The sequence below is a fragment of the Pseudomonas sp. GL_103 genome (assembly GCF_057835175.1).
The window spans coordinates 1876170-1989101 of sequence record NZ_CM174420.1 but is presented as its reverse complement, the minus strand read 5'-3'; the positions used below and the strand labels follow the sequence as shown (position 1 = coordinate 1989101).

Genomic DNA, 112932 nt, shown 5'->3' with positions numbered 1-112932 from the left:
TGTCTTCTTGATAGGCTGTGCTCATGAAACGTCCTCCTCAAAACGATGGATAGACTTTCCGTACTCCCTCACCCGCAACCGAACAGCGCGAGCGACGGCAATCGATGTGCCGGCGGGAAACAAGCATGGAGCTGACAAGACCAGACCTTAGCGATTCATTCGCTGATCTCGCTTGCAGAGTAGCCTCAAGATAGAGCCTCTGCCAAGGCCCGGATGTGAATGCGAGAGGTGTCGTTCAGATTGGAGTAATGCCGAGGATTTGAATGCTGTTCTGGGACTTGAGATCTTTGACGCACGCATCAGCGGTCCGCCCTTCCAGATCGTTCAGATCCAGTTCGGCGGCGACAGGAAGAAGCCGGGCCTTGATGAGCTTGGCGGCACGCTCGTAGTCCGGGCGCTCGGTGCACTCAAAGACTTCGTTGATGGTTTCGCCATGATCATCCACGAAAGTGACTTTCCACTTTTGCATTGGTGCCTCCTCGATAAAACCCATGGATGGGCTTACCTCTATCTCGACCTTGTTAGCTGGCTAATTGTTCCGCCTTGTTCCGCCGCAATTCAATGTGGGGGCGAGCCTGCTCGCGAACGCGGTGTGTCAGTTGACCTTGATTTCAACTGACCCTCCCTCTTCGCGAGCAGGCTCGCTCCCACAGGTTTGGTGCGTGGACTGAAAGATCAGTCGTTACTTGGCTTGTTCACCGCCTGCAACACGTATTGCGGCAAGGCGAAGGCGCCGATGTGGATTTCAGGATTGTAGTAGCGGGTGATGATGCCGCTGCCCGTGAAGCGCTGTTGCAGGGTTTCGCGGGACAACTTGCGATAAGCGGTATTGGTGGCGCCCCAGGCGAAGGTCATCGAGCCACCGATGTAGGTCGGCACGGCGGCCTGGTAGAAGTGCCAGTCCGGGAACAGGCTGCGCAGGCGACCGGCGGTGGTCTTCACTTCTTCGATCTGCATGAACGGCGTGCCGTTCTGGGTCACCAGGATGCCGCCTTCGTTCAGGCAGCGGTGGCAGGCCTGGTAGAAGTTTTCCGAGAACAGCACTTCCCCCGGTCCGATCGGGTCGGTGGAGTCGGAAATGATCACGTCGAACTTTTCAGTGGTGGTGGCGACGAAACGCATGCCGTCGTCGATCACCAGGTTCAGGCGTGGATCATCGAACGCGCCCTTGGAGTGGTTAGGCAGGAACTCCTTGCACATGTCGACCACGGTGCCGTCGATCTCGACCATGGTGATGTGCTCGACGCTGCGGTGCTTGGCCACTTCACGCAACATGCCGCCGTCACCGCCGCCGATGATCAGCACGCGCTTGGCGGCGCCATGGGCGAGGATCGGCACGTGGGTGAGCATTTCGTGGTAGATGAATTCGTCGGCTTCGGTGGTCTGGATCACGCCGTCCAGCGCCATCACCCGGCCCATGCGCGGGTTCTCGAAGATCACCAGGTGCTGGTGTTCGGTGCGCACTTCGTGCAGCAGTTTTTCCATGCGAAAACGCTGGCCGTAGCCTTCGTAGAGGGTTTCCAGGTAGTCGCTGGTCGGGGTGTTGCTCATGGGAAGTGCTCCGATGAATGCGGGTGGCAACGGACGGTTACCCGCCCATGATGGCCAATCGAGCGTCTCGATTGACCGGGAAAGGCGCGCATTCTACGTCGCGGAACATGACAGGTCGAATGTGGGAGCGGGCTTGCTCGCGAAAGCGGTGAATCAGTCAACATTGATAGCGACTGACACTATGCCTTCGCGAGCAAGCCCGCTCCCACAGGGTCGGTGTTGTTTGTGGGAAAACCGTCAGAGTTTGACGTTGCCCCGCGGTCCGGCGATGGCCCAGATGATCAGCCCCAGCACCGGCAACAGCGCGATCAGCAGTACCCAGAGGATTTTCATCCCGGTCTCGGCGCTGCTTTTGAACACGTTGATGATGGCCCAGATGTCCAGGACAAAAATGATCAAGGCAACCAGGCTGTTGAACGTGGAACCCATGGTGACGCTCCCAAAGAGTGGTATGCCTCCTCAGGATAGACGGTCGTCGCGAGGATTCCTTTTTATTGACAGTGTCTGGATCAGACGTGGATCGCCACTTTCAGGGCTTCCAGGGATGGCGCGGCTGCGATGCCCGCTTCTGCGCACAATTCCAGCACCCGTGGCACGTCATCGCCGTAGACCAGGACCACCTGCAACTCGTCATCGAGCAACTGGCTGAAGTTCATCAGTGTGTAGCCACCGTTTTCCTTGTTCATGCTGCTCATCTGCACCTGGATACGGTTGAGCGCGGTCAGGGCTTCGGTCTTGGCCAGTTGCTTGGGCTTGAGATTGAACTCCACACCCGGGCCGAACGAGGCGACGATCTGCGCGAACAGGTCCATGTAGGTGTCAGCCTGGAACAGCACCGTTTCCGGCAGGCTACCGACCACCACCCACTCACCCAGCGGGATCGGGAAGGTTTCGTCGTAGTTGATGTCCGGATTGACAGTCAGGAAAGCCTCGGGATCGGTGTAGGCCTGGGCCGCTTCGTCCGCGACCTTGAGGATTTCGTCTTCGCCCATGCACCCGGAGCTGATTTTGCTGATGAGTTCGACGAGTGCGGCTTTCATGGGGAGGATCCTGTAGCGAGGTGAATTTTGAGGGCGCGAAGGATACCGCAAGGATAGATTCGAATGCCCAAAAAAGATCGCAGCCTTCGGCAGCTCCTACATTGAGTGGCGTACACCTGTAGGAGCTGCCGAAGGCTGCGATCTTTTAAAGCAATCAGCCAACCAGTTTCTGCAACTGCGCAACGGTATCGGAAGCACCCATGGTTTTAGCCGCCTCCAGCGCGGTGATGCCATTGGCGTCCTTGGCTTTCGGGTCGGCGCCCTTGCTGATCAGGTAATCGACTACTTCGACGCGGTTGAACATCGCCGCCATCATCAGCGCCGTGCGGCCATCGAAGGACGAGCCTTCAACCTGGGCGCCACCGTCGACCAAGGCCTTGATTACCGCCAGGTCGCCCTTGAAGGCGGCGCCGGCAATCGGACTCTGGCCGTTGTCGTTGCGGATCTCCGGATCGGCCTTGTGCTCCAGCAGGACTTTTACCGTGTCCACATGACCGTGATAAGCGGCCAGCATCAGCAAGGTATCGCCCTTGTGGTTACGCAGGTTCGGCGGCAAACCCTTGGTCAGCAGCGCGGCCATCATCGCCGCATCGCCCTCCCGTGCCTTGTTGAATACCTGTTCGGTGAATTCAGCGGCTTCTTCGGGGGTCATCTGGCGGCTTTTGTCTGACATTGGGCACTCCCTTTTCTGTCATTCGTAAAAGCCGACAGTTTCCCGAGCGCCCCCGGCACTGTCACTTGTTTTTTCTCATGGGCCGCCATAGCCAGATTCAATAGCGATACTTGCCGCCGTGAATGTCGGACAACAACTGCTCAGTGACCTGCACGTAAGTCTGCGTTCCCGGCAGCCAGGCATAGATCGGGTCATCTCCGGTTTTACCCGGGTCGAAGGCCTCGTCCTTGAGTCGGGTCTTCTGATATTTGAACGTCCCGGTGGTCTCCATTTTCACTTTCACCCGCAGGAACAACGGCACCGCATAGGCCGGCATTTGCTCGCGGGCGAACGCCAGCAGTTCACTGAAGTCCAGGGTCGCCAGGGATTCGGCGGGAGTGATCGCCGCCATCCCGGCCCGGCCATTGGTGTTGCGGATTTCCACGCCATAGGCCACGGCTTCGGAAATGAGCGGGTGTTGCAGGAGGATGTTTTCGACCTCTGTGGTCGAGACGTTTTCGCCCTTCCAGCGGTAGGTGTCGCCCAGGCGGTCGACAAACTGCGCATGCCCAAAGCCGATGTTGCGCAACAGGTCGCCGGTGTTGAAGTAGCGGTCGCCTTTTTCGAACACATCCTGAAGCACGACCTTGGCGGTTTTCTGCGGATCGGTGTAGCCGTCAAGCGGTGCCTTGTCGTCGATTTTTGCCAGCAACAACCCCTGCTCGCCCTTGGCGACCTTGCGCATCAGGCCATTGGCCTGACGAATCGGCGCGCCACTGTCATGGTCGTACGCGACCAGCTCCCAGGACATCAGGGAAAAACCGATGGTGTTGTCGAAATTGAGAATGTTGGTGAAACCGATATTGCCGTCGCTGGCGGCGTACAACTCACAGATGTGATTCACCGCAAAGCGGGTCTTGAACTCGCTCCAGGCGCCGGGACGCAAGCCGTTGCCGATCATTTTCTTCACATCGTGCCGGCTGTCGTCGGCGCTGGGCGGTTGATCGACCAGGTAGCGGCACAGTTCGCCGACATAACCGATGGTGGTCGCCCGGTACTTGCGCGCATCGTTCCAGAACTGACTGGCGCTGAATTTGCGGCGGATGGCGAACCCGCTGGCACCACTGACGGCCGAACCCCAGCACACGCAAAGGCCCGTGGCGTGGTACAGCGGCAAGGTGCAATAGACGACATCGTCCGGGCGCATGTCCAGGGCGATCATGCCGAAGCTCGCGGAGCTGCGCATCCAGCGTCCGTGCTTGAACACGCCCGCCTTGGGCAGCCCCGTGGTGCCGGAGGTGTAGATATAAAAGCAGGGATCGTCGAAGAAAATCTGCCGGCTGCTGGCCGGGTTGTCGCTGGCGTCGTCGAGACTGACGGTCATCAGGTTGACGAACCCTTCAGGCGCGATACCGGGTTGGCGAGAGGTGTCCTGATCGGCGACGAACCAGGTTCGGTCAGCCTTGATCGACACCCGATCACGCACTGCCAGGTACGCCGGGACCAACTCTTCACCGACAATGATCGCCACCGGCGTCACCAGATTCACACTGTGCACCAGGGTGTCGCGGGTCTGGGAGGTATTGAGCAGCGCACTGATCGCGCCGACCTTGGCCACCGCCAGAATCGTCACCAGCAGTTCCGGGCGGTTCTCGATGAAGACCGCCACCACATCACCCTTGCCGATGCCTTGGCTGATCAGGTGATGGGCGATGCGATTGGCCCATTGGTTGACCTCGGAGTAACTGAGCGTTACGTCGCCTTGCAACAGCGCCAGGCCATCCGGATTACGCAACGTGGCTTGCTCGAAACTCCAACCCAAACCACACGTTTGGGTCGGGTCCTTGACGTTGGCGGCCTTCATGCCCTTCACCACCCGAGGGATGGCCTTGGCGATGGAAGGCAGCTTGCGGAGCATCATGCCCCAGGTAATCGTGTCGTTCGACGTGCGACTCATGTTGCTCCCGTTCGATCTTTTTATTGTCGGGCTGCGATGACTGAGCCCGAAAATACGTCAACGGTTCTTGAGCTGTACACGCGGTTTTTGAAATGTTTTGTATCTACGATCTTGATCCGCGATCTGTTCCGCGATTGATACAGGGCCAATCGTGAACCCCCGCACACGCAATGGTTCCATCGAATCGCCGAGCGACCGCGCAAAATGCAGGATGCACGATGGCCGTTCATGCAGAATGCACGAAAGCAAAAATCACCACTGATACTAACTTGTTGTTTTATAACGTTATTTTCAAGCAGCCAAGGCTGGCACAATCACTGCAACCCTCTCCGTATGCTTGCCATTCAAGAGCCAACGGAGCTGAAAGACATGAACCTGATTCAGGAAAAATTTTCGTCCCTGTTCTCCAACTTCGAAGTCACCACCCAGGCCCGCCCTGACGGTGGGATCCTGCTGACCCTGAGCGGCGGCGAAGGCAAAGTGTTCAAGCGCTCGATTTCCTACCAGCAATTGCACAATGGTGACCAACTGACGTGGGTGATCAGTGCGATTCGCCGCGACCTCGCCGAACAAGCCAGTGAACTGCCGCAGATTTCCATGCTGCAGAGCCAGCAACGGTTTGCGCTGCCGACCTATCACTCGCTGTAGAAAATGCGGAAAAAAATGTGGGAGCGAGCCTGCTCGCGAAAGCGGAGTGTCATTCAACGTTGATGTTGACTGACACGGCCTCTTCGCGAGCAGGCTCGCTCCCACAGGTTTTGTGGCGTTTAGAGATTAGCGGGGTTTATCCGCGCAAAGCTGTCCACGGTGATATGACCTGCCAGTTCGCCGCCCTCACGGGCCAACCCGCAGGTGGCCATCCCCGCCGTGCGCGCCGCGTCGAGTTCCTCGACGATGTCCGACAGAAACAGAATCTGCCCCGCCTCGACGTTGATGGCTTGCGTGATGTTGGCGTAGGACTGCGCCTCGCGCTTGGGGCCCGAAGTGGTATCGAAATAGCCGCTGAACAGTGGCGTCAGATCCCCCGCCTCCGAGCAACCGAAGATCAACCGCTGGGCCTGGATCGAACCGGACGAGTAAACAAACAGTTGAAAGCCGTCCTGATGCCAGCGCTTCAGCGCTTCAACGGCGTCCGGGTACACGTGGCCCTTCAACTGCCCGGCCTGATAGCCCTGTTCCCAGACCATGCCCTGCAACGCTTTCAACGGCGTGGCCTTGCGGTCTTCAGCGATCCAGCCCAACAGGATCTCGATGACCCGCTCGACGTCGGCGTCCGGTTCGTTGCTGTCGCGACGCACGGCAGCCAGTTGCTCCGCCACATCGGCGCGGTCGGCGTGCTGACGGACAAACGCCGGCAAGTGTTTGGCGGCATAGGGGAACAGCACATCGAACACAAAACTCACCGCGCTGGTGGTGCCTTCGATGTCGGTGAGAATCGCTTTGATCGGCATCGACTCAGTCCTCCAGGCGCGGGAATTGGCTGGCGATGTCTTCGCCGGTGAAATTGGCGACCCAACCTTCCGGGTTGTTGAACAGACGGATCGCGACGAAATGCGGATGTTCGCCCATGTCGAACCAGTGCTTGGTGCCGGCCGGTACCGAGATCAGGTCGTTTTTCTCGCACAGCACCGCGTAGACGTAATCGTCGATGTGCAGGGTAAACAGGCCACGGCCGGCGACGAAAAATCGTACTTCATCTTCGCCGTGGCGATGTTCGTCGAGGAACTTGGCACGCAGTTCGGCTTTTTGCGGGTGATCGCTGTTGAGGCTGATCACATCGACAGTGACGTAACCGCGCTCGGTCATCAGCTGGTCGATTTGCTCCTGGTAGGCAGCAATCACTTCATCCTGACTGGCGCCCGGCTGGATCTTCGCCGCCGCTTGCCAGCGGTCGAAGCGCACACCCTGCTCGGCCAGGGTCGAGGCGATGTCTTCGAAATGGGTCAGCACCTTGTTGGGGATTTCAGGGCTGGAGACGTGATAGACGGACAGGCTGCTCATCAGGGCAACTCCTTAACGATGCAAGATGGAGCGCGTTTTCAGCTCGCACTCGAACAAAAACTCAAAGGCCTCGATCTGTCGCAGGGCATCGCTCATGCGCGCGCCCCAGGTGTAGAGGCCATGGCCACGGATCAGGTAGCCGACGCAATCGGGATGGGCGTCCAGCCAAGGCTGCACCTTGGCGGCCAGGCGCGCAATGTCCTGGTCGTTGTCGAAAATCGGCACGCGCACCCGGGATTCGTGGGTCGTCACACCGCTGAAGGCCTTTTGCAGTTCGTAGTCTTCGAACTCGATGAAGTCTTGCGGCGTCAGGCGCGACAGCACGGTGGCGTTCACCGAGTGGGTGTGCAGCACGGCACCGATCTCCGGGCGCCAGGTGTAGAGCTGGGTGTGCAGCAGGGTTTCGGCGGACGGTTTCTTACCTGGTTCCAGGCTGTTGCCCGACAGGTCAGTGGCCAGCACGTCGTCCATGCCCAGTTGCCCCTTGTGCTTGCCGGACACGGTCAGCAAGGCTTCGGTAGGCGACAGGCGGGTCGAGTAATTGCTGCTGGTGGCCGGCGACCAGCCGCGGCCATACAGAAAACGCCCGGCGTCGATGATTTCCTGAGCGAGTTGTTCACGGGTAAGGCTCATGGCCTGTCCTCTTGCATGCGTGTGGCAATGATAACGGCAGCCGCGACGGCTGCGAGACTGGCAATACTAAATGTCCATGCCGCGCCGAGGGCATTCCAGCTGTAGCCGGAATACAACGCGCCCAACGCTCCACCGGTGCCGGCCAATGCGGCATACAGCGCCTGGCCCTGGCCTTGCTGGCGCGCACCGAAGCTACGTTGCACGAATGAAATGGCAGCGGCGTGAAAGCTGCCGAACGTCGCCGCGTGCAGCACCTGGGCAAACAGCAATACCCAAAGGAATTCGGCCAACGACCCGAGCAGCAACCAGCGCAACGCCGCCAGCAGAAAACTCGCCATCAGCACCCGGCGCAGGGAAAACCGCGCGAGGATCTTGCTCATGGCCAAGAACATCAAAACTTCGGCGACCACGCCGACCGCCCAGAGCATGCCGATCACACCACGGCTGTAACCCAGGTGCTCAAGATGCAGCGTCAAGAACGTGTAATAAGGCCCATGGCTCATCTGCATCAGCGCCACACAACCGTAAAACGCCAACACGCCGGGGCTGCGCAGTTGCTTGAGGAATCCCTCCCCCGCCACCCGGTTGCCCGGCGCCGGTTGGGCATTGGGCACCCACAGGCTGCTGAGCACGATGCCGGCCAGGATCAACACCAACGCCGCCGGGTAGATGTCCAGGCTCAGCCATTCGAACAAACGGCCCAGCGCGACCACGGTGATGATGAAACCGATCGAGCCCCACAGGCGAATCTGGCTGTAGCGCGAGGTCTGGCCCTGCAAGTGCGCCAGGGTGATGACTTCGAACTGCGGCAACACCGCGTGCCAGAAGAACGCATGCAAGGCCATGACCATCGCCAGCCAGGCGTAGGTCTTGCTGACGAAAATCAGCGAAAAGGTCAGCAGCGTGCACACCGCGCCAAAGCGCACGATGGCCAGCCGCCGACCGGTGTAGTCGCCCAGCCAGCCCCAGATGTTCGGCGCCACGCAGCGCATCAGCATCGGGATCGCCACCAACTCGCCGATGCGCGCGGCGCTGAACCCCAGGTGATCGAAGTACAGCGCCAGAAACGGCGCTGTCGAACCGAGCAAGGCGAAATAGAACAAATAGAAACTGGAAAGCCGCCAGTATGGGAGCGCCGCAGTCGCCATCAGACGGCTGCGACCATGAAGTCAACCATTTACAGCTGACCCAGCACCGGCGTGCTCACACGCACATCGGCGTTCTGCCCGCGGTGGCGCAGCAGGTGATCCATCAGCACGATGGCCATCATCGCCTCGGCAATCGGCGTGGCGCGGATGCCCACGCACGGGTCGTGACGGCCCTTGGTGATCACTTCCACCGGGTTGCCATGGATGTCGATGGAACGGCCCGGCGTGGTGATGCTCGACGTCGGCTTCAGCGCCAGGTGCGCAACGATAGGCTGACCGGAGGAAATACCGCCGAGAATGCCACCCGCGTTGTTGCTGAGGAAACCTTCCGGGGTCATTTCATCGCGGTGTTCGGTGCCACGCTGGGCGACGCTGGCGAAACCGGCGCCGATTTCCACGCCCTTGACCGCGTTGATGCTCATCAGCGCATGGGCCAGTTCGGCGTCGAGGCGGTCGAAGATCGGCTCGCCCAGGCCCGGCATCACGCCTTCGGCGACCACGGTGATTTTCGCGCCAACCGAATCCTGGTCGCGACGCAACTGGTCCATGTAGGCTTCCAGTTCCGGCACCTTGTCCGGATCCGGGCTGAAGAAGGCGTTCTGCTCGACCGAATCCCAGGTCTTGAACGGGATTTCAATCGGCCCCAGCTGGCTCATGTAGCCGCGAATGACGATGCCCTGGCTGGCCAGGTACTTCTTCGCAATCGCACCGGCCGCGACGCGCATCGCGGTTTCGCGGGCCGAGCTGCGACCGCCGCCGCGGTAGTCGCGCTCGCCGTACTTGTGGTGGTAGGTGTAGTCGGCGTGAGCCGGGCGGAACAGATCCTTGATCGCCGAGTAGTCCTTGGACTTCTGGTCGGTGTTGCGGATCAGCAGGCCGATCGGGCAGCCAGTGGTGCGGCCTTCGAACACGCCGGAGAGGATTTCGACTTCGTCGGCTTCCTGGCGCTGGGTGGTGTGGCGGCTGGTGCCGGGCTTGCGGCGGTCCAGGTCACGCTGCAGATCCTCCAGGGATATCTCCAGCCCCGGCGGGCAGCCATCGACAATGGCGACCAACGCCGGGCCATGGCTTTCGCCCGCGGTGGTGACAGTGAACAGCTTGCCGTAGGTATTGCCGGACATGCAGGACGCTCCGTGAAATGAACCTGAATACGTAATGCGCGCCAGTATACGCAGGCTACCCAAGTAGTTCATCCTCGAACCTTATGGGTGCCGGTGAGTCCAACCGGCATATTCTTGATGATGGCGCGATGATGCTGCGAGTTCTAGCCTTGAGCCTTACCCTGATTTCCGGCTTCGCCCAGGCGACTGTCCTGCAACGACCGATCACATTGGATACCGGCACCGGCGAGCTTTTCGGCTCGCTGTTACTGCCAAAATCCGATAATCGAGTGCCGGTTGTCCTGATCATTTCAGGCTCCGGTCCTACGGATCGTGACGGAAACAACGCCGACGGCGGGCGCAATGACAGCCTCAAGCGCCTGGCCTGGGTGCTGGCCAAACACAACATCGCCAGCGTGCGTTACGACAAGCGTGGCGTGGCCGCGAGCCTGGCGGCGACCCCGGATGAACGCAATCTGACGGTGGAAGCCTACGTGGCCGACGCCCAGGCCTGGGGCCGGAAACTCAAGACCGATCCGCGTTTCGGCCAGTTGATCGTGCTGGGTCACAGCGAAGGCGCCTTGATCGCCAGCCTCGCTGCGCCGGATATCGATGCCGACGCGGTGATTTCTGTCTCGGGCAGCGCAAGGCCGGTGGATCAGGTCATTCGCGAGCAACTGGGCAATCGCCTGCCGCCACCGCTGATGCTGCGCAGCAATGAATTGCTCGACAGCCTCAAGGCCGGGAAAACCGACGACAATGTGCCGCCACCCTTGCAGGTGATTTTCCGCCCGAGCGTGCAGCCTTACCTGATTTCCCTGTTCCGCCAGGACCCGGCCGCAGCGTTCGCCAGGCTGAAGATGCCGGCGCTGATCATCCAGGGCAGCAACGACATCCAGGTCGGCGTCAATGACGCAAGGCTGCTCAAGGCGGCCAAACCGGATGCCGAACTGGCGCTGATCGAGGGCATGAACCACGTCATGCGCATCGTGCCCAACGACGTCAAACGCCAACTGGCCTCCTATAAGGACCCGCAGTTGCCCCTGGCGGCGGAACTGGGCACGCGAATCCTCGGTTTTATTGACGGACTTCGCGCCAGTTAACCTCCAGTCTTGAAAAAAACGGCCGATAAGCCTTTGTCGCCAACACATTGGTTGGCGACAAGCTGAGCTTGGACAGGATCTCGCCGTTATGACTGACACCCAGACTTCACCCGACACCAGCGCTGAAAAAGACGCACCGCCAGCGGTCGAGCTGCCCTGGGCGGACGTCCACGTCGAGCACCACAAGATGCTCCGTCTGGCACCGCTGCAGACTGACCGCAACACCGGCGGGCGCCCATTGCGCTTTGTCGAATTAGGCTATGCCGAACGCAACGACAAGGAACGCAGCCTGATGCGCATGAGCATCACCCTGCCCGGCCAGCGCGTACGCAAGGAACAGAATCATCTGGACGTGTGGGTCGATCACGCCGAAAAACGCGTGCATTTCGGACCGGAAAGCGGATTGCAGATTGAACCGCTGAACCGCGGCATTGGTCGCTACATGGCGGCCCAGGGCATCAACTGGGCGAAGAAGCGCTGGCCGACCTACACCGTCGACGGCTTTGACCTGAACAACAAGGACGCGTTGAACGAAGATACCCGCCTGCGCCGCGATCATTTTTTGCGTGTGCACGGTTTCGACGTGGTGTATGCCGATGCCCAGCATTTGAAAGGCAGCGTCAAGCCGGTCAAGGTCGGCGACCTGGCTGGCGACTGGAACAGCGAAAAACTGCAGGTCGTGGAAATTCTCGAGGCGGCGCAGATGCTCCAGCAAGCCGAGCAGAACCTGGCCGAGCAGGAAGTCAAACTCAAGAAACACGAAGAGAAGGTCAGCAAGTACAAACGCGAAGACGCCGGGCTGCGATTCACCATCACCTGCCTGGTGGCGTTTGCGGTGTTTCAGGCGGGGTTGTTGATCTGGATTGCCACGCACCGGTAAATCAAAAGATCGCAGCCTTCGGCAGCTCCTACAGGTGTACTCATACCCTTGTAGGAGCTGCCGAAGGCTGCGATCTTTTGCGTTTAAAGGTCAGACGCGAGAAGCGAACAACGCCTGATGCTCCCGGCACTGCTGCGCGCTGAGCATGAACACACCATGACCACCACGCTCGAACTCCAGCCAGGCGAAGTCGACTTCCGGGTACAACGCCTCGACGTGCACCTGACTGTTGCCCACTTCGACAATCAGCAAGCCCTTCTCGGTCAGATGATCCGCCGCCTCGGCGAGCATGCGCCGCACCAGGTTCAAACCGTCATCACCGCAGGCCAGACCCAGTTCCGGTTCGTGCTGGTATTCGTCCGGCATGTCGGCGAAATCTTCCGCATCGACGTAGGGCGGGTTCGACACGATCAGGTCGAAACGTTGTCCCGGCAAGCCTTCGAAGCCGTCGCCCTGCACCGTGTACACACGCTCATCGACACCATGGCGTTCGATGTTCTGATTGGCCACTTCCAGTGCATCGAACGACAGGTCCGCCAACACCACTTCGGCATGCTGGAACTCGTAGGCGCAGGCGATGCCGATGCAACCGGAACCGGTACACAGGTCGAGAATCCGCGCCGGCTCGGTAGCCAGCCACGGGGTAAACCGGTTTTCAATCAACTCGCCGATGGGTGAGCGCGGGATCAGCACACGCTCGTCGACGATGAACGACATGCCACAGAACCAGGCCTCGCCCAGCAGATACGCGGTAGGCACCCGATCTTCGATGCGGCGCTTGAGCAAAAGCTGCAGGTGAACCAGTTCGTCCTCTTCCAGATTACAGTCGAGGTAGCTGTCGGCGATTTCCCACGGCAGGTGCAGTGCGCCCAACACCAATTGCCGGGCTTCGTCCCAGGCGTTGTCAGTGCCATGGCCGAAAAACAGATCCTCCCCATGGAAGCGGCTGACGGCCCAACGGATATGGTCACGCAGGGTGCGAAGGCGGGAAGTGATCACGACGGCAAACTCCAGAAAAATCGACGGGCGATTCTACCAGTCAAACGACGTCACGACGACGCGGGAAACTACCGATTCAAATGTAGGAGTTATCCATTTTTTCGCCAGGCTCTTGAACAAAACGTGACTATTGACAAGGCTACAGGCCAGCAACGACGGCACCTACGATCGTAGCGATTCACAGAACCGCTCAGCCAGAGGACAATGGCGCAAAAGCCCCACTCCAAGGAGCCCCAGAATGTCCGTTCCAAAAACGATGTTTCAACTCAGCGGCCGCGGTTATGCAGCGGCCAATCTGAGCCATGCCACGCTGGTCATCATCGATGCCCAGAAAGAATACCTCAGCGGTCCCCTGGCCCTGAGTGGCATGGATGAAGCTGTCGCGAACATCAAGCAATTGCTCGCCGCTGCCCGCGCCGCCGGCCGGCCGATCGTGCATGTCCGCCACCTCGGTACGCTCGGCGGGCTGTTCAACCCCCAGGGCGTAGGTGGTGAGTTCATTCCGGGCCTGGAGCCACAGAGCGATGAAACCGTCATCGGCAAATTGTTGCCAAGCGCGTTTCACGGCACCGAACTGGCAAAACGCCTGGAAGACCTCGGTGCCCTTGACCTGATCGTCTGCGGCTTCATGAGCCACTCCAGCGTCAGCACCACGGTGCGTGCCGCCAAGAACCTGGGCTTCCGCTGCACCCTGGTGGAAGACGCGTGCGCCACCCGCGACCTGCCTTACAAGGGCGGCGTGCTCAGTGCCGCGCACGTTCATCAGACGGAAATGGCGATCATGGGCGACAACTTCGCCACCCTCGCGCTGACCCGTGAACTGATCTGATCGACGCTCAATGAGCGGCCAGGAACGCCGCTCATCCGCAAAAGCCTCCCATTTGCCGTAATTGTCTTAGCCTCAGGAACATCCCGGTCAACTCCCGGTCGAAGGGCCGATACCCATTGAGGAAGGTCGGAATGAAGTTATCCGATGGTTTTGACGCTCGCCGCTTGCGGCCCAAAGGCCAAAGCAACTGGCGTTTTCGAATCGGCGCGACGTTCGCGGCGTTGCTGGCGATGTGCGGCGTGCTACTCGCCATGGCCGGTGCCGCCAGCCTGCTCGGCCACGCACCCGCCCTGGGTGAATTGAACACCAGCCGCACCGGTGCCGCCGTGATCCTGGCCATCGGCCTGTTCGTGCTGTACCTCGGTGTCTGGCTATGGCGCCGTTGCCGTCGTCGCTCGCGACAGTCGCGGGAGCTGGCCATGTCCCCGCACTTGATGAAAAAACACGACTGAGTCAGGCGTCGCGCGCGTTTTTGTCGCGCCCGATTCGCTTCGAGTTGGGTAAACTGGCCGCCCTTCGCGGAGGCTGACATGCAAGACGACGATTTTTCCCTGTTCAAAAGCGCGATCCAAGGCGTCAAGCCGATCAAGCACGATCGCGCCGAAACCGGCAAACCCAAGGCTGACCGCGCGCAGATTGCCAAGCTGCGTCAAGCGGCCACCGTACGCACCGAATCCACCACCGTCGACGGGCTGTCCGATCAGTTCGTCATCGACGTCGGCCCTGAAGACGAGCTGATGTGGGCCCGCGATGGCGTGCAGGAAAGCCAGATGCGCAAGCTCAAGGTCGGGCAGATTCCGTTCGAAGGCAGCCTCGACCTGCACGGCATGAGCGTGGAAAAGGCCCGGGAAACCCTCTGGGCGTTCCTGGCCGAAGCCACCAAATTCGAAATCCGCTGCGTGCGCGTCACCCATGGCAAGGCGGTACGCCTGGACGGCAAGCGGCCGATGATCAAAAGCCACGTCAACACCTGGCTGCGCCAGCATCCACAGGTGCTCGGCTTCACCTCGTGCCAGGCGAAACATGGTGGTGCCGGCGCGGTTTATGTGATGCTCAAACGCACCATGATGGAAGGTCGCGACGAGTAAAGCTGACGCGTCACGCTTGCAGCGTCGTGTCCGTCACCGTACCCTTGCCCTTTGCGTAAAATCCCACAGGTAGTTTCATGTCCCTGGAACAGAATTACACGGCGATCCTCGGCCAGCTCGGCGAGGACGTTTCCCGCGAAGGCCTGCTCGACACGCCAAAACGTGCCGCCAAAGCCATGCAGTACCTCTGCCGCGGCTATGAACAGACACTGGAAGAGGTCACCAACGGTGCCCTGTTCAGCTCCGACAACAGCGAAATGGTGCTGGTCAAGGACATCGAGTTGTACTCGTTGTGCGAACACCACCTGCTGCCGTTCATCGGCAAGGCTCACGTCGCCTACATCCCGAGCGGCAAGGTCCTTGGCCTGTCGAAGGTGGCGCGGATCGTCGATATGTACGCCCGTCGCCTGCAGATCCAGGAAAACCTCAGCCGCCAGATCGCCGACGCGGTCCAGCAGGTCACCGGCGCCCTGGGCGTTGCGGTGGTGATCGAGGCCAAGCACATGTGCATGATGATGCGCGGCGTGGAAAAGCAGAATTCGACGATGATCACCTCGGTGATGCTCGGTGAGTTCCGCGAGAACGCGGCCACCCGCAGCGAATTCCTCAGCCTCATCAAGTAATTCGCGGCACGAAGAAAACCGGCATTCATCGCCGGTTTTTTTTCGCCTGCAAAAAATCAGGTAAGCTGCGCGCCCTTCTTCGTTTGCACCGTGAGGCTTTCAACGTGTTCGTAAAAGCGCTTCGTGTCGGCCTTGGCCAACTGATCATCTTCATCGACTTCATTACTCGCCCAAGCAAGAAGAAGCGCCCCGCCGCTGCTCAGGCTCAGGTCGAATCCGCCGCCAAGGGTCTGACCCTGTATCAATTCCACGCCTGCCCATTCTGCGTGAAGACCCGCCGCACCCTGCGCCGCCTGAATGTGCCGGTGGCCCTTCGCGATGCGAAGAACAACGAACAGGATCGCCAGACCTTGCTGGAGCAAGGCGGCAAGATCAAGGTGCCGTGCCTGCGCATTGAAGAGAATGGCCAGACCACCTGGATGTACGAGTCCAAGGTGATCATTGATTATCTGGACAAGCGTTTCGCGGCGGCCTGATGTTTCTGAGGTGGGGCTGATGGCCCTATCGCGAGCAGGCTCGCTCCCACAGTAGAACTTTGTTGTGAACAGGATTTGTGTTCAAAACAGATCCAATGTGGGAGCGAGCCTGCTCGCGAAGGGGCCTACACCGGCACCGCAAAATTTCAGACAAAAATAAACCGGCCCTTGCGCCGGTTTATTTGTTTTCAGGCTGCTTGCGCCGCCTGCGCCTGTCGCACCACCGCCGCCAACCGCTCGAGCCCCTCATCCAGCCGCGCCGGATCAATGTGGCTGAAGTTCAACCGCAGATACCCCGGATGATTATCCGGCTCGGGGAAGAACGGTTCCCCCGGCATGAACGCCACGTCGTTGGCCAGCGCGGCGTTGAGCAAGGTGCGGGTGTCCTGCGGCTGCTTGAGTTTCAACCAGAAGAACAGCCCGCCCTGCGGCACGTTCCAGTCCGCCAGATCCGAGAAATGAGTTTCCAGCGCAGCCTGAAACGCATCCCGACGCCCCCGATAAAAATCGCGCAACTCACTGCGGTGTTGCTGATACTTCTCGCTGCCGATCCATTGCAGCGCCTGCCACTGGCCTACGCGATTGGTGTGCAAATCCGCCGACTGCTTGAGTTTCAACAGATGGGGAAACAGGTCCGGGCTGGCGATCAAGTAGCCGACACGTAAACCCGGCAACAGGGTTTTCGACACGGTCCCAGTGTAGATCCAGCTCGCCTTCTTCAAGCGGCTGACAATCGGCGTAGCGCTGCCACCGTCGAAGGTCAGCTCGCGGTAAGGCTCGTCCTCAATCAGCGTCACGCCAAATTCATCGAGCAACGCCGCCACCGCGTCGCGCTTGGTTTCGCTGTAACGCACCGCCGATGGATTCTGGAAGGTCGGGATCAGGTAGATGAAGGCCGGGCGGTGTTGTTCCAGGCGAGCGCGTAGCTCCGTCAGGTTCGGGCCGTCAGCCTCCAGCGGCACGGTCAGGCAATCGGCGCCGAACAGCTGGAAAATCTGCAACGCCGCCAGATAAGTCGGCGCCTCGAGCAGGATTTCGGTGCCCTTGTCGATGTACAGCTTGGCCGCCAGGTCGAGGGTCTGCTGTGAGCCGCTGACCACCAGCACCTGGCTTGCCTCGCATGCCACTCCCAACGCTCGCGCCTCGGTGGCCAGCGCTTCACGCAGTGCCGGCTCGCCTTCGCTCATGCCGTATTGACCCATGGAAACCGGCATCTCGGCCCAATCGACTTTTGGCAACATGGCTTCGGCCGGCAGGCCGCCGGCAAACGACATCATCTGCGGGCGCTGGGCTGCGGCGAGGATTTCACGGATCAAAGAACTTTTAAGGCGCGAGACACGTTCGGAAAAAGCCATGGGGATCACCGGTAGCGAGGCATGTGGAAAATGAGTCAAACTTGTTGACCGAAATTACGCCTCCTCGAACGGATACGTCAACATGCTTGACCTTAAAAACCCGCTTTCCCAGCAGCAGGCCATGGAAGCGTTTTTCTTCGGCTACCAGGCCTTTACCGCCAAGGCCGATGAAATGCTCGAACGTCGCGGCCTGAGTCGGGTGCATCAGCGCATCGTGTTTTTCATCGCCCGCTATCCAAACCTGAGCGTGAAGGAGCTGTTGGCGTTGCTCGGCGTGAGCAAGCAGGCGCTGAACATGCCGTTGCGGCAATTGTTGGAGATGCATCTGGTCGACAGCGTCGCGTCCGAAACCGACAAGCGTAAGCGTCTGCTGGAGTTGACTGCCGAAGGTGCGCGGTTTGAACAGGCGCTGCGCCGCGAGCAGGTGAAATTGCTGGAGCGGGTGTTTGCCGAGGCCGGGGAGACGGCGGTGAATGGGTGGCTGGCGGTGAATCTGGCGTTGGGGAAAAGTCATTCGCAGGCTGAATGAGAGTTTGTCTGATTAATGTGCATTGGCTGATCAGTCCCCTTCGCGAGCAGGCTCGCTCCCACAGTTGACCGCATTTTCATGTGGGAGCGAGCTTGCTCGCGAAGGCGTCGGAATAGGCGATATATCCCTAAAGCCAAATATTTCGTCGACAAAACCAAAAACATTATTTGCATTCTTTGTATACAAAAGCATAATCCACTTCGTGCGAGTTCCTGACCAAGCGGTCAACAAATTCGCAAGTGCCTCAAAGGGCCGCTGCCACCCTCATGGGTCCGGCCCTGGAAATAACAATAAAACTCTTGAGGAGTATTCGCTGTGGAAAGCCGCAAATCCGAAGCATCGACGCTGGATCTCTCGCCGCCATTACGCAATGGCTTGCTGGAACGTCTGTTCAAACTCAGCTTGCACGGCACCACGGTGAAGACCGAGCTGATTGCCGGACTGACAACCTTCATCACCATGGCTTACATCATTTTCGTCAACCCCAACATCATGGCCGACGCCGGGATCGATCACGGTGCGGCATTCGTCGCCACCTGCATCGCCGCGGCACTCGGTTGCCTGTTGATGGGCCTGTACGCCAACTGGCCGGTCGGCCTGGCACCAGGCATGGGGCTGAACGCGTTCTTCACCTACACCGTGGTCGGCACCATGGGCTACAACTGGGAAACCGCCCTCGGCGCGGTGTTTGTGTCCGGTGTGTTGTTCATGATCCTGACCTTCTCGCGAATCCGCGAATGGCTGCTCAACAGTATCCCGGTCAGCCTGCGCTTCGCCATGGGCGCCGGTGTGGGCCTGTTCCTGGGGCTGATCGGCCTGAAAACCGCGGGTATCGTCGTCGATAGCCCGGCCACGCTGATCAAGCTCGGCTCCCTGCGCGAACCTGGCCCACTGCTCGCCGCAGTGTGCTTCCTGATGATCGCCATCCTCAGCTATCACAAGGTGTTCGGCGCGATCCTCATCAGCATCATCACCGTGACTCTCGCCGGTTGGGGCCTTGGGCTGGTGCACTACGAGGGCATCATGTCCGCCCCGCCGAGCCTGGCTCCGACCTGGATGGCCATGAACGTTGTGGGTGTATTCAACATCAGCATGGTCAGCGTGGTACTGGCGTTCCTCTTCGTGCACATGTTCGACACCGCCGGCACCCTGATGGGCGTTGCCCAGCGTGCCAACCTGGTGGGCGCTGACGGCAAGATCGAAAACCTCTCCCGCGCCATGAAAGCCGACAGTGCTTCCAGCGTATTCGGTGCGGTAGTCGGCGTTCCGCCGGTCACCAGCTACGTGGAAAGTGCTGCAGGTGTCGCAGCGGGTGGTCGGACTGGTCTTACCGCAGTGACCGTAGGTGTGCTATTTATTGCAGCCATGTTCTTCGCACCGCTGGCCGGGATGATTCCTGCCTATGCAACCGCGGGCGCACTGATTTATGTAGCAATGCTGATGATGGGCGGCATGGCCCACATCGAATGGGACGAAGCCACCGACAGCATTCCGGCGATCGTTACCGCAATCATGATGCCGCTGACCTTCTCGGTCGCCGACGGCATCGCGCTGGGCTTCATCACCTACGTGGCGATGAAGGCCGGTACCGGCAAGCACAAGGAAATTTCGGTGAGCCTGTGGGTGCTCTGCGCGATCTTCATCGCCAAGTTCATCTTCTTGTAAGCCACACGCGGTACACGCTTGAAAACAGCCTCACCCCGTCGGGTGGGGCTTTTGTGCAAATGGAGGAAAGTGATGAGTCTGGAAACCTGGCTGCTGTTCAGCGGCGCTGCGCTGATAGTGATCCTGATCCCGGGGCCGCTGTCATTGCTGATGATCAGCAACAGCCTGAATTACGGCTTGCGCCGCTCTTACCCGGCCTTTCTTGGCGGCGTGTCCGCCTCGATCTGCCTGCTGAGTGCTTCGGCGCTGGGCCTGGGTGCGCTGCTGCTGGCTTCGGAACAGCTGTTCAGTGCCCTGAAGATTCTTGGCGCCCTTTACCTGTTCTACCTCGCCTGGCAGAGCTGGCAGCAATCGCGCCTGCCTTCCCATGGCGCTGAAGTGCCACATGCCGCGCCGGTGCCACGCTTTCGTGCACTGTTCGGGCGTGCGTTCATGCTGGGCGCCAGTAATCCAAAGGACATCCTGTTCTTCGCCGCTTTCCTGCCGCAGTTCCTGAGTGCCGAACAGCCGTTCCTGCCGCAGTTGCTGGTGATGATTGTCACTTGGACACTGCTGGATCTGGCCTGCAAGTTGGCTTACGGCCTCGGCGCCCATGGTGCCGCGCGATATCTGCGCAGTGGCAAGGGGCAGAGTTGGTTTAACCGGGTGAGTGCGGGGTTGTTCACAAGCGCCGGAGCCGCCGCGTTGCTAAACAATCACTGACACCAGAGTTATATTTCAACTTTTTACTTGGTAGCGCTGCCATCCCAACTACAAACCCATCTAAATTGGCAGCGACCTAATTTATATATAACCCACCCAATTCATCGCCCCCACCCCCACATAAACTTACTTATTGCCGGCGCTGCACTCACGCAACACTCAGCAATAATAGAAGCATGTAAGTTTCAACCAACCGATAATATAGTTGCCAACTACAGAAACAACCAGAACAAGGACGTTCTATATGACAACCGTTTTTCAGGCATCCACGCTACAGCACGATGACGCTGTAGAAATAATTGATATTGATGTACATGCAAATGAGAAAACCGCCGCAACCATAGATTTTTCGGACACCGAACACACCCAAGTTCTTTCAAATAAAAATCGACACGCCGCACAACTTAAAGTAGTGGACCAACTATTTGGCCCACTTGAAATTGGTTCCTTCTCGGTTACGAGGTCAGCACTGGATACACTAGGTGCAACTGTCGGAGGCGAGCCTCTAGATGGCAGCAGCACTTTTTTTCGCGTGCCCAAACGTTCTTTCATTAACGCGTTGCAGTTCAGTGCTAGCAATATAGAAGCCTGCATGAAATCCAGTGGAGCAGCGGACGATTACTTCCTGCCATCATTACTTTTCGAGATCGCAAGCCGGCGACCGCTCTCCGCGCCTGTATTACTTAGAGATGAAGTAACAACAGTAGAGGAATCAGGAAGCTATAGGTTCAAACTTCGAAAACTGCTCAATGGGGCACATAAACTCGATATTCGCCACGCCTACATGCCGAAGCACACACCTGGCTGGGTTAACCGGGTAAAAAGCAGCGGTATGGCGAGCACAGGGGTTGGACTTCAGGCTTTTGGTATCTACAGCGGTCTACGGGGTCTCCAGGACGCCATAAGAAACAAGGACACCTACCAAACCATCTTCAACGGCGCCAGCATTGCAATGGAATTGACTTCTGTTGCCGTTGAATTGGCAGTGGCCAGACAAGCGACCCAAATGATCAAGGCGGGTCAGCACGCATACCGGGATTTCGCGAAAACCATGATTGGCGTCCGGCTAGGTAGAGGCGGCGGATTGATCGCCGGCGCATTGACGTTACCATTCGATGTTGTTGCGGCCGTCAACTCGTTCAATGCTGCTGCCAATACGACTGGCAAGGAGGCCACCGCCCACTACGTCAGTGCGGGTTTGAGTGTCACCAGCGCCGCCATGACAATCATCCTCGGTACCGCTGCCCTGGCAGGGTTTTCGTACGCGGGTCCCATCGGGCTGGTAGCCGGACTTCTCCTGGTCGCCGGCTCGCAGATCTGGGGCGCGGTTGGCACCGTGGACGAAATCGACGATTACATCGAACTCACTACCCATGAGCGTTTGCGCACCGGCTGGTTCTCGTTTTGGGGAATCAGCCCTGACAAAAATGTGCAAGACCGTTATCTCATCGCCAAGGCGGCCTCTGAACATTCTAGGAGGCTGCGAGCGATCTCCGAAAAACTGCTCAATGGAGTATTGAAGGACAGCACCGAAGTTATTGTAAATGGCAACTTCGATGTCACAGTCAAACAGATCCCCGTAAAAACCACCAGTTGGTGGACCGGAACAGAAACCACCGAACTCGTCGACCGTCCACAAATAAACGACGGCGACGACATGATCGACGCCCGAACCGGCGTCCGAAAAGATACGCCCGGCGCTGTGTTCGGTAGTGCAGCCGAGCACAAAGGCGTTTTGTGGTTGATCGGAAAAGGCAACGATACAATTTTAGGTGTTGAGAAAAAGCCCAATTCCTTCCAGTACGGAACGGGAGTCAAAACACTTACCGGTGGTGAAAAAAATGATGAGTTTGTTTTCAGCGACTCTACCACACTGATCACGGACGGCCCGACGAACACTCTTGTTTCAACATTGAAAGGCGGCTTAGGTAGCGACACCCTGGTGATGTCCGGGGAACTTGATAATCCCCCAAAACAGCGCCTGGGCTATCACGTCGACCTGGACATTGGTCAAATGTCCATTATAACTCTGAGCCCTGACAGAAAACATCGCACAAATAACCACCACGCACTTCTTGACAGTATTGAAAACATTGAAACACTGGCCGGAGCACAAAACGAGGTCATCGGCACCGCAGGCCCGAATATAATCAAGGCGCGAGGCAACGATAGAGTTACAGCAGGGGCCGGCGATGACCAGATACATCTACTCGGTAGCATGGGAACCGCGGACGGCGGCCCCGGAAAAGATAATTACTTTATTGCGCATAAGCCCGGCAATGTTTGCCTCATTGAAGACGGGGCAGAAGAAAGTATCATTGCGCTGGATTGGCGGATGGATCTTATCAAGAGTTGGACAGTCGATAAGCTGGACTTAGTCATCATCTCATGGTTCGACTTCAGCGACACCAAAGAAAGAATCGTCATTATCAAAGACGTTTATCAAACTAACAAGGACCAGAAAACACTGCGAAACCGAAAGCAGACATTCATTACCCAGGACAATTTCCATCTGGTACCTGATCTTCCGGAAACGATTCTGACTGACGCACCGTTCGACGTTGAAGTGGTGATCACTCAGCCGGGCAGAACCTCACTTCCAGTCATTCTTTATCAACCCGATTGCTCGGTCCCGCATGACAAACATACAAACTACTATCTTTCCCCCTCGGTTGAGCACATCACATTCAGTGTAACGCAACCAAGCAAATCAGCGGTAACAACGATTTACCTCGACCTGACCAGCAACGAGTTAAGTAAAGTCGAGGCATCTTACAAAGTTGACCTGAGACACGGATCAAGATTTAAACGCATCATGTACAAAGAGTGCAGCATGAGACTGCACTTTGGTACAAAAATACTCACATTCATGAATCTTGCAAGTTCTCAAGGGACCGCCGGCTCCCATAAAATCAATGATCGACTTACTGCCCCCGTATTATTCCCGAATCATCACTTCATTCTGACCCTGAAGGATGGCACATCTTACCGCCTCATGCCGCCTAGATTGCCACTTGACGAATTCGTCAACGATAAGTTCGAGATCTCCGATCACATGTTGTTATCTCGCACAGTTCAACTACCCCTCGCCTCCAGGGCAGGTAAGTTTGCGCCTATATTGCCGCATGACAATGAAGCCCATACCTTGGGCAAGAGTGAAAAATGTGTCCGGCTAAATTCTCACCCCGAGCAAACCGCCATTGAAAGCCTGATTGGCGAGGGCTCGAAATACCTGGTGCATCTCAGCCATGACGTAACATTTCGTATTTCCACGCCTGGCGCTCTGGCCGGTGCCAGTCCACGCTTGCCGCACTCGTCCAGCTGGGAATTTGACGCAACGCAGCTGGGCAATGTCAACGTCAACCTGATCAATAACCGGTTGCACGTTGGAAGCGCTGTCATTCACCTGCCTGAATACAACAGCCCTGAAGATCTTATCGACAACATTTTTGTCATCATGCCTGACGGCATCGTGCATGTAGTAGATCTGATATTTGAAACTGTTTATATCGACGCTATTGATGCCCGATTTTTCCTTCCACCCAAGGATAATAAAGTAGAGTTACCCCCATCATTAAAATACACAAACACCGACGAAATAAAAGTTAGAAACATCGCAATGCAAGATGGATCCATCGGACAATTGAATTACCACTTAGCCGAGCGTCGCTGGATACTCGACTCCAACAAAACCCGTCCTATCGAGCTCGCAGATTTGAGCATTACCAACCATTGCCAACATCACATACCGCTATTCCAACAACTGGCAAAAAATGCGCTCAAAAAAACCCTCTCCCTAGACATGGAAGCACTTATACAGCTTCGAGAACACTGCCTGACACTGATGAAAACGAATTAATCGACACATGATTAATCCGACCTTTATCAGACTGATCACACTTACATAAATTACGCATATTTTTGAGTAAATACCCATGGCTAAACCACCGAAAAAAATTCCAACACCTGACAGCCCGGACACACACGTCATATCGACACGAACAGAAAATCAATACAGCCCGGACATTCACAACCGGCCCCATTTCGGCCGCCCCACTCCTGAACAAGGCATCGATGCCACAACCGGCAAGACCCCATTGACCTCACGGCCCAATGAAGCGACTTGGAGACCGGCTGTCGAAGTAACCGATATGAAAGATCCCGATGCCGCGTCGGTTGAGGCCGCCCGACGTGCAATCAGTTGGCCAAGAGACAAGTACGACGAATTAACCCCATTCGGTGAAAACACAGGACTTTTCTATAGTCCGGATCGGAGGATATACGCAGAAATCAGCGATGAAGGTCGTTTCATGGTTGAGCGCAACCCGCGTGGTGAATACGTGGTCCCTCTGCCGTTCGCCCCAGGCGAGCCCGGCCCGATTCTGGCAAAAATCGTAGATCAGCCACGTTGGCGCATTGATCGTCCGGGCTGGATGGTCTCCCCCCAAACGCCAGGTGATGTGCGGCCCACGGTCGATGTCGGGAGGAGTTTACAAACCATTAAACCCATACCCGAGTGGCTTGCGAATTTACTGGCAAAGGCCAGTGAAGAAGACGGAATCCGCTATGACAAATTGGGCCGAGCCTTTGTCGATACGGAGAGAGACGGCGTAACTCATGTTCGAAAGAATGCTGACGGTGACTATCAAGCAACTGACTTCAGTGAGCGGGATCCGTCCGGGCCGATAATGGAGCGGATTGAAGGAACGACGTTATGGCGCCCAAAATCCGTGACTGCAACCACAATCGCCCCCCCTGGCAGCCGCCTCCCACATGATGAGTCTGGCTCTCGGCCGGCCAAACGTCCTCGACTGGATGAGCACGGTGATTCGGACCCAATAGACTCCGAAAACCTGCCTGTTCCGCAAACTACGCCAGCGAAGGAACTCCACGAGTACTCGTGGCTACCATGGGGTCACATCAGCATACCCTCGACAGGAGAGTCCGTCTTGTTGGGTGGGCTTCATTACAGGATATTGCCGAGAGGTTCAACGAAGGCGATGCCCACATTGGACTACGTTTTCCTGCTAAACCCGGGTTTTACCAAGACGAATTTCGAAGCGTTTGAACACATGTTACTGGAAGCCCCGTGGCTGCAACCGGTCGCCACTTACCGCAAAGGCGTTGATCCGTTTGAAGTAAACCCCGGTATAAGGCGGTTTGACAAACCGTTGTCCGAATCCGTGCGTGGCGCATTCAGCACCCTTTCCGATCTTACTTGTCGGGCCGTCGCAAAAAAAATGTTCGAGCTTGCCGATAACTCGCTGTTCGCCACAACCAGCGGGCTACTGAGACTCAAAGTGGTTCTGAACCAATGGCAACAAAAACCGATCAAGTTAACGCCACCGTTCGTCCATCCAGTAAACATGCTGCCTGTGGTCGACACTATTGAGGTCGCGGGCAAAAAGTTGATCCCACTGCTTCCCGAATCCAATGGACCGTTGCAACGGCTCAATTTCGATCCTCAACGTTTTCCGACGGAGTGGAGTCACTACCTCGACACCCCGTCTGACTACAATCTCAAGCGCTTGGTCGGCGCCCTTTTGATTCGCAGTGATTACGAGGTCTTCCCCCTGACGCACGAGCACCGAGGCCCCGCACTTGTCTTCAAACGTCCTGAAGATCCCTGCGTGTACTTTCTAAAACTCGGGACAGTGCAGGGCGACAGCTTTGTCGTTACCCATGATTCTGGCAATGAACTGGCTTCCCCATTGCTGCCTTCCAGAATCGGTGATGATGCCTTTGATGCACTGACGGTGGCCAGTGTGCAAAACAATGTAACGTGGCTGATAGGCGGAGTTCACAGGACTGAGTCAGGTGAACAATCAGTATTCATTCTTAGAGAGCGCTAACTCCTCTACAAGCCTTCGCGGACAAACTGCGTAGGCCTTATTCCGGGGGTAACGATTTGTATCATTTGTCGCCCTGTACATAGACATATGTACCGCACCCGAATGTGCCGATTCAACCAAAATCCCGCTCCCGGAAGCCCAAAAAAACAAGCGGCTTTCCACGGGACACCCAGTTGAATCAGCACTTCTTCGGAGCAAATCAGAATGGCAAAACCTCCAAAAAAAACCGGTACATCCTCTTCCTCCGGAACACCTTCGCCAGGCACACGCCAATCGCCGCCGACCGCCCCCGCCGCAAACCAGCACGCCCATACCGGGCGCCGTCACCCGGCTGCGCACTTTGGAGAAACGTCATCCGATGCGCATGCATTGCAGGAAACTCCCAGCAATGCCGTTCGACTGCCTTCTATCGAAGTGAGCAACATGCATACCGAAGCCACGGATGTCGAAGCCGCTACGCTTATGATTACCTGGCCCGCCGATCAGCTCGACCAGTTGCGACCCATGGGGGATAACACCGGACTGTTCGAAAGCCCGGACGGAAGACTCTATGCCAACTTGGGAGCAGAAGGTCATTTCCAAGTGCGGCATACCGCCGATGATAGTTACCAGGTACCGTTGCCATTCTCTCCCGATTTACCGGGTCCGACTCTGGTAAAGATCGAAGGACAGCCGATTTGGCGAATCATCCCGCCCAACTGGTTGTTACAATCGGTTCCCGAGATGGGAGCGCGGACTGTCAATACCCCTCCAACGCCTCAATTGCCTACCTTCATTACGCCACATACCTCCCGCATGCTTACAGCTGCTGACAGTGCCGGTATTCGTTATGACAAGCTGAAAAAACGCTACGTGGATGTACCGGAAGGGACTGCCATGGTTTTCCGGCACCCCGATGGCGAGTATCAACTGACATCCGTCAGCGAATTACTGCCATCCGGCCCGTTCGTAGAGCAGATTCCCGGAACGATGCAATGGCGCCTGACGACTCGCCCCCTGAAACGACCTGCTACTTCGCAGTCAAGCGCCGAAGGCGAGCCTACCCCCAGCTCCAGCAAGCGCACACGCCCTGAAGAAAACCAGCACGCCTCTTCCGATGACAATTCGCGTGCCGAGAACCTGCTTGCCAATGAGTCCTAGACACTGGATTTGTCGGAACGACACACTCTTTTCAGCTTTAGGGAAAGTTGGTGACACCCAGCCCCGCATGCCATTTATCAAAAGAAAAAGAGCAAGTCAGTCAATAAGCTCAAAATGACCAACTCAAGAAAAGGGCACAACACCTGAACGAAAAAAAGCCCGCAGTGTGAGCGGGCGAAAGACCAAAGAAGCTATATGCGCAGTCGCTTCCTGGGTGCAGCTGCTGCCTGGGGGATCAGCTGCCGCGATAGGTGGAGTAGCTGTAAGGCGAAATCAACAATGGCACATGGTAGTGATCCTGCTCGGCGGAGATGCCAAAACGCAGCACCACCACATCCAGGAAGGCCGGCTCCGGCAGCTTGACGCCACGGGCGCGGTAGTAATCGCCGGCATGAAACTGAACCTGATAGACCCCGGTGCGGTAGTCATCGCCTTGCAGCAGCGGTGCATCGACACGGCCATCGCTGTTGGTTATCGCGCTGGCGACCAATTCCAGGTGCGATCCTTCAACGCGGTACAACTCGACCTTGATCGAGCTGCCCGGGCAACCGTGTGCTGCGTCCAAAACGTGTGTAGTCAAACGTCCCATTGATTCTGCGCGCCTGCCTGCGTGGAGCAGTCAGACTTCGCGCCTCCCGAAGTCAGTTGAAAAGGAGACCGCACCGATTCGGAGCACGAAAAGCTGCGGCGAGCGACTGATTAAGACACTTTTCAAAAAAATTGTACACAATAAAAACGACATTTTTCAGATTGCCCCCGCCACCTGCATATTTGCCGCCGATTTCCCGCCGAACCGCACAACCTATGAGCCCTTCAAGCAATAATTGACCAGTCAGGCAGATTTCTTGCAGGCTCACGCCAATAGCAGTAAAAGATGACAGTCGGTGAAAAATGCGAAAAATCAGGCTTACAAAGTGAATATAAAGTTGTATACAATCAGCCCATCGCTGTGACGCCAGCCTGCCATTCAATTTTCAGCTGCGTCACACCAACCGTCATCATCGAATAAGAAGGAAGCCTGCAGTGAGCGCTGACTACCCACGCGACCTGGTCGGTTACGGCAGTAACCCTCCTCACCCACACTGGCCGGGCAATGCCCGCATTGCCCTGTCGTTCGTACTCAATTACGAAGAAGGCGGCGAGCGCAACATCCTGCACGGCGACAAAGAGTCCGAGGCGTTCCTCTCGGAAATGGTTTCTGCCCAGCCGCTTCAAGGCGCGCGCAACATGAGCATGGAATCCCTTTACGAGTATGGCAGCCGTGCCGGCGTGTGGCGGATCCTGAAGCTGTTCAAGGAATTCGACATTCCCCTGACCATCTTCGCCGTGGCCATGGCCGCCCAGCGTCACCCGGACGTGATCCGCGCCATGGTCGATGCCGGCCACGAGATCTGCAGCCACGGCTATCGCTGGATCGACTACCAGTACATGGATGAAACCCAGGAACGCGAGCACATGCTCGAAGCGATCCGCATCCTCACCGAAATCACAGGCATTCGCCCGCTGGGCTGGTACACCGGCCGCACCGGCCCGAACACCCGTCGCCTGGTGATGGAAGAAGGTGGTTTCCTCTACGACTGCGACACCTACGACGACGACCTGCCCTACTGGGAACCGAACAATCCGACCGGCAAGCCGCACCTGGTGATCCCGTACACCCTGGACACCAACGACATGCGCTTCACCCAGGTCCAGGGTTTCAACAAGGGCGACGACTTCTTCGAATACCTGAAAGACGCGTTCGATGTGCTCTACGCCGAAGGCGCCGATGCACCGAAAATGCTGTCGATCGGCCTGCACTGCCGCCTGATCGGCCGTCCGGCGCGTCTGGCGTCGCTCAAGCGCTTTATCGAATACGCTAAAAGTCATGAACAGGTGTGGTTCAGCCGTCGCGTCGACATCGCGCGTCACTGGCAAGAAACCCACCCGTACACAGGGGCTGCCAAATGAGCACCTTTCAAACCGTCAAACCTTCGGCCCTGAGCCGCGACGCCTTCGTCGCCGCTTTCGCCGACATCTACGAACATTCGCCATGGGTGGCCGAGAAGGCCTACGACCTGGGCCAGGATGCCTCGATCGACCAGATCGAAACCCTGCACCAGCGCATGAGCGACATCCTGTTGAGTGCTGATCACCAAAGCCAGCTGGCTTTGATCAACGCTCACCCGGACCTGGCCGGCAAAGCCGCCGTCCAGGGCCAACTAACCGAAGCCAGCACCCATGAACAGGCTGGCGCCGGTATTCACCAATGCACGGCCGAAGAGTTCCAGCGCTTCACCGAGCTGAACGACGCCTACAAGGCCAAGTTCAAGTTTCCCTTCATCATGGCGGTAAAAGGCAGCAACCGGCATCAGATCCTCGCAGCGTTCGAAACGCGCATCCACAACCCGGTCGATACCGAGTTCAAGTGCGCGCTGGCGGAGATCAACAAGATCGCCCTGTTCCGATTACTGACCCTATAGCAAGCCTGGCCCATGTGAATTCATGAACGCCGAATTCACTCCGGGCCTTGCAAGCATCCCAAGCCACTTATTTAAAGGCAGACAAGAAGAATGAAAGCTTACGCCGTACCTTTCGAGAAGTTCGTCAACCTGGCCGATGCCCGCCTGGGCACCAAAATCATCTCGGTCACCGATGACTGGTTCGCAGACGCCAACCGTCTGTTCCAACCGACCCCGGCCGTATGGAAGGAGGGCGTGTTCGATGACAACGGCAAGTGGATGGACGGCTGGGAATCGCGCCGCAAGCGCTTCGAAGGCTTCGACAGCGCTGTGATCCGCCTGGGCGTACCGGGTTTGATCAAGGGCGTCGACATCGACACTTCATTCTTCACCGGCAACTTCCCGCCATCGGCATCCCTGGAAGCCTGCTTCCTGGCCGAAGGCGAGCCGAACGAAAACACCCAGTGGGTTGAAGTGCTGTCCGCCGTCGAGCTGCAAGGCAACAGCCACCACTACCACGAAATCAACAACGACCAGGCCTTCAGCCACCTGCGCTTCAACATCTACCCGGATGGTGGCGTGGCCCGTCTGCGCGTGTACGGCGTGCCGTTCCGTGACTGGTCGGCTACCGGCGACAACGAGCAAGTCGACCTGGCCGCAGCCCTCAACGGTGGCCGCGCCCTCGCCTGCTCCGATGAACACTTCGGTCGCATGAGCAACATCCTCAACCCGGGCCGCGGCATCAACATGGGCGATGGCTGGGAAACCGCGCGTCGTCGTACCCCGGGCAATGACTGGGTCATCGTCGCGCTGGGCCATGCCGGTGAAGTCGAGAAAGTCATCGTCGACACCCTGCACTTCAAGGGCAACTACCCGGACAGCTGCTCGATCCAGGGCGCCTTCGTGAAGGGCGGTACCGACAGCCAGATCGAAACCCAGTCGCTGTTCTGGCGCGAACTGCTGCCAAGCCAGAAGCTGGAAATGCACGCCGAACACACCTTCGCCGAGCAGATCAAGGCACTGGGCCCGATCACTCACATCCGCCTGAACGTGTTCCCGGATGGAGGTGTGAGCCGCCTGCGTGTACTGGGCAAGGTCGCTAAGTAATGCTGAGCCTGTAGGAGCTGCCGCAGGCTGCGATCTTTTGATCTTAAAAAGCAAAGTCAAAAGATCGCAGGCTTCGCCAGCTCCTACAGGGAATGCGGTAAACCGAACATACATTTGAAGAAAAGAAGAACAGCATGCGCACATTAACGATTGAACCGCTGACCAAAGAAGCCTTCGCCCCTTTCGGTGACGTGATCGAAACCGACGGCAGCGATCACTTCATGATCAACAACGGTTCGACCATGCGCTTCCATAAACTGGCTGTGGTCGAAACCGCTACGCCAGAGGACAACGCGATCATCAGCATCTTCCGCGCCGACGCGCAGGACATGCCGCTGACCGTGAGCATGCTGGAGCGCCATCCGCTGGGCAGCCAGGCTTTCATTCCGCTGCTCGGCAACCCCTTTCTGATCGTGGTCGCGCCACTTGGCGATGAACCTGTATCAGGCTTGGTCCGCGCCTTCGTCACCAACGGCAGGCAGGGCATTAATTACCATCGCGGCGTCTGGCACCACCCGGTGCTGACGATCGAAAAGCGGGATGACTTCCTGGTGGTTGATCGCAGTGGCACAGGCAATAACTGCGATGAGCATTTTTTCAAAGAGGATGAGCGTTTGATCCTCGCCCCCCACCAATAAGAGAAGGTCTGATCACTCGACAACAGAGTGACAGGCGAGAGGTAAAGACTGTGGAAGCACATCTGTTGGAATGGTTGAACCTGAGCGTGCGCTGGGTTCACATGATTACTGGCGTGGCCTGGATCGGTGCGTCGTTCTATTTCGTATGGCTGGAAAACAACCTCAACCGGGTCAACCCGAAAAGCGGTCTGGCTGGCGATTTGTGGGCAATCCACGGTGGCGGTATCTACCACCTGGAAAAATACAAACTGGCTCCACCGACCATGCCGGACAATCTGCACTGGTTCAAATGGGAAGCCTACTTCACCTGGATGTCGGGTATCGCGCTGCTGTGCGTGGTGTTCTACTCCAACCCGACCCTTTACCTGTTGGCCCCTGGCAGCAGCCTGAGCGGTCCCGAAGGCGTATTGCTGGGCCTCGGCTCGCTGTTCGTCGGTTGGTTCGTCTACTCCTTCCTGTGCGACTCGGCCCTGGGCAAACGCCCTGCCCTGCTCGGTTTCATCCTGTTCGTCCTGATCATCGGCGCGGCCTACGGCTTCAGCAAAGTGTTCAGCGGTCGGGGTGCGTACCTGCACGTCGGCGCGATCATCGGCACCATCATGGTCGGCAACGTGTTCCGCATCATCATGCCGGCACAGCGCGCTCTGGTAGCGGCGATTGCCGAGAACCGCACGCCGGACCCGGCGCTGCCGGCCAAAGGCCTGCTGCGTTCGCGCCACAACAACTACTTCACCTTGCCGGTGCTGTTCATCATGATCAGCAACCACTTCCCGAGCACCTACGGCAGCCAGTACAACTGGTTGATCCTGGCCGGGATCGCGGTACTGGCGGTGTTGGTGCGTCACTACTTCAACACCCGTCACGACAGCCACAAGTTTGCCTGGACCCTGCCGGTGGCAGCGGTGGGCATGATCTGCCTGGCTTATGTGACCGGTCCGAAGCCGATGTCCAGTGCCCCTGAAGTGGCCAACGCTCCAGCGAAAATCGAATACCAGCCGCTGCCGGAAACAGCAGTGGGCGGTGGTTTGAAACCGGCTGAAGCCAAACCTGCAGAAGCGCCTGCTGCCGCTGCGGCTCAGGCATCCAATGCCGGCCCGGGTTTCGACAAGGTGCACAGTGTGATTCAGGAACGTTGCGCGGTCTGCCACTCGGCCAAACCAACCAGCCCGTTGTTCAGCGCAGCCCCGGCCGGTGTGATGCTGGACACTCCAGAGCAAATCCGCCAGAACGCACCGCGGATTCAGGCGCAAGCCGTCACCAGCCAGATCATGCCACTGGGCAACATCACGCAGATGACCCAGCAGGAACGTGACCTGATCGGTGCCTGGATTGTGCAGGGAGCCCAGACAAACTAAGCAACAAAAAGCATCGCGGGCAAGCTCGCTCCCACAGGTTTTGCACTGTCTGTGTGGGGGCTGGCTTGCCTGCGATTGGCCGCAAAGCGGCCCACCTGATTCGAATACAGCTGCCAGCAGCATTGCAGCTGTAAATCACAAGAATAAAAAGATCCGAGGTGTTGCATGTCCGAGCTATCCGAAGCGCGCATCCCCGACGCACCCGCCATTCAGCGTTTGCCCCTCTTGCAACTGATCCTGGTCGGTTTGCAACATGTTCTGCTGATGTACGGTGGTGCCATCGCGGTACCGCTGATCATCGGACAGGCCGCTGGCCTGAGTCGTGAAGACATCGCCTTTCTGATCAACGCCGACCTGCTGGTGGCCGGCATCGCCACCATCGTCCAGTCCCTCGGCATCGGCCCCATGGGCATTCGCATGCCGGTGATGATGGGCGCCAGTTTCGCCGCCGTCGGCAGCATGGTCGCCATGGCCGGCATGCCCGGTATCGGCCTGCAAGGGATCTTCGGCGCGACCATCGCCGCCGGATTCTTCGGCATGCTCATCGCCCCGTTCATGTCCAAGGTCGTGCGCTTCTTCCCGCCACTGGTGACGGGTACGGTCATCACCTCGATCGGTTTGTCGCTGTTCCCCGTGGCCGTGAATTGGGCCGGTGGCGGTGCGAGTGCCGCTCAGTTCGGATCCCCCATTTATCTGGCCATCGCCGCACTGGTGCTGGGCACCATTCTGTTGGTGCATCGCTTCATGCGGGGTTTCTGGGTCAACATCTCTGTTCTGATCGGCATGTGCCTGGGCTACGTGCTCTGCGGCCTGATCGGCATGGTTGACCTGAGCGGCATGGATCAAGCGCCATGGCTGCAATTCGTCACCCCGCTGCATTTCGGCATGCCGAAATTCGAACTCGCGCCGATCCTCTCGATGTGCCTGGTGGTGGTGATCATTTTCGTCGAGTCCACCGGGATGTTTCTGGCGCTGGGCAAGATCACCGGCCAGGAAGTCTGCCCACGGATGCTGCGTCGCGGCTTGCTGTGCGATGCCGGCGCCTCGTTCTTCGCCGGTTTCTTCAACACCTTCACCCACTCCTCCTTCGCCCAGAACATCGGCCTGGTGCAGATGACCGGCGTGCGCTGCCGTTCGGTGACCATCGTTGCCGGCGGGTTGCTGATCGTCCTGAGCCTGCTGCCCAAAGCCGCGTTTTTGGTGGCGTCGATTCCTCCGGCAGTACTGGGCGGCGCAGCGATTGCGATGTTCGGCATGGTCGCCGCCACCGGGATCAAAATCCTGCAGGAAGCCGACATCGGTGACCGTCGCAACCAGTTGCTGGTGGCGGTGAGCATCGGCATGGGTCTGATCCCGGTCGTACGCCCGGAGTTTTTCGCCCACCTGCCCGTGTGGATGAGCCCGATCACCCACAGCGGCATCGCCATGGCCACCCTCAGCGCGCTGACGCTGAACCTGCTGTTCAACATCCTTGGTGGCGCCGAACGCGCGGCCATCAACGACTGCCACGCTCACACCCATTGATCTGACGGACAACCAAGGGGGCCTGCCTGTGGCCAGCCCCCTGGCCACAACCTGCGCCTCAAAAATAAAAACAAGAGGGAGCAACAGATGATTCGGACACAAACCAACGTGTTGTTGAGTGCTGGCCTGCTGGCCGCGAGTCAAGCCATGGCCGGCGATCTACTGCTGTGGCAGACCAACAGCCTGAGCTACCTGTACGGCAAGAACTTCGCGATCAACCCGGCGATCCAGCAGACGATAACCTTCGAACACGCCGACCGCTGGAAGTACGGCGACAACTTCCTGTTCATCGACAGCACCTACTACAACGGCGAGAAAGACCGAAACAAAGGCGTTCACGCCTATTACGGCGAGTTCAGCCCGCGCCTCTCCTTCGGCAAGATCCTCGACCGCCGTTTCGAATTCGGCCCGATCAAGGACGTGCTGCTGGCCACGACCTACGAGAACGGCGAAGACGACACCGAGGCCTACCTGATCGGTCCCGGTTTCGACCTCGCGGTACCGGGCTTCAACTTTTTCACCTTGAACTTCTATTACCGCCAGACCGAAGTCTCGCGCCCTGGCGATGATGTCTGGCAAATCAGCCCGGCCTGGTCCTACACCCTGCCACTGGGCAACTCGAACCTGTTGATCGACGGCTACATCGACTGGGTGGTGGATAACGACCAGAACGCCCGCGGCACCTATCACGCCAACCTGCACTTCAACCCGCAGATCAAATACGACCTGGGCAAAGCCCTGGGCTGGCGCGAGAAACAGGTATATGTCGGCACCGAATACAGCTACTGGAAAGACAAATACGGCGTCCAGGACAGCTCCCGTTTCAACACCAATGAAAACACCGCCAGCCTGCTGGTAAAGGTGCACTTCTAATGCTGCTCCGCAACCGTGCCCCACACCTGTCGTCGGTGCGCCGTTGCGGAGCACTTGAGACCTGGCCGAGGAGTCAGTATTCTCCGCGGCCGCCCGAATCCGGTTTAAAAAAAAGCCCGGATGTAAAACCTGACCAGAAAGCCAACTTATCCCGGCTCTGGCAGGCACCAAGGCACTCAAAAACCCCTCTCAATCGACCGCTCTTGAGCCGCCGAACGGGAGTTTTTTTGCTTTCTGAAAGCCTTGGCCCAGCTATTGCTAACAGCATTAAAGCTGACCGAATGGATGATTTTTTACCGCTACAGAAAGGCGCCACACCAGAGCGCCGACCTTAAAAAAATAACGTGGAACCACCTACTTTTTGGGAGCAACCGAATGAAACGTACGTGCACTAGCCTGATGCTGGCGGGATCGATGCTGGCCGGGGGCCAGGCCATGGCCGGCGATTTGCTGCAGTGGCAGAACAACAGCCTGACCTACCTCTATGGCAAGGACTTCCAGGTCAACCCGCGCATCCAGCAGACGGTGACCTTCGAACACGCCGATGGCTGGAAGTACGGCGACAACTTCTTCTTCATCGACAAAATCTTCTACAACGGCAAGGAAGACCACTTCGCGGGCGAGAACACCCACTACGGCGAACTCAGCCCACGCCTGTCTTTCAACAAGATCTTCGACCAGAAGTTCGAGTTCGGCCCGATCAAGGACGTGCTGCTGGCCATGACCTACGAGTTCGGTGAAGACGATACCGAGTCCTACCTGATCGGCCCTGGTTTCGACCTGGCCATCCCGGGCTTCGATTACTTCCAGCTGAACTTCTACAACCGCCACACCGAAGGCGACCGCCCGGGCGACAACATCTGGCAGGTCACGCCGGTCTGGTCCTACACCATTCCGGTGGGTGACTCGGACGTGCTGATCGACGGTTTCATGGACTGGGTGGTCGACAACGACGTCAACAGCAAAGGCGAGTACCACGCCAACCTGCACTTCAACCCGCAGGTCAAATACGACCTGGGCAAGGCGTTGAATCTGGGTGCCAAGCAGCTGTACGTGGGTGTCGAGTATGACTACTGGAAAAACAAGTACGGTATCGAAGACAGCCAGGGCTTCAAGACCGATCAGAGCGTGACCAGCTTCCTGGTCAAGGTTCACTTCTGATCATGTAGGAGCGAGCTTGCTCGCGATGGACTAGAGAGCGCCACGGGGTGTCAGGCTCCCAGCGTCATCGTTAACGTCCATCGCGAGCTTGCTCGCTCCTACATCAACCCCAGAAACCGGCACAACTCCCCGCGCTTGGCCAATGCATCCCGTCGCCCCAGTTCGATCAACTCGCTGCAATACCCCGCCTCGAACAACAGATAGCTCAGCACCCCCGCCCCGCTGGTCTTGGTCGCACCCGGCCCGCGCAGAAACAGGCGCAACGCCGCCGGCAATTCCTGGCGATGGCGCGCAGCAATCTCATCGATCGGCTGGCTCGGTGAAATCACCAATACGTCCACCGGCGCCACGCCCAAAGCGCGAGTGGGTGTACCGTCGGGCATCAGGTGACTGAACTGGTTCAGGCGCTGCAACAGCTCGATGTCGCTTTCCAGGCTGTCAATGAACGTACTGTTGAGCATGTGCCCACCGATCTGCGCCAGGGTCGGCTGCTGTCCGGTGTAGCTGCGCAACAAGGGTTGTTGCGGATCGACCCCGCGCGGGTTGCCGCTGACGCCCACCACCAACACCCGACTGGCGCCCAGATGCAGCGCCGGACTGATCGGTGCCGACTGACGCACCGCGCCATCACCGAAATACTCTTCGTCGATTTTCACCGGAGCGAACAGCAGCGGAATGGCCGAACTGGCGAGCAGGTGTTCAACGGACAAGCGAGTGGGAACGCCGATGCGTCGATGGCGCAACCAGGCATCGATCTTGCCGCCGCCCTCATAGAAGGTGACTGCCTGGCCGGACTCATAGCCGAACGCGGTGACCGCTACCGCATGCAATTGCTTCTGTGCGATCGCTTCGGCGATGCCGCCCATATGCAGCTTGTCGTTGAGCAGATCCCGCAACGGCGAACTGTTGAGCAGCGCCACCGGAACCTGGGCACCGATGCCGAGCAAACTGTGGCTGACAAAGCGGCTGGCCTGGCGGATCACCCCGGGCCAGTCGCTGCGCAATACCAGATGACTGCGAAAGCCTTGCCAGAAGGCCGTCAGGCGTTCGATGGCGTTACGAAAGTCCATTGCCCCGCTGGCGAGGCTGACGGCGTTGATCGCGCCCGCCGAGGTGCCGACGATCACCGGAAACGGATTGCGGGCCCCCGGCGGCAGCAATTCGGCAATCGCCGCCAGCACCCCGACCTGATAGGCCGCCCGAGCCCCGCCACCGGAAAGAATCAACCCTGTTACCGGTTCAACTGGACTCATCGCAACACTCCATGGTGCTTGGGAAAACGGTTACTCAACCGCGCTTGGCGTACAACTTCGCCTCGCCCGGTGGACGACTCTTGAAGCGGCGGTGGGCCCACAGGTATTGCTCGGGATGCTCGCGCAAAACGCTTTCGATCCATTGGTTGATGCGCAGGCAGTCCTCTTCTTCGGTTTCGCCGGGGAAGCCTTCGAGCGGCGCATGGATCACCAGGCGATAACCGCTGCCATCCGCCAGACGCTCCTGGGTGAACGGCACCACCAGCGCCTTGCCCAGCCGCGCAAACTTGCTCGTGGCGGTAACGGTCGCGGCCTGAATGCCGAACAGCGGCACGAAGATGCTTTGCTTGGCACCGTAGTCCTGATCCGGTGCATACCAGATCGCGCGGCCCGAGCGCAGCAATTTGAGCATGCCGCGCACGTCTTCGCGTTCCACCGCCAGCGAATCGAGGTTGTGCCGCTCGCGCCCCTGACGCTGGATGTAGTCGAACAGCGGATTCTTGTGTTCGCGGTACATGCCGTCGATGGTGTGCTGCTGACCGAGCAACGCCGCGCCGATTTCCAGCGTCGTGAAGTGCAGGGCCATCAGGATCACGCCCTTGCCTTCGCGCTGGGCCTGCTGCAAATGCTCCAGCCCTTCGATATGAGCGAGATTCGCCAGGCGCTTGCGCGACCACCACCAGCTCATCGCCATCTCAAAGAAAGCGATGCCGGTGGAGGCGAAGTTTTCCTTGAGCAGGCGTTTGCGTTCGGCGGCGGTCTTTTCAGGAAAACACAGTTCCAGATTGCGCTTGGCAATACGCCGTCTGTCGCCGGCCACGCGATACATAAATGAGCCCAGTACACGACCGATCCACAGCAGTGCCGGATATGGCAACTGGACGATCAGCCACAACAGCCCCAGGCCACACCACAGCGGCCAGAAACGTGGAGATAGAAATGCTTTTCGAAAACGCGGGCGGTCCATTAATGCTTCCGGAATGACAATGGCCGCGCATTCTACATCGTTCGACCCGGCTTGCGGCCCGCGGGCGTTCTCGTTATAAGTCTCGGCACTTTTAGTGACAAGTCGTTGTATGCCGACCATGAGCCAAACCGAACCGCTAGACCAAGATCCCGTGTTCCAGTTGAAGGGCAGCATGCTGGCCATTACGGTGCTGGAACTGGCCCGTAACGACCTCGAAAGCCTTGATCGGCAACTGGCCGCCAAGGTCGCCCAGGCGCCCAACTTCTTCAGCAACGCGCCGCTGGTACTGGCACTGGACAAACTCCCGGCCAATGAAGGCGCGGTCGATCTGCCAGGGCTGATGCGCGTCTGCCGCCAGCATGGCCTGCGTACCCTGGCGATCCGCGCCAGCCGCATCGAAGACATTGCCGCCGCCATCGCGGTCGACCTGCCGGTGCTGCCACCGTCCGGCGCCCGGGAGCGTCCACTGGACCTGACCGAAGGCGAACCGAAGAAAAAACCGGAAAAACCGCCCGAGCCGACCATCAAGCCGACGAAAATCATCACCTCGCCGGTACGCGGTGGCCAGCAGATTTATGCCCAGGGCTGCGATCTGGTGGTGATCTCCTCGGTCAGCCCGGGGGCGGAACTTCTCGCCGATGGCAACATCCATGTATACGGCCCGATGCGTGGTCGCGTGTTGGCCGGCGTCAAGGGCGACACCAAGGCGCGGATTTTCTGTCAGCAAATGAGTGCTGAACTGATTTCCATCGCCGGGCACTACAAGGTTTCCGAAGATCTGCGCCGCGACCCTCTATGGGGTTCGGGTGTGCAGGTCAGCCTGTCCGGCGACGTGTTGAACATCATTCGGCTTTAACGGATACTGCCGCATTTTCCAAGCATCTCTAAAACGTAGCGAAAACGGCTCAAACGAAGTAGGAAAAAGGCCGAAAGCAGTGTTTACCGGGGGTAAACGCCGCTCAAAACCGGATTCCAGCCAAGGCTGTCCGACTGCAGTAGTTTTTCAGGAGATGTTTTTCAGGGACTGAAAAGTCCTTCTTCCTTAGGGGTGAAACACCTTGGCCAAGATTCTCGTGGTTACATCCGGCAAGGGTGGTGTGGGTAAGACCACCACCAGCGCCGCTATCGGTACCGGCCTCGCTCTGCGCGGCCACAAAACAGTGATCGTCGACTTCGACGTGGGCTTGCGTAACCTCGACCTGATCATGGGTTGCGAGCGCCGCGTGGTGTATGACTTCGTCAACGTGGTCAACGGCGAAGCCAACCTGCAACAGGCCCTGATCAAAGACAAGCGCCTGGAAAACCTCTACGTGCTGGCCGCCAGCCAGACCCGCGACAAAGACGCGCTGACTGTCGAAGGCGTGGAAAAAGTCCTGATGCAACTCAAGGAAGACTTTGAGTTCGTGGTCTGCGACTCCCCGGCGGGCATCGAGAAAGGCGCCCACCTGGCCATGTACTTCGCCGATGAAGCGATCGTCGTGACCAACCCGGAAGTCTCCTCGGTACGTGACTCCGACCGCATGCTCGGCCTGCTGGCCAGCAAGTCCCGTCGTGCCGAACGTGGCGAAGACCCGATCAAGGAACACCTGCTGATTACCCGTTATCACCCGGAACGTGTGAGCAAAGGCGAAATGCTCGGCGTAGAAGACGTCAAGGAAATCCTTTCGGTGACCCTGCTCGGCGTGATCCCTGAATCCCAGGCGGTGCTCAAGGCATCCAACCAGGGTGTTCCGGTGATTCTCGACGACCAGAGCGATGCCGGCCAGGCCTACAGCGATACCGTTGACCGCCTGCTGGGCAAGACCGTGGATCATCGATTCCTTGATGTACAGAAGAAGGGATTCTTCGAGCGCCTGTTTGGAGGCAACTAAGCAATGAACCTTTTTGACTTCTTTCGTGCCAACAAAAAGCAAAGCACCGCGTCGGTAGCGAAAGAGCGTCTACAGATCATCGTGGCGCACGAACGCGGCCAACGCAGTACCCCGGACTACCTGCCAGCCTTGCAGAAGGAACTGGTCGAGGTGATCCGCAAGTACGTCAATATCGGGTCTGATGACGTGCATGTCGCACTGGAAAGCCAGGGCAGCTGCTCGATTCTGGAACTCAATATCACCCTGCCTGATCGCTGAGTCGATCCGCCAGGAGCCACGGCGGCTCAGGCCTTCCAGGCTTTTGTAGGAGCTGCCGCAGGCTGCGATCTTCTGATTTTGCTCTTGAAGTAAAGTCAAAAGATCGCAGCCTGCGGCAGCTCCTACCGGTCTGAAGGGTCTGAGCCGCCGTTGGCGTTTGTTACGAGGCTGTTTTAATGCCGTTGTCCAACATCCACATCATCCATCAGGATGCCGCCGTACTGGTGGTGAACAAGCCGACCCTGTTGCTCTCTGTCCCTGGCCGGGCCGATGACAACAAGGACTGCCTGATTACCCGCCTGCAGGAAAACGGCTACCCGGAAGCGCGAATCGTCCACCGGCTGGACTGGGAGACGTCCGGCATCATCCTGCTGGCCCGCGACCCAGATACCCATCGCGAGCTGTCCCGGCAATTTCACGACCGTGAAACCGAAAAGGCCTACACCGCCCTGTGCTGGGGTCAGCCGGAACTGGACAGCGGCAGCATCGACCTGCCGTTGCGCTACGACCCACCGACCAAGCCGCGCCACGTGGTCGACCATGAATTCGGCAAACATGCGCTGACCTTCTGGCGCGTGCTCGAACGTTGCGGCGACTGGTGCCGCGTCGAGCTGACACCGATCACCGGCCGTTCCCACCAGTTGCGCGTGCACATGCTCTCGATTGGCCATCCGTTGCTGGGTGACGGACTCTATGCCCATGAACAGGCTTTGGCGGCCTGGCCGCGATTGTGCCTGCACGCGAGCATGCTCAGCTTCACCCACCCGCAAAGTGGCGAGCGCCTGCGCTTCGAGTGTCCTGCGCCGTTTTAAGACGTACGTCAATCCTGTGGGAGCGAGCTTGCTCGCGATGAGGCCGGCACATCCAACATTGATGCTGGCTGACACTCCGCCATCGCGAGCAAGCTCGCTCCCACAGGGTTTTGCACACCATTCAGTGCGACGCCATTTACCAAGCCAATACGTTAAACTGGCGCCACTGCTGTCTGGAGCTACTTTATGCGCGAAGAGTTGAACCAAGGCCTGATCGATTTCCTCAAGGCCTCCCCTACCCCGTTCCATGCCACCGCCAGCCTTGTTCAGCGTCTGGAAGCGGCGGGTTATCAACGCCTCGACGAGCGCGAGCCGTGGAATACCGAAGCCAACGGTCGCTACTACGTCACCCGCAACGACTCTTCGATTGTCGCGATCAAGATGGGCCGTCATTCACCGCTGCACGGCGGCATTCGCCTGGTCGGCGCCCACACCGACAGCCCGTGCCTGCGCGTCAAGCCGCAACCGGAACTGCAACGCCAGGGCTTCTGGCAACTGGGTGTCGAAGTCTATGGCGGCGCGCTGCTGGCGCCGTGGTTCGACCGTGACCTGTCCCTGGCGGGGCGCGTAACCTTCCGTCGTGATGGTAAGGTCGAGAGCCAGTTGATCGACTTCAAGGCACCGGTCGCGATCATTCCGAACCTGGCGATTCACCTCAACCGTGAAGCCAACATGGGTTGGGCAATCAACGCCCAGACCGAACTGCCGCCGATCCTCGCGCAATTTGCCGGTGACGAACGCGTGGACTTCCGCGCAGTGCTCACCGATCAACTGGCCCGCGAACACGGTCTGAATGCCGATGTGGTGCTCGATTACGAGTTGAGTTTCTACGACACCCAAAGCGCGGCGGTCATTGGCCTGCATGGCGACTTCATCGCCGGCGCGCGCCTGGACAACCTGCTGTCGTGCTACGCCGGCCTGCAAGCGCTGCTGACGGCCGACACCGACGAAACCTGCGTGCTGGTCTGCAACGACCACGAAGAAGTCGGTTCCTGCTCGGCCTGTGGTGCCGACGGCCCGATGCTTGAGCAAACCTTGCGTCGCCTGCTGCCTGAAGGTGATGAATTCGTACGCACCATTCAGAAATCCCTGCTGGTTTCGGCTGACAACGCCCACGGCGTGCATCCGAACTACGCCGACAAGCACGACGTCAACCACGGCCCGAAACTCAACGCCGGCCCGGTGATCAAGGTCAACAGCAACCAGCGCTACGCCACCAACAGCGAAACCGCCGGGTTCTTCCGTCACCTGTGCATGGCTGAAGAAGTGCCGGTACAAAGCTTCGTGGTGCGCAGTGACATGGGCTGTGGTTCGACCATCGGCCCGATCACCGCCAGCCACCTGGGCGTGCGCACCGTGGACATCGGCCTGCCGACGTTCGCCATGCACTCGATCCGCGAACTGTGCGGCAGCCATGACCTGGCGCATCTGGTCAAGGTGCTGAGCGCGTTCTACGCCTGCCGCGAGTTGCCGTAACGCCGGTAGGAGCTGCCGCAGGCTGCGATCTTTTGATCCTGATTTTGACGCCAGGTTAATCGCCGAAGATCAGATCAAAAGATCGCAGCCTTCGGCAGCTCCTACACACATCACACCGGCCGCATCAAAAGCGGCCTAGACTTCAAGTATCACTTCGACAAGGCTGTCTCCATGATTTCGATGTCTACCTTCCACGCCATGCTGATTCCGATTCTTGCCGGAATGCTCCTGCTGGCCGTCGGCTTCAACTTTCGCGATAAAAATGCCGGTGTGTTTGCCATGTGGATCGGCATGCTGACCATTCTCGCGACCGTAGTGTTCAAGATCCTCGCCAAACTCAACGAATAATTCATCGCCCTTGGCTCGCATTGGTTTTGACGGGCTCGTACACTCGGTCGATCCGCTCCCTGCGAGGTTGACCGCCTAGTGTTCGCTCGTCTTTTTGCCCTCCCGTGTATTGTCCTCGTCTGCTTGATGACGTTGCTGTCAGTGGCGCCTGCCCAGGCGGCCGGCCTGCCAGGCCTGCTCAACAACCAGGCCAAGGCGCAGCCCGAAGCACAGGAACCGCTGGGGCAATCCCTGGACGAAGTGATCAAGTCACTGGAGAACGACCAGCAACGCAGCAAGCTGCTGGCCGACTTGAAAAAGCTCCGCGACACCACCAAACAGGCCCAGCCGATTACCGAAGAAGGCGTACTGGGCCTGATTGGCGGAACCCTGGCCAATTTCGAGAAGAAGTTTACCGGCGACGACAGTCCCCTCACGCGCTGGTCCAGTGAGTTCGATCAGGCCAGGGAAGAACTGGTGGCGCTGGCGCTGCCGGCCAATGAATGGCTGCCCATGCTGTTCGCCTTCGCCATGATCCTGATGGTCTGGAGCCTGCTGGCCGCCGGCCTGATCTGGATCAGCCACCGCGTACGGATGCGTTTCGGCCTGACCGAAGAACTGCCGCAGCATCCCAGGGCGCTGGACATGTTGCGCTTCGCGCTGCGCAAACTCGGGCCATGGCTGATCGCCCTGGTGATCACGGTCTACATGAGCTACGCCCTGCCCTCGTCCCTGGGCAAGAGCCTGGCGATGGTGCTGGCCTATGCACTGGTGGTCGGCACCTGCTTCTCGGCAATCTGCGTGATTGCCTTTTCCCTGCTCGACGGCCCACACCGCCACCGCGCCTTGTACATCCTGCGGCACCAGGCGTTTCGGCCACTGTGGCTGATCGGCAGCTTCGCCGCGTTTGGTGAAGCGCTGAGCGATCCGCAACTGGTCAACAGCCTCGGCAGCCATCTGGCCCACACCGCCGCGACGGTTGCCAATGTCCTGGCCGCGCTCTCCACGGGGCGCTTCATCCTGCGCTTCCGCCGGCCGATCGCCCACCTGATCCGCAACCAGCCGCTGTCCCGACGCCTGACCCGCCGCGCGCTCAACGACACCCTGTCGATTCTCGGCACCTTCTGGTACGTGCCGGCGCTGGTGCTGGTGGCCATCTCCCTGTTCGCGACGTTCATTTCCGCCGGCGACACCAGCACCGCCCTGCGCCAGTCGCTGATCTGTACCGTGTTGCTGGTGCTGTGCATGGTCATCAACGGCCTGGTACGCCGCCATGGCCTCAAACCCCAACGCGGTATCCGGCGCTACGCCGTGTATTCGGAACGGCTGAAAAACTTTTTCTACACCATCGTCCACCTGTTGGTGTGGCTGGCTTTCATCGAACTCGGCCTGCGGGTCTGGGGCATGTCGTTGATCCGTTTTACCGAAGGCGACGGCCACGAAGTCAGTGTCAAACTGTTCAGCCTCGCCGGCACGCTGCTGTTCGCCTGGTTGATCTGGATTCTCAGCGATACCGCGGTGCATCACGCCCTGACCCGCTCGCGCAAAGGCCTGGCCAACGCCCGCGCGCAGACGATGATGCCGCTGATCCGCAACGTGCTGTTCATAGCGATTTTTATCGTCGCGCTGATTGTCGCCCTGGCGAACATGGGCATGAACGTCACGCCACTGCTGGCCGGTGCCGGCGTGATCGGCCTGGCCATCGGTTTTGGTGCGCAGTCGCTGGTAGCCGACCTGATTACCGGGTTGTTCATCATCATCGAAGACTCCCTGGCCATCGACGACTACGTGGATGTCGGCGGCCACCTCGGCACAGTCGAAGGCCTGACCATCCGCACCGTGCGCCTGCGGGACATTGACGGCATCGTCCACACCATTCCGTTCAGTGAAATCAAAAGCATCAAGAACTACTCCCGGGAATTCGGCTACGCGATCTTCCGGGTAGCAGTGCCCGCCAGCATGGACATCGACAACGCAATCAAACTGATGCGCGAAGTCGCCCAGAAAATGCGCACCGATCCGTTACAGCGGCGCAATATCTGGTCGCCGCTGGAGTTTCAGGGGGTGGAAAGTTTCGAGTCGGGCAACGCCATCCTTCGCGCCCGGTTCAAGACCGCGCCAATCAAGCAGTGGGAGGTGTCGCGAGCGTTCAACCTGTCACTCAAGCGGCACATGGATGAAGCCGGACTGGATCTGGCGACACCGCGGATGAGTATTCAGGTGATTACTGCAGGTGGCGGCCAGCAGGAGTAGGAGCTGCCGCAGGCTGCGATCTTTTGATTTTGGCCTTTAAAGGATCGCAGCCTGCGGCAGCTCCTACAAAAGCAGCGTCAGACAACATCCACCCCGACATGAATCGCATCATGTCGCCAGAACTCCAGGTCGCAGTCGATCAGGCGTTCATGCTGGTCATAGTTGACCCGGGCAATCCGCAGGCCCGGGCTGCCCACCGACACCTTCAACGCCGCCGCCGCATCCACCGACAACGCCGTGGGCACAATCTCGAAGCGCACCCGCCCGTAGTGCAGGTCGTAATGCCGCGCATACAACTCGGTGATCGACTGATTCAAATCGAAATCGAGTATCCCGGGAAAGTATTGCGGGTTCAGATAGTGCTCCACATACAGCACCAGTCGCCCGTCGATCCGCCGTGAGCGGCAGATCTGAATCACGCTCGACAGCGCTGGCAATTGCAGCCAGGCACACACCGCCGCCGATGCCGGCTGCAATCGCGCCGAAATCACCTCGGTGGACGGCACCCGCCCCTGGGCGCTGACCATCGCGTGAAAGTGGCTGCGCTGCATGAGGTTGTAGGCCAGGCGTGGCGGCGAGACGAACCAGCCGCGACGCTCCTCGCGATAAATCTGCCCCTGTGACTCCAACTGCAACAACGCTTCACGCAAAGTGATCCGCGTGGTGCCGAACAATTCACTGAGCTTGCGCTCGGCCGGTAATTTGCTGCCGGGGGTCAACAGTCCGTGGTCGATCTGCTCCTGAAGCACTTGGCCGATGGCTGTTACCGCTTTTGTTGCCTCTTCACGCATCAACGTTTCCTTTCTGGACTAGACCAGCACCAACTCAGGGCAGAACCGCAGCGCAAACCGGCTCATTCAATAGTCTGTAAGCGTAGGCAGCGCAGATGACCGAGATGTGACAAAGCTGCCCAACGGTCGCCATTCTCTGGCCTCAACAACCTGCAATTCATCGGCCAAGTCCCTTGCCTTCCGGGGCCTTGACCATGGTCTACGCTTAGCAGGCCAGTCGCGATACCGCTGAACAAAAAGTCATTCCGGGCGACGAACGACATCAAAGTGTCATCCAGCCCCCTTAAATTGGCTCAGGTATTGCTGACCTAGACCAACACAACCGCAATCGCAGCGTTGAACACGACCCAAGGAGCTTTGGAATGAAACAGTTTTTCCTGGCATCACTGTTAGGCTCGACCATTGCAATGTGCACCGCCGCCATGGCGGCGGACACCGATCTGAAAACCCTGGAAGCCGCTGCGAAAGCGGAAGGCGCCGTCAACAGCGTCGGCATGCCCAATGACTGGGCCAACTGGGCCGGCACCTGGAAAGACCTGAGCGACAAGTACGGCCTCAAGCACATCGACACCGACATGAGCTCGGCCCAGGAAATCGCCAAGTTCGCCGCGGAAAAAGACAACGCCAGCGCCGACATCGGCGACGTCGGTGCCGCGTTCGGCCCGATCGCGGTCAAGCAAGGCGTGGTCCAGCCCTACAAGCCTTCGACCTGGGATCAGGTTCCAGCCTGGGCCAAGGACAAGGACGGCAACTGGGCACTGGCCTACACCGGCACCATCGCTTTCATCGTCAACAAGAAGTTGCTGCACGGTTCCGACGCCCCAACCAAGTGGGCTGACCTCAAGGGCGGTAAATACAAGGTCTCCATCGGCGACGTGAGCACCGCAGCCCAGGCCGCCAACGGCGTACTGGCCGCAGCACTGGCCAACGGTGGCGACGAGAAAAACCTCAAGCCTGCCCTGGATCTGTTCGCCGACATCGCCAAGCAAGGTCGCCTGTCGATGTCCAACCCGACGATTGCCACCATGGAGAAAGGCGAAATCGAAGTCGGCGTGGTCTGGGACTTCAACGGCCTGAGCTACAAGGCCAAGATGGCCAACCCGGATGACTACGTGGTGCTGATCCCGTCCGACGGCTCGGTGATCTCCGGCTACACCACCATCATCAACAAGTACGCGAAAAACCCGAATGCCGCCAAGCTGACCCGCGAATACATCTTCAGCGACGCCGGCCAGATCAACCTGGCCAAGGGCAACGCCCGTCCGATCCGTGCCGAACACCTGACCCTGCCAGCCGAGGTGCAGGCCAAACTGCTGCCTAACGAGCAGTACAAAAAGGTCACGCCGATCAAGGACGCGGACGCCTGGGAAAAGACCTCCAAGGCCCTTCCTCAGAAGTGGCAGGAAGAAGTCATCATCAATATGCAGTAACCGGGTAGATCCCCATTTCGGGATCTGATGGAGATCCAAATGTGGGAGCGGGCTTGCTCGCGAAAGCGGTGTGTCAGTCGACATCAATGCTGGATGTCGATCCGCATTCGCGAGCAAGCCCGCTCCCACAGGGGGACTGAGTTGAACCCGGCTTTTCCTGATTACTGTTTCACGGAGTCATCGCCCCTATGAAGCACAACGTCATCCTTGTCGTGCTCGACGGCCTCAACTACGAGGTCGCCCGCCACGCCATGGGGCACCTGCAGGCGTACGTCGGCGCCGGACGTGCCGCACTCTACAAACTGGAGTGCGAGTTGCCAGCCCTGTCCCGCCCGCTGTACGAATGCATCCTGACCGGCGTTGCGCCCATCGACAGCGGGATTGTCCACAACAACGTCTCGCGCCTGTCCAACCAGCGCAGCATCTATCACTACGCCACCGACGCAGGTCTTGTCACCGCGGCGGCGGCCTATCACTGGGTCAGCGAACTGTATAACCGTTCGCCCTTCGTGGCGGCCCGGGACCGTCACACCGATGACCCGCAACTGCCGATCCAGCACGGGCATTTCTACTGGAACGATCACTACCCGGACTCGCACCTGTTCGCCGACGCCGAACACCTGCGCCTGCACCATGCGCCGAACTTTTTGCTGATCCACCCGATGAACATCGACGACGCCGGGCACAAGCACGGCCTCGACACGCCGCAGTACCGCAACAGCGCCCGCTCGGCCGACATCATCCTGGCCGACTACCTGCAAGGCTGGCTCGATGCCGGTTACCAGGTGCTGGTCACCGCCGACCACGGCATGAACAACGACCGCTCCCACAATGGCCTGCTGCCGGAAGAACGTGAAGTGCCGCTGTTCGTTCTCGGTGACGCGTTCAGCTTCGACGCCGGTGCCGCGCCGAAACAGACCGAGATCTGCGGCACCGTCTGCCAGCTGCTCGGCGTGCCCCACGACAAACCGGTCTGCCGGGAGCTGTTGAAGTGAATGCCATGACCCGCAGTAAATGGCTGGCAGCCTTATGCCTGGTCCCGTTCACGCTGTTCTTCATCGTGTTCGAGATCGCACCGCTGACCTGGGTGATGATCAACAGCCTGCAATCGGAAGAATTCGGCTGGGGCCTGGCCAACTTCAGCAAAATCTTCAGCTCGAAGTTTTACCTGCAGGCCATCCAGTACAGCCTTGAGATCAGCTTCTGGTCCAGTGTGTTCGGGATCGTCATCGCAATACTGGGCGCCTACTCCCTGCGCCGGGTCGATTCGAAACTGCGCAACTTCGTCAACGCCTTCGCCAACATGACCAGCAACTTCGCCGGTGTGCCCCTGGCCTTCGCGTTCATCATTTTGCTCGGCTTCAACGGCAGCTTCACCATCATGCTCAAGCAGGCCGGAATCATTCAGGATTTCAACCTGTACTCGAAAACCGGGCTGATCATTCTCTACACCTACTTCCAGATTCCCCTCGGCGTACTGTTGCTGTACCCGGCCTTCGATGCCTTGCGCGAAGACTGGCGTGAGTCCGCTGCGCTACTCGGCGCCGACGGTTGGCAGTACTGGCGACACATCGGCTTGCCGGTGTTGACGCCGGCACTGCTGGGCACCTTCGTGATCCTGCTGGCCAACGCCCTCGGTGCCTACGCTACGGTGTATGCCTTGACCACCGGCAACTTCAACGTGCTGCCGATCCGCATCGCGGCGATGGTGTCCGGTGACATTTCCCTGGACCCGAACCTGGCCAGCGCCCTGGCCGTGGTGCTGGTGGCCTTGATGACCCTGGTGACCATCGTGCATCAGTTGCTGTTGAAGAGGAGCTACCATGTCTCGCGCTGAACTGGGGCCCACCGGTGTCTACCACCGCGTCGTGGTGTACTTGCTGTTTGCCATCCTGCTGTTGCCGCTGGCCGGCACGCTGATCTACTCGATCGCCAGCAGTTGGTCGGCGACCATCCTGCCCAGCGGTTTCACCCTCAAGTGGTACATCCAGCTGTGGAGCGATCCGCGCTTCCTGCATGCGTTCGGGCAATCGCTGCTGGTATGCGTCGGCTCGCTGATTCTTTCGGTCGTGCTGATTCTGCCGCTGCTGTTCGTAGTGCATTACCACTTCCCGAAACTCGACGCGCTGATGAACATCCTGATCCTGCTGCCCTTCGCCGTGCCACCGGTGGTGTCGTCGGTGGGGCTGTTGCAGCTCTACGGTTCCGGACCGTTCGCCATGGTCGGGACGCCCTGGATCCTGATCGGTTGCTACTTCACCGTGGCGCTGCCTTTCATGTACCGGGCGATCACCAACAACCTGCAAGCGATCAACCTGCGCGACCTGATGGACGCCGCCCAGTTGCTCGGTGCGAGCACCTTTCAAGCCGCATTCCTGGTGGTGCTGCCGAACCTGCGCAAGGGCCTGATGGTAGCGTTGCTGCTATCGTTCTCGTTCCTGTTCGGTGAGTTCGTGTTCGCCAACATCCTGGTCGGTACCCGCTACGAAACCCTGCAGGTCTATCTCAACAACATGCGCAACAGCAGCGGTCATTTCACCAGTGCGCTGGTGATTTCCTACTTCTTCTTTGTGCTGGTTCTGACCTGGATTGCCAATATCTTGAACAGGGACAAAAGCGAATGAGCTATGTCAGCGTCCAACATCTTCAGAAAAGCTTCGCGGGCACCACGGTGTTCAGCGACATCAATTGCGAAATCCAGAAAGGTGAGTTCGTCACCCTGCTCGGCCCGTCCGGTTGCGGCAAATCCACGTTGCTGCGCTGCATCGCCGGCCTGACCTCGGTGGATGGCGGCCAGATCCTGCTCGATGGCGCTGATATCGTGCCGGTGAGCCCGCAGAAACGCGGGATCGGCATGGTGTTCCAGAGCTATGCGCTGTTCCCCAACATGACCGTGGAGCAAAACGTCGCCTTCGGCCTGCGCATGCAAAAGGTCAATGCCGACGACAGCCGCAAACGCGTCGCCGAAGTGCTCAAACTGGTGGAGCTCAATGACTTTGCCGCGCGTTACCCGCATCAGCTCTCGGGGGGCCAGTGCCAACGCGTCGCCCTCGCCCGCTCCCTGGTGACCCGGCCACGCCTGTTGCTGCTCGACGAACCGCTATCGGCCCTGGACGCGCGGATTCGCAAGCATCTGCGTGAACAGATTCGTCAGATCCAGCGCGAACTGGGCCTGACCACGATTTTCGTCACACACGATCAGGAAGAAGCCCTGACCATGTCTGACCGGATTTTCCTGATGAATCAGGGAAAAATCGTACAAAGCGGCGACGCCGAAACCCTCTACACCGCACCGGTGGACGTGTTCGCCGCCGGTTTCATCGGCAACTACAACTTGCTGGATGCCGACAGCGCTTCGAAGCTGTTGCAGCGACCGATCAGCAAGCGCATCGCCATTCGCCCGGAAGCCATCGAACTGAGCCTCAATGGCGAACTGGACGCACAGATACGCAGCCACAGTCTGCTGGGCAACGTGATTCGCTACCGGGTCGAAGCCCGGGGTGTGGAATTGGTGGTGGATGTGCTGAACCGCTCGGCGGCCGACCTGCATCCCGATGGTCAGCGCCTGGCGCTTTCCATCGATCCGACGGCCCTGTGTGAGGTAGCCTGATGACTTTGCTGACGCTGAAGAGAGAACCGCACTGATGGCCCTGGCAATTTTTGATCTGGACGAAACCCTGATCCACGGCGACTGCGCCTCACTGTGGAGCGAGCAAATGGTCCGCCTCGGCTGGGTCGATGGCGAATCGTTCCTGCGTCGCGACAAGGAATTGATGGATGCCTACGGCAGGGGCCATCTGGCCATGGAGGACTACATGGCCTTCAGCCTGGAACCGTTGATTGGTCGTACGCCTGAAGAAGTCGCGCACCTGGTTGGTCCGTGGGTGGAAGACTACATCGAACCGATCATTTTCAGCGATGCCACCAAAGCCATCGCGGCGCACCGCAAGGCCGGCGAGCGGATTTTGGTGATCTCCGCTTCGGGCACCCATCTGGTCGGCCCCATCGCCGAGCGTCTGGGCATCGACGAGATTCTCGGCATCGAACTGGAAGTGACTCATGGCGTTTACACCGGCCATACCGTCGGCACCCTGACTTATCGCGAAGGCAAGATCACCCGCTTGCTGGAATGGCTGGATGCGGAAGAGGAAAACCTTGAAGGCGCGAGTTTCTATTCCGACTCGCGCAACGACCTGCCGCTGTTGCTGAAGGTGGATTTCCCCCACGTGGTCAACCCGGATCCGGTGCTGCGCGAGCAGGCTGAAAAGGCTGGCTGGCCGATCCACGACTGGAAATAACACAAGCCCCCTGTGGGAGCGGGCTTGCTCGCGAAAGCGGTGTGTCATACAACGATGTATTGACTGACTCGACGCCATCGCGAGCAAGCTCGCTCCCACAGTTTTTTGTGTTGTTAGTTCAGACTCTCGTCAATCACCAACACCACCTTCCCCGCCACGGTATTGCTCGCAAGCTCCGCAAATGCTGCCTCGGCATCCTTGATCGGGAATGTCCTGGCCAGTTGCGGGCTCAAGCGTCCCTCGGCAAACAACGGCCACACGTGCTGGCTCAGATCACTGAACAGATCCGCCTTGAATTGATCGTCACGGCTGCGCAGGGTCGAACCCAGCAACTGCACGCGCTTGGCCAGCACCTGGGCCAGATCCAGCTTGGCCTCGCGGCCGCCCATCAGACCGATCAACACCCAGCGGCCATCCTGGGCCAGCAGCTTGAGGTTCAAAGCCGCGTAATTGCCGCCCACCGGGTCGAGAATCACGTCGAACGGCCCCAGATCCCGCAGGCTCTCCAGATCGCCACTACGCACCACGCCGCCCTGGGCACCCAGCGCTTCGCAGTACGCCAGTCGCTCGGCGGAGCCGACGCTGACCCAACAGGGGTTACCGAAGGCCTTGCACAGCTGAATGGCCGCTGAACCAATTCCACTTGCCCCGGCATGCAGTAGAACCTTCTGACCCGGTTTGAGCGCAGCCAGTTGAAACAAATTCAGCCAGACTGTTGCATAAACTTCGGGCAATGCCGCCGCTTCGACCAATGACATTCCGTCGGGAACCGGCAGCACATGCCGCCCGTCGACAACCACTTCTTCGGCCATCCCGCCCCCGGCCAGCAAGGCGCATACCCGATCGCCAACCTGCCAGGACGACCCCGCGCCAACCTCGCTGATGACCCCCGAGCACTCTAGACCAAGCACTTGACTGGCCCCCGGTGGTGGCGGGTAAAGACCGGCTTTCTGCAATAAATCGGCGCGATTGAGACCCGCTGCCGACACTCGGATGCGAACTTGCCCTACATCGCATGTAGGACTCGGCTCATCAACCCACACCACTTGACCGTCAACGCCTTGCAATGCTTTCACAGTGCCTCCATAGTGAGTCTGGACTGAGCCCGAAGCTATAGCGCCGGGCTTTTTGCATTATGCGACCGGCTCCCAAAGAACCGGCGACTTCAAAGACGGCCTAATATGCGTTATCAATTGTCCCCGCGTCGAATCAGCATGAAGCATCTGTTCCCCAGCACTGCCCTCGCCCTATTCATCGGTATCGGCTTGTTGCCGATGTCGAGCAATACATTAGCAGCCAATAGCTGGGACAAGCTTCAACCCGATCGTGACGAAGTGATCGCCAGCCTGAACGTCGTGGAGTTGCTCAAGCGCCACCACTACAGCAAGCCTCCACTCGATGACGCACGCTCGGTGATCATCTACGACAGCTACCTCAAGCTGCTGGATCCGTCGCGCAGCTACTTCATGGCCAGCGACATTGCCGAATTCGACAAGTGGAAGACGCAGTTCGACGATTTCCTCAAGAGCGGCGACCTGAACGCCGGGTTCACCATCTACAAGCGCTACCTGGACCGCGTCAAGGCGCGTCTGGACTTCGCCCTTGCCGAGCTGAACAAGGGCGTCGACAAGATCGACTTCACCACCAAGGAAACCTTGCTGATCGACCGCAAGGACGCCCCTTGGCTCAAATCCACCGCAGAACTCGACGACCTGTGGCGCAAACGCGTCAAGGACGAAGTCCTGCGTCAGAAGATCGCCGGCAAGGATTCCAAGCAGATCCAGGAAACCCTGACCAAGCGCTACAAGAACCAGTTGGCGCGCCTGGACCAGACCCGCGCGGAAGACATCTTCCAGGCGTACATCAACACCTTCGCCATGTCCTACGACCCGCACACCAACTATCTGTCGCCGGATAATGCGGAGAACTTCGACATCAACATGAGCCTGTCCCTCGAGGGCATCGGTGCCGTGTTGCAGAGCGATAACGACCAGGTGAAAGTCGTGCGCCTGGTGCCGGCAGGTCCGGCGGACAAGACCAAGCAGGTTGCACCGGCCGACAAGATCATCGGCGTTGCCCAGGGCAACAAGGAAATGGTCGACGTCGTGGGCTGGCGCCTGGACGAAGTGGTCAAGCTGATCCGTGGTCCGAAGGGCACCGTGGTGCGCCTGGAAGTCATCCCGGCCAGCAATGCGCCGAACGACCAGACCACCAAGATCGTGCCGATCACCCGCGAAGCGGTGAAGCTCGAAGATCAGGCCGTGAAGAAATCGGTCTTGAACCTGAAGCAGGACGGCAAGGACTACAAGCTCGGCGTTATCGAGATCCCGGCGTTCTATCTGGACTTCAAGGCCTTCCGTGCCGGCGACCCGGATTACAAGAGCACCACCCGCGACGTCAAGAAACTGCTGACCGAGTTGCAGAAAGAGAAAGTCGACGGCGTGGTCATCGACCTGCGTAACAACGGCGGCGGTTCCTTGCAAGAGGCCACCGAACTGACCAGCCTGTTCATCGACAAAGGCCCGACCGTGCTCGTGCGTAACGCCGATGGCCGCGTCGATGTACTGGAAGATGAAAACCCGGGCGCGTTCTACAAAGGCCCGATGGCATTGCTGGTCAACCGCTTGTCCGCCTCGGCTTCGGAGATTTTTGCCGGCGCCATGCAGGACTACCACCGCGCACTGATCATCGGCGGCCAGACCTTCGGCAAAGGCACCGTACAGACCATTCAGCCGCTGAACCATGGCGAACTGAAACTGACCCTGGCCAAGTTCTACCGGGTTTCCGGGCAGAGCACCCAGCATCAGGGCGTCTTGCCGGACATCGATTACCCGTCGATCATCGACACCAAGGAAATCGGTGAAAGCGCCCTGCCGGAAGCCATGCCGTGGGACACCATCAAGGCAGCGATCAAGCCTGCGCTCGACCCGTTCAAGCCGTATATTTCGCAGCTCCAGTCCGAGCATGTCGTGCGTACGGCCAAAGATGCGGAGTTCGTGTTCATCCGCGACAAGCTGGCCCTGGCGCAGAAACTGATGACCGAGAAAACCGTCAGCCTCAATGAAGTCGAGCGTCGTGCCCAGCACGCCGACATCGAAGCCAAACAGCTGGCCATGGAAAACATCCGTCGCAAGGCCAAGGGCGAAGAACCGCTCAAAGAGCTGAAGAAAGAAGACGAGGACGCCATTGCGGCCGAGGATGACAAGACCAAACCGGAAGACGACGCCTACCTCAGCGAAACAGGGCGGATTCTGCTGGACTACCTGAAACTCAACACGGCAGTGGCCAAGCACTGAGTTTGTACAAACAACTGATGGCAATTTAATGCTGACGCCCCTGTAGCGTCATCATACAGTCATCATTCTGTCGTGAAATAAAGGGCCGGGCGTGCTCTTTTTACCAAGGGCACGCCCGGTCCTTTTTTTATTGCCAGAGATCGCCATGACCACAACCGAACAGCTGAGTGCCTTGAGCTCGATCCTGAGTCAAAGCGGTTTACACAGTCTGTTCCAACCGATCATCAGCCTCTCTGAACGACGCATCCTCGGTTACGAAGCCCTCAGTCGCGGCCCCTCCAACAGCCCGCTGCACTCCCCGGTCGCCCTGTTCGCCGTCGCCCGCCAGGCCGGACGCCTGAGCGAGCTGGAAATTGCCTGCCGCGAAAGCGCTTGCCGACGCTTCAATGAGCAGCAACTGCCTGGCATGTTGTTCCTTAACGTCTCCCCCGAGTCCCTGCTCGAAGCGGCCCATCAACCGGGGCGCACCCTGCAATTGCTGCAGGATTTCGGCATTCCGCCGAGCCAGGTGGTCATCGAGCTCACGGAACAGACGCCAACGGATGATTTCCAGCTACTGCAAACCGCCCTGCATCACTATCGGGCGATGGGGTTTTCGATTGCGCTGGATGATCTGGGAGCGGGCTATTCGAGTTTGCGCCTGTGGTCCGAGCTGCGGCCCGATTACGTGAAAATCGACCGGCATTTCATTGATGGCATTCATCAGGATGCGCTCAAGCGCGAGTTCGTCGGCTCGATCCTGCAAATTGCCAAGGCCTCGCGGGCGCAAGTCATCGCCGAAGGTATCGAGCTGGCCGAAGAACTCACGGTGCTGACCGAAATGGGCGTGGATCTGGTGCAGGGCTATCTGCTTTGCCGCCCCCAGGAACACCCGCCACGGGATGCCCGGGCATTGATGCCCCGACAGGACAGCACCGCCGTTGTACTGAGCGAAGACGGCAGCGACCTCAGCGCCCTGCTCAACGAGCTACCCGCGGTGAACCGGGACACCCCGACCGCCACGGTGCTCGAAGCCTTCCGTCGCCAGGCCAACCTGAACTCGCTGGCGGTCCTGGATGAGCAGGGTCAGCCCTGCGGCATTGTCCATCGTCATTCGCTCTCCGACGTCCTGCTCAAGCCCTTTGCCACCGACCTGTTCGCCCGCAAGCCCATCAGCCGCCTGATGAACGATGACTTCCTCGCCGTCGAGCTGAGCCAGTCGCTGCAACAGGTCAGCCGCCTGATCACCAGCCGTGCCCGCCAGCGCATCGAAGAAGATTTCATCATCACCCTCAACGGCGGTTATCTGGGGTTGGGCCGGGTGATTGACGTGCTCAAGCTGATCACGGAGCTGAAGATCCAGCAGGCCCGCTACGCCAACCCGCTGACCTTGCTCCCGGGCAACGTGCCGATCCAGCAATGCCTGACGCGGCTACTGCAACAGCGACGGGAATCGGTGATCTGCTACGTGGACATTGATAGCTTCAAACCCTTCAACGACATCTACGGCTATGGTCGCGGCGACGAAGTCCTGCTGTGCCTGGCGCAATGCCTGAACGACCGCGTCGACCCGTCCCGCGACTTCGTCGGCCACATCGGCGGCGATGATTTCCTGCTGGTGCTCGGCCCGGAAGACTGGCGCAAACGTTTGAACCAGTTGCTCGACGACTTCCAGAGCCAGTGCCGGCGCTTCTACCGCAGCGAACACCTGGAAGCCGGCTGCTTCATCGCACCCAACCGCCAGGGGCAGCGCCAGGAGTTTGCGTTGTTGTCGCTGTCGATCGGCGTGGTGCATTTGCACCCACAGGCCTGTGAACAACTCGATGCGAGCCAGTTAGCCGAGATGGCATCGCAGGCCAAGCACCATGCCAAGAATGTGCAGGGCTATAGCGTGCATGTGATTGATAGCCGGGTGGTTTCGACTGTAGATGAGGTGTTTGTTTCCGGGCATCGATAAGGGGGCTTTTCGGCATCAGTCCAATCAACGAGGCGCCGAGGAAGATTTCAGCTCTTCGAGCTTGATCGGCGCCAACGGATGCCCGGCCTTCGCCGCGATCTCCCAGAACCGCGCGGCTTCGACCGGATCCGGTGCCTTGCTCGTCGTCCCGGCCAGGGTGATCACGCCCACTTGATAGGCAGCCTTGCCATCGCCCGCCAACGCCGCCAGGCGCAACAAACGCACACCCTCCTCACGAGCGCCGAGGCCGACGCCGCGAAACGCCAGGATGTGCCCATAGAAGCTCTGGGCGCCGACATTGCCCAGGTTGGCCATGCGTGCGAACTGACCTTCGAGCCAGCGCCAGCCTCGTGGCTGACGGACAAACCATGACCAGTGAAACAGTCGGCGCGCGAGCCAGTAACCGGCCCGCGCCTTGAGTTGCAAGAACACTCAGGCCTCGGCCGATTCCGGGTATTCGTATTCGAACACCCGCACCACTTCCGAAGCATGCCAGGACGCGGCGGCAACACCGTCCGACGGCCCGGAAAAACGCCCGAGACGCTCGACACATTCAAAGAATCCGGTGCGCGGCAAGCGGCTGGCGCCCTGACTGATCACCAGCGAACTGCGCAATGGCTGCTCCGCCCTGGCATCCAGCGCCGCCAGATGCTCAAGGGCCGCCGTCAGGGTCTGCATGGCCGGGGTCGGCAGCTGCAAACGCTCCAGCAATGCCCGATACGTCAACAGATGGCGCTGGCGACGCGCCTGATCCAGTTCGCCGAGCAACCCGTCCCAATGTTGACGACTGATGCGTACGCTCACGATTCATCCCTCCACCCTGGCACCGTCAATTCCCAGGCCAGGCTGCGGCGAATCGCGGCGTCGGGCAGACGCTCGCCACTTTCGATCATGGCCAGGTAAGACGGGCTGATGCCTACCGTGCGGGCCAACGCCTCAATGGCGATGCCCTTCCCCTCGCGCAAACTGCGTAGTTGATCCAGACCCGGAAGAATCGCGTCTGGTGTCGCCGCCTGAGGCTTCGTGGCTTGAGGCGACGCTTGCTCCTTGATACCCGCTGCTTTCAGTAACGCCTGATACTGAGCCCATGGCAGAACCGCATATTCGGGCTCGCCTTCGCGTGTAATTATCTGAATATCCATCACTACCCCGTAGGACAACAACACTTAGCGAGTCGGCACTTTTCCCTAGAAGTGTAATCCTAACAGCGGCCAAGGTCGCGGGGGACATCAATCTGTGAACAGGCCGAAATCGACTCAGTGTTTTTTCGGGCCTTGGAGTTGAAGTTGCTCGGGGGTATCAGGCAGACGCTCAACCACCGCGAGCTTCTCCGGCACCTGCCGTTTGCGCCAGACGCGGAAAGCATTGAGCTCGTCGTCGAGCACTTTCATCAGCCATGCCAGTACCGCGATGTCATCGAGCATGCCAAATACTGGAATGAAATCCAGGATCGCATCCACCGGACTGAGGAAATACATCAGGCCCGCGACGACCGAAACCAGCGCCTTGGGGCTGATGGCGCGATACTCACCACGCCAGTAGGCCAGGCAGAGTGCCTGCAACAGCTTCAAGTCGTCCTTGATCTTGCCCAACCGGTTGCCCTGGCTTGCGCCTTTGCTGGCGACCGCGAACAACAGGGTCGGCAATCGACCCCGTGCCAGCAGGCGTCCGGCCAGTGGCAGGAAACGAGCGAAACTCCAGGGTGCTTTCATCATTCCTCCCGTTGAAATGTTATCCACACAAATTGTGGATAACCTTGTGAACAGAGCTGCTTTTCACCGCTGTAAGCCCCGTGTTACAAGGCCTGCGTTCAGATCGGGCGTTTTTTACTCATCAAAAAAAACCCATAATTTCATTGACTTGGCGGCCTTGTGCGACTACCGCCAACACCACTATGCCTAAGACTCCGGCCTAGAGCGTCTGTTCGTTTTGTTTACCCCTGCCGAACGCCAGATGCAACAACGCCCCGCATGAGCGAGGCGTTGTTATCGAAGCAGGCGCCGGTTACTTGGCAGCGGCGTCTTCTTTTGCCGGATCCTTGATGGCCAGCAGTTCCAGGTCGAATACCAGCACCGAGTTGGCTGGAATCGCCGGGCTTGGGCTTTGAGCGCCGTAAGCCAGGTCAGCAGGGATGTACAGCTTGTACTTCTCGCCAACGTGCATCAGCTGCAGGCCTTCGACCCAACCCGGGATCACACCGCTGACCGGCAGATCGATCGGGCTGCCGCGCTCGACGGAGCTGTCGAATACGGTGCCGTTGGTCAGCTTGCCGGTGTAGTGAACGGTCACCACGTCAGTCGCCTTTGGCTGAGGGCCATCGGCTTTCTGCACGACTTCGTACTGCAAGCCCGAAGCGGTGGTGGTCACGCCGGCTTTCTTGGCGTTTTCTTCGAGGAATTTCTTGCCGGCAGCGGCCGACTCTTCGCTCATCTTGGCCATGCGCTCTTCGGCACGCTTTTGCAGTGCGGCGAACGCCTCGACCAACTCTTCGTCTTTGAGCTTCTGCTCTTTCTTGCCGACGGCGTCTTCGATGCCCTGGGCTACAGCCTTGGAATCCAGGTCATCCATGCCTTCCTGAGCCAGGCTCTTGCCCATGTTCAGGCCAATGCCGTAGGAAGCTTTTTGCGCCGGAGTTTTCAGCTCTACGCTGGTCTGCGAATCACAACCCGCGAGTACCAGGCCAACCAGGGCTACCGCCGCCGCCAACCGATGCTGTTTCATGCTATTTCCTTGTTCATGCGCCTAAAGGGCAATCGAGTAAAGCCGCGAGCTTATCAGGCCGCCACGACCAATGGCTACCGGCATGAGAGCCGGAAACAATTGATAAGTTCAGGTGTTTAAACGCATTTCACCATTCGGCTGATGAAGCTTCTTTCATCTTGTTCCGACGCAGGCTCATTCCTGAACCTACAATATCTGGCGTAATGGCCTCTTGCCGCACCTTCAGCACTCGGGCATAACAGCATGATAATTCGACAAGGATGTTTATCTTGCGCCTCTTCTTTCGCTTGCTGGCTCTCATCGCAGTACTGCTCGGACTTGTCATGGCCGTGGTGCTTTACTACGTCGCCAACCCGAAATTGCCGGCCTGGTCGCCTGCGCAACAGGTGCATTACCTGGAGCAATGGAGCGCCGCCGATCGAGAGACCTATTACTTCACACCCCAGGGCACTCAGGTCAAAGGCTTGCGCTACGACTGGTTCACCGCCCTCGAACTGCCCTTCTCGCAACAACGCTTCGCCGCCCCCGAATACCTCGCCCGCTTCGGCTTTCTGGTGGACCCCGGCCACAAACCGACACCGAATAACCCCGGCAACCTCCCCGCTGGCTTTACCCGACACCAGAATGAGGGGAGCACGGATATGTTTCTGGATATCACCTGCGCGGCCTGCCACACCGGTGAACTGCGTTTCAAGGGCCAGGCCGTGCGTATCGATGGCGGCTCGGCGCAGCATGTGCTGCCGTCCAGTGTTCCTACACTCAAAGGCGGCAGTTTCGGACAGGCTCTGGTGGCCAGCCTCGCCTCCACTTACTACAACCCGTGGAAATTCGAGCGCTTTGCACGCAATGTGCTCGGCCAGGACTACGAGTCGCGCCACCAACAGTTGCGCAAAGATTTCAAATCTTCAATGGATACCTTCCTAAAAGTGGCCTGGAACGACACCCATCGCGGGCTTTATCCGACCGAGGAAGGCCCGGGGCGCACAGACGCCTTCGGGCGCATCGCCAACGCCAGCTTCGGTGATGCGATTTCCCCCGACAACTACCGCGTGGCCAATGCCCCGGTCGATTATCCGCAGTTGTGGGACATGTGGACGTTCGAATGGGTGCAGTGGAACGGCTCGGCGAAGCAACCGATGGCCCGCAACATCGGCGAGGCGCTGGGCGTCGGCGCCACGCTGAACTTCTTCGACAGGAACGGCCAGCCGCTGACGGGCGACGCCCGCTATCCCTCCAGTGTCCGCGTGCGCGATCTGCACCTGATCGAAGAAACCCTGCAACGACTTTCGCCGCCGGCCTGGCCGGAAGACCTGTTGGGCGCGGTCGACAAGCCCCTGGCAGCCAAGGGCCGCGCCCTGTTCGCCGAAAACTGCGCAGGTTGTCATGTACCGCGCACCAGCCAGGGCGAAGGGCGATACGTCCAGCACCTGAAAATGCTCCCGGTGGATTACATCGGCACCGACCCCGGCGCGGCCAACAACATCGCCGACCATCGCTTCGACCTGACAGCGCTGCAATGGAAGCAGGCGGAACTGGAAAAACTCGATGTCGAGCCAAAACCCGACGAACCGCTGGACCTGAGCAAGATGTCCGTGGCCAAGGGGCTGGCCTATGTCACCGCATTTGTCCAGGACCGCGCCTATCAAGACGCTAATGTCACCCCTGCCGAGCGCCCTGAAATGAACGGTTTCGGCCTGCCGATCGGTGTACGTGAAATGCGTTCGTACAAGGCCAGGCCATTGGCGGGTGTATGGGCGACAGCGCCGTTCCTGCACAACGGTTCGATCCCGAGCATTTATCAATTGCTGTCGCCTCAGGATGAGCGTGCGACCACCTTCTATAAAGGCACGTTCGAGTACGACCCGGGACAGCTGGGTTACCGCACCGAAGCCTTTGCCAATGGCTTTCTGTTCGATACGCGAATCACCGGCAACCACAACAGTGGCCATGAATTCCGTGCCGGCAAACTCGGCAATGGCGTGATCGGCCGCGGGTTGCAGCCGCAAGAACGCTGGGCACTGCTGGAATATCTGAAAGTGCTGGGCGGCCCGCTGGAAGCGCAATTGCCATGACCACAGCCGCAGTCAAAAGGACTTTCCCATGCTGATAACCCTCTGGCTGCGCCTGGGCGCCTACCTCGCCAGGCTGTTGCTGTGGTCACTGGGCCTCGGTGTGCTGGCCTGGGCCCTGGCCAGCGCCTGGTTTGCCTGGCAGCATCGCGGGCCGGTCTCGGCGCAGGAGTTGATTGCGGACGACGAAGCCGCGATGACCCGGGACATCATCCAGACCGCTGTACGCATCGTCGATCAGCACCGTGAAAGCACCCGCTACCTGCGCGACGCCCATGCCAAGGCCCACGGCTGCGTGAAGGCCGAGGTTCAGGTGCTGCCGGAACTGCCAGGCGAGCTGCGTCAGGGCGTGTTCAGCGAGCCGGGCAAAACCTGGCAAGCGACGATGCGCCTGTCCAACGGCAATGCCTACCCGCAGTTCGACAGCATCCGCGACGCCCGGGGCATGGCGATCAAACTGTTCGATGTGCCGGGCAAGCAACTGTTGAGCGACCGGCAGGGGCGAGGCGAACAGGACTTTGTGATGTTCAGCCACCCGAACTTCTTTGTCAGTAATGTCGCCGAGTACCGTCAGAACGTCGCCGCCCAGGCCGACGGTAAAAAGATGATGGCCTTCTTCCCCGGCCGGGATCCACGCGCCTGGCAGGTTCGCCACCTGTTCATTGCCCTGGCGACACTGGCCCCTGCCCCGTCGAGCCCGACCCAGACGACGTACTTTTCGGTTTCACCCTACAAATTCGGTGAAGCCAATGCGAAGTTCCGGGTCATGCCCGATCCGGACAACTGCCCGGCCTACAACCTGCCGGAACAGAATCGCAAGCTGCCGAACTTTCTGCGTAATGCGCTGAACCAACAGCTGTCGACCGACCGGGTGACGGCGTGTTTCGCCTTGCAGATCCAGCGACAGGACGCCAACAAGTACATGCCGATCGAAGACACCAGCATTGAGTGGCGCGAGAGCGATGCGCACTTCGAGACGGTGGCGCGGATCAAGGTGCCGGCGCAGGACTTCGATACACCGACGCTGAACCTGCAATGCGACAACCAGTCGTTCAATCCCTGGTTCGGCGTCGAGGCGCACCGCCCCATCGGCGGGATCAATCGCCTGCGCAAGGCCGTGTATGAAGCCGTCAGCGACTACCGACACAGGCGCAATGCCGAGCAGTAATCGGGCAGGCACAAAAAAAGCGATCCTCGGATCGCCTTATGGACTGGCCAAACGCCAGATAGCAAAAAGCCCGCACTAGGCGGGCTTTCTGTGGTGACCTGGCGTTCAGTGTTCCAGGTTACCGAATATGGCGCAGCGGACGGGACTCGAACCCGCGACCCCCGGCGTGACAGGCCGGTATTCTAACCGACTGAACTACCGCTGCGCGTAGCGTTGAAAGTGGTGGGTGATGACGGGATCGAACCGCCGACATTCTGCTTGTAAGGCAGACGCTCTCCCAGCTGAGCTAATCACCCTTTACCTTCGTTGCGGGGCACATTATGCCACAGGTTTTTATAAAGTGTTGATTTATTTGAAGTTTTTTTCAAAAAATCTAAAAACCGGTGAAACAACGCAACCCACAGGAACAACAGTCAAACTTGAGGCAGAAAAAAACCCGCCTAAGCGGGCTTTTCCGTGGTGACCTGGCGTTCAGTGTTCCAGGTTACCGAATATGGCGCAGCGGACGGGACTCGAACCCGCGACCCCCGGCGTGACAGGCCGGTATTCTAACCGACTGAACTACCGCTGCGCGTAACACTGAAAACGAATGGTGGGTGATGACGGGATCGAACCGCCGACATTCTGCTTGTAAGGCAGACGCTCTCCCAGCTGAGCTAATCACCCTTCGCTTCGGTGTGGCGCGCATTCTACGGAGCGACCCAACCTCTGGCAAGCACTTTTTAAAATAATTTTCTCAGCCCTTCCAAAGGCTTAGAGAAAGGTTGGCCTATGGCACGGCGAAGACAATAATGCCCCCCTTTGTATAAAGGAGAGACTCACCCCATGTGGTTCAAAAACCTGCTTATCTATCGCCTGACCCAAGATCTGCCTGTTGATGCCGAGGCGTTGGAAACTGCACTGGCCACCAAACTGGCGCGCCCATGTGCAAGCCAGGAGTTGACCACCTACGGTTTCGTCGCGCCGTTCGGCAAAGGCGAAGATGCGCCACTGGTACACGTCAGCGGTGACTTCCTGCTGGTGTCCGCGCGCAAGGAAGAACGTATTTTGCCGGGCAGCGTCGTGCGTGACGCGGTCAAGGAAAAGGTCGAAGAGATCGAAGCCGAGCAAATGCGCAAGGTCTATAAGAAGGAGCGCGACCAGATCAAGGATGAAATCATCCAGGCCTTCCTGCCCCGCGCCTTTATCCGCCGCTCGTCGACCTTCGCCGCCATCGCGCCGAAACAGGGCCTGATCCTGGTCAACTCGGCCAGCCCGAAACGCGCCGAAGACTTGCTGTCGACCCTGCGCGAAGTGATCGGCACCCTGCCGGTGCGCCCACTGACCGTGAAGATGTCCCCGACCGCGACCATGACCGAGTGGGTCACCACCCAGAAAGCCGCGGACGATTTCTTTGTGCTGGACGAGTGCGAACTGCGCGACACCCACGAAGACGGCGGCATCGTGCGTTGCAAGCGCCAGGACCTGACCAGCGAAGAAATCCAGCTGCACCTGAGCACCGGCAAAGTGGTCACTCAGTTGTCCCTGGCCTGGCAGGACAAACTGTCGTTCGTCCTCGACGACAAAATGGTGGTCAAGCGCCTGAAATTCGAAGACCTGCTGCAAGACCAGGCGGAACAGGACGGCGGCGACGAAGCCCTGGGCCAACTGGACGCCAGCTTCACCCTGATGATGCTGACCTTCGGCGACTTCCTGCCGGCGTTGGTTGAAGCGTTGGGTGGTGAAGAGACTCCGCAAGGCATCTGATCGCCTGAATCGTTAGCCTCTGTAAAAAGATCGCAGCCTGCGGCAGCTCCTACATCTGGAATGCGTTTCCTTGTAGGAGCTGCCGCAGGCTGCGATCTTTTTTTGCGAGCAGCGTATGCTTAGCTCCCTAACGCTTTCACATAACAAGGATCAAGCCATGCGCGCACTGGCTGCTTTGAGTCGTTTTGTCGGCAACACCTTCGCTTACTGGGTACTGATTTTCGCCGTCGTGGCGTTTCTGCAGCCGGCATGGTTCCTCGGCCTCAAGGGCGCCATCGTGCCCTTGCTGGGGCTGGTGATGTTCGGCATGGGCCTGACCCTCAAACTCGAAGACTTCGCCGAAGTCGCTCGCCATCCATGGCGCGTGGCCCTGGGCGTGGTTGCACATTTCGTGATCATGCCCGGCGTGGCGTGGTTGCTCTGCCAGGCGTTCCACTTGCCACCGGAAATCGCCGTCGGCGTGATTCTGGTCGGCTGCTGCCCGAGCGGCACTTCGTCGAACGTGATGACCTGGCTGGCCCGTGGCGACCTGGCGCTGTCGGTGGCCATCGCCGCCGTCACCACCCTCCTCGCCCCGCTGCTGACCCCAGCCCTGATCTGGCTGCTGGCCTCGGCCTGGTTGCCGGTGTCGTTCATGGAGTTGTTCTGGTCGATCCTGCAAGTGGTGCTGTTGCCGATCGTACTGGGTGTGGTTGCCCAACGGGTGCTCGGCGACAAGGTTCGCCACGCCGTGGACGTGTTGCCGCTGGTGTCAGTGGTCAGCATCGTGATCATCGTCACCGCAGTCGTCGCCGCCAGCCAGGCGAAGATCGCAGAGTCCGGTCTGTTGATCATGGCCGTGGTCATGCTGCACAACAGCTTCGGCTACCTGCTGGGATACTTCACCGGGCGCCTGTTCAAGCTGCCTCTGGCTCAGCGCAAGTCCCTGGCCCTGGAAGTCGGCATGCAGAACTCCGGGTTGGGTGCCGCGTTGGCGAGCGCACACTTCTCGCCGCTGGCGGCGGTGCCAAGTGCACTGTTCAGTGTGTGGCACAACATTTCCGGGGCATTGCTCTCTACGTATTTCCGCCGCATGAGCGAGAAACAGGATCGGGAAATGGCGGCGCAACAGGTCAGTGACTGAGTTGAAAACTTGATCCCCGGGTTAATGCTGGGCACTATATTGCCCAACGCGAGGACGACCTCGCGGCTCGATCGAGTCATTAATCAGGGGACGACCCCGTCAGACGATGGAGGTCTTCATGTCCTGGATCATTCTGTTTTTCGCCGGCCTGTTCGAAGTCGGCTGGGCCGTCGGCCTCAAGTACACCGACGGCTTCACCCGCCCGCTCCCCACCGTGTTGACCGTTGCAGCCATGGCTATCAGCCTTGGCTTGCTCGGCCTTGCAATGAAGGAGTTGCCGCTGGGTACGGCCTATGCGATCTGGACCGGTGTCGGCGCCGTTGGCACGGTGATCGCCGGGATCATCCTGTTTGGCGAATCCATGGCGCTGGTGCGGTTGGCGAGTGTGGCGTTGATCATTTCCGGGCTCGTTGGCCTGAAGGTCAGCGCTTAACTTTCAGATCGCCATCGCGAGTAGGCTCGCTCCCACAGGGATTGAAGGCGTGCCTACTGTGTGTGGCACAACACAAAACCTGTAGGAGCGAGCCTGCTCGCGAAGCGGCCCGCGCAAACAACCGCTATCTAACGGCCCCGCGCAACTCCCCCACCAACGCCTGCAACTTCACTGGCTCCGCCACTTCAACCGCCACCGCCGGCCCCGCCACCAAGGTCACCCGCGACCACAGGCGATGAAACAGTCCCTTGCCCGGATCGCGGCTGAAGAAACTCCCCCACAACCCCTGCAAGGCCAGCGGAATCACCGGCACCGGCGTCTCTTCGAGAATCCGCGTCAACCCGCCCTTGAACTCGTTGATCTCGCCATCGGCGGTCAATTTACCCTCGGGGAAGATGCACACCAGCTCCCCGTCCTTCAGATACCGGGCAATGCGCGTGAAGGCTTGTTCATATATCTGGATGTCTTCCTGGCGCCCGGCAATCGGAATCGTCCCCGCGGTACGGAAGATGAAGTTCAGCACCGGCAGGTTGTAGATCTTGTAGTACATGACAAAGCGAATCGGTCGACGTACCGCGCCACCAATCAGCAAGGCGTCGACGAATGACACGTGATTGCACACCAGCAACGCCGCGCCTTCATCGGGAATCAGCTCCAGATTGCGGTGCTCGACGCGGTACATGGAATGGCTGAGCAGCCAGATCATGAAACGCATGGTGAACTCGGGGACGATCTTGAAGATGTAGGCGTTGACGCCGATGTTCAGCAACGACACCACCAGGAACAGCTGCGGGATCGACAGCTCGGCCACACTCAGCAAGACGATCGAGACAATCGCCGACACCACCATGAACAACGCATTGAGGATGTTGTTGGCGGCAATCACCCGCGCCCGCTCGTTCTCCACGGTGCGTGACTGGATCAGCGCGTACAGCGGCACGATGTAGAAACCGCCGAAGACGCCCAGGCCGAGGATGTCGAGCAATACCAGCCAGGCGTGGCCAAAACCGAGGATATCGATCCAGCCATGGCCGGTGGCGCTGTCCGGGATTCCACCGGAATGCCACCACAGCAGCAGACCGAAAACGGTCAGGCCGAACGATCCGAACGGCACCAGGCCAATCTCGACTTTGCGCCCAGAGAGCTTCTCGCAGAGCATCGAACCCAATGCGATGCCGACCGAGAACACCGTCAGAATCAGCGTCACCACGGTTTCGTCGCCGTGCATCCATTCCTTGGCATAGGCCGGGATCTGCGTCAGGTAAATCGCCCCGACAAACCAGAACCACGAGTTGCCGACAATCGAGCGTGACACCGCCGGCGTTTGCCCCAGGCCCAGTTTCAACGTGGCCCAGGACTGGCTGAAGATGTTCCAGTTCAGGCGCATTTGCGGCGTGGCGGCCGCCGCTCGGGGAATGCTGCGACTGGCCAGGTAACCGAGCACGGCAGTGCCGATGATCGCCGCAGACACCACCGGCGCGTAATGCGCCGAAGACATCATGACCCCGGCGCCAATGGTGCCGGCAAGGATCGCCAGGAAGGTGCCCATCTCCACCAGGCCGTTGCCGCCTACCAACTCTTCTTCATGCAGGGCTTGTGGCAGGATCGAGTATTTCACCGGCCCGAACAGCGCCGAGTGGGTGCCCATGGCGAATAGCGCCACCAGCATCAACCACAGGTGATCGAACATGAAGCCGACGGCACCGACCGCCATGATGGCGATTTCCCCAAGCTTGATCAGGCGGATCAACGCGTCCTTGGCGAACTTTTCCCCGAATTGCCCAGCCAGGGCCGAGAACAGGAAAAACGGCAGGATAAACAGCAGCGCACACAGGTTGACCCAGATCGAGCGGTCACCTTCGATGGTCAGCTTGTACAAAATGGCGAGGATCAACGACTGCTTGAACACGTTGTCGTTGAACGCCCCGAGGGACTGGGTGATGAAGAACGGCAGGAAGCGCCGGGTGCGCAGCAAGGTGAACTGTGAGGGGTGACTCATCTTCCATGTGTCCCTGATGTTAGGTAGCGAGTGGCCTGGATTCTTATTGGAGTATCGAACGTCGATCCAGGCCACACATTACCCAATCTTTGCCGGTTATTTCTTCAATCCGGCAATGCACGGCGAGACAAACAGCTCGCCACGCCAGGCGCCCAGCACCGTGCGCTTGCCGACGATCAGCCACATCACCGCCAGCAACGCCACCAGCACGCAGCCAAACACACTGAAAAACGTCAGGTTCAAGGTACTGGCCAGCTTCAACGTCGCCAGAGAATAGACGCCCAACGGGAAAGTGAAGCCCCACCAGCCGAGATTGAAGGGAATGCCGGCACGCAGGTAGCGCACAGTGATCAGCAACGCCATCAGCATCCACCACAGGCCGAAGCCCCATAGAGTGATGCCGGCCACCAGACCCAATCCAGCGGCAATCTCACCGACTCCCGGCATACCGTTGGCCGCGAAAATCAGCGGTGCATCGCCGCCCAGTACCAGCATGCCCAGCGCACCGGTGCCGATCGGGCCAAGGGCCAGCCAGCTCGAGGCGGCCATGTTTTCGTGGGGCAGTTTATGCAGGGCCATGCGCAGCAACAGAATGGTCAGGATGCTGAAGGCCACCGGCAGGGAAAAGGCCCAGAGCACGTAGCTGGTCACCAGCACCACCAGTTGCGCATGAGCGTCGGCCAAATGCGGCGCCAACAGCCCCCCGCTGACAGCCGCCACCTCTGCCGCGACCACCGGCAACAACCAGACCGCTGTCATCTGGTCGATGCTGTGCTCCTGACGGGTGAACATCATGTAGGGAATCAGCACGCCGCACGCCAGCGACATGGCCACATCCAGCCACCACAGCACCTCGGCGAGGTGAATCACACCTTCGCCCCAGCGCGGCAGGCCAAACACCAGAAAGCCATTGATGATGGTCGCCAGGCCCATGGGGATGGTGCCGAAAAACATCGAAACCGTGGAGTGACCGAAAATCCGCCGCGCCTCGTCGAAAAACAGCACCCAACGCGCCGTGTATACCGCGGTAAACAGCAGGAACAGAGCGATATTGAACAGCCAGAGGGCTTCGGCAAAGGCGTGCAAGGCAGGCATGGCGACCGGCAATTGCGCCAGTGCCAACGCCAGCACGCCGGTGCCCATGGTGGCCGCGAACCAGTTGGGGGTGAACTGGCGGATCACCTCGCGGGGATGCTGCAAGTGACTGAAAGGTTTGATTCCGGGCTTGATGCTATTGGCGCATGTCATGGCGAACTCCTGTCCTCTCGTGAGGTAGAGCCCATGTTAGATCCGAATAGAATATCTATATAACGGGTAATATCTCTATATCTTATCGATATCACTTATATAGCCTCAGACACTCCCTTCCGATTCGATCACCAATATCCGGGCCGGTCCTAGCGGATGCGCCACATGCTCAGTGCCAACCGAGGCATGAAAAATGTCACCGACCTCCAGCAAAGCTTCCCGCTCCACTCCCTCTTCGCGATAACGCATCCGCACCTGGCCATCGAGCACCACGAACACTTCCTCGCCATCGTTGACGTGCCACTTGTAAGGTTGATCGGTCCAGTGCAGCCGCGTAGTGATGCCGTTCATGCTGGCGATGTCCAGCGCGGCCCAGGCACGCTCGCCAGTGAACGATTTGCTGCGGATGATCTTCATGGTCCGATCCTTCGAGTGAACTGAGTGGGTGCCAAGGCTAACCCGGATACAAGTGATGGCGGAACGTGATAAGGCCAGTCCAGACACTGAAAATCCTCCTGCGACACCCCGCCACGCCACGACCTTGGTCGACACTGACTAACGCTGGCGGTCGTGCGAGACTGTCTGTCCGGGCGCAAGCACCGGAAGTCTTTTGTCTGGAGTCCCCATGTCGCTGTCCACCGGGCTGATTGCCGTCGTCGCCCTGGCCTATATGGCCATCCTGTTCGCCATCGCCTTCTATGGCGACCGTCGCAGCGCGCCCTTGCCGCCGCGTGTGCGCGCCTGGGTGTACAGCCTGTCGCTGGCGGTCTACTGCACCAGCTGGACCTTTTTCGGCGCCGTGGGCCAGGCCGCCGAACAGCTCTGGTCGTTCCTGCCGATCTACCTCGGGCCGATCCTGTTGCTGGTCGGCGCGCCGTGGGTCCTGCAAAAAATGGTGATGATCAGCAAACAGGAAAACATCACCTCGATCGCCGACTTCATCGCCGCACGCTATGGCAAATCCCAGTCGCTGGCGGTGGTGGTGGCGCTGATTTGCCTGGTCGGTGTGTTGCCCTACATCGCGCTGCAACTCAAAGGCATCGTGCTCGGCGTGAACCTGCTGATCGGCGCCGGTGCCGACGCCATGGGCACCCGTGCCCAGGACACCGCACTGATCGTGTCGCTCGTGCTGGCGCTGTTCACCATCGTCTTCGGTACCCGCAACCTCGACGCCACGGAGCACCACCGCGGCATGGTGCTGGCCATTGCCTTCGAATCGCTGGTGAAGCTGTTCGCGTTTCTCGCCGTCGGCGCCTTCGTGACCTACGGCCTGTACGACGGTTTCGACGACCTGTTCGACCAGGCCATGCTGGCGCCGCGCCTCGAACAGTACTGGAAGGAAACCATCAACTGGCCGTCGATGGTGGTGCAGACCGGTGTGGCGATGATGGCGATCATTTGCCTGCCACGGCAGTTCCACGTGACCGTTGTCGAGAACATCGATCCTCAGGATCTGCGCCTGGCCAAATGGGTATTCCCGGCCTACCTCGCCCTCGCCGCCTTGTTTGTCGTGCCGATCGCCCTGGCCGGCCAGATGATGCTGCCCAGCTCGGTGTTGCCGGACTCGTTCGTCATCAGCCTGCCCCTGGCCCAGGCGCATCCGGCGTTGGCCCTGCTGGCGTTTATCGGTGGCGCATCGGCGGCCACCGGCATGGTGATCGTGGCCAGCGTGGCGCTGTCGACCATGGTGTCCAACGACATGCTGCTGCCCTGGCTGCTGCGTCGCAACAACGCCGAGCGTCCGTTCGAAGTGTTCCGCCAGTGGATGTTGTCGGTGCGCCGCGTCAGCATCGTGGTCATTCTGCTGCTGGCCTACGTCAGTTATCGCCTGCTGGGCTCGACCGCCAGCCTGGCGACCATTGGCCAGATCGCCTTCGCCGCCGTGACCCAACTGGCCCCCGCCATGCTCGGTGCGCTGTACTGGAAGCAAGCCAACCGCCGCGGTGTTTTCGCCGGCCTCGCCGCGGGCACCTTCCTGTGGTTCTACACCTTGATCCTGCCGATTGCCGCCCTCAGCCTCGGCCTGTCCTTGAGCACCTTCCCGGGCTTGGCCTGGTTGCACAGCAATCCACTGAACCTGCCGATCACCCCGCTGACCCAAGGCGTGGTGCTGTCGCTGGCAGGCAACTTCACGCTGTTCGCCTGGGTCTCGGTGCTGTCCCGCACCCGGGTTTCCGAGCACTGGCAGGCGGGCCGCTTCATCGGCCAGGAAATCAGCGCCCGCCCCAGCGCGCGCTCGATGCTGGCGGTGCAGATCGACGACCTGCTGCAACTGGCGGCGCGCTTCGTCGGTGAAGAACGCGCCCGTCAAAGCTTCATCCGTTTTGCCTATCGCCAGGGCAAGGGCTTCAACCCGAACCAGAACGCCGACAGTGAATGGATCGCCCATACCGAACGCTTGCTGGCCGGTGTGCTCGGCGCCTCCTCGACCCGCGCGGTGGTAAAAGCCGCCATTGAAGGCCGGGAGATGCAACTGGAGGACGTCGTGCGCATCGCCGACGAAGCCTCGGAAGTGCTGCAGTTCAACCGTGCCTTGCTGCAAGGCGCCATCGAGAACATTACCCAGGGCATCAGTGTGGTCGACCAGTCGCTGAAACTGGTGGCCTGGAACCGTCGCTATCTGGATTTGTTCAACTACCCGGATGGCCTGATCAGAGTCGGCCGGCCCATCGCCGACATCATTCGCCACAATGCCGAGCGCGGTCTGTGCGGTCCCGGCGAAGCCGAAGTGCACGTCGCGCGTCGCCTGCACTGGATGCGCCAGGGCCGCGCGCACACTTCCGAACGACTGTTCCCCAATGGCCGGGTGATCGAGCTGATCGGCAACCCGATGCCGGGCGGCGGCTTCGTCATGAGTTTTACCGACATCACCGCGTTCCGCGAAGCCGAGCAGGCGCTGACCGAAGCCAACGAAGGCCTGGAGCGACGGGTCACCGAACGGACCCACGAATTGTCGCAGCTTAACGTTGCCCTGACCGAAGCCAAAGGCACCGCCGAGGCCGCCAACCAGTCCAAGACCCGCTTCCTTGCCGCCGTCAGCCATGACTTGATGCAACCGTTGAATGCGGCGCGACTGTTCTCCGCCGCCCTCTCCCATCAGGGCGATAGTCTGTCTGGCGAAGCACAGAAACTGGTCGGGCACCTGGACAGCTCGCTGCGCTCGGCCGAGGACTTGATCAGCGACCTGCTGGACATTTCCCGCCTGGAAAACGGCAAGATCAACCCCAATCGCCAGCCATTCGCCCTCAACGAACTGTTCGACACCCTCGGTACAGAGTTCAAGGTGCTGGCGCGAGAACAAAAACTGGAGTTCCGGGTTCGCGCAAGCACGTTGCGGGTCGACAGCGACATCAAACTGCTGCGGCGGATCTTGCAGAACTTCCTGACCAACGCTTTCCGCTACGGCAAAGGGCCGGTGCTGCTGGGGGTTCGCCGGCACAAAGATCAACTGTGCCTGGAAGTCTGGGACCGTGGGCCAGGTATTCCGGAAGATAAACTGCAGGTGATTTTCGAAGAGTTCAAGCGCCTCGACAGCCACCAGACACGGGCTGAAAAAGGCCTCGGCCTGGGGCTGGCGATTGCCGACGGGCTTTGTCGCGTACTCGGTCATACCTTGCGCGTACGCTCCTGGCCGGGACGCGGTAGCGTGTTCAGCGTCAGCGTGCCGCTGGCCCGGGCGCAAACCGCAGCGCCGGTCAAGGTCGCCGAGCTCAATGGCAAGTTGCTCAATGGCGCGCAGGTGCTGTGTATCGACAACGAGGACAGCATCCTGATCGGCATGAATAGCCTGCTCAGCCGCTGGGGTTGCCAGGTGTGGACCGCGCGCAATCGCGAGGAATGCGCCGCGTTGCTTGGCGAAGGCATGCGCCCGCAATTGGCGCTGGTGGATTACCACCTCGATCATGGCGAGACCGGAACCGATTTGATGGCCTGGTTGCGCACGCAAATGGGCGAACCGGTTCCGGGGGTGGTGATCAGCGCCGATGGCCGGCCGGAGACGGTCGACCTGGTGCATGCCGCGGGGCTGGATTACCTGGCCAAACCGGTGAAACCGGCGGCGTTGCGCGCGTTGTTGAGTCGGTACATTCCGTTGTAGCGAGGATCAACTCGCCACAGGTTGCTTATTGTTTGCTCTATCTCTTAAGTGAACAGCATTACACGCTCGCCCGGGGCTATTCTGGCAACTCGACCAGCCCATCGACATCGGTCATCGCCCGCTCCAGCAAGTCCGCCGGCAGGCTCTTGCTCGCCCGTGCGCCCAGCAGCTTGAGTTGTTCACTGCGACTGACCAGGTTGCCGCGTCCCTCTGTCAGCTTGTTGCGTGCCGAACTGTAGGCCTTGTCCAGTTGCTGCAGGCGATTGCCGACCTCGTCCAGATCCTGGATGAACAGCACGAACTTGTCGTACAGCCACCCGGCCCGCTCGGCGATTTCCCGGGCATTCTGGCTCTGGCGCTCCTGCTTCCACAGGCTGTCGATCACACGCAGGGTCGCCAGCAAGGTGGTCGGGCTGACGATCACGATGTTGCGATCGAACGCCTCCTGGAACAGCGTCGGCTCAGCCTGCAGCGCGGCCGAAAACGCCGCCTCGATCGGCACGAAGAGCAACACGAAATCCAGGCTGTGCAAGCCATCGAGGCGCTTGTAATCCTTGCCGGCCAGGCCTTTGACGTGATTACGCAACGACAGCACGTGCTGCTTGATCGCGATCTGGCCGATGGCCTCGTCTTCAGCCGCGACGTATTGCTGATAGGCCGTCAGGCTGACCTTGGAATCGACCACCACCTGCTTGTCGCCCGGCAGATAAATGATCACGTCCGGCTGGAAGCGCTCGCCGTCCGGTCCCTTGAGATTGACCTGAGTCTGGTACTCGCGGCCCTTCTCCAGCCCCGCATGCTCGAGCACGCGCTCAAGGATCAGCTCGCCCCAATTGCCCTGGGTCTTCTGCCCTTTCAAGGCGCGGGTCAGGTTGGTGGCTTCATCGCTCAGGCGCAAATTCAGCTGTTGCAGGCGTTCCAGCTCCTTGGCCAGGGAGAATCGCTCGCGAGCCTCGTTCTGATAGCTTTCCTCGACACGTTTTTCGAAGGACTGGATGCGTTCCTTGAGCGGATCGAGCAACTGCCCCAGGCGCTGCTGGCTGGTTTCGGCAAAACGCTGCTCGCGCTCATCGAAAATTTTCCCCGCCAGCTCGGCGAACTGCGCGCGCAACTCGTCCCGCGAACCTTGCAGGTCGTTGAGGCGTTGCTGATGACTGTCCTGTTGCTCGCGCAATTCGGCGTTGAGCGACGCGGCCTGGGCATCCAGACGGCGCAACTCGGCTTCTTTGCCGGCGCGTTCGATATTCCACGCATGGGCGGCGTCCCGGGCGTCGTCGCGCTCGATCTGCAACAGCTCGACTTCACGACGCAGCGCAGCCAGATCAGCCTGTTTGGCGGCGTTGGCCTGGGTCAGATCAGCCGCTTCATCGCGGCTGGACTCGAGCTGGGCGTTCAATCCGTCCTGCGCCAGTTGCGCCATGGCCAGGCGTTCTTGCAGCAGCGCGACATCGGCTTGCGTGGTGCTGGCCCGACGTTGCAGTTGCCAGGTCAATACCAGCAACGGCAACGCTGCCCCTGCCAGACCCAGCAATACGCTGGTCAAGTCCATTGCCATAGCCACTCCTGCCATTCGGATAAAGCCTGAAGGTTAACCAAGGCGTCCGGTCTTGGACAGCTCAGTCTTCGATCAGCCCCAGTTCCTGTTGAGCGCGGTGATCGCCTGCCCGAGCGGCCTGACGCAACAGGTCCTGACCAATCCGGCGGTCCCGGGCATTCCCGCATTCGCGACACATCAACTGGCCGAGACGGCTTTGCGCAGCCACCACGCCTTCACGGGCCGGTTGCTTGAGCAAACGTCCGGCGATGTGTTTGACGTTACGGTTTTCGCCTAGATGCGGACTGTCCAACAGCCACTCCGCCACGCGCATGGAAAAGCGCTTGGTAGGGGCAACAGAGGGCGGTGTGGAGGAAGAGGAAACAGGGGCTGAGTGAAACTTCATAAAGCACTGTGGGGCAGATCAGAAGGCGCGCAACTTTACTCTCTTTTTCTTACAGGTAAAGCTGAAAATATCCCGGCACGCCCGTCCTAGAGCAAGCGCTCGGGACAATCCACAGAAGCTGTGGATAACTCAGTGGACAACCGCCTTCGAACCCGCTCAAAGCCCTGTGGAATGGGGCTCGCAGTCAAACTGACGATTTTTTCACCAGTAAAAAAAAGCGATGTTTTTCATTGACTTAAATTTTGGTTACAGGCAGCCATTACGCTTGAACGTGAGATGACAGCGGGGTGACAGACCGCGCAACTAATGTGCACAAGTGCCTTTGCGATGGTTATATCGACGCCCTTTTTCGGCGCATTTTTTTGTCGTGCCTGGGGATAAGCCTTGGCAAACCCGGTGCCTGGACGGCGGCATTGCTACAAACTTCGATGACCAGTGGTCGGTTTGTGTCCCGAAACAGGGCGTATCAATCCCGGGCCGCGTAGCTTTGTACGCGCCTCTGCGAAGGCAAAACAGCCCGATCGGGCACCTGCCGGGTAATTCTTTTCGCTAACACACTTCCCTTGGCCAGTTCAATCAGTTAGTATCCGCGGCGTTAGTACCAAGCTGAAAGTCAATTCTGGTCGAACAAATCCCCCCGGTCAGCCTTCCCGACGGAAGCCTCCACCGAACAAGCGGGATCGACCACCTCGATGGTTTCCAGGTAAATCTTGCGCCAACACAACCTTTGAATCGAAAGCAAAGGGTGTTGCTCCGCCTGCCTACTCTGCTCGAACCAACCTGCAAATTGATCAGGATCTTCACCCCGGGCCCAGAACCTTTGCCCTCGATGTGTTGCCTGCCCTCCTAAGTACCTACCTGCCAGCCCAAGCGCGCCAACTTATCAGCGCTTCAAACTGGCTGCTTTGTTCCAGTCGGGTTCTTCGTTCGATCAATGGTGATCGACGTTACTGGAACGTTTTAACGTTGCACGGTTCTTATCCGTGTCATTTGTAGGAACACCCAATAATGTCTACTCAAATCCACACTCAGGATGCCATTCGCACCCTAACCAACGCTTTTGCACCAATGAACTGCCTGATCATGGCCGCTCGCAAAGGCTGCTTCAGCTTCACTCTGGTCAACGAACACGGTATCGCTCGTCACAGCGAACGCCTGTACCCCGATCAATACTCCAGCGCCGAGCCGCTGCAGGCCGTGATCGAGCGTACCCGTCAGGCACTGGTTGCCTGAAACGCCAGAAAGGCTGAAAAACCCAAAAGCCCTGCCCGAAAAGCGGGGCTTTTTATTGCCTGATATTTCCCTTTCCTCGAGTCACGACTAAGCACGATCCGATATAACGGTTATAACTGGTCGCTGGAAATATTTTAAAAACAGGCCTTTACAGCGCGAATATGACACTACACTTCAACTCAAGCGGCTTGACCCGCTTGCGGCGAGCCTGAGTCGATTCACTGCTGCCAAGCCCCTTTTCAGGTATCGCCGTCCATTTCAGGTTTCGAGGGTTTTATGGGTATCGCTGCCAGCGAACTGTGCCGTTATGTGATTCGTCCGACCTTGATCTACCTCGGACGTCATAGCGCTACTGCCGAATCCCTGCTGCTGGGCATTGCCGCCAGCCAGTCCGCCCTTGGTTCCGCCCTGCATGACCGCCGTGGGCACGGCCTGTACCGCATCGCCGAGCCCCGCCACCAGGCCCTTTGGGACCATTACCTGGCCCTTGATCCGGACCGTGCAAGCCTGGTCCGCGGCCTGGCCAGCCAGCATGCGTTTCTCAGTGGCCCGCACCTCGAATTGACCGTCAACCTGCGTTACGCCACAGCCATCGCCTGGCTGCTGGTGGAAGAACAGAACACCCCCCTCCCCGCCCCTGATGATTTGCTGGGCATGGCCAGAATCTGGCGCCAGACATTTCAGCCCCAGGGACGTCTGCGTGATTTCACCTGCGCCTGGCAGACCTGTGTTTCACCGCTGAATCAGGTAGCCTGCTGACACACTTGGATCCAAAGATCGTGCAACACGCCGCGATTCTGGTCGGATTGTCCTACAAAACCGCTCTAAATCAAGGCATACAGCCTATGGCGCCGGAACGAAAATGTTGGTAATTTTCGCCCCGGTGATCACCAGGAGTTCTAATAATGAAAAAAGTAATGCTCAAAACCACCATTAGTCTCGCCGTTGCCATGGCATCCACCCAGATCTTTGCAAGTGGCTTTGCCCTCAACGAACAAAGCATCAGCGGGATGGGGTCAGGTTTTGCCGGGCGATCTTCCTCTGCCGACGACGCATCCACCATTTTTGGCAACCCTGCCGGCATGTCGCGCATCAAGCGCGAACAAGTCACCGGCGGTGTTGCGATGATCGACGCACACACTGACATCAGCCACGCAAGCTCCTCCCCGAACAACCGTGGCAGCAATGACGGCGACATGGTTCCGTTCATCGCCGTACCCATGGGTTACTACGTCAAGCCAATCGACGACCATTGGGCCTTCGGTATTGGCATATACGCCCCGTTCGGCCTGGTAACCGACTACGAAAACGGCTTTGAGGGTCGTTACTTCGGCAGCAAGAGCGAAGTCAAGATCGTCACCGTGCAACCGACTGTCAGCTACGCCTTCAACGACAAGGTTTCCATCGGTTTCGGCCCGACCATCAACCGCATCGACGGCACCTTGGAATCGAACATAACGGCCTTGCCGGCCTTGACGTCATTGCCCGATGGTCAAGTCAAGATCAAGGGTGACGACACCGCCCTGGGCTACAACATCGGCGTGCTGGTCCAAGCCACCGATAGCACCCGTGTCGGCCTGACCTACCACTCGAAAGTGAAGTACAAACTCGAGGGTAACACCAAGGTCAACTACAACCTGCTGGGCCTGGTCGGCCAGAACCCGAGCCAGAAGTACGACGCTTCGCTGGATGTGACCACGCCTGAATCGGTGGACTTTTCGGTCACTCACCAGCTCGACGACAAGTGGACTCTTTACGCCGGCAGCACCTGGACCCGCTGGAGCCGCCTGAAAGAAATCACCGTTGAAAACAAAGGTGTTCCGGCTGTTCTGAACGGCCAGTTCGGCACCATCACCGAAGAACAGAACTGGCACGACACCTGGGCTCACGCCATCGGCGCGTCCTACCAGCTGAACAAGCAATGGGTACTGCGTACCGGCCTGTCCGTTGACCAGGCACCGACCAACAACGTCGACCGTTCCCCACGCATCCCGACTGGCGATCGCACGATTTTCAGCGTGGGCGCCGGCTGGAGCCCGACCGACGACCTGACCATCGACCTGGCGTACTCGTACCTGCGCGAGGAATCGGTCAAGGTCAACGGCGACGACCATGGCCAGACCTACAACGCCAAGTATGATAACTACGCGAACGGTTTCGGTCTCGGCGCGACCTACCGCTTCTGATGATTTACGGCGAACCTGAACCACTCGCCCGCTGAATCAAAAAAAGCCCCGCCCTCTTGTACAGAGGCGGGGCTTTTTAGTGGGTGCGGATCAAGGTTGTGAAGCCAGGGCTTGCTCCACCGCTGCAATGAACTCGGGATCATCGGGCTTGGTCAGGCTGGAAAAGCTGGCAATCACCTTCCCCTTGCGATCGACCACGTATTTGTAGAAATTCCATTTTGGCGCACTGCTCTGTTCGGCCAGCACCTTGAACAGATGGGTTGCGTCGGCGCCACGTACCGACTGCGGCTCGGTCATAGTGAAAGTCACGCCATAGTTGACGTAACAAACCTTGGCGGTTTCGGCACCGTCCCTGGACTCCTGCTTGAAGTCATTGGACGGAACACCCAGCACTTCCAGCCCCTGCCCCTTGTAACGCTGATTCAGCGCCTCAAGGCTTTTGAACTGCGGGGCGAAACCGCAGAAGCTTGCAGTATTGACCACCACCAGCGGCTTACCTTCATACCGTTGGCACAGGTCGATGGATTCCTTGGCGCGCAGCTTTTGCAGTGATCCTTGCAACAGCTCCGGGCACTCGGCCGCGTAGGCCAGCTCGGTAAACGTCACTAGCAACGCGGGGACTGCAATCCAGCGCATCAGCATGTCGGTGCATCCTTGATAATTCTTCGTCAAAAGCGACGTTACTCGTCCTCGCCGCTCGCTAGCAAGCACCCATGCCCAACTGCATCAGCGCCAGCCCGCCCTGATGCCAGCCCCACCACGACAATGCCAGCAACAAGGCGCAGACGGCGGCTACAGCGATCCGCGGCCAAAGACTGTTCATATCGCACTCATTTGTGATTGCAGACGCTCTACCGGTCGCTCACGCACCGGCCAGTTGAGGGCAGCGGCCAACAGGCTCAAGAGAATTGCCACTTGCCAGATCAAGTCATAACTCCCGGTTCGGTCATACACCACCCCGCCCAACCAGCCGCCCAGAAACGAGCCGAGTTGGTGAAACAGGAAAACAATCCCACCGAGCATGGACAGGTTTCGCACACCAAACAAGGTCGCCACCGTGCCGTTGGTCAACGGCACCGTCGACAGCCACAAGAAGCCCATGGCCATGCCGAACAGGTAAGCCGTGGTGGTCGTCACCGGCGCCCACAGGAACAACGCAATGACCACCGCCCGCAGCAAGTACAGACCGGTGAGCAACCGCGGCTTGGACATGCGCCCGCCGAGCCATCCGGCGGTATAGGTGCCGAAGATGTTGAACAGGCCGATCAACGCCAGCACCGTGGTGCCGACCGTCGCCGGAAGGTGTTGATCCACCAGATAGGCCGGCAGGTGCACACCAATGAACACCACCTGGAATCCGCACACAAAAAAGCCGAACGCCAGCAGCCAGAAACCGGAATGGGAGCAGGCTTCGCGCAGCGCTTCGCCAAGGGTCTGTTCGTGGCCCAGGACGGGCAGCGGCTTGTCCTTGAGCATGCCCACCAGCGGCACGATCAACGCCACCAGCAAGCCCAGTGCCAGCAGCGCCGCGGACCAGCCAAGCCATCCGATCAAACCGAGTGTGCCGGGCAACATCGCGAACTGACCGAACGAACCGGCCGCACTGGCGATCCCCATGCCCATGCTGCGTTTTTCCGGCGGCACCGCGCGCCCGACCACCCCCAGGATCACCGAGAACGACGTACCGGACAGTCCGATGCCGATCAGCAGGCCGGCGCTCAGGGACAGGGTCAGCGCCGAGTCGGAGAGCCCCATGCAAATCAGCCCGGCCGCGTACAGGACGCCACCGACCAGCACCACCTTCGCCGCGCCGAAGCGGTCGGCCAGGGCGCCGGTGAACGGCTGTGCGAGGCCCCAGATCAGGTTTTGCAGGGCGATGGCGAAGGCAAAGACTTCACGGCCCCAGCCGAACTCGGCGCTCATCGGCGCCAGAAACAGCCCGAAGCCATGGCGAACGCCCAGCGACAACGCAAGGATCAGCGCACTCCCCAACAGAACCCAGCCGCATGTACGCCACATCGATGTCATTGTTGTTCTCCGGTAGCGGGTATATACCCGCTTATGATCGGAAAAACCGGCATCACGCCAGTTCGTCCAGCAGCTTCAATAAGGTTTCGCGCTTCTCGGCACCCAGGCGATCGATCAAGCGTTGCTGCGCGGCTTCCCAGGCCGGCAAGGCCGCCTTGAGGCGCTCTGCCCCGGCCTCGGTCAGCAGGACGATGCGGTTGCGCATGTCCTCGCCCTCGACCAGCGTCACCAGGCCATCACCCTCCAGCACCCGCAAATTGCGTCCCAGGGTGCTGCGATCCAGGCCCATGGCCTCGGCCAGGGTCGAAATGCTCGGCTGATCCAGACGTTGCAGATTGCACAGCAAAGAATACTGCGCAACGTTGATCCCGAAGCCGTCGAGAGCGCCGTCGTAGTGCCTGCTGACGCCACGGGCGGCGCGACGCAGGTTGATGCATAAACATTGGGAATCGAGCATGGTGCGTGTATATACCCGCGAGTCGGTTAAATCAAGTTACTTGAGTTTTGTTCAGTGATTGGGCGGCGTTTGGTAGATCGCTATCGCGAGCAAGCTCGCTCCCACAGAGATTTTCGGTGTGCCCACTATTGTGTCAACAAAACTGAAACCCTGTGGGAGCGGGCTTGCCCGCGAAGAGGCCAGAACATTCACCATTACGACGCTCAGACCAGTGCCAATCCAACCAACACCCCTACCTCCAGCAACTCCAGCATCGCACCCGCCGTGTCCCCTGTCGTGCCGCCCAGGCGCCGCAGCATCACCTGGCGCAGCCAGACAAACCCCAACGCCGCCAACACCACCGCCACCACACCACTCAAACCGGCGATCAACACACAAGCCAGCGCGCTGACCGCCAGCACCTGCTTGCCCGTCGAACGCGGAAGATGATCGGCCAATGCCTGGCCCAGGCCACCGGCACGCACGTACGGCGTGGTCAGGAACAAACCGAGCAACGCGCTGCGACCGATCAACGGCACGATGATCAATGCCAGTGAATGCGGCTGTTCGATCAACGCCAGCAGCGCGGTGAACTTGAGCAACAACACCAGCACCAGCGTCACCACAGCGATCGGCCCGCTGCGCGGGTCTTTCATGATGGTCAGCGTACGCTCGCGGTCGCCAAAGCCACCGAGCCAGGCATCGGCGCTGTCCGCCAGGCCATCGAGATGCAAGCCGCCGCTGAGCAGCACCCAAAGGCTCAGCAACAGCGCCGCGTGCAACAAGGTCGGCGTGCCCAGCAAAAGCCAGTTGACTGCCCACAGAATCGCGCCAAAGAGTAATCCCACCAGCGGATAAAACAGTAGCGACCGTCCCAGTTCCCGGGGCTCAGGCATGCCTGGCAGGCGAATCGGCAGGCTGCTGAGAAATTGCAGGGCGATCCAGAATGGCAGCATGGTCAGAGCACTTCCTTCAACAAGCCCGCAGGCTCCACCGTCAGCGAAAACAGCGCGCCATGCCCGACCTCAACGTTGAGCAGTTGCTCCCGCGGCAGCCCCCGCGCTTGTGCCAGCAACAAACGCATCACACCGCCATGACTGATCAGCAGAATGCGCTCACCGGCACAGGTCCCGTGCAAACGCTCCAGCGCGGCCAACACCCGTGCCGAAAAGTCTGCAACCGGCTCACCTTGAGGCGGCGTGAACGAATATGGATCGGCCCAGAACAAGCCCAGGGCCTGCTCATCGGTTTCCATCAACGCCGCCGCGCTCTGCCCTTCCCAGGTACCGAAATGCAACTCTTGCAGGTCTTTGTCCAGCTGCACCGGCACACCCAATTGCGCACCGAGTTCCTCGGCAAACCGCGCACAACGCTGCAAGGGTGAACTGACCAGTCGATCCCATGGCCCTTGCCCGACCACGGCGGCGCGCATCTGCGCCCAGCCGGTGTCGGTCAATGCATCATCAATGCTGCCGCGCAAGCCGCCGCCGAGTTCGGTTTCACCGTGACGCAACAGATCCACGCGCAAGGTCATGCCGGACGATCTGCCACGGCGGCTTCGGCGAAGGTCGCCATCTGCCCGTGCAGATCGCAAGCCAGGCGCAGCAGCGGCACAGCCAACGCCGCGCCACTGCCTTCGCCAAGCCGCAGGCCGAGATCGAGCAAGGGTTGCGCATCCAGGGTTTCCAGCACATGACGATGCCCCGGTTCGGCGCCGCGATGACCGAACAACAACCACTGACGGCAATCAGGATTCAAGCGCACCGCAACCAGTGCCGCGACGCTGCAAATGAAGCCATCCACCAGCACCGCGACACCCTCCTGGGCACACGCCAGATAGGCACCGACCAGCGCGGCAATCTCGAAGCCGCCGAGGTTGAACAGGGTCTGCAAGGCATCGCCACGCTGCGCGCCGTGCAGTGCCAGGGCGCGCTCGATCACCTGGGCTTTGTGGCTGACACCTTCGGCATTGAGCCCGGTGCCAGGCCCGGTCAAATGCACCACCGGGCAATCGAGCAGCGCGCACGCCAGGGCGCTGGCAGCGGTGGTATTACCGATGCCCATTTCGCCACCGATAAACAACTGCGCACCGCTGGTGATGGCCCGCTGCACGCTGTCACGGCCGGCCTGCAGGGCGAGTTGCCCCTGGGCCTGGGTCATGGCCGGTCCCTGTACAAAGTTTGCCGTGCCCGGGCCGACGTTCAGGTGGCGCACCCCCGGCAGGTCCAGCGACGGCGTTACCGTGCCAAGGTCAACCACCTCGAGGGATGCGCCCAGTTGCCGCGCCAATACGCTGATCGCCGCACCACCGCTGACGAAATTGAGCAGCATCTGCCCGGTCACTTCCTGGGGAAACGCCGACACGCCCTCGGCGACGACGCCGTGGTCACCGGCAAAAATCGCGATCCACACCTGCTCCAGACTTGGCTTGACCCGCCCCTGCAAACCCGCCAGTTGCACCGCCAGCGCTTCCAGCTGGCCGAGGGAGCCGGCCGGCTTGGTCAGTTGCTGTTGCCGCGCCTGGGCCTGTTCGACCACTTGGGTATCGACCGGCTTGCACGGGTTCAGCCACCAGGATTGAGTCATAACGCAGTTCCTTTCAAAGTCAGGGGCAGGCCGGCGACGGTCAGGACGACACGCTGACAACGCTCGGCCAGAGCTTGATGCAGCCAACCGGCTGCATCGACATAGCGGCGAGTCAATTCGCCCAGCGGCACGACACCCATTCCAGTCTCGTTGCTGACAAAAATGATTTCACCCGGCAGCGACGCCAGGCACTCCAGCAAGGCATCACGCTCGGCGTGCAAGCGCTCGGCATCGTCGAGCATCAGCAGATTGGTCAGCCACAGGGTCAGGCAATCCACCAGCAGGCAGCGCTCGGCACGGGCGTTTTCACGCAACACCCGGGCCAGCTCCACCGGCTCTTCGATCAATGCCCATTCGGCAGGACGACGGGCGCGGTGATGGGCCACCCGCTCGCTCATTTCTCCGTCCAGTGGCTGGCTGGTGGCGATGTAGGTCACGGCCAGAGCACTGTCGATGGCGAGTTTTTCAGCCAGGCGGCTCTTGCCGGAGCGGGCGCCGCCGAGGATCAGTTGGAGCATGGTTACATCCTTTCAAATGGGCGGTGTGGCCACTTCAGTCTTCGCGAGCAAGCCCGCTCCCACAGTTGACCGCGTTCTAATGTGGGAGCGGGCTTGCTCGCGAAGAGGCCAGAGCTTTCACCTCAGAATCCACAGAGTTCCCGCAACAGCCCGGTATCCAGATGCTTCTCCACCAGATCCGCCAGTCGCTCGATATCGCGCTCGCGCAAGCCGTGATAATCCACGTCCTGCACCTCCTGCAACCCGGCCCACCGCAGCAGCGCACTGCACGCCGCCGGCGATTCGAACAACCCGTGCAGATAGGTGCCGAAAATCTGCCCGTCAGCACTTTGCGCACCATCACAGCGGCCGTCATCCAGCTGCACGGCGGCCTGTGACAGGGCCGGTCCGGTGGTCACGCCGGCATGAATTTCATAACCCGCCACCGGCGCGTCTTCCAGCGCCAGGCGACCACGCACATTGCGCAACTGCTTCTCTTGTTCTAGCTGGGTCTGGAACGCCAGCAGCCCCAAACCGGCGCTGGAACCCGGCGCACCTTCAAGACCCAGCGGGTCATGCACCTGCTCACCAAGCATCTGCAGGCCGCCACAGATCCCCAGCAGTTTCCCGCCGTAACGCAGATGCCGGGCGATGGCGGTGTCCCAGCCATTGGCTCGCAGGTACGCGAGGTCGCTGCGCACACTTTTCGAGCCGGGAAGGATGATCAGGTCGGCGGGCGCAATCGCCTGGCCGGGGCCGATGAATTGCAGGTCCACTTGCGGATGCAGGCGCAGCGGATCGAAATCAGTGTGATTGCTGATGCGCGGCAGCACCGGCACCACCACCTTGAGCACCTGTTCGGCTTTATCGGTCTGGCGTTGATCGATGCCGTCCTCGGCCTCCAGGTGCAGGTCCATCACGTACGGCAGCACGCCGATCACCGGTTTGCCGGTGCGCTCTTCGAGCCAGTCGAGACCGGGTTGCAGCAACGCAATGTCGCCCCGGAAACGATTGATGACAAAGCCTTTGACCCGCGCCTGTTCGCTCGGCGACAGCAGTTCGAGGGTGCCTACCAGGTGGGCGAAAACCCCGCCGCGATTGATATCGGCGATCAGCAGCACCGGGCAATCCACCGCTTCGGCGAAGCCCATGTTGGCGATGTCGCCGGCCCGCAGATTGATTTCCGCCGGCGAGCCTGCACCCTCGACCATCACCAGCGGATACGCTGCGCTCAAGCGCTCGTGGGAGGCCAGTACCGCTTGCATGGCGATGGTTTTGTAGTCGTGATAGGCGACCGCATTCATGGTCGTGACGGCGCGGCCATGGATGATCACCTGGGCACCGGTGTCACTGTTGGGCTTGAGCAACACCGGGTTCATGTCGGTGTGCGGTTCAAGGTGCGCGGCCTGGGCCTGGACCGCCTGGGCGCGGCCGATCTCGCCACCGTCAGCGGTCACCGCACTGTTTAGAGCCATGTTCTGCGGCTTGAACGGCACCACCCTGACGCCCTGGCGTGTGGCCCAACGGCACAGCGCGGTCACCAGCGTGCTTTTACCGGCATCCGATGTGGTGCCCTGCACCATCAGCGTGGTCATTGGTTTTCCTTGGCGAAATCGTCGAACGCCTGCGCCAGTCGTACCCAGGCGATTTCGTCACCGGGCAAGCCGAATCGCAGGCTGCTGTTGTGGGTGAACAATCGCAGGAGAATGCCGCGCCGGGCCATGAATTCATGCAGCTCTTCGGCGCGTTCGGTGATCAGCCACTGGAACAGCGCACAGCCGCCCTGAGGCTCGAAGCCGTGTTGCTCCAGCAACGACGCAAGGCGCTCGCTGGCCTCTTCGGTGCGCACCCGTTGTCGCGTTTGCCCCTCGGTATCGCGCAGGCAGGTCTGGCCCACTACCCGGGTTGCCCCGCTCACGGCCCAGGGCCCCACTTGTTCAGCGAGCAACTTGAGCAACTTGCGCTCGGCCAGCACAAACCCCAGGCGTACACCGGCCAGGCCGAAAAACTTGCCGAAGGAGCGCAAGACGATCAGCCCGACTTGATGGGCAAACGGCGCCAGGCTCAGTTGCGGCGTGTTATCCATGAACGCTTCGTCCACCACCAGCCAGCCACCGCGCTGGGCCAGTCGCGTGTGCCAGTCGAGCAGGCGACTTGGGGTGAGGCACAGGCCCGTGGGGTTATTCGGATTGACCACCACCAGCACGTCGAAACTGTCGATAAAGAAGTCGACTTCCTGCTCCAGCACTTCACGCACGATGTAGCCGTTGCGACGCCACGCTTCGGCGTGCTCGGCGTAACACGGCGACAGCACGCCAACCTTGCCCGCCCGACGCAAGCGCGGCAGCAGTTGAATCGCCATTTGCGAGCCGGCCACCGGCAATGCCTGCAAGGTGCCGTAGTAATCACAGGCGGCCTGCTCCAGACCGTCGTCCGCCTCCGGCAAACGAGCCCAGGCCCGCAAAGGAATATCCGGCACCGGGAACGGCCATGGTGCAAGCCCCGTGGACAAGTCCAGCCAGTCGGCTTCATCTATGCCGTATTCGAGCGCCGCCTTGCGCAATCGCCCACCGTGCTCAAGCATAAAATTCGGCCCCCAGGCAGAGAATCAGCAGCCATAACCATACCCCGCGCTGGACCAATTGCCAGCCCCGGTCAATGGAGTCGGCATCCGCCGGCACGCCTTCGCCCAACTGCGGACGCTGATGCAGTTCGCCGTGATAAATCGCCGCCCCGCCCAATTCGACGCCAAGGGCGCCCGCCCCTGCCGCCATCACCGGGCCGGCGTTCGGACTGTCCCAGGTCGGGCCCTGGCTGCGCCAGCATTTCAACGCCAGCCGGGTTTTGCCCAGCAGCGCGTAAGTCAGCGCCACCAGGCGCGCAGGAATGTAATTGAGCACGTCGTCGACCTTCGCCGCCGCCCAGCCGAACCGTTCGAAGCGCTCATTGCGGTAACCCCACATCGCATCCAGCGTATTGCTCAGGCGGTAGAGCACCACCCCCGGCGCGCCGGCCACGGCAAACCAGAACAACGCCGCGAACACCGCATCGCTGCCGTTTTCCAGCACCGACTCGGTAGCGGCGCGGGCGACTTCGGTTTCATCCAGCTCGCTGGTCTGGCGACTGACCAGATAGCTCACCCGCGTGCGCGCCGCTTCCAGGTCATTACTGCGCAGGGCCTTGGCCACAGGCGTGACGTGTTCACCGAGGCTGCGCATGCCGAGGGCGCAATAGAGCGCGAGAATCTCGACGATCCAGCCGACATAAGGCGCCCAGGAAAATGCCGTGGCCAACAGCGTCAGCGGCAATACGGCGATCACCCACGCGGTGACGCCATGACTGCGCCAGCCGCGACCGCCGCCGTTGAAACGTTGTTCGATGCGCTCGGCAAATCGGCCGAACGCCACCAGCGGATGCCAGCGTTTGGGCTCACCCAGCAGCGCATCCAGCGCAACCGCGGCGACACTCAACAACGCCACACTCATCGACTCACTCCCCAATAATTTTCATACAGCAATTCATGTAGCGGACGCGCCTGCGCCCAGCCCTCGAGCACCAGCATCGGCGCCGGGTAGAACTCCCTCACCGGCCCCAGGCACAGCACGGCGAGCGGCTTGGCACCGGGCGGCAACCTCAACAGGTCCGCCAGTGCCTGTGGTTCGAACAGCGACACCCAGCCCATGCCCAGCCCTTCGGCGCGGGACGCCAGCCACAGGTTCTGGATCGCGCAGGATAACGAGGCCATGTCCATTTCCGGCAGCGTGCGGCGGCCGAAGATATGCTGCTCGCGGTCGTCCATCAGTGCGGCGACCAGTACCTCGGCGCAATCGTTGATGCCTTCGACCTTGAGCTTCATGAACTCATCGCTGCGCTTGCCGAGGGCTTCAGCGGTGCGGATGCGTTCTTCTTCCACCAGAGCCTGGATTCGCCCGCGCAAGGCGCGATCGCTGATGCGGATAAAGCGCCAAGGCTGCATCAGGCCGACACTGGGAGCCTGGTGTGCGGCCTCGAGCAGGCGCCGGAGCAATTCGGGCTCGACGGTGCCGCCGCTGAAGTGGCGCATGTCGCGGCGCTCGGCGATGGCGCGATAGACCGCTGCGCGTTCGGCTTCAGAGAATGCGTTGTCGCTCATGGCCTCTTCGCGAGCAAGCCCGCTCCCACATTTGAAGGTGAGCTGCCTGAAGAAACGCAATCCCCTGTGGGAGCGGGCTTGCTCGCGAAGGCGGCTTCAAGTTCCGGCGCAAACAGCGCGGCAATCGCCGAGGGGTTCGACGGAAAATAAAAGTGCACATAAGAGGCAGTCATTCGCCCCTCACGGTAGACCGCCTCCGCTCCGCGCCCGCCATTAGGGCTCAAGCCACGGGCAATCGGCGCCAGTTCCGTGGTGGTCAGCGAATGGTGATAGGTGTGCCCGCGCAGCGAACCTTCCGGCAGTTCCACCGCCTGCAACGCCAGCGCTGCCAGACGCTTTTGCATCACCGCATCACCGGCCAGCAAGCCAACCAGTTCGGCGCGAGCGCCCTCGACATCGGTCAGGGAATCGAGCAGATACAGCATGCCGCCACACTCGGCGAGCAAGGGCTTGCCTGCCCGGTGGTGGGCGCGGATCGCGTCGAGCATCGCAGTGTTTTGCGCCAGCGCAACATGGTGCAGCTCCGGGTAACCACCCGGCAGATACAGGCTGTCCGCCTCCGGCAACGCTCGGTCGCGGATCGGCGAGAAGAACGACAACTCGGCACCCATCGCCCGCAGCAGATCCAGGCTCGCGCCGTAGGTGAACGCAAAGGCCTCATCGCGAGCGACGGCAATGCGCACACCGGCGAGCAGCGGTTCGGCCGCGATGACATCAGGGGCGGCGAACTCGACTGCCGGCGGCAGCGCGACCTCGCAACTGTTGGCCAAGGCATCGGCGGCCGCATCGAGGCGCAGGTCGAGATCGTTCAGCTCACTGGCCTGCACCAGCCCCAGGTGCCGGCTCGGCAATTCGATCCCGGTTTCCCGGGACAGCGCGCCGTACCAGCGCAAGCCTTCAGTCAGGCTGCCTTCGAGCAGTTGCGCGTGGCGCAGCGTGCCGACACGATTGGCCAGCACGCCGGCGAACGGCAAGTCCGGCTGATAACGCGCCAGCCCCAGGGCCAGTGCGCCGAAGGTCTGGGCCATGGCGGTGCCATCGATCACACCCAGCACCGGCACACCGAAATGCCGCGCCAGATCGGCGCTCGACGGCGTACCGTCGAACAGCCCCATGACGCCTTCGATCAAAATCAGGTCGGCGTCAGCGGCGGCTTCCCACAGCAACCGGCGACTCTCCTGCTCGCCAACCATCCACATGTCCAGTTGATACACCGGCGCACCGCTGGCGCGTTCGAGAATCATCGGATCAAGAAAGTCGGGGCCGCACTTGAACACACGGACCTTGCGCCCCTGATTGCGATGCAATCGGGCCAGTGCCGCGGTGACGGTGGTCTTGCCCTGGCCAGAGGCCGGCGCGGCAATCAGTACCGCCGGACAGTGTCGAGGTTGACTCACAATTCGACGCCTTTCTGCGCTTTGATTCCGGCCTGAAAGGCGTGTTTGATCACACCCATCTCGGTGACGGTGTCAGCCATCTCGATCATTTCCGGCTTGGCGGCACGACCGGTGACCACCACGTGTTGCATCGGTGGCCGGGCCTGCAAGTCGCTTAGCACCTGATCGAGATCAAGGTAGCCGTGCTTGAGGGCGATGTTCAGCTCATCCAGCACCACCAGACCGATGGACGGATCGCGCAGCAGTTCCCGGGACACCGCCCAGGCGGCTTCGGCGGCGGCGATGTCGCGCTGGCGGTCCTGGGTTTCCCAGGTAAAGCCTTCGCCCATCACGTGGAAGCGCACCTGCTCGGGAAAGCGCCGGAAGAACAGCTCTTCGCCCGTGCTGTTGCGGCCCTTGATGAACTGCACCACGCCGCATTGCATGCCGTGCCCCATGGCGCGGGCAAGCATGCCGAAGGCCGAACTGCTCTTGCCCTTGCCGTTGCCGGTCAGCACCAGCAGCAGGCCACACTCGTTCGGGGAATTAGCGATGCGCTCGTCGATCACAGCTTTTTTGCGCTGCATGCGCGCCAGGTGGCGTTCGTCACGATCGGGGGTATCAGTCATGGGGGAGCTCTCCGTTGAGGCAGGAATAACGGCGGGCAGGCACAAGAATAGAAGGCAAAAAGCCTGGCATCGCCCACCGTGATGCCGCTGGATGAATCAGGCCGGTCTCCGGGCTCATGAGTGGCGCGGGGCCGGACCGTGCGCCTTCCCGCATCGAATCGACACAGTGGCATCACACACAGTTTTCACTCATTTACCGTTGCGGGGGCAGCGCCGGAATTGCGGGCCTTCGACCAACAGAAGGACTCACGCACCGGCTTCCCTGTTTCACTCTGTCGACCCAAGCCACAGAGCACCTGAAACAAGCCGCGAAGGTTAGAGGGTTGGGGGTGGAGCGTCAATTAAAGCCGGGCGGCCATCGACCGAATAACTGCCATCAATCAATAAACTGACGTCAATCTTGTGCCACGCTCCCAGCAGTGATATCAAAGAGCCACAACCTCACAACACAACAACAAGGGTGAGCCCATGCAAGGCATGATCATCAGCAATCCAAAGCTGGAATTCCTGCGCCCGGTGCTCGAACACTGGTTCGAATGCATCGACCGTTACAACACCGTCCGCGGTGATGGCGACACACCATACTGGCACGACGAAAAGGCCAATCTCGGACTGCTGTCCGCCGCCGCCTGGATGGCCGAGATGGTCACGCTGCAACAGACGCCAACCCGCAAGCAGACCGAAGAAGGCGAACGCAACAGCCGCGCCGACCTGCTCCTGGCGTCGTCCGAAACCCGCGCCTACATCCAGACCAGCCAGCGCTGGCCACGGGTCAACAGCCTCAACCTGAGCCAGGCCCTGCTCGACATCGTCAGCGATGCGAAGCGGCTGAGCCACGCCAGCGACCTGAAACTCGGCTGCCTGTTCGTCGCCCCGCAAAAAGCCCAGCAGGGCGCCACACCGGAAGAACTCCAGGACATGGTCGACGACCTGCAAAAGGAACACACCTGCGCTGTCGCCTGGTATTTCCCTTATGCCTACCGCAAGTTGCGCAACGAAGCCGGCAACTATCACCCCGGCATTGCGGTGCTGTTCAAGGAAGCACGCGGCTGAGGGTTGAACCATCGGACGACAACCCTTCTCTATGAATAGAACAAGGCATTCATAGGGAAGACCAGCATGCGCACGCCCCCGTTCGTTCTCGTTATCGCGCTCTGCGGAGGGCTCGCCGCTTGTGGCGAGACCTCCCGCCTGCAAGTCTCCGACGGTACCGGCCCGTCACCCCAACTACCAGAACCCAACAAGACACTGGTTCCGACCGTGAACATCGCCCCGGCCATCGGCTGGCCACAGGGTGCGAAACCCGTCGCTGCCACGGGCATTCAAGTGGCCGCTTTTGCCGAAGACCTGGATCACCCCCGCTGGCTTTATGTGCTGCCCAATGGCGATGTGCTGGTGGCGGAAACCAACGCACCACCCAAACCCGAAGACGGCAAAGGCATTCGCGGCTGGGTCATGAAGAAAGTCATGGGCCGCGCGGGGGCCGGTGTGCCCAGCGCCAACCGCATCACCTTGCTGCGCGACAAGGACCACGATGGCGTCGCGGAAACCCGCACGGTGTTTCTGCAAAACCTCAACTCGCCCTTCGGCATGACCCTGGTCGGCAATGACCTGTATGTGGCCGACACGGATCGCCTGCTGCGCTTTCACTATGAAAGTGGCGATACGCAGATCAAGTCGCCACCGATCAAGGTGGTCGACCTGCCGGGCGGCCCGCTGAACCATCACTGGACCAAAAACGTCATTGCCAGCAAGGACGGCAGCAAGCTGTACGTCACCGTGGGTTCCAACAGCAACGTCGCCGAAAACGGCATGGACAAGGAAGAAGGTCGCGCGGCGATCTGGGAAGTGGATCGCGCCACCGGCCAGCAGCGGATCTTCGCCTCCGGCCTGCGCAACCCCAACGGCATGGCGTGGGAACCGCACAGTGGCGCGCTGTGGACTGCGGTCAACGAACGGGATGAAATCGGCAGTGACCTGGTTCCGGACTACATCACTTCGGTGAAAGACGGCGCATTCTATGGCTGGCCGTACAGCTACTACGGCCAGCATGTCGATATTCGCGTCGAGCCGCAAAACCCGGACCTGGTGGCCAAGGCTATCGCCCCGGACTACGCCGTCGGCCCGCACACGGCATCACTGGGCCTGACCTTCGCTGAAAACAGCAAGCTACCGCCGCCCTTCACCCAAGGGGCATTCATCGGGCAGCACGGTTCATGGAACCGTAACCCCCACAGTGGCTACAAAGTGATTTTCGTGCCGTTCAGCGCGGGCAAACCCGTCGGCAAGCCCGTTGAAGTGCTCAGCGGATTTCTCAACGACAAGGAACAGGCCATGGGCCGCCCGGTGGGCGTGGTGATCGATCGCCAGGGTGACCTGTTGGTGGCCGATGATGTGGGGAACAAGGTGTGGCGGGTTTCGGCAGTAAAATAAATTCCAACTGCCAACATATTCCCCTGTGGGAGCGGGCTTGCTCGCGAAGGCGGTGCATCAGTCAAAATAATAGTCGACTGACAGCCTGCATTCGCGAGCAAGCCCGCTCCCACAAGGGCTTAGCGTTTGCGACAGAGTGTGAGCCCATCACCCAGCGGCAACAACGACAGATCCACCCGCACATCATCCTTCAATGCCAGGTTGAGCGCCTGGATCGCCCGGGTGTCCGCGCTCTCGGGGCTGACCTCGAGCACGCGCCCGCTCCATAGCGTGTTATCGAACACCGCCAGCCCACTGACCCGCAGCAATCCCAAGGCGTGTTCCAGATAAGCCGGGTAGTTGGCCTTGTCGGCATCGATGAACACCAGGTCGTATTGCCCGCCCTGCCCTTGTCGCTCAAGTTCGGCGAGGGTTTCCAGCGCCGGAGCCAGTCGCAGGTCAATCCGCCCGGCGAGCCCCGCTTCTTGCCAGTAGCGCCGTGCGATGGCGTTGTAGTCGCCGGGGATGTCACAGCAAATCAGCGAACCGTCAGCGGGCAATGCCGCCGCCATGCACAGCGCGCTGTAGCCGGTAAAAGTGCCGACTTCGAGCAAACGCCTGGCCCCCGTCAGCTTCACCAGCAAAGCAAGAAACTGCCCCTGCTCAGGCGCCACCTGCCAGCGTGCCATCGGCAGCGCCTGGGTCTCATCGCGCAAGCGCTTGAGCAGTGGTGTTTCGCGCAGGGAAACATCGAGCAGGTATTGGTACAGGTCGTCGTCGAGATTGAGCGTGCGAGCCGTCATGACCATCAGCTCCGGAGGTTACGGATTGCGCGCCAAATGTTCAGGTTGCAGAACACGCTTGGCGCTCAGGTAAGCTTTTTGCCAATACGCCTTGGACAGGCTATCGAGCTTCACGGTGCCGCCGGTAGCCGGCGCGTGGACGAAGCGCCCTTCTCCCACATAGATGCCAGCATGACTGACCTGGGAACCGCCATTGGTGGCGAAGAAAAGCAGGTCGCCGGTCTGCAGGCCTTCCTTGCCCACATTCGCCGCTTGCATGGAGATCATCTCGCGCGTGGTGCGCGGCAAGGCAATGCCGGCGACATCGCGATACACATAAGCGATCAAACCGCTGCAATCAAATCCGGAATCCGGCGTGTTGCCACCCCAGCGATAAGGCGTGCCCACCAGACCAAGCGCGCGAAACAGCACGTCTTCCGCTTCGGGCGAAAACGCTTGTGAGGAACCAAATACGATGGGAGCGCGAACCACCGGCGCAGGAGGCGGTGTGCGGCTGGCGCAGGCACTGAGCAGCGCTGCGAAAAACATGATTGCGAGGCGGGCCGACGTCGTCATAAGCAGAACATCCTGATCTGGCTGCGGCTTTTTCTGCGGGGAGCGCAGAAAAGAAAACCGCCTGCGTTGGACGCAGGCGGTTTGCCATCATTTGTAGATCAAGATTCTAGCGGCTACACGACAAACTTCAAGTAAGACTTTAAGTTCGCCTTACAAATTGTCCGCTTATTTACGTGCAGTGACGATTGGCGACGCGTTAGGTGCCATTGCCAGGGCGCGCTTGGCTTCTATGAAGGTCTTGCTCCAGTAGCTGTCGCCCAGGCTATCGATGCGCACACCACCGCTGCGGCGGCTGCTGGAGTGGATGAACTGGTTGTCGCCCAGATAGATCCCGGCGTGACTGACGCGACCGCGACGACCATTGGTTGCGAAGAACAGCAGGTCGCCCGGCTCAAGCTTGCTGCGCGAGACCAGCGGAGCGTCCACGTTGATCATTTCGCGGGTAGAGCGTGGCAGGTTCATGCCCGCTTCTTCGCGAAACAGGTAACCGATGAAACCACTGCAATCGAAGCCGGCTTCAGAAGTACCGCCGAAACGGTAACGGGTACCGATCAGGGACATGCCACGTTCGAGAATGCTGTCGGCCAGGACCGGAAGCTGGTAGGACTTGCCGCCAGCGAAGTCTGCGAGTTCTTTTTCGGTAGCCAGCTCTTCCTGAAAGAGAGCTGAAGACTGGGCAGTAACGGAGTTTTGAACCTGCTGCTGCGGAGCTTGCTGGGCCACCGGAGTGTGGGCGGCGCAACCGAACAACAGGGTAACGAGTGCGAGAGGCACGAGGGGTGCGAAGCGATTTAGCATGGGCACGACCGTGGCTGATAGTTGTAAAGAAGGCGAGACTATGCCCGCTATCAACCTCATTTGCAAATTCAATCGATCTTTTTGTGACTTATCCGTTTCTCGTTTACATCTAAGCGCTTAAGCCCATTTTAAACATACACGCGGCCTGCAACCTTGCAGGAAAGCGGGATTTCTGGCGCCTGAAAGATGCCGAACCGGCTAAAAGCCCCGGTTTCAGCGGGTTTACCAGCCGAGGGTTTCTTTCAAAAACGGGATTGTCAGCTTGCGCTGAGCCTGGAGGGAGGCCTGATCGAGACGCTCGAGCAACTCGAAAAGTGCGCTCATGCTGCGGGTACCGCGAGTCAGAATGAAATGCCCGACTTCATCGGTCAGATGCAAGCCGCGACGGGATGCGCGCAATTGCAGGGCCCGCAATTTGTCCTCATCGGACAGCGGGCGCATCTGGAAGATCAAGGCCAGGGTCAGGCGGGATTTGAGATCCGCCAGTTTCACCGGCAACTCACGCGGGGATGTCGACGCGGCAATCAGCAGCCGTCGGCCGCTGTCACGCAAGCGATTGAACAGATGGAACAGCGCCTCTTCCCAGTCAGCCCGCCCGGCAACCACTTGCAAATCATCCAAGCAGACCAGCTCGTACTGTTCGAGGTTGTCGAGGATTTCAATGCCGCGATCGAGCAACTCGGCCAACGGCAGATACACCGCAGGCTCCCCCAATTGCTCAAAGCGCAGGCAAGCGGCCTGCAACAGGTGCGTACGCCCTACCCCGTCCTTACCCCAAAGGTAGATCAGGCTTTCGGTCCAGCCAGCGTCGGCTTCGCACAGCCGCTCGACATAGCCGAGTGCAGCGGCATTGGCGCCTGGGTAGTAGTTGATAAAGGTGGCGTCGTCACGCAGACGCACACCTAGGGGCAGCTGAATCGGTTTCATGCTGACTGAACAGTTCCAAAGGAACCGTTAGTGGCCTCTGTGTAAAGTTTGCGAAGTTTATACCCGTGAAGCGGGCCGCACAATGCGACAGACCACAAGCAAAATCAAAGGTTTGCGTTAATGCACCGGTTTTGTGACAGATTCTTTGGCGGTGCATGTGACAGTTGGGCGACGCCAGCAGGCTGACCGGGCACGAACCGGGGCAGCCTGCCATCACCTATCGACTGCCCTTACACCTGCGGCTCGTCGGTCCTCCCGTAGATTTCAGAATCCTTATACAAATCATGCACATGGCGCACCAGCACCATGATCACCGCGGCGACCGGCAATGCCAGCAGCACACCGGTAAAGCCAAACAGCTCACCACCGGCCAGGATCGAGAAAATCACCGCCACCGGGTGCAGGCCAATCCGGTCACCGACCAGCAAGGGGGTCAACACCATACCTTCCAGCGCCTGGCCGACCATGAACACCGCGACAATGCCGAGCATCGGGTAAAGATCACCACCGAACTGGAACAGCCCCGCAAGCAGCGCCGCGCCAATGCCGATGATAAACCCCATGTACGGCACGATCGCCGCCAGACCGGCAATCAGGCCAATCAGCAGGCCCAGTTCCAACCCGACCAGCATCAGGCCAGCTGCGTAGATCACACCCAAGGCCACCATCACCAGCAACTGTCCGCGCACGAACGCCCCGAGCACTTCATGGCATTCACCCGCCAGCAACACCGCGCGCTCTTCACGATCACGGGGCAGCAGGCTGCAGACCTTGGCCATCATCAGGTCCCAATCCCGCAACAGGTAGAAGCTCACCACCGGAATCAACACCAGGTTCGCCAGCCAGCCGATCAACGCCAGCCCCGAGGCCGTGGCATGACTCAACACCACGCCGACAACATCAGTGGTCTGACTCATATGCTCACTGATGGCCGCCTTGAGCTTGTCGAACTTCCAGAAACCGTCCGACAGGCCGAACTTCGACTGCGCCCAGGGCAACGCCGTGTGCTGCAGCCAGTCGAGCATCTGTGGGGCCAGCTCATACAAACGAAACAACTGCCTGGCGAGCAACGGCACCAAGACCAACAGCAGCGCGGTGAAGATCAATGTAAACAGGGTGAATACCGCTACGACACCCCAGGTTCGGGACAGGCCTGCCTTCTCCAGCCGATCCACCAGCGGGTCGAACAGGTAGGCCAACAGCAGCGCCACCAGGAACGGCGTCAGGATCGGATGCAACAACCAGACAAACACACACAGCAGGACCACCCCACCGAGCCAGAACCAACGCCGCGTATCGGCCATGAACCACTCCATTGCTTCTATATAGAGAAAGAAAAACTACCAACGAAAACGCAGCTGCGGGATCGGGGCCGGCGCGGCGACTGGCACCGGGCTGCCGGTGGCCGACTGAACGGGCGCTACCGGGGCCGGGGCCTGCCCCGCCGGCGCTTCCTGCAACCTCGCCAGCGACAGTTGCGCACGCAGTTGATCGACGCTGCCATTGACCCGATAGAGAATCCGGTCACCCTCGACACTTTGCACACGCCCGCCAAACGGCTCCAGCAAACGCCCGAGCGACGCGTAGCGTTCAAGATTCATGCCTTGCACTTCCAGCAATTGCTCGCTCGAAGCGCCGGGCCTGGCGACAAACCGCGGCGCCAGGCGCTCGTTGACCGCCAGCATCACCGCATCGGCCACGGCGGCCTGATCGGCGCCTTGCACGCTGCCCGCTTCTTTTTTATCCCCCAGCCACAATTGCCACTTGGCTTGCCACTGCCCGCCCTCCTCCTTGGCGTGTACCGCGAGCAGGGCGTCGGCGTTGTAGCGTTCCGATGCCGCTTGCAAAGGCGCGGGATCTGCGCCCTCCAGATTCGGCGCGGTCGCGACGATCTGCTCATTCAAATCCGCCAACGGCAAGCGCAATGGCAAGCCACGGTGCTGGGCAGCCCGACGCAACGGTGCCGCGCTGGCCTGGCCGTCGCCCACCAGGCTTGAACCCTCGGTGGAATCATTCAACCACCAGCCGAGGACCGACGGCCGATTGGCCCCCCACATGGCCAGGCCGGCACGACGCAAGGCCTGCTCGGTGGTACCCGGATCGAAATCGACTTTCAGGACTTCCGGCGGCCCGGCCTCAAAGCCGTATTGGCTGATGATCTGTTGCGGGTCTTTGCGAATTGCCGCCAGCCCCGGACTTTGAGCGGCCTTGGGGTCGCCGGTCAGGCGCAACACCAATGTGTCCAGCGCACGCTGAGTCGCCTGGTCGCGTTCCTCGGGCGACTGGCCATTCACCGGCTCGCGCACCAGGTAAAGGCCTTTGACGGTTTCGGCTTGACTGACCAGGCTGACCACTGACAAACAACTCACAAGCAAGAATTTACAAAAACGCATGGAAGATTCCTGACGACAAGAGCGGCTGGAACAGACCGCATGAAGACGATCGAGCAAGACTGTGACCGTTGCCCGACGCAAAACATTCACACGCTCCGGGTAAGTTTTCGCACTGTCATAACGATAGACGGTTAATCGCGATACCTTATACAGCCATGCAGGATGCCACCGACACCGCGCATTAACGGTTTTTTTTGAACGGATATGGCCCTGCTGTCGGCCTGAGGATGGCCGCTACGGCTCAAGCCTGATAAAATCGCGCGCCTTCGCAGACCGGCAACAGCCGGGCACCCTGAAAATCGCGCATGGCCCTCGCCTTCGCCTGTTTCAGCGGTCCCGATGGACTCGGTCGTTACCCAGAAATCCCCCCCCTAAAGGCCTGGATCATGAGCAAGCAACCCTCCCTGAGCTACAAGGACGCCGGTGTAGACATCGACGCCGGTGAAGCATTGGTCGAACGCATCAAGAGCGTCGCCAAGCGCACTGCGCGCCCGGAAGTCATGGGCGGCCTGGGCGGTTTCGGCGCCCTCTGCGAAATCCCGGCCGGCTACAAGCAGCCCGTGCTGGTTTCCGGTACTGACGGCGTCGGCACCAAGCTGCGCCTGGCCCTGAACCTGAACAAGCACGACAGCATCGGCATCGACCTGGTTGCCATGTGCGTGAACGACCTGGTGGTATGCGGCGCCGAGCCGCTGTTCTTCCTCGACTACTACGCCACCGGCAAACTGAACGTCGACACCGCTGCCCAGGTTGTGACCGGCATCGGCGCTGGCTGCGAACTGTCGGGTTGCTCGCTGGTTGGCGGCGAAACCGCTGAAATGCCGGGCATGTACGAAGGCGAAGACTACGACCTGGCCGGTTTCTGCGTCGGCGTCGTGGAAAAATCCGAAATCATCGACGGCTCCAAGGTCGCTGCCGGCGATGCCCTGCTCGCCTTGCCGTCCTCCGGCCCGCACTCCAACGGCTACTCGCTGATCCGCAAGATCATCGAAGTGTCCGGCGCCGACATCGAGAACACCCAACTCGACGGCAAGCCGCTGACCGACCTGCTGATGGCCCCGACCCGTATCTACGTGAAGCCGCTGCTCAAGCTGATCAAGGAAACCGGCGCGGTCAAAGCCATGGCCCACATCACCGGTGGCGGCCTGCTGGACAACATCCCGCGCGTTCTGCCAAAAGGCGCTCAAGCCGTGGTTGACGTGGCAAGCTGGAACCGCCCGGCAGTGTTCGACTGGCTGCAAGAAAAAGGCAACGTTGACGAGAACGAAATGCACCGCGTGCTGAACTGCGGCGTGGGCATGGTCATCTGCGTGGCTCAAGAGCACGTGGAAACTGCCCTGAACGTTCTGCGCGAAGCGGGCGAGCAGCCTTGGGTCATCGGCCAGATCTCCACCGCTGCCGAAGGCGCGGCTCAGGTTGAACTGAAGAACCTCAAGGCTCATTGATGTCTCAGACCTGTGATGTGGTGGTGCTGTTGTCCGGCACCGGCAGTAACTTGCAGGCCCTGATCGACAGCACGCGGACCGGCGACAGCCCGGTCCGCATTGCTGCGGTGATCTCCAACCGCGCCGACGCCTACGGCCTGCAGCGCGCCAGTGACGCGGGTATCGACACCCGCGCCCTGGATCACAAGGCTTTCGAAGGTCGCGAGGCCTTCGACGCCGCGCTGATCGAACTGATCGACGCCTTCAACCCCAAACTCGTGGTACTGGCCGGATTCATGCGCATTCTCAGCGCTGGTTTCGTACGCCACTATCAGGGTCGCCTGCTCAATATCCATCCCTCGCTGCTACCCAAATACAAAGGGTTACACACTCATGAGCGCGCTCTGGAGGCCGGCGACACCGAGCACGGCTGCTCCGTGCACTTCGTCACCGAGGAACTCGATGGCGGACCACTGGTCGTACAGGCTGTAATACCGGTAGAGTTACAGGATTCGCCGCAGAGTCTGGCGCAGCGGGTCCATGCTCAGGAACACCTGATCTACCCGATGGCCGTACACTGGTTTGCCGAAGGTCGTCTGGCCCTCGGCGAGCAAGGTGCTTTACTGGATGGACAGCTACTCGCGGCCAGCGGCCACTTGATTCGAAACTAGGAGATTTTATGCGTCGCGCCCTGCTCTTCGCTTGCGCTCTGCTCGCCTTGCCCTTCGCCCAGGCGGCAGACCTTCAACCTTTCTCCGCCAGCTACACCGCCGACTGGAAGCAGTTGCCCATGAGTGGCACTGCCGAGCGCAACCTCGAAAAAACCAGTGATGGCAAATGGAAACTGAGTTTCAAGGCATCGATGATGATCGCCAGCCTGTCCGAGGAAAGCACCCTGACCATGGACAAGGACACGCTTCTTCCAGAGTCGTACCACTTTGAACGTGGCGGCTTGGGCAAGGCCAAGAAAGCGGATCTGGATTTCGACTGGAACACCAAGATGGTCACCGGCACCGATCGCGGCGACGCGGTCAAGGTTCCGCTGAACCGCGGCATGCTCGACAAATCCAGCTATCAACTGGCCCTGCAGCACGACGTCGCCGCCGGCAAAAAAAGCATGAGTTATCAGGTGGTCGACGGCGGTGAAGTCGATACCTATGACTTCCGCGTGCTGGGCGCTGAAAAGGTCGACACCAAGGCCGGCAAGATCGATGCGATCAAGGTTGAACGTGTACGCGACCCGACACAAAACAAACGCATCACCGTGATGTGGTTCGCCAAGGATTGGGATTACCTGCTGGTCCGACTGCAACAAGTCGAAACCGACGGCAAGGAATACAACATCATGCTCCTGGACGGTACGGTCAACGGCAAGCCAGTCAAAGGCAGCTGATCCGGATCGATACGAAAAGCCCCGCAGTCGCGGGGCTTTTTTGTGGGCTCGAAAATTGGAACACCGACAAGCGCGATGGCTCTATACCTTCAAGGTCTTTTTTGATCGAATGAGTTTTCCTGTCGCCTGCGAGGTTTGCCATGACCGTTACTGTCAACACCGTTTCTGCCGAAGGTTTACGCCACAGCGTCCAGATCGATGACCATGAACTCTTCGCCGACGCACCCGTCACGGCTGGCGGAGAGGGCTCGGCGCCGGAGCCGCACGATTATTTCGATGCCGCGCTGGGTGCCTGCAAAGCCCTGACCCTGAAGCTGTATGCCAGGAAGAAAGACATCCCGCTGACCGGTGTCGGCGTCGAGGTCAAGCGCGACAACAGCCTGGAACAGAAAGGCCAGTACGCGCTGCACGTCAAACTGACCCTCAAGGGCGTACTCACCGACGCCCAGCGCGATGAACTGCACCGCGTGGCTGATCGCTGCCCGATCCACAAGCTGATGACCACCTCTGAAGTCAGCATCGAAACGCATTTGTCCGAAGGCGCATTCAGCCAATAGCGGCAAGGGCTGCGCAAGCGGGTTATGCTCGAACGCATTACCCGCTCAGCCTGGAACGCACCATGAACACTCCGCTCGTGATCCGCCCCCGCACCGAAGATGTCGAAGGCCAGCCGATTCTGCGCCCGCTGCCATCGGCCAAGTGCCGCAGCGTCGGGCCATTCGTGTTTTTCGACCACATGCTGGAAACCCGCTATCCACCGGGCAAAGGCATGAACATCCGCCAGCATCCACACATTGGCCTGTCCACCCTCACCTACTTGTTCCAGGGGCAGATCCAGCACAAGGACAGCCTCGGTTCCGATCAAGTGGTCGGGACTGGCGACGTCAGCTGGATGACGGCCGGCAGTGCCATCGCCCACGTCGAACGCACGCCCGCGGCCCTGAGAGAAAGCGGTTTCACAATGCACGGCTTGCAGATCTGGCTGGCTTCGCCCAAGGATAAAGAACAAGGTCCGGGGCATTACAGCCACCATCCAGCGTCCACATTGCCGGTCAGCGAAAACCTGGGGGTGAAGATTCGCATGATTGCCGGGTCAGGCTTTTGCCTGGAATCGCCAGTGCCGGTGCTTTCTCCTACGCTGTACGCGGAACTGCACCTGCAAACGGCGACCACATTGCTGATTCCCACCGAGCATGAAGAACGTGCGCTGTATGTGTTGAGCGGCGAAGTGCAACTGGATGGCGAGCCGATAGAGCCGTACTCGCTGGTGGTACTGCCTGCCGGGGAGGAGATGACCCTGTTTGCTGAGAGCGACAGTCATGCCGTGTTGTTTGGCGGTGCTCCGCTGGACGGTCCACGGCGGATCAACTGGAATTTTGTCGCGAGCGATCCGGCGGCGATTGACGAAGCACGCCGGCGCTGGGCGGCCGGGGACTGGCCGACGGTGCCGGGGGAAAGTGAGCGGATCGAATTGCCCTGAAACTTTCAGCACCAGTTATGCCGCCATCGCGAGCAAGCTCGCTCCCACAGTTGACCGAGTCAGCCGCAAGAGTTGTGTACGACACCATTCCCCTGTGGGAGCGAGCTTGCTCGCGATGAGGCCGGCGAAGACACCGACCGAATCCAGGCTGAAAACAGCTATCAGCCCTTGAACACTTCATCCAGCAAATTATGCATCGACGTGAAGGCCCGGGCAGCCACCTTGGCGTCATACATCATCATGCCCGGCACGTTGGCGTGGGGGTCGGTGAACGAGTGGAACGCACCGCCGTAGCTCAGCAACTGCCAATCCACGCCCGCCGCGTTCATTTCATCTTCGAACGCCGGCAACTGCTCCTTCGGCACCAATGGATCGGAAGCACCGTGCAGCACCAGGACCTTACCCTTGATGTTTTTCGCATCAGCCGGATTCAGTGTATCCAGCGTGCCGTGGAACGATACAGCGGCCTTCACCGGAGCGCCGGTACGGGCAAACTCCAGGGCGCAGCAACCGCCGAAGCAGAAACCGAAAGTGGCCAGTTTCGAAGTATCGACAGCCACTTCACCCTGGCTTTGCAGCTGTTCGAACGCCACCTGCATGCGCTTGCGCAGCAATGGGCGGTCATTCTTCAATGGCATCATGGCCGCGCCGGCCTCGTCATTGTTCGTCGGACGAACCGATTGACCGTAAAGGTCTGCGATCAGCACCACATATCCCTTGGAGGCCACCGACCTGGCGATCTCCTCGGCACCCGCGCTGACGCCCATCCAGTTCGGCGCCATCAACAAACCCGGGCGCGGGCCTTTATGGTCGGCATCGAAGGCCAGACGGCTTTCGTAAGCCTGGCCGTCAATCTGATAGGCAACGGAACGTACAGTGATTTGGCTCATTTCTGACTCCTGATGGTTAAACCCGAGAAAGAAAAAACCCGCCGAAGCGGGTTTTCTGCAACTTAGTTAAGCCGACAACTCAACCAATAGCTTGTTCAGACGGCGCACATAAGCCGCCGGATCTTTCAAGCTGTCGCCGGCCGCCAGGGCCGCCTGATCGAAGAGGATGTGCGACAGGTCGCCGAAGCGCTCGTCGCTCTGCTCGTTGTCGAGCTTCTCGATCAGCGGGTGAGCCGGGTTGAATTCGAAAATCGGCTTCGAGTCCGGAACCTTCTGACCGCTGGCTTCCAGGATCTGGCGCATCTGCATGCCCAGGTCCTGCTCGCCGATGGCCAGGATCGCCGGCGAATCGGTCAGGCGATGGGACACCCGGACTTCCGCAACGGATTCGCCCAGCGCGGTCTTCAGACGCTCGACCAGACCTTCTTTGGCCTTGGCGACTTCTTCCGCGGCTTTCTTGTCCTCTTCCGAGTCCAGGTTGCCCAGGTCCAGGTCACCGCGCGCCACGTCGACAAAGCTCTTGCCGTCGAAGTCGCTGAGGTAGCTCATCAGCCACTCGTCGATGCGGTCGGTCAACAGCAGCACTTCGATGCCTTTCTTGCGGAAGACTTCCAGGTGCGGGCTGTTTTTGACCTGAGCGTAGGTTTCGCCGGTCAGGTAGTAGATCTTGTCCTGACCTTCCTTGGCACGCGCCAGGTACTCGGCCAGGCCAACAACCTGCTCGCCATCGTCGCCGTGGGTCGATGCGAAACGCAGCAGGCCGGCGATTTTTTCCTTGTTGGCGAAATCTTCTGCCGGGCCTTCTTTCATGACCTGACCGAAGTTTTTCCAGAAGCCCTTGTATTGCTCAGGCTCGTTCTTCGCCAGTTTTTCCAGCATGTCCAGGACACGCTTGGTCAGCGCCGACTTCATCGAGTCGATGATCGGGTCTTTCTGCAGGATTTCCCGCGACACGTTCAGCGACAGGTCGTTGGAGTCGACCACGCCCTTGATGAAGCGCAGGTACAGCGGCAGGAAGGACTCGGCCTGATCCATGACGAACACGCGCTGCACGTACAGTTTCAGGCCTTTCGGCGCTTCACGCTGGTACAGGTCGAACGGCGCACGGGTCGGCACGTACAGCAGCGAGCTGTATTCGAGCTTGCCTTCGACCTTGTTGTGGCTCCAGCTCAGCGGGTTTTCGAAATCGTGAGCGATGTGCTTGTAGAACTCCTGGTATTCCTCGTCCTTGATCTCGGTACGCGGACGGGTCCACAGGGCGCTGGCACGGTTGACGGTTTCCCACTCAACGGCCGGCTGCTCTTCGCCTTCGGTAGCTGCCACTTCTTTCGGCAACTCGATCGGCAAGGCGATGTGGTCGGAGTACTTCTTGATGATGTTGCGCAGGCGCCAGCCATCGGCGAACTCGTCTTCACCGGATTTCAGGTGCAGGACGATGCGAGTGCCGCGTTCGGCCTTGTCGATGGTCGCAACTTCGAAGTCACCTTCACCCTTGGACGACCAGTGCACACCTTCGCTGGCAGCGCTGCCGGCACGACGACTGAACACATCGACTTTGTCAGCGACGATGAAGGCGGAGTAGAAACCGACACCGAACTGGCCGATCAGGTGCGAGTCTTTCTTCTGGTCGCCGCTCAGGTGCTTCATGAAATCGGCGGTGCCGGACTTGGCGATGGTACCCAGGTGGGTGATCGCGTCTTCGCGGCTCATGCCGATACCGTTGTCTTCGAGGGTGACGGTTTTAGCGTCTTTGTCGAAGCTCACGCGGATTTTCAGTTCGGCGCCACCTTCCAGCAGCTCTGGCTTGGCCAGGGCTTCGAAACGTAACTTGTCGACAGCGTCAGAGGCGTTCGAGATCAATTCGCGAAGGAAAATTTCCTTGTTGGAATACAGCGAATGGATCATGAGATGCAGCAGCTGCTTCACCTCGGTCTGGAAGCCCAGGGTTTCCTTTTGAGTTTCCACACTCATGGTCATCAAACTCCAATCAGATGGCATAAGCCGAGACCTTGAGGGTCGACGGCGGGTTGTTCTCAGAGTTTGGGGCTGAGTTCAGGATTTCAAGGGCTCTTCGAGTTTGAAATGTGCGCGGGCCGTGGCAATGGGTTCGGCTTCGGTGCTTTGCCAGGCGGTAATCGCCACATTGGCGACCCGGCGACCCTGGCGCCAGACCTGGCATCGGGCCCAGGTATCGCGAAATTGCCCGGCTCGCAGGTAATCCAGGGAGAAGTCGATGATCTTCGGCACCCCGGGCGACCCGGTGAACACCAACAGGTGCAGCGCCGCGGCCAATTCCATGAAACCGGCGATCACACCGCCATGAATCGCCGGCAACAACGGGTTACCGATGTTGTCCTTGTTCGCTGGCAGCTTGAACAGCAACTCATCTCCCACCCGTGAACATTCGACGCCGATCAGCCGGGCATAGGGAATCAAATCCAGCAGCGAGGCGTAATCGCCCTGCTCGTGGGCTTTTTGCAACCGATCCTTCAGCGAGTCGCTCATTGCGCACCTCCGGCAACCGTGCCACCAAAACCCTTGGTGCCTTTGATGTTCTTGCCCATACGCATGAAAGTGCCCATCACATGGGCAATGGGTTGCCCGGGGTCATCCTGATAGGCGAAGCCACGGGCAAAAATCACGTCGGTGGTGACCCGATAGCACTGGGCAAAGCCGTAGACATCCTTATGTGGCTCGGCGGCGTGCATGTAGTCGATGCGCAGGTCGAGGGTCGGGCAGACTTCGAATTCCGGGAGCACGCAGAGGGTCGCCATGCCACAGGCGGTGTCCATCAGCGAGGTCAGCGCCCCGCCATGAATCACGCCGGTTTCCGGATTACCGACGATCTGCGGGCTGTAGGGCAGCACAATCGTCAGCCCTTCGTTGCTGGCGCTGTGAACGCTTAGTCCAAGTACCTGGCAATGTCGCAGCGCCGACAGAAAGCGCATCGCACGCTCAAAAACGGGGTTTTCAGCCATTTGATAAAAGCTCTTGTTTATGTCCGTACAGTGAAGTGGCGGTCCGGGTAAAAGTTCCGCACTAGAACAAACTTATATATCTGAAAGAATTAAGGAACTTAACCCTGATGCGTGGGCTCTTAATGCCAGTAGATGCTTTTCATCAGGAGAAACACCCCATGCGTAAGACTTTAGCTATTGCCTTGATGTTGACCGCTTCCCTCGGTCTCGCTGCCTGCGATAAAAAATCCGAGGACAAAGCTCAAGATGCTAACCAAAATGCTGAGCAAGCCCAGCAAAAAATGAACGAAGCTCAGGATAAAGTGAACGACGCGGCGAAAGAAAACGCCGAAGCCGCCAAAGATCAGGCTGCTCCGGCCGCTCCGGAAGCACCTAAGAACTAATACGGTTTTTAGAGTGGCAAAAGAAAACCCGCCAAGTGCGGGTTTTCTTTTGTCTTGAAAAAAGCGCTTAGAGCAAAATCGTTCGAAAAGTCGGACTAATCATCAGCAACAGCGAACAGATTAATCCCACCAGCCAAACCAGACTGCGCTGCCAGGCCAGGTCTTTCCAGTAACACACTGGATAGCCAGCGCGCGGGTACCCGATCAGGCTGCCTCTTTACTCACCTCGGCCAATGGCGCCTCTGTTGGGGTATAGACCATCACGTCGAGAACATCGGAGTGAAACTCGCGGCGATACAATACGAACACCACACCGGCACTCATCAACATGAACAGCCATGGGCTGACGAACCAGGCCAGCATGGTCATGCCGAAGTAATAAGAGCGCAGGCCAAAGTTGAACTGGTTGGCGGCCATGGAGATGACACGGGCGGCACGGGCGGCAAAGGCCTTGCGCTCCTGCTCGGACACATGGCGTTCACCGACCATCGGCGCCGAGCCGACCAGAATGGCGGCGAAGTTGTACTGGCGCATACACCAACTGAACGTGAAGAACGCATAGACAAACACCAGCGCCAGGCACAGCAACTTGATTTCCGACATGCCCTGGGACGCCTGTTGCACCATCGGGATATCCGCCAGCAAGGATACCGCCCGTTCCGAAGCCCCCAATACCGTGAGAATACCGGCCAGGATAATCAATGTACTGGAGGCGAAGAACGAAGCATTGCGCTCCAGGTTGCCGATCACGCTGGCATCGGCGATGCGGTTGTCGCGCAGCAGCATACGGCGCATCCAGTCCTCGCGATACAGGTGCAGCACACTGGCCAGACACGCGGTGTCACGGCCTTTCCATGTGGCATAGCGGGTGTACCCGCCCCAGCAGATAACGAACCAGACGGCGGCAAGAATGTGGATCAGGTTGGCTTGGATGAACGACATGCAGGTCCTTGTGATGTAAATGCGGATTACACAGACCCTTTGTGGGAGCTAGCTCGCTCCCACAAAGGGTGTTGCAGTGCTTCGACGTTAGCTCAACGGAAAAGACACCGCATCCCTCAATCGGCATAGGGGGCGTCCTTCACAGGCCGCTCCCCTGCCACACCACCCGGCATGCGGGTCCGCACCGGGCGGTTCGAGAGATTGAGGTTATGAGAGGCGCACCAGTCCCAGCCTGTCAAACCACGCTAGATCCAACACTCGATTCAGCTCAAATCGGCTGTTACGCCACCAGCTATACGAGTTGGCCGCCACTTTCCGGGCCGTTTGGCTGCTGGCTCCCAGCGCCCTCAGTTCGCGGTAGATCGTCGGTCCACGCCTCCACTGCTTAAGCTGGATCGCCCGCAATCGGTGTCGTATCCATTCGTCCAGCTCTCGCCAGATTTTCGGTGTTTGTGACAACCCAAAGTAAGTTTTCCAGCCCAAGAGATAAGGGCGTAGATTCTCGACAACTTGTCGCATACTGCGGCCACCTGAGCGGCGGGTCAGTTCGCGTATCCGTTGCTTGAACTGCTTTCGCGCCTTGATCGCCACGGCTCTTTTGACACCTTTGGGCGACGCCCAAAAGGCGTACCCAAGAAACTTGCGACCAAATGCACTCGCCACCGCACTCTTGCTCTCGTTGACGCTCAAGTGCAGCTTTCCATACAGACGCTCCAGCAAAGACATCACCCGCTGCCCAGCCTTGCGACTGCGAACATACACATTCGCATCGTCGGCATAGCGCACGAAACAATGACCTCGACGTTCAAGCTCCCGATCCACTTCGTCCAGCAGCACGTTCGCCAGCAACGGCGACAGCGGGCCGCCTTGCGGCGCCCCGCAGCGGCTTTTCTCGACCACGCCATTGATCAGCGTTCCCGCATCCAGATACGCACGGACCAGCCGGATGACCGACCGATCCGCAATCCGCTTGCGTAAACGATCAATCAAGATGTCGTGATTGACCCGGTCGAAGAACTTCTCCATATCTACATCCACCACCACTTTGCGCCCTGAAGACACGTAGCGCTGAGCCGCCAGAACGGCGTCCTGCGCACAACGTCCCGGACGAAAGCCGTAGCTGTGTTCACTGAAAGTCGGATCAAGGAGTGGCTGCAAGACTTGCAGCAGCGCTTGCTGGATCAAGCGGTCGGTGACCGTTGGAATACCCAACTCACGTTCGCCGCCGTCAGGCTTGGGGATGACCACACGCCGTACCGGACTGGGCCGGTAGACGCCCGAAAGAAGCTGTTCGCAAATCGCTGGCCACTGGGTCAGTAGATGTTCGGCCGTCTGTTCAATGTCCAGACCGTCGACCCCCGCTGCCCCTTTGTTGGCCTTGACCCGTTTCCACGCCCGTTTCAGGTTTTCTCTCGCAAAGGCCCGTTCCAGCAGCCCTTGCCCTGCGTTATCAAATTCATCTTGCGGGCGATTGACCTCGTCGCTGATGGGGCTTCTCACGGTTTCACCGCTCGCGTCCTCACATCCGCCCCGCGTTTGGCAGGCATCTGACTTCCGGTCGTTCGCATCAACATGGCCTATAACGCTTTCTCTCGTTCGGCCCTTCGTCAAAAAAAAAAAAATGACTACTACGGCCTCTGCTGACTTCTCGCTCCGGCCTGCACCGTCGCCCTTTCAGGCACAAGGCGAGATCTCCCCAGGTAAGAACGCAATCCTTCCCCGCACAACCGCCGGATTTACGCAGCCTGATCGTTGACCACAAGAGCTTCGCGATTTATGGCCCGCTCGCCCTGATCGGCTTCGCCTTGTATCCGGTTCTTGTTCATCGGCTCACGGTTTCGCTCCACGCTTCCTCCCCACACTCGGTCGCCCTCATGCAGTTGCGCTTCACTTCGTTCACTGTGGTCAGCTTACGGTGGGACTTTCACCCACAAGATCGCGCCCATGCTGGGCGCACCAAAAAAATGCCCCGTATCGATTGATACGGGGCATTTCTGTTTCTGCTCAAGACCCGCTTGTGGCGGGTCGTGAAGCGACTTAAGCCAAGGCTTCGGCGCGCTTGCCCAGCAGGCGATCGCAAACCACCGCGACCACCAGTGTCATCACCGACGGCACCAGCCAGGCCAGGCCCTGCTCGCTCAGCGGCAGGTGGGCCATTTGCGTCGGCATCCAGTCCGCCAGGCCGGCACCCTTGAGGGCGTCGATCAGGCCGAAGATGAACGACACCAGCATCACCGGGCCGAGGATACGACCCTGCTCATGCCAGAAGTCCTTGCAGAAGCTCAGCGCCACCAGAACGATGCACGGCGGGTAGATCGCGGTGAGTACCGGGATCGAGAACGCAATCAGCTTGGTCAGGCCCAGGTTGGACACCAGCAGCGAGAACGCAGCGAGGATGATCACCAGTGTCTTGTAGGACAGCGGCACCACACGGCTGAAGTACTCGGCGCAGGCGCAGGTCAGGCCGACCGCGGTCACCAGGCACGCCAGGGAGATCAGCACCGCAAGGAAGCCGCTGCCCAGCGAACCGAAGGTGTGCTGCACGTAAGCGTGCAATACCGCCGCGCCATTGGTAGCGCCAGCGGCCACTTCATGGCTGCCCGAACCGAGACGGAACAGGCTGACGTAAACCAGCGCCAGGCCCACGCCGGCAATCAGGCCGGCGATGATCGCATAACGGGTGATCAGAGCTGGCGACTCGACACCGCGGGAACGGATGGCGTTGACGATGACGATGCCGAACACCAGCGCGCCCAAGGTATCCATGGTCAGGTAACCATTGATGAATCCTTGGGAAAACGGCGCCGCCACGTATTCAGGCGTGGCTTGGCCAATGTCACCAGCCGGCAAAGCGAACGCTGCAATGCCCAGCGCGGCCAGGGCGATGATCTTCAGCGGCGCGAGGAAGCGCCCTACGGTATCCAGCAAACGGCCTGGATACAGCGAGATGAAGAACACCAGCAGGAAGTACACCGAGCTGTACAGGAACAATGCCAGCGGGCTCTCGCCGGTCAGCGGCGCCAGGCCCACTTCGAAGGATACGGTCGCGGTACGTGGCGTCGCGAACAGCGGGCCAACAGCGAGGTAACACGCCGCTGCCAGCAGGCCACCGGCGACTTTACCGATCGGGCTGCTCAAGGCATCCATTGCACCGCCGACCTTGGCCAGCGCCACAACAGTGATCACCGGCAAACCGACCGCCGTGACCAGGAAACCCAGCGCCGCCATCCAGACATTGGGCCCGGACTGCAAACCGACGATAGGCGGGAAGATGATGTTGCCAGCCCCGACGAACAGGGCAAACGTCATAAAACCAAGTGCCAGGATGTCCTGGCCTTTCAACACTTTCATTAAGGAAATACCACACTACTGAATCGGAATTTAGAGAGGGATTTCCCTATGGGTGAGGGAAATGCTGTCAGTCCGTATAAGACCGACCCTTTTAGCGCGTTGCCGCCTTGTGGGCCGCAGACGCAAAAATGGCGCGTAGCCTAACGAATTTGGCCGATAAACGCACTGTTAGAGGGCGAACTATCCGATATACGACATTTTTGTGTCGCGTTTACATACCTAAATTTCAATAAAGATCAAAAGATCGCAGCCTTCGGCAGCTCCTACAGGGGAATGCGATCTTCTGTAGGAGCTGCCGAAGGCTGCGATCTTTTGATCTTCAGAAACAACAAAGGCCACCCGAAGGTGGCCTTTGTTTGGTGAAGCGTCAGTTAAGCGCGCGGCTTACTTGACAGCCCAACCAGTCAGCTCGGCCAGGGCCTTGCCGATGTCTGCCAGCGAACGCACGGTTTTAACGCCTGCGTCTTGCAGAGCAGCGAATTTCTCGTCTGCAGTGCCTTTGCCGCCAGAGATGATTGCGCCAGCATGGCCCATGCGCTTGCCCGGAGGAGCAGTCACACCAGCGATGTAGGAAACAACCGGCTTGGTCACGTGTGCCTTGATGTAGGCAGCCGCTTCTTCTTCAGCCGAACCACCGATCTCACCGATCATCACGATCGCTTCGGTCTTCGGGTCTTCCTGGAACAGCTTCAGGATGTCGATGAAGTTCGAACCCGGGATCGGGTCACCACCGATGCCGACGCAAGTCGACTGACCGAAACCGGCGTCAGTAGTCTGCTTCACAGCTTCGTAGGTCAGGGTGCCGGAACGGGAAACGATACCGACCTTGCCTGGCAAGTGAATGTGACCTGGCATGATGCCGATCTTGCATTCGCCTGGGGTGATCACGCCTGGGCAGTTAGGGCCGATCAGGACTACGCCCAGTTCGTCGCACTTAACTTTAGCGTCCAGCATGTCCAGGGTAGGAATGCCTTCGGTGATGCACACGATCAGCTTGATGCCGCCGAAGGCAGCTTCCAGGATCGAGTCCTTGCAGAAAGGAGCCGGAACGTAGATCACGCTGGCGGTGGCGCCAGTGGCAGCTACAGCGTCTTTCACGGTGTTGAACACTGGCAGGCCCAGGTGCTCGGTGCCGCCTTTGCCTGGAGTTACACCACCAACCATCTT

General features: G+C 59.6%; 112 protein-coding genes, 4 tRNA genes, 1 pseudogene and 1 riboswitch (2 of these 118 running past the window's edge). Of the genes and pseudogenes, 54 read left to right on the top strand and 63 right to left on the bottom strand.

The annotated features are described in order from the left end of the window. The 7 genes from AC3IP0_RS09090 to AC3IP0_RS09060 all read right to left on the bottom strand — a co-directional run. On the bottom strand, nt 1-25 hold the start of the coding sequence (locus AC3IP0_RS09090; protein ID WP_007971898.1) for a ribonuclease E inhibitor RraB. The gene continues 320 nt to the left of window position 1, outside the view; 25 of the gene's 345 nt are visible here — the first part of the coding sequence; it begins with the start codon at nt 23-25; the stop codon falls past the left edge of the window. Nucleotides 26-235: 210 nt separating this feature from the next. Next, a complete protein-coding gene (locus tag AC3IP0_RS09085; RefSeq protein WP_489318980.1) occupies nt 236-469 on the bottom strand; it encodes a hypothetical protein in 234 nt (77 codons plus the stop codon). A 206-nt stretch (nt 470-675) separates the two neighbouring features. Continuing rightward, nucleotides 676-1551, bottom strand: a complete 876-nt coding sequence (speE, locus tag AC3IP0_RS09080) for a polyamine aminopropyltransferase (RefSeq protein WP_046042939.1) — start codon at nt 1549-1551, stop codon at nt 676-678. Between the two features lie 237 nt (nt 1552-1788). After that, a complete protein-coding gene (locus AC3IP0_RS09075; protein ID WP_046042941.1) occupies nt 1789-1980 on the bottom strand; it encodes a PLD nuclease N-terminal domain-containing protein in 192 nt (63 codons plus the stop codon). Between the two features lie 80 nt (nt 1981-2060). Next, a complete protein-coding gene (locus AC3IP0_RS09070; RefSeq protein ID WP_489318979.1) occupies nt 2061-2591 on the bottom strand; it encodes a hypothetical protein in 531 nt (176 codons plus the stop codon). A 154-nt stretch (nt 2592-2745) separates the two neighbouring features. After that, on the bottom strand, nt 2746-3264 hold the full coding sequence (locus AC3IP0_RS09065) for an ankyrin repeat domain-containing protein (RefSeq protein ID WP_108232260.1): 519 nt from the start codon (nt 3262-3264) through the stop codon (nt 2746-2748). Between the two features lie 97 nt (nt 3265-3361). Continuing rightward, the gene (locus AC3IP0_RS09060; protein ID WP_489318978.1) at nt 3362-5200 is read right to left on the bottom strand and encodes a long-chain-acyl-CoA synthetase; all 1839 of its coding nucleotides are present in this window, start codon (nt 5198-5200) and stop codon (nt 3362-3364) included. Nucleotides 5201-5569: 369 nt separating this feature from the next. On the opposite strand from AC3IP0_RS09060, the gene AC3IP0_RS09055 reads away from it, so the two are divergent. Further along, nucleotides 5570-5848 (top strand): DUF3509 domain-containing protein, encoded by a 279-nt coding sequence (locus AC3IP0_RS09055; RefSeq protein WP_046042946.1) that lies wholly within the window; start codon nt 5570-5572, stop codon nt 5846-5848. 119 nt (nt 5849-5967) lie between these two features. On the opposite strand, the gene mtnC is transcribed toward AC3IP0_RS09055, so the two are convergent. From mtnC to aroC, 5 genes are read right to left on the bottom strand one after another with little or no spacing between them, the layout of a single operon-like run. After that, a complete protein-coding gene (mtnC, locus tag AC3IP0_RS09050; RefSeq protein ID WP_489318977.1) occupies nt 5968-6651 on the bottom strand; it encodes an acireductone synthase in 684 nt (227 codons plus the stop codon). Between the two features lie 4 nt (nt 6652-6655). Continuing rightward, a complete protein-coding gene (locus AC3IP0_RS09045) occupies nt 6656-7201 on the bottom strand; it encodes a 1,2-dihydroxy-3-keto-5-methylthiopentene dioxygenase (protein WP_489318976.1) in 546 nt (181 codons plus the stop codon). A 12-nt stretch (nt 7202-7213) separates the two neighbouring features. Continuing rightward, complete coding sequence (locus AC3IP0_RS09040; protein ID WP_489318975.1) at nt 7214-7834, bottom strand: methylthioribulose 1-phosphate dehydratase; 621 nt, start codon at nt 7832-7834, stop codon at nt 7214-7216. Next, a complete protein-coding gene (locus tag AC3IP0_RS09035) occupies nt 7831-8982 on the bottom strand; it encodes an MFS transporter (RefSeq protein WP_489318974.1) in 1152 nt (383 codons plus the stop codon). Before AC3IP0_RS09035 ends, AC3IP0_RS09040 begins: the two co-directional genes overlap by 4 nt. Nucleotides 8983-9011: 29 nt before the next feature. Continuing rightward, a complete protein-coding gene (aroC, locus tag AC3IP0_RS09030) occupies nt 9012-10103 on the bottom strand; it encodes a chorismate synthase (protein WP_489318973.1) in 1092 nt (363 codons plus the stop codon). 83 nt (nt 10104-10186) lie between these two features. On the opposite strand from aroC, the gene AC3IP0_RS09025 reads away from it, so the two are divergent. Both AC3IP0_RS09025 and AC3IP0_RS09020 read left to right on the top strand, forming a co-directional pair. Beyond that, a complete protein-coding gene (locus AC3IP0_RS09025; protein WP_489318972.1) occupies nt 10187-11185 on the top strand; it encodes an alpha/beta hydrolase in 999 nt (332 codons plus the stop codon). A gap of 88 nt (nt 11186-11273) precedes the next feature. After that, nucleotides 11274-12065: a hypothetical protein gene (locus AC3IP0_RS09020; protein WP_489318971.1), complete on the top strand. Its 792-nt coding sequence runs from the start codon at nt 11274-11276 to the stop codon at nt 12063-12065. A 90-nt stretch (nt 12066-12155) separates the two neighbouring features. On the opposite strand, the gene prmB is transcribed toward AC3IP0_RS09020, so the two are convergent. Then, nucleotides 12156-13064 (bottom strand): 50S ribosomal protein L3 N(5)-glutamine methyltransferase, encoded by a 909-nt coding sequence (gene prmB, locus AC3IP0_RS09015; RefSeq protein ID WP_489318970.1) that lies wholly within the window; start codon nt 13062-13064, stop codon nt 12156-12158. A gap of 238 nt (nt 13065-13302) precedes the next feature. On the opposite strand from prmB, the gene AC3IP0_RS09010 reads away from it, so the two are divergent. The 5 genes from AC3IP0_RS09010 to AC3IP0_RS08990 all read left to right on the top strand — a co-directional run bounded on the left by AC3IP0_RS09010 (nt 13303) and on the right by AC3IP0_RS08990 (nt 16080). Beyond that, nucleotides 13303-13893 carry a cysteine hydrolase family protein gene (locus tag AC3IP0_RS09010; protein WP_046042958.1) on the top strand — a complete coding sequence of 197 codons (591 nt, stop codon included), beginning with the start codon at nt 13303-13305 and terminating at the stop codon, nt 13891-13893. Between the two features lie 131 nt (nt 13894-14024). After that, nucleotides 14025-14345, top strand: a complete 321-nt coding sequence (locus tag AC3IP0_RS09005; protein WP_008048404.1) for a hypothetical protein — start codon at nt 14025-14027, stop codon at nt 14343-14345. Between the two features lie 78 nt (nt 14346-14423). Continuing rightward, complete coding sequence (locus AC3IP0_RS09000; RefSeq protein ID WP_057715753.1) at nt 14424-14981, top strand: Smr/MutS family protein; 558 nt, start codon at nt 14424-14426, stop codon at nt 14979-14981. A 77-nt stretch (nt 14982-15058) separates the two neighbouring features. Next, nucleotides 15059-15604: a GTP cyclohydrolase I FolE gene (gene folE, locus AC3IP0_RS08995; protein ID WP_007988130.1), complete on the top strand. Its 546-nt coding sequence runs from the start codon at nt 15059-15061 to the stop codon at nt 15602-15604. Nucleotides 15605-15708: 104 nt separating this feature from the next. Continuing rightward, complete coding sequence (locus AC3IP0_RS08990; RefSeq protein ID WP_150724597.1) at nt 15709-16080, top strand: glutathione S-transferase N-terminal domain-containing protein; 372 nt, start codon at nt 15709-15711, stop codon at nt 16078-16080. A 188-nt stretch (nt 16081-16268) separates the two neighbouring features. Here AC3IP0_RS08990 and AC3IP0_RS08985 read toward each other — a convergent pair whose 3' ends face one another. After that, nucleotides 16269-17435: an aminotransferase-like domain-containing protein gene (locus AC3IP0_RS08985; RefSeq protein ID WP_489327192.1), complete on the bottom strand. Its 1167-nt coding sequence runs from the start codon at nt 17433-17435 to the stop codon at nt 16269-16271. Nucleotides 17436-17517: 82 nt separating this feature from the next. On the opposite strand from AC3IP0_RS08985, the gene AC3IP0_RS08980 reads away from it, so the two are divergent. From AC3IP0_RS08980 to AC3IP0_RS08955, 6 genes are all read left to right on the top strand, one after another. Next, entirely contained in the window at nt 17518-17964 is a 447-nt protein-coding gene (locus AC3IP0_RS08980; protein WP_489318968.1) for a MarR family winged helix-turn-helix transcriptional regulator, read from the top strand. Nucleotides 17965-18279: 315 nt separating this feature from the next. After that, the gene (locus AC3IP0_RS08975; RefSeq protein WP_489327190.1) at nt 18280-19629 is read left to right on the top strand and encodes an NCS2 family permease; all 1350 of its coding nucleotides are present in this window, start codon (nt 18280-18282) and stop codon (nt 19627-19629) included. A 72-nt stretch (nt 19630-19701) separates the two neighbouring features. After that, a complete protein-coding gene (locus AC3IP0_RS08970) occupies nt 19702-20331 on the top strand; it encodes a LysE family translocator (RefSeq protein ID WP_489318966.1) in 630 nt (209 codons plus the stop codon). Nucleotides 20332-20575: 244 nt separating this feature from the next. After that, nucleotides 20576-24190 carry a calcium-binding protein gene (locus AC3IP0_RS08965; protein ID WP_489318965.1) on the top strand — a complete coding sequence of 1205 codons (3615 nt, stop codon included), beginning with the start codon at nt 20576-20578 and terminating at the stop codon, nt 24188-24190. A gap of 76 nt (nt 24191-24266) precedes the next feature. Further along, nucleotides 24267-26183: a hypothetical protein gene (locus AC3IP0_RS08960; RefSeq protein WP_489318964.1), complete on the top strand. Its 1917-nt coding sequence runs from the start codon at nt 24267-24269 to the stop codon at nt 26181-26183. 204 nt (nt 26184-26387) lie between these two features. Beyond that, the gene (locus AC3IP0_RS08955; RefSeq protein ID WP_489318963.1) at nt 26388-27323 is read left to right on the top strand and encodes a hypothetical protein; all 936 of its coding nucleotides are present in this window, start codon (nt 26388-26390) and stop codon (nt 27321-27323) included. A gap of 235 nt (nt 27324-27558) precedes the next feature. Here AC3IP0_RS08955 and uraH read toward each other — a convergent pair whose 3' ends face one another. Together uraH and AC3IP0_RS08945 are read right to left on the bottom strand one after the other, a co-directional pair. Then, nucleotides 27559-27912: a hydroxyisourate hydrolase gene (uraH, locus tag AC3IP0_RS08950; RefSeq protein WP_007974925.1), complete on the bottom strand. Its 354-nt coding sequence runs from the start codon at nt 27910-27912 to the stop codon at nt 27559-27561. 52 nt (nt 27913-27964) lie between these two features. Then, a complete protein-coding gene (locus AC3IP0_RS08945) occupies nt 27965-28180 on the bottom strand; it encodes a hypothetical protein (RefSeq protein ID WP_489318962.1) in 216 nt (71 codons plus the stop codon). A gap of 166 nt (nt 28181-28346) precedes the next feature. On the opposite strand from AC3IP0_RS08945, the gene puuE reads away from it, so the two are divergent. From puuE to AC3IP0_RS08905, 8 genes are all read left to right on the top strand, one after another. Continuing rightward, a complete protein-coding gene (puuE, locus tag AC3IP0_RS08940) occupies nt 28347-29273 on the top strand; it encodes an allantoinase PuuE (RefSeq protein WP_489327188.1) in 927 nt (308 codons plus the stop codon). Next, entirely contained in the window at nt 29270-29785 is a 516-nt protein-coding gene (gene uraD, locus AC3IP0_RS08935) for a 2-oxo-4-hydroxy-4-carboxy-5-ureidoimidazoline decarboxylase (RefSeq protein WP_489327187.1), read from the top strand. Before puuE ends, uraD begins: the two co-directional genes overlap by 4 nt. Nucleotides 29786-29875: 90 nt before the next feature. Further along, complete coding sequence (gene alc, locus AC3IP0_RS08930; protein ID WP_489327186.1) at nt 29876-30871, top strand: allantoicase; 996 nt, start codon at nt 29876-29878, stop codon at nt 30869-30871. A 134-nt stretch (nt 30872-31005) separates the two neighbouring features. Further along, nucleotides 31006-31509: an ureidoglycolate lyase gene (locus AC3IP0_RS08925; protein WP_085723223.1), complete on the top strand. Its 504-nt coding sequence runs from the start codon at nt 31006-31008 to the stop codon at nt 31507-31509. A 50-nt stretch (nt 31510-31559) separates the two neighbouring features. Continuing rightward, nucleotides 31560-32864, top strand: coding sequence for a urate hydroxylase PuuD (locus AC3IP0_RS08920; RefSeq protein WP_489327184.1), 1305 nt, complete (start codon nt 31560-31562; stop codon nt 32862-32864). 165 nt (nt 32865-33029) lie between these two features. Beyond that, a complete protein-coding gene (locus AC3IP0_RS08915; protein WP_489327182.1) occupies nt 33030-34388 on the top strand; it encodes a nucleobase:cation symporter-2 family protein in 1359 nt (452 codons plus the stop codon). Nucleotides 34389-34475: 87 nt separating this feature from the next. Further along, a complete protein-coding gene (locus tag AC3IP0_RS08910) occupies nt 34476-35261 on the top strand; it encodes an outer membrane protein OmpK (protein ID WP_489327181.1) in 786 nt (261 codons plus the stop codon). 375 nt (nt 35262-35636) lie between these two features. Then, complete coding sequence (locus AC3IP0_RS08905) at nt 35637-36422, top strand: outer membrane protein OmpK (protein ID WP_489327180.1); 786 nt, start codon at nt 35637-35639, stop codon at nt 36420-36422. Between the two features lie 98 nt (nt 36423-36520). Here the strand turns inward: AC3IP0_RS08905 and AC3IP0_RS08900 are convergent, their stop codons facing one another. Together AC3IP0_RS08900 and AC3IP0_RS08895 are read right to left on the bottom strand one after the other, a co-directional pair. Next, complete coding sequence (locus tag AC3IP0_RS08900) at nt 36521-37675, bottom strand: patatin-like phospholipase family protein (protein WP_489327178.1); 1155 nt, start codon at nt 37673-37675, stop codon at nt 36521-36523. 34 nt (nt 37676-37709) lie between these two features. Beyond that, entirely contained in the window at nt 37710-38642 is a 933-nt protein-coding gene (locus AC3IP0_RS08895; RefSeq protein WP_489318955.1) for a lipid A biosynthesis lauroyl acyltransferase, read from the bottom strand. 118 nt (nt 38643-38760) lie between these two features. On the opposite strand from AC3IP0_RS08895, the gene minC reads away from it, so the two are divergent. From minC to AC3IP0_RS08860, 7 genes are all read left to right on the top strand, one after another. Beyond that, nucleotides 38761-39498 carry a septum site-determining protein MinC gene (minC, locus tag AC3IP0_RS08890; protein WP_046037759.1) on the top strand — a complete coding sequence of 246 codons (738 nt, stop codon included), beginning with the start codon at nt 38761-38763 and terminating at the stop codon, nt 39496-39498. 202 nt (nt 39499-39700) lie between these two features. Next, entirely contained in the window at nt 39701-40513 is an 813-nt protein-coding gene (gene minD, locus AC3IP0_RS08885; protein WP_007974946.1) for a septum site-determining protein MinD, read from the top strand. A gap of 3 nt (nt 40514-40516) precedes the next feature. Further along, entirely contained in the window at nt 40517-40771 is a 255-nt protein-coding gene (minE, locus tag AC3IP0_RS08880; protein WP_007974947.1) for a cell division topological specificity factor MinE, read from the top strand. 176 nt (nt 40772-40947) lie between these two features. Further along, nucleotides 40948-41583: an RluA family pseudouridine synthase gene (locus tag AC3IP0_RS08875; RefSeq protein ID WP_046037585.1), complete on the top strand. Its 636-nt coding sequence runs from the start codon at nt 40948-40950 to the stop codon at nt 41581-41583. Nucleotides 41584-41769: 186 nt separating this feature from the next. After that, complete coding sequence (locus AC3IP0_RS08870; protein ID WP_489327177.1) at nt 41770-43059, top strand: M18 family aminopeptidase; 1290 nt, start codon at nt 41770-41772, stop codon at nt 43057-43059. 171 nt (nt 43060-43230) lie between these two features. Beyond that, a complete protein-coding gene (locus tag AC3IP0_RS08865) occupies nt 43231-43407 on the top strand; it encodes a hypothetical protein (protein WP_489318952.1) in 177 nt (58 codons plus the stop codon). A gap of 126 nt (nt 43408-43533) precedes the next feature. Then, complete coding sequence (locus AC3IP0_RS08860) at nt 43534-45639, top strand: mechanosensitive ion channel family protein (protein WP_489318951.1); 2106 nt, start codon at nt 43534-43536, stop codon at nt 45637-45639. A 77-nt stretch (nt 45640-45716) separates the two neighbouring features. Here the strand turns inward: AC3IP0_RS08860 and AC3IP0_RS08855 are convergent, their stop codons facing one another. Then, entirely contained in the window at nt 45717-46430 is a 714-nt protein-coding gene (locus AC3IP0_RS08855) for a UTRA domain-containing protein (RefSeq protein ID WP_150724580.1), read from the bottom strand. A 362-nt stretch (nt 46431-46792) separates the two neighbouring features. On the opposite strand from AC3IP0_RS08855, the gene AC3IP0_RS08850 reads away from it, so the two are divergent. The 6 genes from AC3IP0_RS08850 to AC3IP0_RS08825 all read left to right on the top strand — a co-directional run bounded on the left by AC3IP0_RS08850 (nt 46793) and on the right by AC3IP0_RS08825 (nt 52158). Next, nucleotides 46793-47860 (top strand): ABC transporter substrate-binding protein, encoded by a 1068-nt coding sequence (locus AC3IP0_RS08850; protein WP_489318950.1) that lies wholly within the window; start codon nt 46793-46795, stop codon nt 47858-47860. Nucleotides 47861-48048: 188 nt separating this feature from the next. Continuing rightward, nucleotides 48049-48855: an alkaline phosphatase family protein gene (locus AC3IP0_RS08845; RefSeq protein WP_489318949.1), complete on the top strand. Its 807-nt coding sequence runs from the start codon at nt 48049-48051 to the stop codon at nt 48853-48855. Between the two features lie 5 nt (nt 48856-48860). Further along, the gene (locus AC3IP0_RS08840; RefSeq protein ID WP_489318948.1) at nt 48861-49697 is read left to right on the top strand and encodes an ABC transporter permease; all 837 of its coding nucleotides are present in this window, start codon (nt 48861-48863) and stop codon (nt 49695-49697) included. Continuing rightward, nucleotides 49684-50484, top strand: a complete 801-nt coding sequence (locus tag AC3IP0_RS08835) for an ABC transporter permease (RefSeq protein WP_489318947.1) — start codon at nt 49684-49686, stop codon at nt 50482-50484. The genes AC3IP0_RS08840 and AC3IP0_RS08835 overlap by 14 nt, the downstream gene beginning before the upstream one ends. Further along, nucleotides 50481-51470, top strand: a complete 990-nt coding sequence (locus AC3IP0_RS08830) for an ABC transporter ATP-binding protein (RefSeq protein ID WP_489318946.1) — start codon at nt 50481-50483, stop codon at nt 51468-51470. The genes AC3IP0_RS08835 and AC3IP0_RS08830 overlap by 4 nt, the downstream gene beginning before the upstream one ends. 34 nt (nt 51471-51504) lie before the next feature. Further along, the gene (locus tag AC3IP0_RS08825; RefSeq protein ID WP_489318945.1) at nt 51505-52158 is read left to right on the top strand and encodes an HAD family hydrolase; all 654 of its coding nucleotides are present in this window, start codon (nt 51505-51507) and stop codon (nt 52156-52158) included. 113 nt (nt 52159-52271) lie between these two features. On the opposite strand, the gene AC3IP0_RS08820 is transcribed toward AC3IP0_RS08825, so the two are convergent. Beyond that, nucleotides 52272-53234, bottom strand: coding sequence for a zinc-binding dehydrogenase (locus tag AC3IP0_RS08820; protein ID WP_489318944.1), 963 nt, complete (start codon nt 53232-53234; stop codon nt 52272-52274). A gap of 138 nt (nt 53235-53372) precedes the next feature. Here AC3IP0_RS08820 and AC3IP0_RS08815 point away from each other — a divergent pair, with 138 nt between their 5' ends. After that, nucleotides 53373-55454 (top strand): carboxy terminal-processing peptidase, encoded by a 2082-nt coding sequence (locus AC3IP0_RS08815; protein WP_489319736.1) that lies wholly within the window; start codon nt 53373-53375, stop codon nt 55452-55454. Nucleotides 55455-55599: 145 nt separating this feature from the next. Beyond that, nucleotides 55600-57390, top strand: coding sequence for a bifunctional diguanylate cyclase/phosphodiesterase (locus tag AC3IP0_RS08810; protein ID WP_489318943.1), 1791 nt, complete (start codon nt 55600-55602; stop codon nt 57388-57390). A gap of 24 nt (nt 57391-57414) precedes the next feature. Here AC3IP0_RS08810 and AC3IP0_RS08805 read toward each other — a convergent pair whose 3' ends face one another. The 5 genes from AC3IP0_RS08805 to bamJ all read right to left on the bottom strand — a co-directional run bounded on the left by AC3IP0_RS08805 (nt 57415) and on the right by bamJ (nt 60111). Then, complete coding sequence (locus AC3IP0_RS08805; RefSeq protein WP_489318942.1) at nt 57415-57822, bottom strand: SEL1-like repeat protein; 408 nt, start codon at nt 57820-57822, stop codon at nt 57415-57417. Next, complete coding sequence (locus tag AC3IP0_RS08800; RefSeq protein ID WP_007898892.1) at nt 57823-58194, bottom strand: hypothetical protein; 372 nt, start codon at nt 58192-58194, stop codon at nt 57823-57825. Further along, complete coding sequence (locus AC3IP0_RS08795) at nt 58191-58532, bottom strand: helix-turn-helix domain-containing protein (protein WP_007974980.1); 342 nt, start codon at nt 58530-58532, stop codon at nt 58191-58193. Before AC3IP0_RS08795 ends, AC3IP0_RS08800 begins: the two co-directional genes overlap by 4 nt. Nucleotides 58533-58646: 114 nt before the next feature. Further along, complete coding sequence (locus AC3IP0_RS08790) at nt 58647-59102, bottom strand: YkvA family protein (RefSeq protein ID WP_489319735.1); 456 nt, start codon at nt 59100-59102, stop codon at nt 58647-58649. Between the two features lie 292 nt (nt 59103-59394). Beyond that, nucleotides 59395-60111, bottom strand: a complete 717-nt coding sequence (gene bamJ / locus AC3IP0_RS08785; RefSeq protein ID WP_489318941.1) for a BamJ family beta-barrel-assembly machinery protein — start codon at nt 60109-60111, stop codon at nt 59395-59397. Between the two features lie 269 nt (nt 60112-60380). On the opposite strand from bamJ, the gene AC3IP0_RS08780 reads away from it, so the two are divergent. Next, entirely contained in the window at nt 60381-62183 is a 1803-nt protein-coding gene (locus tag AC3IP0_RS08780) for a di-heme-cytochrome C peroxidase (RefSeq protein WP_489318940.1), read from the top strand. Between the two features lie 28 nt (nt 62184-62211). Further along, nucleotides 62212-63348, top strand: coding sequence for a catalase family protein (locus tag AC3IP0_RS08775; RefSeq protein WP_489318939.1), 1137 nt, complete (start codon nt 62212-62214; stop codon nt 63346-63348). Nucleotides 63349-63476: 128 nt separating this feature from the next. Here AC3IP0_RS08775 and AC3IP0_RS08770 read toward each other — a convergent pair. The 4 genes from AC3IP0_RS08770 to AC3IP0_RS08755 all read right to left on the bottom strand — a co-directional run bounded on the left by AC3IP0_RS08770 (nt 63477) and on the right by AC3IP0_RS08755 (nt 64014). Continuing rightward, nucleotides 63477-63553, bottom strand: a tRNA-Asp gene (locus AC3IP0_RS08770). 15 nt (nt 63554-63568) lie between these two features. Next, a tRNA-Val gene (locus AC3IP0_RS08765) sits at nt 63569-63644 on the bottom strand. A gap of 198 nt (nt 63645-63842) precedes the next feature. Then, nucleotides 63843-63919 (bottom strand) — tRNA-Asp (locus tag AC3IP0_RS08760). A gap of 19 nt (nt 63920-63938) precedes the next feature. Next, nucleotides 63939-64014: transfer RNA gene (locus AC3IP0_RS08755), tRNA-Val, on the bottom strand. A 159-nt stretch (nt 64015-64173) separates the two neighbouring features. On the opposite strand from AC3IP0_RS08755, the gene rdgC reads away from it, so the two are divergent. The 3 genes from rdgC to sugE all read left to right on the top strand — a co-directional run bounded on the left by rdgC (nt 64174) and on the right by sugE (nt 66650). Then, nucleotides 64174-65094: a recombination-associated protein RdgC gene (gene rdgC, locus AC3IP0_RS08750; protein ID WP_007969735.1), complete on the top strand. Its 921-nt coding sequence runs from the start codon at nt 64174-64176 to the stop codon at nt 65092-65094. Nucleotides 65095-65251: 157 nt separating this feature from the next. Then, nucleotides 65252-66217, top strand: a complete 966-nt coding sequence (locus AC3IP0_RS08745) for a bile acid:sodium symporter family protein (RefSeq protein WP_007977600.1) — start codon at nt 65252-65254, stop codon at nt 66215-66217. Between the two features lie 118 nt (nt 66218-66335). Continuing rightward, nucleotides 66336-66650, top strand: a complete 315-nt coding sequence (gene sugE / locus AC3IP0_RS08740) for a quaternary ammonium compound efflux SMR transporter SugE (RefSeq protein ID WP_007977599.1) — start codon at nt 66336-66338, stop codon at nt 66648-66650. 124 nt (nt 66651-66774) lie between these two features. On the opposite strand, the gene AC3IP0_RS08735 is transcribed toward sugE, so the two are convergent. The 3 genes from AC3IP0_RS08735 to AC3IP0_RS08725 all read right to left on the bottom strand — a co-directional run bounded on the left by AC3IP0_RS08735 (nt 66775) and on the right by AC3IP0_RS08725 (nt 70314). Continuing rightward, nucleotides 66775-68649 carry an MFS transporter gene (locus tag AC3IP0_RS08735; RefSeq protein WP_489318938.1) on the bottom strand — a complete coding sequence of 625 codons (1875 nt, stop codon included), beginning with the start codon at nt 68647-68649 and terminating at the stop codon, nt 66775-66777. A gap of 96 nt (nt 68650-68745) precedes the next feature. Then, nucleotides 68746-69897, bottom strand: a complete 1152-nt coding sequence (locus AC3IP0_RS08730) for a TDT family transporter (RefSeq protein WP_489318937.1) — start codon at nt 69895-69897, stop codon at nt 68746-68748. A 105-nt stretch (nt 69898-70002) separates the two neighbouring features. Next, complete coding sequence (locus tag AC3IP0_RS08725) at nt 70003-70314, bottom strand: cupin domain-containing protein (RefSeq protein ID WP_150674188.1); 312 nt, start codon at nt 70312-70314, stop codon at nt 70003-70005. A 208-nt stretch (nt 70315-70522) separates the two neighbouring features. Between AC3IP0_RS08725 and AC3IP0_RS08720 the strand changes: the two genes are divergently transcribed. Beyond that, on the top strand, nt 70523-73993 hold the full coding sequence (locus tag AC3IP0_RS08720; protein ID WP_489327174.1) for a hybrid sensor histidine kinase/response regulator: 3471 nt from the start codon (nt 70523-70525) through the stop codon (nt 73991-73993). Nucleotides 73994-74069: 76 nt separating this feature from the next. Here the strand turns inward: AC3IP0_RS08720 and AC3IP0_RS08715 are convergent, their stop codons facing one another. Together AC3IP0_RS08715 and AC3IP0_RS08710 are read right to left on the bottom strand one after the other, a co-directional pair. Further along, entirely contained in the window at nt 74070-75434 is a 1365-nt protein-coding gene (locus AC3IP0_RS08715; protein ID WP_162252406.1) for a DNA recombination protein RmuC, read from the bottom strand. A gap of 175 nt (nt 75435-75609) precedes the next feature. After that, the gene (locus AC3IP0_RS08710; protein ID WP_489318935.1) at nt 75610-75933 is read right to left on the bottom strand and encodes a sel1 repeat family protein; all 324 of its coding nucleotides are present in this window, start codon (nt 75931-75933) and stop codon (nt 75610-75612) included. 1008 nt (nt 75934-76941) lie between these two features. Between AC3IP0_RS08710 and AC3IP0_RS08705 the strand changes: the two genes are divergently transcribed. The 3 genes from AC3IP0_RS08705 (at nt 76942) to AC3IP0_RS08695 (ending at nt 79352) form a co-directional block, all read left to right on the top strand. Then, on the top strand, nt 76942-77166 hold the full coding sequence (locus AC3IP0_RS08705; RefSeq protein WP_007898912.1) for a hypothetical protein: 225 nt from the start codon (nt 76942-76944) through the stop codon (nt 77164-77166). Between the two features lie 276 nt (nt 77167-77442). Next, on the top strand, nt 77443-77925 hold the full coding sequence (locus AC3IP0_RS08700; protein ID WP_046037615.1) for a hypothetical protein: 483 nt from the start codon (nt 77443-77445) through the stop codon (nt 77923-77925). Between the two features lie 146 nt (nt 77926-78071). Further along, the gene (locus AC3IP0_RS08695) at nt 78072-79352 is read left to right on the top strand and encodes an OmpP1/FadL family transporter (RefSeq protein WP_489318934.1); all 1281 of its coding nucleotides are present in this window, start codon (nt 78072-78074) and stop codon (nt 79350-79352) included. Nucleotides 79353-79442: 90 nt separating this feature from the next. On the opposite strand, the gene AC3IP0_RS08690 is transcribed toward AC3IP0_RS08695, so the two are convergent. The 14 genes from AC3IP0_RS08690 to cobO all read right to left on the bottom strand — a co-directional run bounded on the left by AC3IP0_RS08690 (nt 79443) and on the right by cobO (nt 91036). After that, entirely contained in the window at nt 79443-79994 is a 552-nt protein-coding gene (locus AC3IP0_RS08690) for a glutathione peroxidase (protein ID WP_489318933.1), read from the bottom strand. 58 nt (nt 79995-80052) lie between these two features. Continuing rightward, a complete protein-coding gene (locus tag AC3IP0_RS08685) occupies nt 80053-80175 on the bottom strand; it encodes a hypothetical protein (RefSeq protein WP_007977581.1) in 123 nt (40 codons plus the stop codon). Then, on the bottom strand, nt 80172-81380 hold the full coding sequence (locus AC3IP0_RS08680) for an MFS transporter (protein ID WP_489318932.1): 1209 nt from the start codon (nt 81378-81380) through the stop codon (nt 80172-80174). Before AC3IP0_RS08680 ends, AC3IP0_RS08685 begins: the two co-directional genes overlap by 4 nt. Nucleotides 81381-81432: 52 nt before the next feature. After that, on the bottom strand, nt 81433-81837 hold the full coding sequence (locus AC3IP0_RS08675; protein ID WP_046037619.1) for a MarR family winged helix-turn-helix transcriptional regulator: 405 nt from the start codon (nt 81835-81837) through the stop codon (nt 81433-81435). Between the two features lie 203 nt (nt 81838-82040). Beyond that, nucleotides 82041-82772, bottom strand: coding sequence for an adenosylcobinamide-GDP ribazoletransferase (locus AC3IP0_RS08670; protein ID WP_489318931.1), 732 nt, complete (start codon nt 82770-82772; stop codon nt 82041-82043). Nucleotides 82773-82774: 2 nt separating this feature from the next. Further along, nucleotides 82775-83350 (bottom strand): alpha-ribazole phosphatase family protein, encoded by a 576-nt coding sequence (cobC, locus tag AC3IP0_RS08665; protein ID WP_489318930.1) that lies wholly within the window; start codon nt 83348-83350, stop codon nt 82775-82777. Next, entirely contained in the window at nt 83347-84402 is a 1056-nt protein-coding gene (gene cobT, locus AC3IP0_RS08660) for a nicotinate-nucleotide--dimethylbenzimidazole phosphoribosyltransferase (protein ID WP_489318929.1), read from the bottom strand. The genes cobC and cobT overlap by 4 nt, the downstream gene beginning before the upstream one ends. Further along, nucleotides 84399-84920 (bottom strand): bifunctional adenosylcobinamide kinase/adenosylcobinamide-phosphate guanylyltransferase, encoded by a 522-nt coding sequence (cobU, locus tag AC3IP0_RS08655; RefSeq protein WP_489318928.1) that lies wholly within the window; start codon nt 84918-84920, stop codon nt 84399-84401. The genes cobT and cobU overlap by 4 nt, the downstream gene beginning before the upstream one ends. Nucleotides 84921-85042: 122 nt before the next feature. After that, the gene (locus AC3IP0_RS08650) at nt 85043-86494 is read right to left on the bottom strand and encodes a cobyric acid synthase (RefSeq protein WP_489327173.1); all 1452 of its coding nucleotides are present in this window, start codon (nt 86492-86494) and stop codon (nt 85043-85045) included. Continuing rightward, complete coding sequence (cobD, locus tag AC3IP0_RS08645; RefSeq protein WP_489318926.1) at nt 86491-87483, bottom strand: threonine-phosphate decarboxylase CobD; 993 nt, start codon at nt 87481-87483, stop codon at nt 86491-86493. The genes AC3IP0_RS08650 and cobD overlap by 4 nt, the downstream gene beginning before the upstream one ends. Further along, nucleotides 87476-88384, bottom strand: coding sequence for an adenosylcobinamide-phosphate synthase CbiB (gene cbiB, locus AC3IP0_RS08640; protein WP_489318925.1), 909 nt, complete (start codon nt 88382-88384; stop codon nt 87476-87478). The genes cobD and cbiB overlap by 8 nt, the downstream gene beginning before the upstream one ends. Continuing rightward, nucleotides 88381-89031, bottom strand: a complete 651-nt coding sequence (gene bluB / locus AC3IP0_RS08635; RefSeq protein ID WP_489318924.1) for a 5,6-dimethylbenzimidazole synthase — start codon at nt 89029-89031, stop codon at nt 88381-88383. The genes cbiB and bluB overlap by 4 nt, the downstream gene beginning before the upstream one ends. Continuing rightward, nucleotides 89028-90428, bottom strand: a complete 1401-nt coding sequence (locus AC3IP0_RS08630; protein ID WP_489327172.1) for a cobyrinic acid a,c-diamide synthase CobB — start codon at nt 90426-90428, stop codon at nt 89028-89030. Before AC3IP0_RS08630 ends, bluB begins: the two co-directional genes overlap by 4 nt. Beyond that, nucleotides 90425-91036, bottom strand: a complete 612-nt coding sequence (gene cobO, locus AC3IP0_RS08625; protein ID WP_008049722.1) for a cob(I)yrinic acid a,c-diamide adenosyltransferase — start codon at nt 91034-91036, stop codon at nt 90425-90427. Before cobO ends, AC3IP0_RS08630 begins: the two co-directional genes overlap by 4 nt. A gap of 82 nt (nt 91037-91118) precedes the next feature. Then, nucleotides 91119-91351, bottom strand: a riboswitch (cobalamin riboswitch). Between the two features lie 153 nt (nt 91352-91504). Between cobO and AC3IP0_RS08620 the strand changes: the two genes are divergently transcribed. Both AC3IP0_RS08620 and AC3IP0_RS08615 read left to right on the top strand, forming a co-directional pair. Continuing rightward, on the top strand, nt 91505-92089 hold the full coding sequence (locus AC3IP0_RS08620) for a hypothetical protein (RefSeq protein WP_489318922.1): 585 nt from the start codon (nt 91505-91507) through the stop codon (nt 92087-92089). Nucleotides 92090-92155: 66 nt separating this feature from the next. Next, a complete protein-coding gene (locus AC3IP0_RS08615) occupies nt 92156-93469 on the top strand; it encodes a PQQ-dependent sugar dehydrogenase (protein ID WP_489327171.1) in 1314 nt (437 codons plus the stop codon). A gap of 119 nt (nt 93470-93588) precedes the next feature. Here the strand turns inward: AC3IP0_RS08615 and AC3IP0_RS08610 are convergent, their stop codons facing one another. The 6 genes from AC3IP0_RS08610 to AC3IP0_RS08585 form a co-directional block, all read right to left on the bottom strand. Further along, nucleotides 93589-94251: a class I SAM-dependent methyltransferase gene (locus AC3IP0_RS08610; protein WP_489327170.1), complete on the bottom strand. Its 663-nt coding sequence runs from the start codon at nt 94249-94251 to the stop codon at nt 93589-93591. 18 nt (nt 94252-94269) lie between these two features. Beyond that, nucleotides 94270-94806 carry a C40 family peptidase gene (locus AC3IP0_RS08605; protein ID WP_008049713.1) on the bottom strand — a complete coding sequence of 179 codons (537 nt, stop codon included), beginning with the start codon at nt 94804-94806 and terminating at the stop codon, nt 94270-94272. Nucleotides 94807-94971: 165 nt separating this feature from the next. Next, a complete protein-coding gene (locus AC3IP0_RS08600; protein WP_008017885.1) occupies nt 94972-95604 on the bottom strand; it encodes a C40 family peptidase in 633 nt (210 codons plus the stop codon). A 222-nt stretch (nt 95605-95826) separates the two neighbouring features. Continuing rightward, the gene (gene hda / locus AC3IP0_RS08595) at nt 95827-96531 is read right to left on the bottom strand and encodes a DnaA regulatory inactivator Hda (protein WP_007984552.1); all 705 of its coding nucleotides are present in this window, start codon (nt 96529-96531) and stop codon (nt 95827-95829) included. 230 nt (nt 96532-96761) lie between these two features. Next, nucleotides 96762-97835, bottom strand: a complete 1074-nt coding sequence (locus AC3IP0_RS08590) for an AI-2E family transporter (protein ID WP_489318918.1) — start codon at nt 97833-97835, stop codon at nt 96762-96764. Between the two features lie 36 nt (nt 97836-97871). Further along, entirely contained in the window at nt 97872-98924 is a 1053-nt protein-coding gene (locus AC3IP0_RS08585; RefSeq protein ID WP_489318917.1) for a DUF2066 domain-containing protein, read from the bottom strand. A 386-nt stretch (nt 98925-99310) separates the two neighbouring features. Here AC3IP0_RS08585 and purM point away from each other — a divergent pair, with 386 nt between their 5' ends. The 5 genes from purM (at nt 99311) to AC3IP0_RS08560 (ending at nt 103221) form a co-directional block, all read left to right on the top strand. After that, nucleotides 99311-100369 carry a phosphoribosylformylglycinamidine cyclo-ligase gene (gene purM / locus AC3IP0_RS08580; RefSeq protein ID WP_007984558.1) on the top strand — a complete coding sequence of 353 codons (1059 nt, stop codon included), beginning with the start codon at nt 99311-99313 and terminating at the stop codon, nt 100367-100369. Beyond that, a complete protein-coding gene (gene purN / locus AC3IP0_RS08575; protein WP_489318916.1) occupies nt 100369-101019 on the top strand; it encodes a phosphoribosylglycinamide formyltransferase in 651 nt (216 codons plus the stop codon). Before purM ends, purN begins: the two co-directional genes overlap by 1 nt. 8 nt (nt 101020-101027) lie before the next feature. Next, the gene (locus tag AC3IP0_RS08570; protein WP_095945917.1) at nt 101028-101741 is read left to right on the top strand and encodes a DUF3108 domain-containing protein; all 714 of its coding nucleotides are present in this window, start codon (nt 101028-101030) and stop codon (nt 101739-101741) included. A 140-nt stretch (nt 101742-101881) separates the two neighbouring features. Then, entirely contained in the window at nt 101882-102298 is a 417-nt protein-coding gene (locus AC3IP0_RS08565; RefSeq protein WP_046037641.1) for an OsmC family protein, read from the top strand. Nucleotides 102299-102360: 62 nt separating this feature from the next. Next, nucleotides 102361-103221 (top strand): pirin family protein, encoded by an 861-nt coding sequence (locus AC3IP0_RS08560; protein WP_489318915.1) that lies wholly within the window; start codon nt 102361-102363, stop codon nt 103219-103221. A 161-nt stretch (nt 103222-103382) separates the two neighbouring features. On the opposite strand, the gene AC3IP0_RS08555 is transcribed toward AC3IP0_RS08560, so the two are convergent. From AC3IP0_RS08555 to AC3IP0_RS08540, 4 genes are all read right to left on the bottom strand, one after another. Next, complete coding sequence (locus tag AC3IP0_RS08555; protein WP_489318914.1) at nt 103383-104111, bottom strand: dienelactone hydrolase family protein; 729 nt, start codon at nt 104109-104111, stop codon at nt 103383-103385. 66 nt (nt 104112-104177) lie between these two features. Further along, complete coding sequence (gene htpG / locus AC3IP0_RS08550; RefSeq protein WP_489318913.1) at nt 104178-106082, bottom strand: molecular chaperone HtpG; 1905 nt, start codon at nt 106080-106082, stop codon at nt 104178-104180. Between the two features lie 81 nt (nt 106083-106163). Next, on the bottom strand, nt 106164-106616 hold the full coding sequence (locus AC3IP0_RS08545) for a PaaI family thioesterase (RefSeq protein WP_489318912.1): 453 nt from the start codon (nt 106614-106616) through the stop codon (nt 106164-106166). Further along, the gene (locus tag AC3IP0_RS08540) at nt 106613-107089 is read right to left on the bottom strand and encodes a PaaI family thioesterase (protein WP_489318911.1); all 477 of its coding nucleotides are present in this window, start codon (nt 107087-107089) and stop codon (nt 106613-106615) included. The genes AC3IP0_RS08545 and AC3IP0_RS08540 overlap by 4 nt, the downstream gene beginning before the upstream one ends. Nucleotides 107090-107247: 158 nt before the next feature. On the opposite strand from AC3IP0_RS08540, the gene AC3IP0_RS08535 reads away from it, so the two are divergent. Then, a complete protein-coding gene (locus AC3IP0_RS08535) occupies nt 107248-107472 on the top strand; it encodes a hypothetical protein (RefSeq protein WP_489318910.1) in 225 nt (74 codons plus the stop codon). A gap of 67 nt (nt 107473-107539) precedes the next feature. Here the strand turns inward: AC3IP0_RS08535 and AC3IP0_RS08530 are convergent. From AC3IP0_RS08530 to sucD, 5 genes and pseudogenes are all read right to left on the bottom strand, one after another. Further along, a pseudogene (locus AC3IP0_RS08530) lies at nt 107540-107656 on the bottom strand (MAPEG family protein); the annotation flags it as partial. 20 nt (nt 107657-107676) lie between these two features. Then, nucleotides 107677-108414: a DUF599 domain-containing protein gene (locus tag AC3IP0_RS08525; RefSeq protein ID WP_489318909.1), complete on the bottom strand. Its 738-nt coding sequence runs from the start codon at nt 108412-108414 to the stop codon at nt 107677-107679. Nucleotides 108415-108621: 207 nt separating this feature from the next. Beyond that, nucleotides 108622-109914 carry a group II intron reverse transcriptase/maturase gene (gene ltrA / locus AC3IP0_RS08520; RefSeq protein WP_489317168.1) on the bottom strand — a complete coding sequence of 431 codons (1293 nt, stop codon included), beginning with the start codon at nt 109912-109914 and terminating at the stop codon, nt 108622-108624. A 537-nt stretch (nt 109915-110451) separates the two neighbouring features. Then, entirely contained in the window at nt 110452-111765 is a 1314-nt protein-coding gene (brnQ, locus tag AC3IP0_RS08515) for a branched-chain amino acid transport system II carrier protein (RefSeq protein ID WP_150724530.1), read from the bottom strand. Nucleotides 111766-112149: 384 nt separating this feature from the next. Beyond that, on the bottom strand, nt 112150-112932 hold the 3' portion of the coding sequence (gene sucD / locus AC3IP0_RS08510; protein WP_007919877.1) for a succinate--CoA ligase subunit alpha. It continues 99 nt past the right edge of the window; only the last 783 of its 882 coding nucleotides appear in the window; its start codon lies beyond the right edge, outside the window; it ends in the stop codon at nt 112150-112152.

What these genes read in the sequence shown, in the direction of transcription:
- AC3IP0_RS08585 (WP_489318917.1), bottom strand. Translation starts at nt 98,924, where the DNA reads ATGCGTTTTTGTAAATTCTTGCTTGTGAGTTGTTTGTCAGTGGTCAGC.
- AC3IP0_RS08905 (WP_489327180.1), top strand. Translation starts at nt 35,637, where the DNA reads ATGAAACGTACGTGCACTAGCCTGATGCTGGCGGGATCGATGCTGGCC.
- cobC (WP_489318930.1), bottom strand. Translation starts at nt 83,350, where the DNA reads ATGACCTTGCGCGTGGATCTGTTGCGTCACGGTGAAACCGAACTCGGC.
- AC3IP0_RS09020 (WP_489318971.1), top strand. Translation starts at nt 11,274, where the DNA reads ATGACTGACACCCAGACTTCACCCGACACCAGCGCTGAAAAAGACGCA.
- AC3IP0_RS08810 (WP_489318943.1), top strand. Translation starts at nt 55,600, where the DNA reads ATGACCACAACCGAACAGCTGAGTGCCTTGAGCTCGATCCTGAGTCAA.
- AC3IP0_RS08980 (WP_489318968.1), top strand. Translation starts at nt 17,518, where the DNA reads ATGCTTGACCTTAAAAACCCGCTTTCCCAGCAGCAGGCCATGGAAGCG.
- sugE (WP_007977599.1), top strand. Translation starts at nt 66,336, where the DNA reads ATGTCCTGGATCATTCTGTTTTTCGCCGGCCTGTTCGAAGTCGGCTGG.
- AC3IP0_RS08910 (WP_489327181.1), top strand. Translation starts at nt 34,476, where the DNA reads ATGATTCGGACACAAACCAACGTGTTGTTGAGTGCTGGCCTGCTGGCC.
- AC3IP0_RS08860 (WP_489318951.1), top strand. Translation starts at nt 43,534, where the DNA reads ATGACGTTGCTGTCAGTGGCGCCTGCCCAGGCGGCCGGCCTGCCAGGC.
- AC3IP0_RS08560 (WP_489318915.1), top strand. Translation starts at nt 102,361, where the DNA reads ATGAACACTCCGCTCGTGATCCGCCCCCGCACCGAAGATGTCGAAGGC.
- AC3IP0_RS09000 (WP_057715753.1), top strand. Translation starts at nt 14,424, where the DNA reads ATGCAAGACGACGATTTTTCCCTGTTCAAAAGCGCGATCCAAGGCGTC.
- AC3IP0_RS08745 (WP_007977600.1), top strand. Translation starts at nt 65,252, where the DNA reads ATGCGCGCACTGGCTGCTTTGAGTCGTTTTGTCGGCAACACCTTCGCT.
- AC3IP0_RS09035 (WP_489318974.1), bottom strand. Translation starts at nt 8,982, where the DNA reads ATGGCGACTGCGGCGCTCCCATACTGGCGGCTTTCCAGTTTCTATTTG.
- AC3IP0_RS08705 (WP_007898912.1), top strand. Translation starts at nt 76,942, where the DNA reads ATGTCTACTCAAATCCACACTCAGGATGCCATTCGCACCCTAACCAAC.
- AC3IP0_RS08540 (WP_489318911.1), bottom strand. Translation starts at nt 107,089, where the DNA reads ATGGCTGAAAACCCCGTTTTTGAGCGTGCGATGCGCTTTCTGTCGGCG.
- AC3IP0_RS08650 (WP_489327173.1), bottom strand. Translation starts at nt 86,494, where the DNA reads ATGACCACGCTGATGGTGCAGGGCACCACATCGGATGCCGGTAAAAGC.
- AC3IP0_RS08870 (WP_489327177.1), top strand. Translation starts at nt 41,770, where the DNA reads ATGCGCGAAGAGTTGAACCAAGGCCTGATCGATTTCCTCAAGGCCTCC.
- AC3IP0_RS08925 (WP_085723223.1), top strand. Translation starts at nt 31,006, where the DNA reads ATGCGCACATTAACGATTGAACCGCTGACCAAAGAAGCCTTCGCCCCT.
- AC3IP0_RS08685 (WP_007977581.1), bottom strand. Translation starts at nt 80,175, where the DNA reads ATGAACAGTCTTTGGCCGCGGATCGCTGTAGCCGCCGTCTGCGCCTTG.
- AC3IP0_RS08825 (WP_489318945.1), top strand. Translation starts at nt 51,505, where the DNA reads ATGGCCCTGGCAATTTTTGATCTGGACGAAACCCTGATCCACGGCGAC.
- AC3IP0_RS08955 (WP_489318963.1), top strand. Translation starts at nt 26,388, where the DNA reads ATGGCAAAACCTCCAAAAAAAACCGGTACATCCTCTTCCTCCGGAACA.
- purN (WP_489318916.1), top strand. Translation starts at nt 100,369, where the DNA reads ATGTCTCAGACCTGTGATGTGGTGGTGCTGTTGTCCGGCACCGGCAGT.
- htpG (WP_489318913.1), bottom strand. Translation starts at nt 106,082, where the DNA reads ATGAGTGTGGAAACTCAAAAGGAAACCCTGGGCTTCCAGACCGAGGTG.
- uraD (WP_489327187.1), top strand. Translation starts at nt 29,270, where the DNA reads ATGAGCACCTTTCAAACCGTCAAACCTTCGGCCCTGAGCCGCGACGCC.
- AC3IP0_RS09070 (WP_489318979.1), bottom strand. Translation starts at nt 2,591, where the DNA reads ATGAAAGCCGCACTCGTCGAACTCATCAGCAAAATCAGCTCCGGGTGC.
- AC3IP0_RS08960 (WP_489318964.1), top strand. Translation starts at nt 24,267, where the DNA reads ATGGCTAAACCACCGAAAAAAATTCCAACACCTGACAGCCCGGACACA.
- AC3IP0_RS08725 (WP_150674188.1), bottom strand. Translation starts at nt 70,314, where the DNA reads ATGAAGATCATCCGCAGCAAATCGTTCACTGGCGAGCGTGCCTGGGCC.
- aroC (WP_489318973.1), bottom strand. Translation starts at nt 10,103, where the DNA reads ATGTCCGGCAATACCTACGGCAAGCTGTTCACTGTCACCACCGCGGGC.
- AC3IP0_RS08965 (WP_489318965.1), top strand. Translation starts at nt 20,576, where the DNA reads ATGACAACCGTTTTTCAGGCATCCACGCTACAGCACGATGACGCTGTA.
- AC3IP0_RS09025 (WP_489318972.1), top strand. Translation starts at nt 10,187, where the DNA reads ATGGGTGCCGGTGAGTCCAACCGGCATATTCTTGATGATGGCGCGATG.
- AC3IP0_RS08845 (WP_489318949.1), top strand. Translation starts at nt 48,049, where the DNA reads ATGAAGCACAACGTCATCCTTGTCGTGCTCGACGGCCTCAACTACGAG.
- AC3IP0_RS08565 (WP_046037641.1), top strand. Translation starts at nt 101,882, where the DNA reads ATGACCGTTACTGTCAACACCGTTTCTGCCGAAGGTTTACGCCACAGC.
- AC3IP0_RS08710 (WP_489318935.1), bottom strand. Translation starts at nt 75,933, where the DNA reads ATGAAGTTTCACTCAGCCCCTGTTTCCTCTTCCTCCACACCGCCCTCT.
- AC3IP0_RS08695 (WP_489318934.1), top strand. Translation starts at nt 78,072, where the DNA reads ATGAAAAAAGTAATGCTCAAAACCACCATTAGTCTCGCCGTTGCCATG.
- cbiB (WP_489318925.1), bottom strand. Translation starts at nt 88,384, where the DNA reads ATGAGTGTGGCGTTGTTGAGTGTCGCCGCGGTTGCGCTGGATGCGCTG.
- AC3IP0_RS08865 (WP_489318952.1), top strand. Translation starts at nt 43,231, where the DNA reads ATGATTTCGATGTCTACCTTCCACGCCATGCTGATTCCGATTCTTGCC.
- AC3IP0_RS08720 (WP_489327174.1), top strand. Translation starts at nt 70,523, where the DNA reads ATGTCGCTGTCCACCGGGCTGATTGCCGTCGTCGCCCTGGCCTATATG.
- rdgC (WP_007969735.1), top strand. Translation starts at nt 64,174, where the DNA reads ATGTGGTTCAAAAACCTGCTTATCTATCGCCTGACCCAAGATCTGCCT.
- minE (WP_007974947.1), top strand. Translation starts at nt 40,517, where the DNA reads ATGAACCTTTTTGACTTCTTTCGTGCCAACAAAAAGCAAAGCACCGCG.
- AC3IP0_RS08840 (WP_489318948.1), top strand. Translation starts at nt 48,861, where the DNA reads ATGACCCGCAGTAAATGGCTGGCAGCCTTATGCCTGGTCCCGTTCACG.
- purM (WP_007984558.1), top strand. Translation starts at nt 99,311, where the DNA reads ATGAGCAAGCAACCCTCCCTGAGCTACAAGGACGCCGGTGTAGACATC.
- AC3IP0_RS09045 (WP_489318976.1), bottom strand. Translation starts at nt 7,201, where the DNA reads ATGAGCAGCCTGTCCGTCTATCACGTCTCCAGCCCTGAAATCCCCAAC.
- AC3IP0_RS08700 (WP_046037615.1), top strand. Translation starts at nt 77,443, where the DNA reads ATGGGTATCGCTGCCAGCGAACTGTGCCGTTATGTGATTCGTCCGACC.
- AC3IP0_RS08620 (WP_489318922.1), top strand. Translation starts at nt 91,505, where the DNA reads ATGCAAGGCATGATCATCAGCAATCCAAAGCTGGAATTCCTGCGCCCG.
- folE (WP_007988130.1), top strand. Translation starts at nt 15,059, where the DNA reads ATGTCCCTGGAACAGAATTACACGGCGATCCTCGGCCAGCTCGGCGAG.
- AC3IP0_RS08600 (WP_008017885.1), bottom strand. Translation starts at nt 95,604, where the DNA reads ATGCTAAATCGCTTCGCACCCCTCGTGCCTCTCGCACTCGTTACCCTG.
- mtnC (WP_489318977.1), bottom strand. Translation starts at nt 6,651, where the DNA reads ATGCCGATCAAAGCGATTCTCACCGACATCGAAGGCACCACCAGCGCG.
- AC3IP0_RS08790 (WP_489319735.1), bottom strand. Translation starts at nt 59,102, where the DNA reads ATGAAAGCACCCTGGAGTTTCGCTCGTTTCCTGCCACTGGCCGGACGC.
- AC3IP0_RS08570 (WP_095945917.1), top strand. Translation starts at nt 101,028, where the DNA reads ATGCGTCGCGCCCTGCTCTTCGCTTGCGCTCTGCTCGCCTTGCCCTTC.
- AC3IP0_RS08535 (WP_489318910.1), top strand. Translation starts at nt 107,248, where the DNA reads ATGCGTAAGACTTTAGCTATTGCCTTGATGTTGACCGCTTCCCTCGGT.
- AC3IP0_RS08545 (WP_489318912.1), bottom strand. Translation starts at nt 106,616, where the DNA reads ATGAGCGACTCGCTGAAGGATCGGTTGCAAAAAGCCCACGAGCAGGGC.
- bluB (WP_489318924.1), bottom strand. Translation starts at nt 89,031, where the DNA reads ATGAGCGACAACGCATTCTCTGAAGCCGAACGCGCAGCGGTCTATCGC.
- uraH (WP_007974925.1), bottom strand. Translation starts at nt 27,912, where the DNA reads ATGGGACGTTTGACTACACACGTTTTGGACGCAGCACACGGTTGCCCG.
- AC3IP0_RS08875 (WP_046037585.1), top strand. Translation starts at nt 40,948, where the DNA reads ATGCCGTTGTCCAACATCCACATCATCCATCAGGATGCCGCCGTACTG.
- AC3IP0_RS08850 (WP_489318950.1), top strand. Translation starts at nt 46,793, where the DNA reads ATGAAACAGTTTTTCCTGGCATCACTGTTAGGCTCGACCATTGCAATG.
- AC3IP0_RS08610 (WP_489327170.1), bottom strand. Translation starts at nt 94,251, where the DNA reads ATGACGGCTCGCACGCTCAATCTCGACGACGACCTGTACCAATACCTG.
- AC3IP0_RS08985 (WP_489327192.1), bottom strand. Translation starts at nt 17,435, where the DNA reads ATGGCTTTTTCCGAACGTGTCTCGCGCCTTAAAAGTTCTTTGATCCGT.
- AC3IP0_RS08855 (WP_150724580.1), bottom strand. Translation starts at nt 46,430, where the DNA reads ATGCGTGAAGAGGCAACAAAAGCGGTAACAGCCATCGGCCAAGTGCTT.
- AC3IP0_RS09060 (WP_489318978.1), bottom strand. Translation starts at nt 5,200, where the DNA reads ATGAGTCGCACGTCGAACGACACGATTACCTGGGGCATGATGCTCCGC.
- cobT (WP_489318929.1), bottom strand. Translation starts at nt 84,402, where the DNA reads ATGACTCAATCCTGGTGGCTGAACCCGTGCAAGCCGGTCGATACCCAA.
- hda (WP_007984552.1), bottom strand. Translation starts at nt 96,531, where the DNA reads ATGAAACCGATTCAGCTGCCCCTAGGTGTGCGTCTGCGTGACGACGCC.
- AC3IP0_RS08915 (WP_489327182.1), top strand. Translation starts at nt 33,030, where the DNA reads ATGTCCGAGCTATCCGAAGCGCGCATCCCCGACGCACCCGCCATTCAG.
- AC3IP0_RS08590 (WP_489318918.1), bottom strand. Translation starts at nt 97,835, where the DNA reads ATGGCCGATACGCGGCGTTGGTTCTGGCTCGGTGGGGTGGTCCTGCTG.
- AC3IP0_RS08735 (WP_489318938.1), bottom strand. Translation starts at nt 68,649, where the DNA reads ATGAGTCACCCCTCACAGTTCACCTTGCTGCGCACCCGGCGCTTCCTG.
- AC3IP0_RS08605 (WP_008049713.1), bottom strand. Translation starts at nt 94,806, where the DNA reads ATGACGACGTCGGCCCGCCTCGCAATCATGTTTTTCGCAGCGCTGCTC.
- alc (WP_489327186.1), top strand. Translation starts at nt 29,876, where the DNA reads ATGAAAGCTTACGCCGTACCTTTCGAGAAGTTCGTCAACCTGGCCGAT.
- AC3IP0_RS09065 (WP_108232260.1), bottom strand. Translation starts at nt 3,264, where the DNA reads ATGTCAGACAAAAGCCGCCAGATGACCCCCGAAGAAGCCGCTGAATTC.
- AC3IP0_RS08970 (WP_489318966.1), top strand. Translation starts at nt 19,702, where the DNA reads ATGAGTCTGGAAACCTGGCTGCTGTTCAGCGGCGCTGCGCTGATAGTG.
- AC3IP0_RS08815 (WP_489319736.1), top strand. Translation starts at nt 53,373, where the DNA reads ATGAAGCATCTGTTCCCCAGCACTGCCCTCGCCCTATTCATCGGTATC.
- AC3IP0_RS08670 (WP_489318931.1), bottom strand. Translation starts at nt 82,772, where the DNA reads ATGCTGCCATTCTGGATCGCCCTGCAATTTCTCAGCAGCCTGCCGATT.
- AC3IP0_RS08775 (WP_489318939.1), top strand. Translation starts at nt 62,212, where the DNA reads ATGCTGATAACCCTCTGGCTGCGCCTGGGCGCCTACCTCGCCAGGCTG.
- AC3IP0_RS08895 (WP_489318955.1), bottom strand. Translation starts at nt 38,642, where the DNA reads ATGGACCGCCCGCGTTTTCGAAAAGCATTTCTATCTCCACGTTTCTGG.
- AC3IP0_RS08555 (WP_489318914.1), bottom strand. Translation starts at nt 104,111, where the DNA reads ATGAGCCAAATCACTGTACGTTCCGTTGCCTATCAGATTGACGGCCAG.
- AC3IP0_RS08675 (WP_046037619.1), bottom strand. Translation starts at nt 81,837, where the DNA reads ATGCTCGATTCCCAATGTTTATGCATCAACCTGCGTCGCGCCGCCCGT.
- bamJ (WP_489318941.1), bottom strand. Translation starts at nt 60,111, where the DNA reads ATGAAACAGCATCGGTTGGCGGCGGCGGTAGCCCTGGTTGGCCTGGTA.
- AC3IP0_RS08730 (WP_489318937.1), bottom strand. Translation starts at nt 69,897, where the DNA reads ATGACATGCGCCAATAGCATCAAGCCCGGAATCAAACCTTTCAGTCAC.
- cobD (WP_489318926.1), bottom strand. Translation starts at nt 87,483, where the DNA reads ATGCTTGAGCACGGTGGGCGATTGCGCAAGGCGGCGCTCGAATACGGC.
- AC3IP0_RS09005 (WP_008048404.1), top strand. Translation starts at nt 14,025, where the DNA reads ATGAAGTTATCCGATGGTTTTGACGCTCGCCGCTTGCGGCCCAAAGGC.
- AC3IP0_RS08835 (WP_489318947.1), top strand. Translation starts at nt 49,684, where the DNA reads ATGTCTCGCGCTGAACTGGGGCCCACCGGTGTCTACCACCGCGTCGTG.
- AC3IP0_RS08525 (WP_489318909.1), bottom strand. Translation starts at nt 108,414, where the DNA reads ATGTCGTTCATCCAAGCCAACCTGATCCACATTCTTGCCGCCGTCTGG.
- speE (WP_046042939.1), bottom strand. Translation starts at nt 1,551, where the DNA reads ATGAGCAACACCCCGACCAGCGACTACCTGGAAACCCTCTACGAAGGC.
- cobO (WP_008049722.1), bottom strand. Translation starts at nt 91,036, where the DNA reads ATGACTGATACCCCCGATCGTGACGAACGCCACCTGGCGCGCATGCAG.
- AC3IP0_RS09085 (WP_489318980.1), bottom strand. Translation starts at nt 469, where the DNA reads ATGCAAAAGTGGAAAGTCACTTTCGTGGATGATCATGGCGAAACCATC.
- AC3IP0_RS09055 (WP_046042946.1), top strand. Translation starts at nt 5,570, where the DNA reads ATGAACCTGATTCAGGAAAAATTTTCGTCCCTGTTCTCCAACTTCGAA.
- AC3IP0_RS09075 (WP_046042941.1), bottom strand. Translation starts at nt 1,980, where the DNA reads ATGGGTTCCACGTTCAACAGCCTGGTTGCCTTGATCATTTTTGTCCTG.
- AC3IP0_RS09010 (WP_046042958.1), top strand. Translation starts at nt 13,303, where the DNA reads ATGTCCGTTCCAAAAACGATGTTTCAACTCAGCGGCCGCGGTTATGCA.
- AC3IP0_RS09040 (WP_489318975.1), bottom strand. Translation starts at nt 7,834, where the DNA reads ATGAGCCTTACCCGTGAACAACTCGCTCAGGAAATCATCGACGCCGGG.
- cobU (WP_489318928.1), bottom strand. Translation starts at nt 84,920, where the DNA reads ATGCTCCAACTGATCCTCGGCGGCGCCCGCTCCGGCAAGAGCCGCCTG.
- minC (WP_046037759.1), top strand. Translation starts at nt 38,761, where the DNA reads ATGAGCCAAACCGAACCGCTAGACCAAGATCCCGTGTTCCAGTTGAAG.
- AC3IP0_RS08615 (WP_489327171.1), top strand. Translation starts at nt 92,156, where the DNA reads ATGCGCACGCCCCCGTTCGTTCTCGTTATCGCGCTCTGCGGAGGGCTC.
- AC3IP0_RS08680 (WP_489318932.1), bottom strand. Translation starts at nt 81,380, where the DNA reads ATGACATCGATGTGGCGTACATGCGGCTGGGTTCTGTTGGGGAGTGCG.
- AC3IP0_RS08690 (WP_489318933.1), bottom strand. Translation starts at nt 79,994, where the DNA reads ATGCTGATGCGCTGGATTGCAGTCCCCGCGTTGCTAGTGACGTTTACC.
- AC3IP0_RS08830 (WP_489318946.1), top strand. Translation starts at nt 50,481, where the DNA reads ATGAGCTATGTCAGCGTCCAACATCTTCAGAAAAGCTTCGCGGGCACC.
- AC3IP0_RS08795 (WP_007974980.1), bottom strand. Translation starts at nt 58,532, where the DNA reads ATGGATATTCAGATAATTACACGCGAAGGCGAGCCCGAATATGCGGTT.
- brnQ (WP_150724530.1), bottom strand. Translation starts at nt 111,765, where the DNA reads ATGAAAGTGTTGAAAGGCCAGGACATCCTGGCACTTGGTTTTATGACG.
- AC3IP0_RS08900 (WP_489327178.1), bottom strand. Translation starts at nt 37,675, where the DNA reads ATGAGTCCAGTTGAACCGGTAACAGGGTTGATTCTTTCCGGTGGCGGG.